The 115,343-nt window shown below is 73.1% G+C and carries 98 protein-coding genes, 1 tRNA gene and 1 pseudogene (1 of these 100 running past the window's edge); 76 read left to right on the forward strand and 24 right to left on the reverse strand.

Annotated features, from left to right (window positions below):
• Positions 1-58: 58 nt before the first annotated feature.
• On the reverse strand, positions 59-1,381 hold the full coding sequence (locus LPU61_RS25745; RefSeq protein ID WP_082106146.1) for an amidase: 1,323 nt from the start codon (positions 1,379-1,381) through the stop codon (positions 59-61).
• 105 nt (positions 1,382-1,486) lie between these two features.
• On the opposite strand from LPU61_RS25745, the gene LPU61_RS25750 reads away from it, so the two are divergent.
• Entirely contained in the window at positions 1,487-2,068 is a 582-nt protein-coding gene (locus LPU61_RS25750; RefSeq protein ID WP_229406427.1) for a helix-turn-helix transcriptional regulator, read from the forward strand.
• Between the two features lie 53 nt (positions 2,069-2,121).
• The gene (locus LPU61_RS25755; protein ID WP_229406428.1) at positions 2,122-3,423 is read left to right on the forward strand and encodes an MFS transporter; all 1,302 of its coding nucleotides are present in this window, start codon (positions 2,122-2,124) and stop codon (positions 3,421-3,423) included.
• A gap of 172 nt (positions 3,424-3,595) precedes the next feature.
• Here LPU61_RS25755 and LPU61_RS25760 read toward each other — a convergent pair whose 3' ends face one another.
• Complete coding sequence (locus LPU61_RS25760) at positions 3,596-5,839, reverse strand: M4 family metallopeptidase (protein WP_229406429.1); 2,244 nt, start codon at positions 5,837-5,839, stop codon at positions 3,596-3,598.
• A gap of 343 nt (positions 5,840-6,182) precedes the next feature.
• Here LPU61_RS25760 and LPU61_RS25765 point away from each other — a divergent pair, with 343 nt between their 5' ends.
• Together LPU61_RS25765 and LPU61_RS25770 are read left to right on the forward strand one after the other, a co-directional pair.
• On the forward strand, positions 6,183-7,388 hold the full coding sequence (locus LPU61_RS25765; protein ID WP_229406430.1) for a S8 family peptidase: 1,206 nt from the start codon (positions 6,183-6,185) through the stop codon (positions 7,386-7,388).
• Positions 7,389-7,603: 215 nt separating this feature from the next.
• A complete protein-coding gene (locus LPU61_RS25770; protein WP_043961386.1) occupies positions 7,604-8,455 on the forward strand; it encodes a menaquinone biosynthetic enzyme MqnA/MqnD family protein in 852 nt (283 codons plus the stop codon).
• A gap of 63 nt (positions 8,456-8,518) precedes the next feature.
• On the opposite strand, the gene LPU61_RS25775 is transcribed toward LPU61_RS25770, so the two are convergent.
• Positions 8,519-9,481: a hypothetical protein gene (locus tag LPU61_RS25775; protein WP_043961387.1), complete on the reverse strand. Its 963-nt coding sequence runs from the start codon at positions 9,479-9,481 to the stop codon at positions 8,519-8,521.
• Complete coding sequence (locus LPU61_RS25780) at positions 9,481-10,434, reverse strand: hypothetical protein (protein WP_043961389.1); 954 nt, start codon at positions 10,432-10,434, stop codon at positions 9,481-9,483. The genes LPU61_RS25775 and LPU61_RS25780 overlap by 1 nt, the downstream gene beginning before the upstream one ends.
• A 376-nt stretch (positions 10,435-10,810) precedes the next feature.
• Between LPU61_RS25780 and paaA the strand changes: the two genes are divergently transcribed.
• The 31 genes from paaA (at position 10,811) to LPU61_RS25935 (ending at position 42,666) form a co-directional block, all read left to right on the forward strand.
• A complete protein-coding gene (gene paaA, locus LPU61_RS25785; RefSeq protein ID WP_229406431.1) occupies positions 10,811-11,878 on the forward strand; it encodes a 1,2-phenylacetyl-CoA epoxidase subunit PaaA in 1,068 nt (355 codons plus the stop codon).
• Positions 11,875-12,168, forward strand: coding sequence for a 1,2-phenylacetyl-CoA epoxidase subunit PaaB (paaB, locus tag LPU61_RS25790; protein WP_229406432.1), 294 nt, complete (start codon positions 11,875-11,877; stop codon positions 12,166-12,168). The genes paaA and paaB overlap by 4 nt, the downstream gene beginning before the upstream one ends.
• Complete coding sequence (paaC, locus tag LPU61_RS25795; protein WP_229406433.1) at positions 12,165-12,890, forward strand: 1,2-phenylacetyl-CoA epoxidase subunit PaaC; 726 nt, start codon at positions 12,165-12,167, stop codon at positions 12,888-12,890. Before paaB ends, paaC begins: the two co-directional genes overlap by 4 nt.
• Positions 12,884-13,387, forward strand: a complete 504-nt coding sequence (paaD, locus tag LPU61_RS25800) for a 1,2-phenylacetyl-CoA epoxidase subunit PaaD (RefSeq protein WP_229406434.1) — start codon at positions 12,884-12,886, stop codon at positions 13,385-13,387. Before paaC ends, paaD begins: the two co-directional genes overlap by 7 nt.
• A complete protein-coding gene (gene paaE / locus LPU61_RS25805; protein ID WP_229406435.1) occupies positions 13,384-14,505 on the forward strand; it encodes a 1,2-phenylacetyl-CoA epoxidase subunit PaaE in 1,122 nt (373 codons plus the stop codon). Before paaD ends, paaE begins: the two co-directional genes overlap by 4 nt.
• Positions 14,506-14,567: 62 nt before the next feature.
• Positions 14,568-15,260 (forward strand): SDR family oxidoreductase, encoded by a 693-nt coding sequence (locus LPU61_RS25810; protein WP_229406436.1) that lies wholly within the window; start codon positions 14,568-14,570, stop codon positions 15,258-15,260.
• 73 nt (positions 15,261-15,333) lie between these two features.
• On the forward strand, positions 15,334-15,963 hold the full coding sequence (locus LPU61_RS25815) for a hypothetical protein (RefSeq protein WP_229406437.1): 630 nt from the start codon (positions 15,334-15,336) through the stop codon (positions 15,961-15,963).
• Between the two features lie 335 nt (positions 15,964-16,298).
• Positions 16,299-17,147 (forward strand): helix-turn-helix transcriptional regulator, encoded by an 849-nt coding sequence (locus LPU61_RS25820; protein ID WP_229406438.1) that lies wholly within the window; start codon positions 16,299-16,301, stop codon positions 17,145-17,147.
• 7 nt (positions 17,148-17,154) lie between these two features.
• A complete protein-coding gene (locus tag LPU61_RS25825; protein WP_229406439.1) occupies positions 17,155-17,349 on the forward strand; it encodes a DUF397 domain-containing protein in 195 nt (64 codons plus the stop codon).
• Positions 17,350-17,515: 166 nt separating this feature from the next.
• On the forward strand, positions 17,516-18,706 hold the full coding sequence (mqnC, locus tag LPU61_RS25830) for a cyclic dehypoxanthinyl futalosine synthase (protein ID WP_229406440.1): 1,191 nt from the start codon (positions 17,516-17,518) through the stop codon (positions 18,704-18,706).
• Positions 18,707-18,802: 96 nt separating this feature from the next.
• Positions 18,803-19,978, forward strand: coding sequence for a hypothetical protein (locus LPU61_RS25835; RefSeq protein WP_229406441.1), 1,176 nt, complete (start codon positions 18,803-18,805; stop codon positions 19,976-19,978).
• A gap of 525 nt (positions 19,979-20,503) precedes the next feature.
• Positions 20,504-21,742 carry a hypothetical protein gene (locus LPU61_RS25840; protein ID WP_043961411.1) on the forward strand — a complete coding sequence of 413 codons (1,239 nt, stop codon included), beginning with the start codon at positions 20,504-20,506 and terminating at the stop codon, positions 21,740-21,742.
• A gap of 104 nt (positions 21,743-21,846) precedes the next feature.
• Positions 21,847-22,560: a demethylmenaquinone methyltransferase gene (locus LPU61_RS25845; protein ID WP_077935666.1), complete on the forward strand. Its 714-nt coding sequence runs from the start codon at positions 21,847-21,849 to the stop codon at positions 22,558-22,560.
• Positions 22,561-22,625: 65 nt separating this feature from the next.
• Positions 22,626-22,877: a hypothetical protein gene (locus LPU61_RS25850; protein ID WP_043961415.1), complete on the forward strand. Its 252-nt coding sequence runs from the start codon at positions 22,626-22,628 to the stop codon at positions 22,875-22,877.
• Between the two features lie 155 nt (positions 22,878-23,032).
• Positions 23,033-24,307 carry a geranylgeranyl reductase family protein gene (locus LPU61_RS25855; RefSeq protein ID WP_043961416.1) on the forward strand — a complete coding sequence of 425 codons (1,275 nt, stop codon included), beginning with the start codon at positions 23,033-23,035 and terminating at the stop codon, positions 24,305-24,307.
• 135 nt (positions 24,308-24,442) lie between these two features.
• Positions 24,443-24,808 carry an NADH-quinone oxidoreductase subunit A gene (locus tag LPU61_RS25860; protein WP_043961418.1) on the forward strand — a complete coding sequence of 122 codons (366 nt, stop codon included), beginning with the start codon at positions 24,443-24,445 and terminating at the stop codon, positions 24,806-24,808.
• 14 nt (positions 24,809-24,822) lie between these two features.
• Complete coding sequence (locus LPU61_RS25865) at positions 24,823-25,500, forward strand: NADH-quinone oxidoreductase subunit B family protein (protein ID WP_007074124.1); 678 nt, start codon at positions 24,823-24,825, stop codon at positions 25,498-25,500.
• Positions 25,497-26,234 (forward strand): NADH-quinone oxidoreductase subunit C, encoded by a 738-nt coding sequence (locus tag LPU61_RS25870; RefSeq protein ID WP_229406442.1) that lies wholly within the window; start codon positions 25,497-25,499, stop codon positions 26,232-26,234. Before LPU61_RS25865 ends, LPU61_RS25870 begins: the two co-directional genes overlap by 4 nt.
• Positions 26,231-27,556 (forward strand): NADH-quinone oxidoreductase subunit D, encoded by a 1,326-nt coding sequence (locus LPU61_RS25875; protein ID WP_043961423.1) that lies wholly within the window; start codon positions 26,231-26,233, stop codon positions 27,554-27,556. The genes LPU61_RS25870 and LPU61_RS25875 overlap by 4 nt, the downstream gene beginning before the upstream one ends.
• A complete protein-coding gene (nuoE, locus tag LPU61_RS25880; protein ID WP_043961425.1) occupies positions 27,553-28,530 on the forward strand; it encodes an NADH-quinone oxidoreductase subunit NuoE in 978 nt (325 codons plus the stop codon). Before LPU61_RS25875 ends, nuoE begins: the two co-directional genes overlap by 4 nt.
• Entirely contained in the window at positions 28,527-29,843 is a 1,317-nt protein-coding gene (gene nuoF, locus LPU61_RS25885; RefSeq protein WP_229406443.1) for an NADH-quinone oxidoreductase subunit NuoF, read from the forward strand. The genes nuoE and nuoF overlap by 4 nt, the downstream gene beginning before the upstream one ends.
• On the forward strand, positions 29,843-32,359 hold the full coding sequence (locus LPU61_RS25890) for an NADH-quinone oxidoreductase subunit G (protein ID WP_229406444.1): 2,517 nt from the start codon (positions 29,843-29,845) through the stop codon (positions 32,357-32,359). The genes nuoF and LPU61_RS25890 overlap by 1 nt, the downstream gene beginning before the upstream one ends.
• Positions 32,356-33,708: an NADH-quinone oxidoreductase subunit NuoH gene (gene nuoH, locus LPU61_RS25895; protein ID WP_043961431.1), complete on the forward strand. Its 1,353-nt coding sequence runs from the start codon at positions 32,356-32,358 to the stop codon at positions 33,706-33,708. The genes LPU61_RS25890 and nuoH overlap by 4 nt, the downstream gene beginning before the upstream one ends.
• A 1-nt stretch (position 33,709) precedes the next feature.
• Positions 33,710-34,351, forward strand: coding sequence for an NADH-quinone oxidoreductase subunit NuoI (nuoI, locus tag LPU61_RS25900; protein WP_043961432.1), 642 nt, complete (start codon positions 33,710-33,712; stop codon positions 34,349-34,351).
• Entirely contained in the window at positions 34,348-35,118 is a 771-nt protein-coding gene (locus LPU61_RS25905; RefSeq protein ID WP_043961434.1) for an NADH-quinone oxidoreductase subunit J, read from the forward strand. Before nuoI ends, LPU61_RS25905 begins: the two co-directional genes overlap by 4 nt.
• Positions 35,115-35,414 (forward strand): NADH-quinone oxidoreductase subunit NuoK, encoded by a 300-nt coding sequence (gene nuoK / locus LPU61_RS25910; protein WP_007074133.1) that lies wholly within the window; start codon positions 35,115-35,117, stop codon positions 35,412-35,414. The genes LPU61_RS25905 and nuoK overlap by 4 nt, the downstream gene beginning before the upstream one ends.
• 26 nt (positions 35,415-35,440) lie before the next feature.
• Positions 35,441-37,384 (forward strand): NADH-quinone oxidoreductase subunit L, encoded by a 1,944-nt coding sequence (gene nuoL, locus LPU61_RS25915; protein WP_229406617.1) that lies wholly within the window; start codon positions 35,441-35,443, stop codon positions 37,382-37,384.
• Between the two features lie 64 nt (positions 37,385-37,448).
• A complete protein-coding gene (locus LPU61_RS25920) occupies positions 37,449-38,984 on the forward strand; it encodes an NADH-quinone oxidoreductase subunit M (protein ID WP_043961437.1) in 1,536 nt (511 codons plus the stop codon).
• Complete coding sequence (gene nuoN, locus LPU61_RS25925) at positions 38,981-40,534, forward strand: NADH-quinone oxidoreductase subunit NuoN (protein WP_043961439.1); 1,554 nt, start codon at positions 38,981-38,983, stop codon at positions 40,532-40,534. The genes LPU61_RS25920 and nuoN overlap by 4 nt, the downstream gene beginning before the upstream one ends.
• Positions 40,535-40,624: 90 nt before the next feature.
• Positions 40,625-41,707 carry a polyprenyl synthetase family protein gene (locus LPU61_RS25930; RefSeq protein ID WP_043961440.1) on the forward strand — a complete coding sequence of 361 codons (1,083 nt, stop codon included), beginning with the start codon at positions 40,625-40,627 and terminating at the stop codon, positions 41,705-41,707.
• 176 nt (positions 41,708-41,883) lie between these two features.
• Positions 41,884-42,666, forward strand: a complete 783-nt coding sequence (locus tag LPU61_RS25935) for an IclR family transcriptional regulator (protein ID WP_043961441.1) — start codon at positions 41,884-41,886, stop codon at positions 42,664-42,666.
• A 120-nt stretch (positions 42,667-42,786) separates the two neighbouring features.
• Here the strand turns inward: LPU61_RS25935 and LPU61_RS25940 are convergent, their stop codons facing one another.
• A complete protein-coding gene (locus LPU61_RS25940; protein ID WP_229406445.1) occupies positions 42,787-44,913 on the reverse strand; it encodes a PhoX family phosphatase in 2,127 nt (708 codons plus the stop codon).
• A 151-nt stretch (positions 44,914-45,064) separates the two neighbouring features.
• Here LPU61_RS25940 and LPU61_RS25945 point away from each other — a divergent pair, with 151 nt between their 5' ends.
• Together LPU61_RS25945 and LPU61_RS25950 are read left to right on the forward strand one after the other, a co-directional pair.
• Positions 45,065-45,682 (forward strand): sigma-70 family RNA polymerase sigma factor, encoded by a 618-nt coding sequence (locus LPU61_RS25945; RefSeq protein ID WP_255700226.1) that lies wholly within the window; start codon positions 45,065-45,067, stop codon positions 45,680-45,682.
• Positions 45,679-46,377 carry an anti-sigma factor gene (locus LPU61_RS25950; RefSeq protein WP_043961443.1) on the forward strand — a complete coding sequence of 233 codons (699 nt, stop codon included), beginning with the start codon at positions 45,679-45,681 and terminating at the stop codon, positions 46,375-46,377. The genes LPU61_RS25945 and LPU61_RS25950 overlap by 4 nt, the downstream gene beginning before the upstream one ends.
• A gap of 375 nt (positions 46,378-46,752) precedes the next feature.
• Here the strand turns inward: LPU61_RS25950 and rarD are convergent, their stop codons facing one another.
• From rarD to eccE, 4 genes are all read right to left on the reverse strand, one after another.
• On the reverse strand, positions 46,753-47,703 hold the full coding sequence (gene rarD, locus LPU61_RS25955) for an EamA family transporter RarD (protein ID WP_229406446.1): 951 nt from the start codon (positions 47,701-47,703) through the stop codon (positions 46,753-46,755).
• Positions 47,700-48,140: a GNAT family N-acetyltransferase gene (locus LPU61_RS25960; protein ID WP_229406447.1), complete on the reverse strand. Its 441-nt coding sequence runs from the start codon at positions 48,138-48,140 to the stop codon at positions 47,700-47,702. Before LPU61_RS25960 ends, rarD begins: the two co-directional genes overlap by 4 nt.
• A gap of 82 nt (positions 48,141-48,222) precedes the next feature.
• Positions 48,223-48,609: a phage holin family protein gene (locus LPU61_RS25965; RefSeq protein WP_043961446.1), complete on the reverse strand. Its 387-nt coding sequence runs from the start codon at positions 48,607-48,609 to the stop codon at positions 48,223-48,225.
• A 46-nt stretch (positions 48,610-48,655) separates the two neighbouring features.
• Positions 48,656-50,488, reverse strand: a complete 1,833-nt coding sequence (gene eccE, locus LPU61_RS25970; RefSeq protein ID WP_229406448.1) for a type VII secretion protein EccE — start codon at positions 50,486-50,488, stop codon at positions 48,656-48,658.
• Positions 50,489-50,770: 282 nt separating this feature from the next.
• Here eccE and LPU61_RS25975 point away from each other — a divergent pair, with 282 nt between their 5' ends.
• Positions 50,771-51,088, forward strand: a complete 318-nt coding sequence (locus LPU61_RS25975) for a WXG100 family type VII secretion target (protein WP_043963744.1) — start codon at positions 50,771-50,773, stop codon at positions 51,086-51,088.
• Between the two features lie 25 nt (positions 51,089-51,113).
• The gene (locus LPU61_RS25980) at positions 51,114-51,407 is read left to right on the forward strand and encodes a WXG100 family type VII secretion target (RefSeq protein ID WP_043961448.1); all 294 of its coding nucleotides are present in this window, start codon (positions 51,114-51,116) and stop codon (positions 51,405-51,407) included.
• 76 nt (positions 51,408-51,483) lie between these two features.
• On the opposite strand, the gene mycP is transcribed toward LPU61_RS25980, so the two are convergent.
• Positions 51,484-52,701, reverse strand: coding sequence for a type VII secretion-associated serine protease mycosin (gene mycP, locus LPU61_RS25985; RefSeq protein WP_229406449.1), 1,218 nt, complete (start codon positions 52,699-52,701; stop codon positions 51,484-51,486).
• A 150-nt stretch (positions 52,702-52,851) separates the two neighbouring features.
• Between mycP and LPU61_RS25990 the strand changes: the two genes are divergently transcribed.
• Together LPU61_RS25990 and LPU61_RS25995 are read left to right on the forward strand one after the other, a co-directional pair.
• Positions 52,852-56,091: an SseB family protein gene (locus LPU61_RS25990; RefSeq protein WP_229406450.1), complete on the forward strand. Its 3,240-nt coding sequence runs from the start codon at positions 52,852-52,854 to the stop codon at positions 56,089-56,091.
• A complete protein-coding gene (locus LPU61_RS25995; RefSeq protein WP_043961450.1) occupies positions 56,088-56,453 on the forward strand; it encodes a hypothetical protein in 366 nt (121 codons plus the stop codon). Before LPU61_RS25990 ends, LPU61_RS25995 begins: the two co-directional genes overlap by 4 nt.
• A 34-nt stretch (positions 56,454-56,487) precedes the next feature.
• Here the strand turns inward: LPU61_RS25995 and LPU61_RS26000 are convergent, their stop codons facing one another.
• From LPU61_RS26000 to acs, 4 genes are all read right to left on the reverse strand, one after another.
• A complete protein-coding gene (locus LPU61_RS26000; protein ID WP_043961451.1) occupies positions 56,488-57,420 on the reverse strand; it encodes an alpha/beta fold hydrolase in 933 nt (310 codons plus the stop codon).
• 110 nt (positions 57,421-57,530) lie between these two features.
• Complete coding sequence (locus LPU61_RS26005) at positions 57,531-59,963, reverse strand: immune inhibitor A domain-containing protein (protein WP_043961452.1); 2,433 nt, start codon at positions 59,961-59,963, stop codon at positions 57,531-57,533.
• Between the two features lie 333 nt (positions 59,964-60,296).
• A complete protein-coding gene (locus tag LPU61_RS26010; protein ID WP_229406451.1) occupies positions 60,297-63,089 on the reverse strand; it encodes an immune inhibitor A domain-containing protein in 2,793 nt (930 codons plus the stop codon).
• Positions 63,090-63,343: 254 nt separating this feature from the next.
• Positions 63,344-65,308, reverse strand: a complete 1,965-nt coding sequence (acs, locus tag LPU61_RS26015; RefSeq protein ID WP_043961453.1) for an acetate--CoA ligase — start codon at positions 65,306-65,308, stop codon at positions 63,344-63,346.
• 213 nt (positions 65,309-65,521) lie between these two features.
• Here acs and LPU61_RS26020 point away from each other — a divergent pair, with 213 nt between their 5' ends.
• Positions 65,522-66,268 (forward strand): oxidoreductase, encoded by a 747-nt coding sequence (locus LPU61_RS26020; protein ID WP_043961454.1) that lies wholly within the window; start codon positions 65,522-65,524, stop codon positions 66,266-66,268.
• 72 nt (positions 66,269-66,340) lie between these two features.
• Here the strand turns inward: LPU61_RS26020 and LPU61_RS26025 are convergent, their stop codons facing one another.
• Both LPU61_RS26025 and LPU61_RS26030 read right to left on the reverse strand, forming a co-directional pair.
• On the reverse strand, positions 66,341-67,144 hold the full coding sequence (locus LPU61_RS26025) for an HAD family phosphatase (protein WP_043961455.1): 804 nt from the start codon (positions 67,142-67,144) through the stop codon (positions 66,341-66,343).
• A 1,142-nt stretch (positions 67,145-68,286) separates the two neighbouring features.
• Positions 68,287-68,556 carry a hypothetical protein gene (locus LPU61_RS26030; protein WP_229406452.1) on the reverse strand — a complete coding sequence of 90 codons (270 nt, stop codon included), beginning with the start codon at positions 68,554-68,556 and terminating at the stop codon, positions 68,287-68,289.
• Between the two features lie 164 nt (positions 68,557-68,720).
• Between LPU61_RS26030 and LPU61_RS26035 the strand changes: the two genes are divergently transcribed.
• From LPU61_RS26035 to LPU61_RS26080, 10 genes and pseudogenes are all read left to right on the forward strand, one after another.
• Entirely contained in the window at positions 68,721-69,074 is a 354-nt protein-coding gene (locus LPU61_RS26035; protein ID WP_229406453.1) for a hypothetical protein, read from the forward strand.
• Between the two features lie 1,045 nt (positions 69,075-70,119).
• A pseudogene (locus LPU61_RS26040) lies at positions 70,120-70,491 on the forward strand (NUDIX domain-containing protein); the annotation flags it as partial.
• Between the two features lie 63 nt (positions 70,492-70,554).
• Positions 70,555-71,205, forward strand: coding sequence for an HAD family hydrolase (locus LPU61_RS26045; RefSeq protein WP_229406619.1), 651 nt, complete (start codon positions 70,555-70,557; stop codon positions 71,203-71,205).
• 225 nt (positions 71,206-71,430) lie between these two features.
• Positions 71,431-72,555 (forward strand): endonuclease domain-containing protein, encoded by a 1,125-nt coding sequence (locus LPU61_RS26050; RefSeq protein ID WP_229406454.1) that lies wholly within the window; start codon positions 71,431-71,433, stop codon positions 72,553-72,555.
• Positions 72,542-73,195 carry a hypothetical protein gene (locus tag LPU61_RS26055; protein ID WP_052503593.1) on the forward strand — a complete coding sequence of 218 codons (654 nt, stop codon included), beginning with the start codon at positions 72,542-72,544 and terminating at the stop codon, positions 73,193-73,195. Before LPU61_RS26050 ends, LPU61_RS26055 begins: the two co-directional genes overlap by 14 nt.
• On the forward strand, positions 73,195-76,455 hold the full coding sequence (locus tag LPU61_RS26060; protein WP_229406620.1) for a helicase HerA domain-containing protein: 3,261 nt from the start codon (positions 73,195-73,197) through the stop codon (positions 76,453-76,455). Before LPU61_RS26055 ends, LPU61_RS26060 begins: the two co-directional genes overlap by 1 nt.
• A gap of 205 nt (positions 76,456-76,660) precedes the next feature.
• On the forward strand, positions 76,661-76,954 hold the full coding sequence (locus LPU61_RS26065) for a hypothetical protein (RefSeq protein ID WP_043961459.1): 294 nt from the start codon (positions 76,661-76,663) through the stop codon (positions 76,952-76,954).
• A complete protein-coding gene (locus tag LPU61_RS26070) occupies positions 76,951-77,574 on the forward strand; it encodes an RNA polymerase sigma factor (RefSeq protein ID WP_229406455.1) in 624 nt (207 codons plus the stop codon). Before LPU61_RS26065 ends, LPU61_RS26070 begins: the two co-directional genes overlap by 4 nt.
• Positions 77,561-79,462, forward strand: coding sequence for an EAL domain-containing protein (locus LPU61_RS26075; RefSeq protein ID WP_052503594.1), 1,902 nt, complete (start codon positions 77,561-77,563; stop codon positions 79,460-79,462). The genes LPU61_RS26070 and LPU61_RS26075 overlap by 14 nt, the downstream gene beginning before the upstream one ends.
• A gap of 278 nt (positions 79,463-79,740) precedes the next feature.
• Positions 79,741-81,189 carry an endo-1,4-beta-xylanase gene (locus LPU61_RS26080; protein WP_043961461.1) on the forward strand — a complete coding sequence of 483 codons (1,449 nt, stop codon included), beginning with the start codon at positions 79,741-79,743 and terminating at the stop codon, positions 81,187-81,189.
• 56 nt (positions 81,190-81,245) lie between these two features.
• On the opposite strand, the gene LPU61_RS26085 is transcribed toward LPU61_RS26080, so the two are convergent.
• The gene (locus LPU61_RS26085) at positions 81,246-82,055 is read right to left on the reverse strand and encodes a hypothetical protein (RefSeq protein ID WP_229406456.1); all 810 of its coding nucleotides are present in this window, start codon (positions 82,053-82,055) and stop codon (positions 81,246-81,248) included.
• Positions 82,056-82,535: 480 nt separating this feature from the next.
• Here LPU61_RS26085 and ssd point away from each other — a divergent pair, with 480 nt between their 5' ends.
• From ssd to LPU61_RS26125, 8 genes are all read left to right on the forward strand, one after another.
• On the forward strand, positions 82,536-83,591 hold the full coding sequence (gene ssd, locus LPU61_RS26090; RefSeq protein WP_198956422.1) for a septum site-determining protein Ssd: 1,056 nt from the start codon (positions 82,536-82,538) through the stop codon (positions 83,589-83,591).
• Positions 83,588-84,838 (forward strand): TadA family conjugal transfer-associated ATPase, encoded by a 1,251-nt coding sequence (locus LPU61_RS26095; RefSeq protein WP_229406457.1) that lies wholly within the window; start codon positions 83,588-83,590, stop codon positions 84,836-84,838. The genes ssd and LPU61_RS26095 overlap by 4 nt, the downstream gene beginning before the upstream one ends.
• On the forward strand, positions 84,835-85,953 hold the full coding sequence (locus tag LPU61_RS26100) for a type II secretion system F family protein (protein WP_229406458.1): 1,119 nt from the start codon (positions 84,835-84,837) through the stop codon (positions 85,951-85,953). Before LPU61_RS26095 ends, LPU61_RS26100 begins: the two co-directional genes overlap by 4 nt.
• Positions 85,953-86,690 carry a type II secretion system F family protein gene (locus LPU61_RS26105; protein WP_229406459.1) on the forward strand — a complete coding sequence of 246 codons (738 nt, stop codon included), beginning with the start codon at positions 85,953-85,955 and terminating at the stop codon, positions 86,688-86,690. The genes LPU61_RS26100 and LPU61_RS26105 overlap by 1 nt, the downstream gene beginning before the upstream one ends.
• A gap of 50 nt (positions 86,691-86,740) precedes the next feature.
• Positions 86,741-86,908: a DUF4244 domain-containing protein gene (locus LPU61_RS26110; protein ID WP_077935702.1), complete on the forward strand. Its 168-nt coding sequence runs from the start codon at positions 86,741-86,743 to the stop codon at positions 86,906-86,908.
• A 128-nt stretch (positions 86,909-87,036) separates the two neighbouring features.
• Positions 87,037-87,354, forward strand: coding sequence for a TadE family type IV pilus minor pilin (locus LPU61_RS26115; RefSeq protein ID WP_043961485.1), 318 nt, complete (start codon positions 87,037-87,039; stop codon positions 87,352-87,354).
• A 17-nt stretch (positions 87,355-87,371) separates the two neighbouring features.
• On the forward strand, positions 87,372-87,845 hold the full coding sequence (locus tag LPU61_RS26120) for an Rv3654c family TadE-like protein (RefSeq protein WP_374199720.1): 474 nt from the start codon (positions 87,372-87,374) through the stop codon (positions 87,843-87,845).
• A 184-nt stretch (positions 87,846-88,029) separates the two neighbouring features.
• Entirely contained in the window at positions 88,030-89,403 is a 1,374-nt protein-coding gene (locus LPU61_RS26125; protein WP_229406460.1) for a DUF4157 domain-containing protein, read from the forward strand.
• Between the two features lie 589 nt (positions 89,404-89,992).
• Here the strand turns inward: LPU61_RS26125 and LPU61_RS26130 are convergent.
• The 3 genes from LPU61_RS26130 to LPU61_RS26140 form a co-directional block, all read right to left on the reverse strand.
• Positions 89,993-90,571 carry a hypothetical protein gene (locus LPU61_RS26130; protein WP_043961487.1) on the reverse strand — a complete coding sequence of 193 codons (579 nt, stop codon included), beginning with the start codon at positions 90,569-90,571 and terminating at the stop codon, positions 89,993-89,995.
• An 87-nt stretch (positions 90,572-90,658) separates the two neighbouring features.
• A complete protein-coding gene (locus LPU61_RS26135; protein WP_043961488.1) occupies positions 90,659-90,865 on the reverse strand; it encodes a hypothetical protein in 207 nt (68 codons plus the stop codon).
• A gap of 140 nt (positions 90,866-91,005) precedes the next feature.
• Positions 91,006-93,426 (reverse strand): DEAD/DEAH box helicase, encoded by a 2,421-nt coding sequence (locus tag LPU61_RS26140; protein ID WP_229406461.1) that lies wholly within the window; start codon positions 93,424-93,426, stop codon positions 91,006-91,008.
• Between the two features lie 141 nt (positions 93,427-93,567).
• Between LPU61_RS26140 and LPU61_RS26145 the strand changes: the two genes are divergently transcribed.
• The 6 genes from LPU61_RS26145 to topA all read left to right on the forward strand — a co-directional run bounded on the left by LPU61_RS26145 (position 93,568) and on the right by topA (position 101,621).
• Positions 93,568-93,924 (forward strand): STAS domain-containing protein, encoded by a 357-nt coding sequence (locus LPU61_RS26145; protein ID WP_043961490.1) that lies wholly within the window; start codon positions 93,568-93,570, stop codon positions 93,922-93,924.
• Positions 93,924-94,358 carry an ATP-binding protein gene (locus LPU61_RS26150; RefSeq protein WP_043961491.1) on the forward strand — a complete coding sequence of 145 codons (435 nt, stop codon included), beginning with the start codon at positions 93,924-93,926 and terminating at the stop codon, positions 94,356-94,358. Before LPU61_RS26145 ends, LPU61_RS26150 begins: the two co-directional genes overlap by 1 nt.
• 376 nt (positions 94,359-94,734) lie before the next feature.
• Complete coding sequence (locus tag LPU61_RS26155; protein ID WP_229406462.1) at positions 94,735-97,119, forward strand: sodium-translocating pyrophosphatase; 2,385 nt, start codon at positions 94,735-94,737, stop codon at positions 97,117-97,119.
• A gap of 125 nt (positions 97,120-97,244) precedes the next feature.
• Positions 97,245-97,787: a hypothetical protein gene (locus LPU61_RS26160; protein WP_043961493.1), complete on the forward strand. Its 543-nt coding sequence runs from the start codon at positions 97,245-97,247 to the stop codon at positions 97,785-97,787.
• Positions 97,778-98,407 (forward strand): hypothetical protein, encoded by a 630-nt coding sequence (locus tag LPU61_RS26165; protein ID WP_043961494.1) that lies wholly within the window; start codon positions 97,778-97,780, stop codon positions 98,405-98,407. The genes LPU61_RS26160 and LPU61_RS26165 overlap by 10 nt, the downstream gene beginning before the upstream one ends.
• A 385-nt stretch (positions 98,408-98,792) precedes the next feature.
• Positions 98,793-101,621: a type I DNA topoisomerase gene (gene topA / locus LPU61_RS26170; protein WP_043961495.1), complete on the forward strand. Its 2,829-nt coding sequence runs from the start codon at positions 98,793-98,795 to the stop codon at positions 101,619-101,621.
• Positions 101,622-101,639: 18 nt separating this feature from the next.
• On the opposite strand, the gene LPU61_RS26175 is transcribed toward topA, so the two are convergent.
• Both LPU61_RS26175 and LPU61_RS26180 read right to left on the reverse strand, forming a co-directional pair.
• A complete protein-coding gene (locus LPU61_RS26175) occupies positions 101,640-102,572 on the reverse strand; it encodes a DUF559 domain-containing protein (RefSeq protein ID WP_052503817.1) in 933 nt (310 codons plus the stop codon).
• A 197-nt stretch (positions 102,573-102,769) separates the two neighbouring features.
• Positions 102,770-104,086 carry a D-arabinono-1,4-lactone oxidase gene (locus LPU61_RS26180; protein ID WP_229406463.1) on the reverse strand — a complete coding sequence of 439 codons (1,317 nt, stop codon included), beginning with the start codon at positions 104,084-104,086 and terminating at the stop codon, positions 102,770-102,772.
• 225 nt (positions 104,087-104,311) lie between these two features.
• On the opposite strand from LPU61_RS26180, the gene LPU61_RS26185 reads away from it, so the two are divergent.
• Positions 104,312-104,920: a TetR/AcrR family transcriptional regulator gene (locus LPU61_RS26185; protein WP_229406622.1), complete on the forward strand. Its 609-nt coding sequence runs from the start codon at positions 104,312-104,314 to the stop codon at positions 104,918-104,920.
• A 16-nt stretch (positions 104,921-104,936) separates the two neighbouring features.
• Here the strand turns inward: LPU61_RS26185 and LPU61_RS26190 are convergent, their stop codons facing one another.
• Positions 104,937-106,145 (reverse strand): amino acid deaminase/aldolase, encoded by a 1,209-nt coding sequence (locus LPU61_RS26190; protein WP_043961498.1) that lies wholly within the window; start codon positions 106,143-106,145, stop codon positions 104,937-104,939.
• Between the two features lie 179 nt (positions 106,146-106,324).
• Here LPU61_RS26190 and tmk point away from each other — a divergent pair, with 179 nt between their 5' ends.
• From tmk to LPU61_RS26220, 6 genes are all read left to right on the forward strand, one after another.
• Positions 106,325-108,610, forward strand: a complete 2,286-nt coding sequence (tmk, locus tag LPU61_RS26195; RefSeq protein WP_255700228.1) for a dTMP kinase — start codon at positions 106,325-106,327, stop codon at positions 108,608-108,610.
• Entirely contained in the window at positions 108,610-109,890 is a 1,281-nt protein-coding gene (locus tag LPU61_RS26200) for a DNA polymerase III subunit delta' (RefSeq protein ID WP_082106152.1), read from the forward strand. The genes tmk and LPU61_RS26200 overlap by 1 nt, the downstream gene beginning before the upstream one ends.
• A 123-nt stretch (positions 109,891-110,013) precedes the next feature.
• On the forward strand, positions 110,014-110,343 hold the full coding sequence (locus LPU61_RS26205; RefSeq protein WP_043961499.1) for a YbaB/EbfC family nucleoid-associated protein: 330 nt from the start codon (positions 110,014-110,016) through the stop codon (positions 110,341-110,343).
• Position 110,344: 1 nt separating this feature from the next.
• Positions 110,345-110,650 carry a hypothetical protein gene (locus LPU61_RS26210; protein WP_043961500.1) on the forward strand — a complete coding sequence of 102 codons (306 nt, stop codon included), beginning with the start codon at positions 110,345-110,347 and terminating at the stop codon, positions 110,648-110,650.
• Complete coding sequence (locus LPU61_RS26215; protein ID WP_043961501.1) at positions 110,650-111,327, forward strand: hypothetical protein; 678 nt, start codon at positions 110,650-110,652, stop codon at positions 111,325-111,327. The genes LPU61_RS26210 and LPU61_RS26215 overlap by 1 nt, the downstream gene beginning before the upstream one ends.
• Before the next feature lie 55 nt (positions 111,328-111,382).
• Complete coding sequence (locus LPU61_RS26220; protein ID WP_043961502.1) at positions 111,383-112,222, forward strand: regulatory iron-sulfur-containing complex subunit RicT; 840 nt, start codon at positions 111,383-111,385, stop codon at positions 112,220-112,222.
• A 4-nt stretch (positions 112,223-112,226) separates the two neighbouring features.
• On the opposite strand, the gene LPU61_RS26225 is transcribed toward LPU61_RS26220, so the two are convergent.
• Positions 112,227-114,131: a metallophosphoesterase gene (locus LPU61_RS26225; RefSeq protein WP_374199715.1), complete on the reverse strand. Its 1,905-nt coding sequence runs from the start codon at positions 114,129-114,131 to the stop codon at positions 112,227-112,229.
• A 46-nt stretch (positions 114,132-114,177) separates the two neighbouring features.
• On the opposite strand from LPU61_RS26225, the gene LPU61_RS26230 reads away from it, so the two are divergent.
• From LPU61_RS26230 to LPU61_RS26240, 3 genes are all read left to right on the forward strand, one after another.
• Positions 114,178-114,251 (forward strand) — tRNA-Thr (locus LPU61_RS26230).
• Positions 114,252-114,658: 407 nt separating this feature from the next.
• The gene (locus LPU61_RS26235; protein ID WP_144420154.1) at positions 114,659-114,937 is read left to right on the forward strand and encodes a hypothetical protein; all 279 of its coding nucleotides are present in this window, start codon (positions 114,659-114,661) and stop codon (positions 114,935-114,937) included.
• 270 nt (positions 114,938-115,207) lie between these two features.
• Positions 115,208-115,343: the 5' end (the start) of a hypothetical protein gene (locus LPU61_RS26240; protein ID WP_043961505.1), read on the forward strand. The gene runs 788 nt beyond the window's last position; only the first 136 of its 924 coding nucleotides appear in the window; the start codon lies at positions 115,208-115,210; its stop codon lies off the right edge, out of view.

Genomic DNA, 115,343 nt, shown 5'->3' on the forward strand with positions numbered 1-115,343 from the left:
CCCGGTGATCAAGAGAAAAGTGTCAGAGTCGATCTCGGCGATGACGCAAACCTCTTGATCACCGGGCTGGGGGGTGGGGATGGGGGCGGGGTGGGGGCCAGGGGTGAAGGGACTGCAGGGCGGCGGCCGTGTGGACGAGCAGGTGTTCGTGGTGGTGGCGGGCGACGATCTGGAGGCCGACCGGGGTGCCGTCGGGGGCGAACCCGGCCGGGACGCTGGCGGCGGGATGCCCACTGAGGTTGAACGCCCAGGTCAGCGCCACGCTCATCCGTTCGCCCGGCCCGGCGTGGCCGTGCGCCGGGCCGGGCGTGGTCGGGGTGAGCAGCAGGTCGGCAAGGTCGAAGAGTCGGGCCAGCTGCGCGTCGTTGCCGGCCCGCAAGCGCGCGGCGGCGGCCCGGTCGCCGGGCGCTCGCAGGGCCCGCCAGGCGGGCGCGGGATCGGCGAGCGTCAGGTCGTGCGCGACCCACCGGAGGAGGCCCGCGTCGGCGAGCCGGTCGGCGGCGGCGCGGGCGGGCCCCGCGACGTCGGGGTCGACCTCGGCGTGGCCGAGCGTGGCCGACCAGACCGCCCTTAGCGGCCCGCCACCCGCCGGGCCGAGATGCCCGGCGAGCCGGGTGCCGAGCAGAGCGTCGAGATACGCGGCGGCGTCGGCGACCGTACGGGCGAGCGGTCCCGGCGCGTTGAGCCCGGCGGCGTCGATGGCGGGCAGCCGCCCGTTGGTGAGCTTGATCCCGATGACCCCGCACCAGGCAGCGGGGATACGCACCGAACCGGCCCCGTCGTTGCCGGTGGCCAGGGGCACGAGCCCGGCGGCGACGGCGGCTGCCGACCCGGCCGACGACCCGCCGGGCGTACGGTCGGCGCGCCAGGGGTTGGCGGTGGGGCCCCGGTCGGTGTGGCCCCACGTCTGCCAGGGCGTGCCCCGGGGGACGGCGGTGGCCCCGACCGGGATGCAGCCGGCGGCGACGAGCCGGCGGGTCTGGAGCGAGTCGACGCCCTCGGCGGCCTTGACGCCCAGCGGCACGCCGGCCAGCGGCAGCGGTCCGGCGGCGAGGGTGCGTTCCAGTTCGCGGGCGGCGTGCCGGGCCTGCTCCGGCCAGGTTTCGCGGAAGGCCCGTAGCGTGGCGTCGGCGGTGCCGATGCGGGCCAGGGTCGCCTCGACGACATCGACGGGGCGGAGTCGGCCGGCGTTGACCAGCTCGGCGATCTCGACGGCGCTCCGGGGCGCGGCCGGATCGTCGGAGGCGGCCGGGTCGGCGGGTGCGGCGGGAACGTCGGAGGCGACGGGTGCGGTGGGGTCGTTGGAGGCGACGGGTGCGGCGGGATCGCCGGAGGCGACCGGGTCGCCTTGTGCGGCGGGGTCGTCGGGAGTCGTGTCCATCGTGGGCCTCGCTCGGCACCGTGTCGGCGGTCGCGCCCTGCGCCGCCGCCGAGCGTAGCGGCGGGGTCGATGGCAGGCGCGGGTGGCGGGCGGGATCATGGGGGCATGAGCGAGGCACCGCCCGAGCGGCAGCGGGTGACGATCAGCGATCCGCAGGTGATGCGGGCCCTGGCCCACCCGGCACGGCTCGCGATCATGGAACATCTCGCCTCGATCGAGTCCGGGGCCACCGCCACCGAGTGCGCGGAGATCGCCGGCCTGTCGCCGAGCGCGACCAGCTACCACCTGCGGGCGCTGGCGAAGTTCGGGCTGGTCGAGCAGGCCCCGAGCCGGGGGGACGCCCGGGAGCGGGTGTGGCGGGCGTTCAGCCCGTCGTACCAGGTGGAGGCGGGGCAGGCGGCCGGTTCCGAGGCGCGGGCGGCCGAGCTGGCTCTCGTGGAGGCGCACCTCGCCCGGGACGCGCAGCGCACCCGGGACTGGTTCCGCCGGGGGCCCGAGGAACCGCCGGAGTGGTACCGCGCCGGGTGGTTCAGCGACAGCGTGCTGCTGCTCACCGCCGAGGAGCTGCTGGCGCTCAACGAGGCGATCCAGGACCTGATGGCGCCCTACCGGCGTCGGGTGCGGACCGCTCCGCCGGACGGGGCGCGCCCCGTGGCCATCCAGTACCGGTCGGTGCCCGTGGACTGAACGGGCGGCGACGGGGATTGCCCGGCCGAGGTGTGAAGGATTATTTTCGAAGTATGTCCTTCACACCTGGTCGGTCGCGCTGGCCCGACGTCTGGCTCGCCACCGCCGCCCGGGGCATCTCCAGCTGCGGTGACTTCCTGGCCGCGAGCACCCTCACCCTCGCCCTCCAGTCCGCCGGGGCCGGCGGCCCGGCCGTGGCGGGGCTGCTGATCGCCGCCAGCCTGCCGCTCGTCGCGCTCGCCCCGCTGACCGGCCGGCTCGCCGACCGGGTGGACTCCCGCACCCTGCTCGTCGCGGCCGGCGTCGCGCAGGCGGTGATCTGCCTCGCCCTCGCGTACGCCGGACACCCGGCCCTGGCGATCGGCCTGGTGGCGCTGCTGGCCGCCGGGCTCGCGGTCACCCAGCCGGTGCTCGCCGCCCTCGTCCCGGCGATGGTCACACCCGGGGACCTGCCCCGGGCCAGCGCGCTCAACCAGACGGCCGGCACCCTCGGCGCGCTGGCCGGGCCGGCGCTGGCCGGGCTGCTGGTGGGGCAGTTCGGCACCCGCGTGCCGCTGCTGCTGGACGCCGCCAGCTACCTCGCCCTGGTGGCCGCCGGCCTGCTGATCCGCACCCGCCGGGGCGGCCCTCACCCGACCGCCAGACCCCGCCCGGCCGCCGACGCCCACCCGACGCCGACTCCCGACGGGCCGGCCCGGGGTTGGCGGCTGCGCCCGGACCGGCTGCTGTTCGCGATGGTGGCCTCGCTCGCCGGGGTGGTCGGTGCGGTCGGGGCGATCAACGTGATCGAGGTGTTCTTCATCCGCGAGACGCTGGGCAGCTCCACCACCGTCTACGGGCTGGTCACCGGGGCCTGGCCGCTGGGCATCGTGGCCGGGGCGTGGGCGCTCGCCCCGCTGGCCCGCCGGCTCACCGACGACGGTCGGCTGCTCGGCGTGGGCCTGCTCCTGCTCGGCGGGTGCTGCTTCGCGGTCCTGGTCTCCGCCGCGGTGCCGTCCGCCTGGCTGCTGGTGCCGATCTGGCTGCTCGGCGGGCTGCTCAACGGCGGCAACAACGTCGTCTGCAACGTGCTGCTCGCCCGCCGGGTGCCCGAGGCGGCGCGCGGCCGGGCGTACGCCGTCTTCGGCGCGGCCGTGCAGGGCGCGGGCATGGTCGGTCTCGCGGCCGGCGGCCTGCTGCTCGACCTGGCCGACCCCCGGCCGCTGGTGGCGGCGTGCGGCACGGTGGGGGTGCTCGCGGTGGCCGCGTTCGCCGTCCCGGTCGTCCGGGCGGCCCGCGCCGAACGCTCCGCCACCACACACGCCGTGCACCCGGCCGCCGGGCGTCGGTTGTGCCAGGTGGAGGAGAACGCGTGACGTCGTACGGCGGAGGTCGACCGCGCCGGCCCGGTCCACCAGGTCGGCGGTCGGCACCGGCGGCTGGCGTGCGCTGTCTACCGGGTTCGGCCGCCGGCGTGCGCTGTCTACCGGTTTCGGCCCACGAAACGGGCCACCCGGAGACCCGGATGGCCCGCTCGCCGTGCCGATGTCAGAGGTTCAGGCTCCAACTGTTGAGGTAACCGGTGTCGAGGCTCGCCGCGTCCTGGACCCGCAGCCGCCAGCTCCCGTTCGCCACCTCCGAGGAGAGGTTCACGGAGTACGTCTGGTCGATGTTGTCGGCGCTGCCACCGGAGCGGCTCTGCAGCGTGTACACGCTGCCGTCCGGGGCGATCAGGCTGACCACCAGGTCACCGATGTAGGTGTGCACGATGTGCACCTCGACCTTGCTCGTGGTCGACGGGGTCGCCGCGCAGCCGCTGATCACGATGGTGCTCTCCACCGTCGAGTTGTCGGCGATCGCGACGTCGGTGCCGTTGGTGCCGGAGCAGCCCGGCAGCCCGTTCACCGTCAGGCTCAGCGTGGTCGTCCGGGCGACCGAGGGGGAGGTGCCCACCAGCGTGATCGCCACCGTGCCGCTGCCGGCGGTGGCGGCAGCGCTGACCGTGACCGTGGTCGACCCGCCGGCGGTGACCGATGGCGGCGCGAACGACACGCTCACCCCGGCCGGCAGCGGGCCGGTCGAGAAGGTGACCTCCTCGGCGGTGCCCCGGATGACCGTGGTGCCGACCGTGGCGGTGCCCGAGGTGCCCGGGTCCAGGGTCAGCGCCGCCGGGGTGGCCGAGACGGTGAAGTCGTTGGCCGCGCACGACTCGGTGCCGGTGACGTTCACCGACGTCCAGGCCGCCATCACCGCCTTGTACTCGGTGCTGCACAGGCCGTACAGGTCGGTGGCGGCCGACAGGGTGTGCAGCCGCGCGGTGTTGGTCGGCTGCGCGGTGTTCACGTAGCGGGTGTTCGACACGAAGTACGCGTCCAGCGCCCGGAACCAGATCTTCTCCGCCTTCTCCCGGCCGATCCCGGTCACCGGCGGGGCCGACCCGCACAGCGGCGAGGTGCCGTACGGGGTGACGCCGGAGCCCTCGGCCAGGTTGAAGAAGAAGTGGTTGGCCACGCCCGAGGAGTAGTGCACGTCGAGGCTGTTGGTGCCGGTCGACCAGCAGCCGTGCGACGAGCCGTCCAGCGTCGGGTCGTACATGTAGCGCAGCGGGGTGCCGTTGCCGTTGATGTTGATCTTCTCGCCGACCTGGTAGTCGCCGGGGTCGACCGGGGTGTTCGCGTAGAACTCCACCATGTTGCCGAAGATGTCGCTGGTGGCCTCGTTCAGGCCGCCGGACTCACCGGAGTAGGTCAGGCCACCGGGGACCACGTTCTCGGTGACGCCGTGGGACATCTCGTGGCCGGCGACGTCGAGGGCGACCAGCGGCCGGGCGTTGCCCGCGCCGTCGCCGTAGGTCATCTGCGCGCCGTCCCAGAAGGCGTTGACGTAGGCGTTGCCGTAGTGCACCCGGCTCGGCACGCCGGTGCCGTTGCCGAAGATGCCGTTGCGGCCGTGCACCTCGGTGAAGTAGTCGAAGGTCGTGGCCGCGCCGAAGTGCGCGTCGACGGCGGCGGACTGCCGGTTCGAGGCCGCGCCGGTGCCCCACACGTTGTCGGCGTCGGTGAAGGTCGTGCAGGTCGAGGTGCCGTTGTTCATGTCGCAGGTGCGCCCGTTGCCCCGGGTCGGGTCGATCATGTTGTACGTCGAACCGGACAGGGTGGTGTCGATCGACACCGGGCCGGCGTAGATGCTGTTGCCGGTGCCGACGACGGATTCGACCTCGTCGAAGGAGCCGATCCGGGCGCCGGTGAGCGCGTCACTGATCACGTGCAGCTTGGAGGGGGTCTGGCCGTCCGGGGCCCAGCCGGTCACCACCGTCTCCCAGGCGAGCCGCCCGGTCCCGCTGCTCGCGTCGACGAACAGCTCCGCCGCGCCGGTGCCGGTGACCCGGCCGGAGAACTCGGCGATCGCCGCCTTGCGGGCCTTCGCGGCGCTGACCTTCGGGGTGGTGGCGAGGCTCAGCGGGGCGGCCAGGCCGACCGAACTGCCCGCGTAGTCGCCGTCGGCCTCGGTGCGGATGACGACGTCCCCGCCGTAGACGCGGAGCCCGTCGTACGTGCGGGTGTAGCGGACCGTGCCCCGGCCCTCGGCGTCCCGCTTGCTGCTGTGCACCGCGTAGCGGTCCTTCGCCGAGGACCTGACGGCCCGGGAGTGCTCCTTGAGGGCGGTGTCGGCGGCGGCGACCAGCGCCGGCCCCGGGGTGGATGGCGGGGCGGCGGACGCGCTCGTGGTGGTGACCACGAGACCGCTGCCGACCAGCATGGTGACGCCGGCCAGCGCTAGGGCTGATCTCAACATGACCTCCCCAATACGAGATGCACTCGCATCTATCGATAGCGAGATCATCGTCCGCTGCGGGGATCCTGTGAAGACGAGCATCGATGGATAAACATACCTACTTGTCCATCATGGCGATGCTATTACCGGCGAGATGCGCGAGGATGTTCCGTCCCTGTTACGGAAGGAACCCATTGACAACAATCGCCTCAAAGGATGGCAACCTTCGATGGCTGTCCGACCCCTAGCGTGGTGGGCACGTCGAACCCGACGTACCACGAAGGCCCTCCGCCCCACACATCCCGTTGGCGCGGGAGGCCGCCGGTCGACGCTGTCGACCGGCCCAGGAAGGAGCAGCCCAGTGAGGCTCACCCCGTACGTCACCCGCCGTTGGATCGGCACCCTCGGCACCGCCGCCCTCGCCGGCGCGCTGCTGGCCACCGCCGGGGTCGACCCGGCAGCGGCGACCCCGGCCACCGGCACCGTCCTCGGTGCCGACCGGCCCACCGCCGTCGACGGCAGCTACCTCGTGGTGCTGAAGGAGGGCCAGCGGCCCGACCGGGCCCGCGCCGAGGCCCTCACCTCGCGCTACGGCAACGGCCGGGTCGACCGGGTCTACGGCCGGACCGTCAACGGCTGGTCTGCCCACCTCACCGAGCGGGCGGCCCGCCGGCTGGCCGCCGACCCCGCCGTCGCCTACGTGGAGCAGGACCAGCGGGTGCAGGCCCTCGCCACCCAGACGAACCCGCCCTCGTGGGGGCTCGACCGCATCGACCAGCGCAACCTGCCGCTCAACCGGTCCTTCACCTACGGGCCGAGCAACGGGGTACGCGTCTACGTCGTCGACACCGGCGTCCGGGTGACCCACCAGGACCTCGGCGGCCGGGCGGTGAGCGGGTACGACGCGGTGGACAACGACAACAACGCCGACGACGGCAACGGACACGGCACCTTCGTCGCCTCGGTCGCCGCCGGCACCGCGTACGGCGTGGCCAAGAACGCCACCGTCGTGGGCGTCCGGGTGCTCGACAACAGCGGCTCGGGCACCACGGCCGGCGTCATCGCCGGCATCGACTGGGTCACCGCGAACGCGACCCGTCCCGCCGTGGCCAACCTGAGCCTCGGCGGCGGTGCCAGCACCACTCTCGACGCGGCGGTCCGCCGGTCGATCGCCGCTGGTGTCACCTACAGCATCGCGGCCGGCAACTCCGGCGTACCGGCCACCGGCACCTCGCCGGCCCGGGTCACCGAGGCGCTGACCGTCGGCGCGACCGACCAGACCGACACCCGGGCGAGCTGGTCCAACTACGGCACCGCGCTCGACCTCTTCGCGCCCGGTGTCTCCATCACCGCCGCCTGGCGGACCAGCGACACCGCCACCTACACCGGCAGCGGCACCTCGTTCGCCGCACCGCACGTCGCCGGCGCCGCCGCGATCTACCTGCGGAACAACCCCACGGCCAGCCCCGCCACGGTCAACGCGGCGATCGTCGCCGCCGCCACGCCCAACGTGGTCGTCAACCCCGGTGCCGGCTCCCCGAACCGGCTGCTCTACGTCGGAAGCTGACCCGCCCGCACCACCCGCCAGCACCACCCGTCCGCGCCGGGCCACCCCCGGCGCGGACGGCGGCCGGTGGCCCGCCGCCCCGCACGACTCGCCGGTGCGGTCACCCGGCTCGACCGTCGCCCCACCCGGGCGGCGGTCGAGCGGCCGGTGCGGGATTGGCCACTCCGGGGGCCGCCCGTTGAGCCCGCCCCCCACGGCGGGGATACGGTCGCAGCATGGCTGACCGCATCGCCCGTCCCCGGGTCGGACACATCCAGTTCCTGAACTGCCTGCCGATCTACTGGGGCCTGATGCGTTCCGGCGCGCTGATCGACGTCGACCTGCACAAGGACTCGCCGGACCGGCTGAGCGCCGCGCTGGTCGCCGGTGACCTGGACATCGGGCCGATCTCGCACGTCGAATACCTGCGTCACGCCGACGAGCTGCTGCTCCTGCCCGACCTGGCGGTCGGCAGCGACGGCCCGGTGCTCTCGGTCAACATGGTGTCCACGAAGCCCCTCGCCGAGCTGGGCGGCGGCCGGGTGGCCCTCGGCTCGACGTCGCGCACCGGCGTGCTGCTCGCCCGGCTGCTGCTCGGCGAGCGGTACGGCGTCCACCCCGACTACTTCCGCTGCCCGCCCGACCTGACGCAGATGCTCCTGGAGGCGGACGCCGGGGTGCTGATCGGCGACGTGGCGCTGCGGGCGCTGTACGAGGCCCCGCAGCGGGGGCTGGAGGTCACCGACCTCGGGCAGGCCTGGCGCGACTGGACCGGGCTGCCGATGGTCTTCGCCGTCTGGGCGGTGCGCCGGGACTTCGCCGCCGCCCACCCCGGCCTGGTCAAGGAGGTGCACGAGGCGTTCCTGCGCTCCCGCGACCTGTGCCTGGCCGAGCTGGACCAGGTCGCCGAGGCCGCCGCCCGGTGGGAGTCGTTCGACGCCGCGACCCTGGCCACGTACTTCCGGGCGCTGGACTTCTCGCTCGGCGAGCGGCAGGTGGCCGGGCTGCGCGAGTTCGCCCGCCGGGCCGCCGAGATCGGCGAGGCCCCGCCGCTGCCGGCGGACGGCCCCCGGTTCTTCGCCGGCTGAGTCGGCCGACCACCAGACGTACGCCGTGACCGCCGCCGCCCGACGGCGGTCACGGGGCGCCCGTCAGGTGCCGGAGCGCAGCACCGCCTCGGTGATCTTCTGGCAGTTCTTCATGCCGTACTCGTAGCCCATGTTGATCGGGTAGCGGACCATCACGCCCATCGTCCAGTTGTCGCCGATGGCGAGGCAGTTGATGTGCATCTCCTGCTCGCGGGTCCGGTCGATCCAACCGTTCTTGATGGCGATCTTCTTCTGCTCGGCCGCCGGGAACGCCTTGCGGATGCCGAAGTCACCGGAGCCGCGGACGAGGCGCATCTCGTTGATCAGCCACTTGGTCCACTCCGGCCCGGCCGCCCGGCCGTCCTTGATACACGCGCCCAGGCGCGCGGTGTCCCGGGGGGAGAGGTTGGTCCGGCTCCAGCCGCCGTCGGCGGCGGGGCTGCTGTCGGTGGTCTTGCAGATGGAGATCATCCGCTTGATCGACGCGGACCGTCCCACGGTGTTGTAGAACTGCTCGGCGCGGGTGTTGTCGCTGTCGCGGATGATCCGGGTGGCGTCGGCGAGCTTGGCGTCGCTGGGCTTCTGCCCCTGCTCGTCGGTGCGCCGCAGGTAGTCGGCGACGATCCAGGACTTGATCAGCGACGCGGTGGTGCTGGTCTCGTCCATGTTCTTCGAGCCGATGATCTTGCCGGTGCGGGTGTCCAGGACGCTCCAGGCGTACCAGCCCTCGATGTCGAGGTCGATCTGCTTGTCCGCGAACGGCAGCGGCTCCAGCGTCGGGGAGGGGCTGGGCGAGGCGGTGGGACGCGACTTGCGGTCCGAGGCCGTTCCGGCGGCGCGGTCGACGGGCGCGGACGCGTCGCCCCACTGGGCGGCGGCGGTCGACGCCATCGGCGAGCCGGGCAGCAGCCGCAGCGACACCAGCACCAGCCCGATCAGGACGGCCGCGATCGCGATCAGCCGCAGCGGCGACGCCTCGCCCCGCCCGGCACCTCCACCGCCGGCCCGGCGGCGGCTGCCCGCCATCAGAGCTTGCCGATCGGCTGCTGCGGCACCTTCAGGGCGGCGCCGGGCTGCGGGGTGACCAGCTGGGTGGCGACGCTGGCGCAGACCTTCGCGCCGTACGACAGCCCCTTCTTCTGCGGGTAGCGCAACATGACGGCGAGGCTCCACTTCTCGGTGACCGCAAGACAGTTCACGTGCCAGTTGCCGTCGTAGTTCAACGGCGTCCAGCCGTTCTTGATGCTGACCGGCCCCTGGGCCTTGATCTCGGCGGGCAGGCCGTCGACGATCCCCCACTTGCCGCCGCCGGAGCGCTGCCGCTGGTCCTTGACGCTGCCGCGGACCTTGCTCATCTCGTCCAGCAGGTACGGCGTCCACTTCGCGCCGGCGGCCTTGCCGTCGCCGATGCAGTCGCCGAGCCGGACGGCGTCGCGGGGGGACATCTGGGTGAAGGCCCACCACCCGATGTACCCGGGCACGGTCCCGGGCTTGGTGTCGGTCAGCCCGCAGGTGCTGATCATCCGCTTGATCGAGTCGCCCCTGCCGTTGGCCACGTACAGCGAGTTGGCGGAATCGTCGTTGCTGTCCCGGATGGCGGTGCTGATCAGCCTCTTCTGCACGCCGGTGGGCTCCTTGTCGCCGAGCCGCCGGAGGAAGTCGGCCGCGAACCAGGACTTGATCATCGACTCGGTGGAGCTGGTCTTGGTCAGGTTCTTCGAGCCGGAGATGCTGCCGCTCTCGCGGTCCATCAGGGCCCAGGAGAAGAACTCGCCGGAGAAGGTCACCGAGACGGGGCCGGCGGCGAGGGTCGGCGGCGGCGGGGCGGTGGGCTCGGGGGCCGCCACGATCTGCATGCCGCTTCCGTCGGATTCGCCGCCGTCGTCGCCGGAGAGCTTGGCGTACGCGGCGGGCACCAACATGGCGCTGCCGAGGAGGATCGCCACGACGGCGAGCACCATGGCCACGCGAGGTCGCATGAGTGGGTGAGCTCCAGATGTCAGGGGCCGGGGGACCGACTGCTTTCCGAACTGGTTCGTCCTGATCGCTGGGGGCCGGGGGAAGTGGCCCGCGTCATACGCCCGGCGGTCGTCCGCAGCCGGTCGGTGTGACCGGGAAAGTCTACGTCCGGATGGCCGACACGCCAGGAACCGGCGCCTGTCAAGTCGCTATGAAGGCGGGATTGTGGCCTGTTATGCCAGCCTTGGGGGGATTCATCTCTGCTTAGTGAGCCATGTCATACCTGCGCCCTGACCTGGGGCAATACGAAAAGGGGTCGACTCGTGACGGAAGGTGCTTTCGGAAACCTGTGACACCCTCTGGTGTGGGCTGGCGCGAGCTGTAACACTTGTCGGCATGTATGGCAACGACTTCTCCGCCCCGGAGGACGCGCCCGGCGGTGGCCTGCTCGGCGAGGTGGCGGCGGCGGAGGCGGCGCTGCGCGAGGCGGCGACCCGGCAGCGGGGCGGCGGCCCCGGCCCGGACGCCGACCTGGAGGCCTACTTCGCCGACGTCATCGACGCCGACCAGAAGATCGAGCCCCGCGACTGGATGCCCGAGGCGTACCGCAGGACGCTGATCCGGCAGATCGCCCAGCACGCGCACTCCGAGATCATCGGGATGCAGCCGGAGGGCAACTGGATCAGCCGCGCCCCCTCGCTCAAGCGCAAGGCCATCCTGCTGGCCAAGGTCCAGGACGAGGCCGGGCACGGCCTCTACCTGTACGCCGCCGCCGAGACCCTCGGCGTGAGCCGGGACGAGCTGGTGCAGCTCCTGCTCGACGGGCGGCAGAAATACAGTTCGATCTTCAACTACCCGACCCTGAGCTGGGCCGACGTGGGAGTGATCGGCTGGCTGGTCGACGGCGCGGCGATCGTCAACCAGGTGCCGCTGTGCCGCTGCTCCTACGGCCCGTACGCGCGGGCCATGATCCGGGTCTGCAAGGAGGAGTCGTTCCACCAGCGCCAGGGCTACGAGATCCTGCACACCCTGGCCCACGGCACCCCGGAGCAGAAGGCCATGGCCCAGGACGCGGTGGACCGCTGGTGGTACCCGTCGCTGGCCATGTTCGGCCCGCCCGACGGCGACTCCACCCACTCCGCCCGCTCGATGGCCTGGAAGATCAAGCGGTTCTCCAACGACGAGCTGCGCCAGCGCTTCGTCGACATGTGCGTGCAGCAGGCGGAGATCCTCGGCCTCACCCTGCCCGACCCCGACCTGCGCTGGAACGAGCAGCGCCAGGCGTACGACTTCACCGAGCCGGACTACGCCGAGCTGATGCGGGTGATCTCCGGCGAGGGCCCGTGCAACCGGCAGCGGATGGAGCACCGCCGCCGCGCCCACGCCGAGGGCGCGTGGGTCCGCGAGGCCGCCGCCGCGTACGCCGCGAAACGGTCGACTGCGAGAGAGGCGGTTGCGGCATGAGCGGGACCGACAGCCCGAGCCCCCTGTGGGAGGTCTTCGTGCGGGCCCGGCGCGGGCTGGCGCACACCCACGTCGGCAGCCTGCACGCCCCCGACGCCGAGCTGGCCCTGCGCAATGCCCGGGACCTCTACACCCGCCGCCAGGAAGGGGTGTCGATCTGGGTGGTGCCGGCCGCCGCGATCACCGCGTCCAGCCCCGACGAGAAGGACGCCTTCTTCGACCCGGCGGCCGACAAGGTCTACCGCCACCCCACCTTCTACGAGGTGCCGGACGGGGTGGCCCACCTGTGAGGAACCCCTTCGACTTCGCCCTCGCCCTCGGCGACGACGCGCTGGTCGCCGCGCAGCGCCTCGGCGAGTGGACCAGCCGCGCCCCGGAGATGGAGGAGGACGTCGCGCTGGCCAACATCGCCCTCGACCAGCTCGGCGCGGCCCGGCTCCTGCTCACCTACGCGGGCGAGCTGGAGGGCGCCGGCCGCGACGAGGACGCGCTGGCGTACCTGCGCGACGACCGGGAGTTCCGCAACTGCCTGCTGGTCGAGCTGCCCAACGGCGACTTCGCGGTGACCATGGCGAAGCTGCTGTTCCTGTCGGCCTACCAGCTCCCGCTCTACTCCGCGCTGGCCGGGTGCGCCGACGAGCGGCTCGCCGCGATCGGGGCGAAGGCGCGCAAGGAGTCCGCGTACCACCGGGACCACGCCGCGCTGTGGGTGCGCCGGCTCGGCGACGGCACCGCCGAGTCGCACCGCCGCATGCAGGCCGCCGTCGACCAGGTCTGGCCGTACGCGCACGAGCTGTTCGCGCCGTGGCCGGGCGCGCCGGTCGACCCGGCCGGCCTGCGCGGCGACTTCGACACGTACGTCGGGCCGGTGCTGGCCGAGGCGACCCTGACCCGGCCGGCGGACGGCTGGGCCCCGGCCGGCGGGCGGGACGGCGTGCACACCGAGCACCTGTCCTACCTGCTGGCGGAGATGCAGGTGCTGCACCGCGCCCACCCGGGGGCGACGTGGTAGACCCGAGGGACGCCGTGGCGGCGGTGGTGGACCCGGAGATCCGGGTGATCACCATCGACGAGCTGGGCATCCTGCGGGCGGTCGACCGGGACCCGGCCACCGGCCGGGTCACCGTGACCATCACCCCCACCTACACGGGCTGCCCGGCGATGGACGTGATCCGGGCCGACATCCGGCGGGCGCTGGCCGCCGCCGGACACCCCGACGCCGACGTCCGCACGGTCTACAGCCCGGCGTGGAGCACCGACTGGATCTCCGCCGCCGGCCGGGCCAAGCTGGCCGCCGCCGGCATCGCCCCGCCGCCGGCCACCCGGGACGCCGGCACCGCCCCGGCGACCCGGGCCGGCACGGTCGTGCCGCTGACCCTCGCCGTCCGCTGCCCGCTCTGCGGGTCGGCGGAGACCGAGCAGGTCAGCCGGTTCGGCTCCACCGCGTGCAAGGCCCTGTGGCGCTGCCGCGCCTGCCGTGAACCCTTCGACCACCTGAAGGCGCTGTGACTGTCACGATCACCCGCCCGGTCCGCCGCCGGCCGGCCTTCCACCCGCTGCCCGTCGCCGCCGTCGACCGGCTCACCGCCGACGCCGTGGCGATCACCTTCGCCGTGCCGGAGGAGCTGCGGGCGCTCTTCGCGTTCTCCGCCGGCCAGCACCTCACCGTGCGCCTGCCCGCCAACTCCGACCATGCGGATGGGGCGGACGTGCGGCGGTCGTACTCGATTTGCTCGACGCCCGACGACCTGGCCCGGTACGGCCGGCTGCGGATCGGGGTGCGGGAGGTCCCCGGCGGCGCGTTCTCCGCCTACGCCTGCTCGGTGCTGCGGCACGGCGACACCGTCGAGGTGCTGCCCCCGCTCGGGCACTTCACCACGGCGTTCGACCCGGGCCGGGCCCGCCGCTACGGCGCGGTCGCCGCCGGCTCCGGCATCACCCCGGTGCTCGCGCTGGTCGCCACCGCGCTGGCCGTCGAGCCGGCCAGCACCTTCACCCTGGTGTACGGCAACCGCACGGCGAACTCGGTGATGTTCGCCGAGGAGCTGGCCGACCTGAAGGACCGCTACCCGACGCGGCTGCACCTGGTGCACGTGCTGTCCCGGGAGCCCGGCGAGTCGCCGCTGCTGTCGGGGCGGATCGACGCCGACCGGCTGGGCCGCCTGCTGGGCACGATCGTGCCGGGCGACGCGATCGAGGAGTGGTTCCTCTGCGGCCCGTACGGGATGGTGGTCGACGCGAAGGCGGTGCTCGCCGCGCGGGGTTTGCCGGAGTCGGCGGTGCACGCGGAGCTGTTCCACGTCGACGACACGCCCGCCCCGGCGCAGCGCCGCCCCGCCGGGTCGACCGGGGACGCCGAGGTGACGATCGTGCTGGACGGCCGGGCGTCGACGTTCCCCATGGGCCGCGAGGAGCGGGTCCTCGACGCGGCGCTGCGGGTGCGCGGCGAGCTGCCGTACGCGTGCAAGGGCGGGGTCTGCTCGACCTGCCGGGCGAAGGTGGTCTCCGGCGCGGTGACGATGGCCCGCAACTACGCCCTGGAGCCGGACGAGGTCGCCGCCGGGTACGTGCTGACCTGTCAGTCCACCCCCACGACCGACACCCTCACGGTCGACTACGACGCGTAGCCGGCGCGGCGGGGCCGCTGGCCGCTTCGTGGACTGACCGCCGTGCTGGTATGACATGCGCTGTGGACAAGCAGCGGGCCATCGTGGTCGGTAACAGTGACGGCATCGGGTTGGCGGTCACCCGCCGGCTGTTGGACGACGGCTGGACGGTGGCGGGCCTGTCGCGTAGCAGCAGCCCGTTGACGTCCAGCGGCTACGAGCACCACCGCGCCGACGTCACCGACGTCGGCTACCGCGAGGTGCTCGCCGGGGCGCTGGACACCCTCGGCGGCGTCGAGGCATGCATCTACGCCGCCGGGATCGGGGACTTCTTCGACGTGGACGACCTGGCCGCGCAGACCAGGGCGTTGGAGGTCAACCTCGTCGGCGCCGCGCGCACCATGGAGGTGGTGGTGCCGTCCATGGCGCGCGCCGGGGCGGGGCACGTGGTCGGCCTGTCGAGCCTCGCCGACGTGGCCCCCTCGGCCGAGGCGCCCGGCTACGCCGCCGGCAAGGCCGGGCTGTCGTCGTACCTGCTGGGGCTGGGCGGGGCCCTGCGGCCACACGGGGTGCGGGTCAGCGTCGTCCGGTTCGGCTTCGTGGACACCAAGATGGCCAAGGCGCGGGTCAAGCCGATGATGCTCTCGGTGGACCAGGCTGCCGACGTGGTGCTGGACTGCCTGCGTACCCGCGCGGCGGTCGTCTCCCGGCCTCGACGGATGGCGGCGCTGGCGCGTACCGCCGGGGTGGTGCTGAACATGCGGGCGCGCCGGTGAGGTCGGCCGCGCCGGCGGCTGGCCTGGTTTTGTTACGGTCGCGCCAGCAGCGCCGGTCGGAGTGGGAGCGATGATGGAGAAGAGGCACGTCGGCACGTTGGTCGTCGTACTGGCCGTCGTGGCGGTCGTCGGCACCTACCTGGCCACCCGGGGCGACGGTGCGACGGCGGAGCGCACCGTGGACGCCGGCAGCACCGTCGATGCGGGCCGGCAGACGGGCGGCCCCGAGGCTGGCGGGGGAGCCGCCCCGGTCGAGCAGTCGACGCGGCCGTCGTCCGGCGCTCCCACGGGTTCGTCGGCTTCCTCAGGCTCCTCGGGCTCCTCGGATGGGGGGTCGCGGACGTACCGGCTCGACCGGACCTTCTACGACCAGGCGTCGATGACGGTCACCCTGGTCAGCGCCGAGGTCACCGGGAGCAAGCTGCGGCTGAACCTCCGGTACCGCAACGGCTCGGTGGTCCCCTGGGGGCTGGAATGCTCGACCGTCGCCGAGGACCGCGAGCTGGTGCTGCTCACCCTGGCCGACGGCAGGACCGTGCGCCCGGAGAGCACCTACTGCTCCACCCGGCCCGGCGAGTCGTTCGACCTCGCGCCCGGCCGCGAGCTGGCGAGCTGGGCCGTGTTCCCGGTGGCGCCGCAGGCCGGCTCGTCGCTCGAACTGTCCTGGTACGACTTCCCCGCCACCGACCTCACCCTCCGCTGACCCGCCCTCCAGGCGCGGCCCTCCGGACCGGCGTGAATCTTGGAAGATTCCGGCCCCTGGAGGGGCCTCATTCTTCCAAGATCTCCTCTTTGTGAGGGTGCGACGCGGGCTTCAGCCCTTGCGTACGTGGGCGGTCCAGTAGGTGAGGTCGGAGTGGTGCTCCGTGAGGACGACCGGCTCGCCGCAGGCATCCCCGATCGCAACTCCTCAACTCGTGGCGACGATGCTCAGCAACGTTGCTTGTCATGGTTGCTTTCCAGGTGCCTGGAGTCAATACTCAACGCCACGGCGCGTGTCGTCAGAGTGACGGCCGGCGGTGTGGTGGAGGGGATGGCATGGCCAAGGCGAATCTGCCGACCGTCGTCGGGCGCGGGCTGGGCGGTGAGCTGCGCGAGCTGCGGAGGAAGCGCGGGTTGCCGCTGCGGCAGGTGGCGATCCGGCTGGACTGGCAGCCGTCCAAGCTGTCCCGGATGGAAACCGGCATCCAGGGCATCCAGGCCGCCGACGTCGCCTCGCTGCTGGTGATCTACGGCATCACCGGGGACGAGCGCAAGCGGCTGCTCGCGATGGCCGAGCGGTCGGCCGAGACCGGCTGGTGGGAGTCGATCGGCGGGCTGTCCGACGAGTCGCGCACGCTGATCCGGCTGGAGGCCGAGGCGGCCGGCATCGTGAACTGGCAGCCGCTGCTGGTGCCGGGGCTCTTGCAGACCCCGGACTACGCCCACGCGGTGATGGTCGGCTGCGGGGTGCCACCCGAGGATGCGCAGGGGCGGGTGGCGGCCCGGCTGGGCCGGCAGGCGATCCTGAGCCGCCCCACCCCGCCTGCTCTCCACGCTCTGCTCGACGAGGCGGTGTTGCGCCGGGCGCTCGGCGGCCCCCGGGTGATGGCCCGGCAGCTCCGGCACCTGGTCGAGGCGGCCGAGCGGCCGACGGTGACGCTGCGGGTGGTGCCGCTGGCGGTCGGCGCGCACACCGGCCTGGACGGCTCGTTCGCGCTCTTCGACTTCCCGCGCAACCGGTCGGTGGTCTATCTCGACCACAAGCTGACCGGGTTGTTCCTGGAGGAGGCCGCGCAGGTGGCGCACTTCCGGCGGGAGGCGGATAGGCTGACCGGGGCGGCGTTGAGCCCCGTCGATTCGGTGGCGCTCGTCGCGCGTTACGCGGCGGAGCACGAGCGAGAGTGAGCCGAGGATGACCACCCCTGAGCTGTCCGGCGCGACCTGGCGCAAGTCGACCCGCAGCGGCTCCAACGCCGACTGCGTGGAGGTGGCGACGGGCGCGCGGGCGGTGGGCGTACGCGACTCGAAGGACCCGGCCGGGCCGGTGCTGGCCTTCGACCGGCGGGCCTGGACCGCCTTCGTCGCCGGCCTGCCAGGCCGGGCCTGAGAGGGTCCCGCTGGCGGAACCCCTGGACCTTGGACAGTTCCCGTCCGGAGCTGACGGGAACTGTCCAAGATTGGCGTGGGTCTCCGGCAGTGTCCGGGTGCGGGACGCGTCACGACGCCGCGCACCCCTGCGGGCCTGGACGGCCGCCCGGCGTACCCTCGGAGGCGTGACGGTGAGCCGGGAGATCGACGACATCCTGCAACGCGGCGCGGACGGCGGGCGGATCACGCCCGAGGAGGCCCTGCTGCTCTACACCGAGGCGCCCTTCCACGCCCTCGGCGAGGCGGCCGACGCGGTGCGCCGGCGGCGCTACCCCGACAACATCGTCACCTACCTGATCGACCGCAACATCAACTACACGAACGTCTGCGTGACGGCGTGCAAGTTCTGCGCCTTCTACCGTGCGCCCAAGCACAAGGAGGGGTGGACCCACCCGACCGAGGAGATCCTGCGCCGCTGCGGCGAGGCGGTCGAGCTGGGCGCGACCCAGGTCATGCTCCAGGGCGGCCACCACCCCGACTACGGCGTGGAGTACTACGAGGAGCTGTTCTCCTCGGTCAAGCAGGCGTACCCGCAGCTCGCCATCCACTCCATCGGGCCGAGCGAGATCCTGCACATGGCCAAGGTGTCCGGCGTGAGCCTCGACGAGGCGATCGCGCGGATCAAGGCGGCCGGGCTCGACTCGATCGCCGGGGCCGGCGCGGAGATGCTGCCGGACCGACCGCGCAAGGCGATCGCCCCGCTCAAGGAGTCCGGGGCGCGCTGGCTGGAGGTCATGGAGCTGGCCCACCGGCAGGGCCTGGAGTCGACCGCCACGATGATGATGGGCACCGGCGAGACGGCCGCCGAGCGGATCGAGCACCTGCGGATGATCCGCGACGTGCAGGACCGCACGAAGGGCTTCCGGGCGTTCATCCCGTGGACGTACCAGCCGGAGAACAACCACCTCAAGGGCCGCACCCAGGCGACGACGCTGGAATACCTGCGCCTGGTCGCGGTGTCCCGGCTCTTCTTCGAGACCGTGCCGCACCTGCAGGCGTCCTGGCTGACGACCGGCAAGGACGTCGGCCAGCTCGCCCTGCACATGGGCGTGGACGACCTCGGCTCGATCATGCTGGAGGAGAACGTGATCTCCTCGGCGGGCGCGCGGCACCGGTCCAACCTGCACGAGCTGATCGGCATGATCCGCTCGGCGGACCGCATCCCCGCCCAGCGGGACACCCTCTACCGCCGGCTCGCGGTGCACCACACCCCGGCCGACGACCCGACCGACGACCGGGTGGTGTCGCACTTCTCCTCGATCGCGCTGCCGGGAGGCGGGGTCGGGAAGACCCTGCCGCTGGTCGAGGCCCGCTGACCGAACCCCCACCCACCCCGGCACGGGGCGGCGGGACGGAGCGGCGAGCGCTAACGTGCGGTCGCGTACATTCCGCTCTTTCCACGGGGGAAAGTCATGACCTTGCGTTACCGACCGCTGGTGCGGCTCGGGGCCGCCGCCCTGCTCGCCTCCGGCGCGCTCGCCGCCCTCGGCGCCCCGGCCCACGCCGAGGGCGCGGGCACCGACCTCTCGCTCGACGTCGCGGGCACCCGGGTCGCCGCCGGCGTCGAGGGCAAGACCGCCTTCATCAAGATCAGCAATCGGGGTACGAACCCGGTCTCGAAGGCCAGCGTGGAGGTGGACGTCAGCGACCTCGACCCGCTCGACGCCGAGGCGATCCCGCGCGGCGAGGCGTGCGAGGAGATCGGCGAGGACCGCTGGTACTGCGCTCTGCTCGACGACGAGCTGCCGGCCCCCGGCCGGACCGTCGAGGTGCCCCTGCTGGTGTTCAAGAACAACGGCGGCGCCCCCCGCTCGGCCCCGGTGACCTTCACCCTCGCCTCGCCGGACGACACCACCCCGGAGAACAACACCAGGACCGTACGGGTCGAGTTCACCGAGGAGAGCGGCGTCGACCTGGGCGTCCGCGTCCCGGACGTGACCCGGCACATCCGGCCGGACGAGTACGACCCCGACACCGAGGGATTCCCCGCCCTGCAACCGGGCCAGACCACGGTGCTCGTCGGTGAGGTCTTCAACCAGGGCGACCTCGCCGCCGACGGGCTCCGGCTCACCATGTTGCTGCCCGAGGGGGTCACCTTCGCGGCGGAGTTCACCGACTGCACGCACTCCGCCGGCAACCGCAAGGTGACCTGCGAGATCGAGGACCTGCGGCTCGCCGACGGCGGCGACGCCCTGAGTTTCGTGGTGCCGATCACGGTCGATGCCGGTGTGCGGGGGCCGGTCGCCCTCAAGCCCGGCACGGTGACGGCGGAGGCCCTGGGCCAGCTCACGCCGCAGCAGCAGCGGTCGCGGAAGGCGACCGCGCCGGCCCTGCCGTCCGGCCTGACCCTCGTGCCGGCGCACGAGGTCGACGGCAGCGACAACAGCGACGACTTCGCCGTGCTCGTCATTGCCAGGAGCAACGGCGGCGGTGGCGGCGACGGCGGCCTGCCGGTGACCGGCCCGCAGGCCGGCCTGATCGGCGGGGTCGGCGCGGCGGTGCTGGCCGTCGGCGGTGTGCTGCTCGTCCTGGCCCGTCGCCGCCGGGTGGTCCTGGTGGCCCCAACCGACGAGCGGCGCGACGGCTGACCCCAAACCGACGAGCGGCGCGGCGGCTGCGCACGCCCCTGGCCGGCCCTCACGCCGGGTCGCGGCCCCGGATCGCAGCGTGACCGGCCGAAAGTCCCGTGACCGGTCGTCGGGAGGGCATTAGTGGTCGCCGTTCGGGGGACGCACCGGGTTGAGGGCCCGCCCACAAGCGACCAATCCCGACAATCCCCGGAGGTGACCGAACGTACGGTCCGGGCATCGTCGGCGCGGGGGGTGGCGGCGTCGCCCGGGGGCCGATAACGTGCGGCGCGCACCCTCCGACGCAGGTCGGAGCGGGTCGGCCGGGGTGGAACGGCCGGCGGGCCACATCCTCCATCGGCCCATGAGGGCCGTTCATATAACGCACCGCGGTGAGGGCGGGATGGGCGACCATCCCGCCCTCACTGTCGATACGGGTCGTGGTCGAAGCGATGAACATCGCGCGCTGCGGCTGGCGCGAACGATCTACCTCGGATAACGTCCGCTCGATTCCGCAACCTCCCTCTTTCCTGTCTCGGGGGATCAATGACCTCGTTTCACCGCTCGGCGCTGACCCGCGTCGGCGCCGCGGCGCTGCTGGCCGCCGGTGGCCTCGCCGCCGTCGCCGCTCCGGCGCAGGCGGCCGACCAGGCCGACCTGGCGCTCGTCCCGCTCAGCCAGAACCTTGCCCGGGGCGTGCAGGCGGCCAAGGCCAAGCCGTTCAAGTTCACCGTCGACAACACCCGCAGCTCGGCCGTGGCCCGCGACGTCCGGGTCACCGTGGAGACGAAGGGGCTGACCCAGCGGGTCGGCTTCGTCGTCCCGCAGGGCTGCGACGTCGCCGGCACCACGTTCACCTGCCTGCTCGGCGACCTGGCCGGGGGCACCACCGAGGACTTCGGCATCCCGCTGTTCAGCGCGGGCCTCAGGGGCAAGGGCGGCTCGCTGACGGTGACGATCACCTCGGCGACCGCCGACCCGAACGCCGACGACAACTCCGAGACCGTCGACATCACCGTGACCCGCCCCGGTTACGACCTCACCTCGTGGGTGCAGGACGGGTACGCCAACGTCGTGGTCGACGGCGCGCAGAACAGCGAGCCGGACCTCAAGCCGATCCCGCGCGGCGGCACGGCCCCGCTGGACTGGGCGGTCTACAACGACGGCAGCCGCAGGGCGACGGGCATCTTCTACATGCTCACCCTGCCGGCCAAGGTCAGCTTCGCGAAGCTCCCCGACAACTGCGTCGAGCAGGAGATCGGCGGGCTGGCCCAGGCGCTCTGCGAGGACGCGGGCGCGGTGCTGAAGCCGGGCGAGTACTACACCGACGACGTGCAGGTGAAGGTCGCCGACGACGCGGCCGAGCCGGTCCTGCGCCCCGGCGAGCTGTTCGCGTACGGGCTGGACGGGGCGGAGGGCGAGCCCGAGGAGGAGCCGCAGGTCGCCTCCTCGGCGCAGCGTCGTGCCTTCATGGAGACGGACGACGTCGACAACCAGGCCGTGTTCGACGTGTTCGTGGACCTGTCGGCCCAGCCCAGCCCCACCCCCACCCCGAGCGGTGAGCCGAGCGCCACGCCGACCGCCGCGCCCTCCGGGCAGCCGAGCGTCACCCCCTCGCCGAGCAGCAGCGGTGGCGGCGGCGGGCTGCCGGTGACCGGCGTGCAGGCCGGCCTGATCGGTGGCGTCGGCGCGGCCGTGCTGCTGGCCGGCGGCGTGCTGCTGGTGCTGGCCCGCCGTCGCCGGGTGGTGCTGGTCACGCCGGGCGACGAGAAGTCGACCGACTGACCCGGAGCGCGACAGCCGGTCAGCGGCGACACACGACGGTACGGGCGGGGTGGGCGACCACCCCGCCCGTACCGCGTCCGGGCGGCGGCTGGCAGAGTGGAGGGGTGAGCCGTACCCCGCAGGGCCAGCGCGCCAGCCTGGACAAGCAGCCGCACGAGGTCGCCGCGATGTTCGACGGGGTGGCGGCCCGCTACGACCTGACCAACACGGTCCTCTCCTTCGGGCAGGACCGCTCGTGGCGGCGGGCCACCCGGGCGGCCCTGGGGCTCGGCCCCGGCGACCGGGTGCTGGACGTGGGCGCGGGCACCGGCGTCTCCACGGAGGAGCTGTCCCAGTCCGGCGCGTACGCGGTCGGCGCCGACCTCTCCCTCGGCATGCTGCACGCCGGCAAGCGGTCCCGCCCGGCGGTGCCGCTGCTGGCCGGGGACGCGCTGCGGCTGCCCTTCGCCGACGCCAGCTTCGACGCGGTGACCATCTCCTTCGCGCTGCGCAACGTGTCGGACACCGACGCCGCCCTGCGGGAGCTGGCCCGGGTCACCCGGCCCGGCGGCCGGCTGGTGGTCTGCGAGTTCAGCACCCCGGTCAACCCCGCGTTCCGGACGGTCTACCTGTCGTACCTGATGCGGTCGCTGCCGGCGGTGGCCCGCACGGTGTCGAGCAACCCGGAGGCGTACGTCTACCTGGCCGAGTCGATCCGGGCGTGGCCGGACCAGCCGGCCCTGGCCGGGCGGATCGGCGCGACCGGCTGGGAGCGGGTGGCGTGGCGCAACCTCACGGGCGGCGTCGTGGCGCTGCACCGCGCGACCCGCCGCGCCTGACCCGAGTCGCCCACACCTTTCCCAATTGTGGGGAAATAGTCCACTTTGCCGCTTAGGCTCGCGGCATGACCGGAGCAGATCAGGCGGGCGACGCGCCGCCGGACGACGACGCGGCGGAGTTGGTCGCCCAGCTCCGGGACCTGGCCGGTGCCGATCCCGCCGACGTGCGCCGCGTGGTGGCCGAGGTGCTGGCCGCGCTCGACCGGGTGGCCGGCGGCGCGCTGCGCGACCATCTGCCCGAGTCGATCCGGGTCGACGCCGGACTGGACGACGCGGCCGACACCCGGCTGGACGCCCCGGCCCCCGCCCCGCGCTGACGACCGAAGTGGACCCTGCTGACCGGAGAAGTGGACCTTGGTGGCCCTCACCTCGGTAAGTTAGGGCCACCTAACCGGGCGCGCGTGTTACGCCGGTCATAGACTCCACCCGACTGGCTTGTGAAGCATTTCACGAGCATGGGGAGGAGGCGCAGATGACCGCGGTGGAGAACGACGCCGACGTGATCGTCGTGGGCGCCGGTCCCGGTGGCTCGGCGACGGCGTACCACCTGGCGCGGCACGGCGTCCGGGTGCTGCTGCTGGAGAAGACCGAGTTCCCCCGGGAGAAGGTCTGCGGCGACGGGCTGACCCCGCGCGCGGTCCGGCAGCTCATCCGGATGGGCGTGGACACCTCGACCGAGGCGGGCTGGCTGCACAACCGGGGCCTGCGCGTGATCGGCGGCGGCGTCCGACTGGAGCTGGACTGGCCCGACCTGGCCAGCTTCCCCAACTACGGGCTGGTCCGCACCCGGCTCGACTTCGACGACCTGCTCGCCCAGCGCGCCGTCTCGGCCGGGGCGAAGCTGCGCACCAGCGTGAACGTGACCGGCCCGGTGCTCGACGCCGACGACCGGGTGATCGGCGTGGTGGCCGAGGTCGGCCCGGAGAAGGAGCCCGCCACCTTCCGCGCGCCGCTGGTGGTCGCCGCCGACGGCGTCTCCGGCCGCTTCCCGCTCGCCCTCGGGCTGGCCAAGCGCGAGGACCGGCCGATCGGCGTGGCCGTCCGGCGTTACTACCGCTCGCCCGCCAAGCACGACGACGACTACCTGGAGTCGTGGCTGGAGCTGCGGGGCAAGGGCAACGGCGAGCTGCTGCCCGGCTACGGCTGGATCTTCGGCCTCGGCGACGGGCGGGTCAACGCCGGCCTCGGCATCCTCAACTCCTCCACCGCCTTCGGCAAGACCAACTACCGGCGGCTGTTGACCGACTGGCTGGCCAACACCCCCGAGGAGTGGGGGCTGACCGACGAGACGAACGCCGAGGGGCCGATCCTCGGCGCGGCGCTGCCGATGGGCTTCAACCGGGTGCCGCACTACACCCGGGGCGTCCTGCTGGTCGGCGACTCCGGCGGCATGGTCAACCCGTTCAACGGCGAGGGCATCGCGTACGCGATGGAGTCCGGCGAACTGGCCGCCGAGGTCGCGGTGCAGGCCCTCGCCCGGCCGGCCGGCGCCGAGCGGGAGCGGGCGCTCATGGCGTACCCGCAGGAGCTGAAGGCCCGCTTCGGCGGCTACTACCGGCTCGGCGGCATCTTCGTGAAGCTGATCGGCCGCCCGGAGATCATGCGGATCGCCACGAAGCACGGCATGCCGCACCCCGCCCTCATGCGCTTCGTGCTCAAGCTGCTGGCCAACCTGACCGACCCGCGCGGCGGGGACGCGATGGACCGGGTCATCAACGCGATGACGAAGGCGGCACCCGCCGTGTGAGCCGTCGGGCCGAGGTCGACGAGGACACCGGCCAGGCAGAGATCGACCCCCGCCGACAGCCGTCGTGAGGGACGTGAATAGTGTGATTTTGGCCCACCACCGCCGAGGGCAGGGAAGGACGAGCAGGAGACCACGATGACGCTCTCGCCTTACGCACCCATTATCGGGCTGTTCGCCCTCGCCGCGGCGTTCTCGCTGTTCTCCGTGGCCGCCGCCCGCTTCGCCGGCCCGCGCCGGTACAACAAGGCCAAGCTCGAGGCGTACGAGTGCGGCATCGAGCCCAGCCCGCAGCCCGTCGGGGGCGGCCGGTTCCCGATCAAGTTCTACCTGACGGCGATGCTCTTCATCGTCTTCGACATCGAGATCATCTTCCTCTACCCCTGGGCGGTCTCGTTCGACGCCCTGCCGATCTTCGGCTTCGTGGAGATGGTCCTGTTCATCGTCGCGGTCTTCGTCGCGTACGCCTATGTGTGGCGGCGCGGCGGCCTGGACTGGGACTGAGGGAGGTACGTCAGATGGGTATCGAGGAGAAGCTTCCCGCCGGCGTCCTGCTCACCTCCGTGGAGAAGCTGGTCAACTGGTCGCGGAAGTCGTCCGTCTGGGGCGCCACCTTCGGCCTGGCCTGCTGCGCCATCGAGATGATGGCCGCCGGTGGCCCGCACTACGACATGGGCCGCTGGGGCATGGAGGTGTTCCGCGCCTCGCCCCGCCAGGCGGACCTGATGATCGTCGCCGGCCGGGTGAGCCAGAAGATGGCCCCGGTCCTGCGCCAGATCTACGACCAGATGGCCGAGCCCCGCTGGGTGCTCTCGATGGGCGTCTGCGCCAGCAGCGGCGGCATGTTCAACAACTACGCCATCGTGCAGGGCGTCGACCACATCGTCCCGGTCGACATGTACCTCCCGGGCTGCCCGCCCCGGCCGGAGATGCTCATCGACGCGATCCTCAAGCTCCGCGAGAAGATCATGTATGAGCCGCTGGGCCCGAACGGTCGCAAGATGCTCCAGGCCCGCCAGGAGCGCGGCGACGTCCCCGTCGTGCCGTACGGCTCGATGCCCTCGTCGTACCGCAACGACAAGGCCCGCCGCGCCGAGTGGACCCGGGCGGTCCGCGAGGGGCGCGAGGAGCAGTTGCGGATCGAGAACTGGATGAACGCGCAGAACCACCTCCACCCGCACGGGGGCCCCAAGTGACCGCACCGAACGACAGGTACAGCACCGGCGGCGTGCCCGTGCCGGTGACGCCGGCCGGCGCCACCAGCGGCGCACCGGCCGAGCACCCGCCGTCCAGCCCGGCCGGGCGCGGCATGTTCGGCATCCACGGCACCGGCGACGTCTCCGGCTTCGGCGGCCTGGTCCGCCAGCAGCGGCCGATCGAGGACACCCCTCGGCCGTACGGGGGCTACTTCGACGAGGTCCGCGACGCGCTGGAGGAGGCGTACCCGCACTTCGGCGACGCGATCGAGAAGGTCGTGGTCGACCGGGGCGAGCTGACCCTGCACGTACGCCCGGAGCGCATCGCCGAGGTCTGCCAGGTGCTGCGCGACGACCTCGCGCTCCGCTTCGAGCTGTGCTCCTCGGTGTCCGGGGTGGACTACCTGGGCGCGGACGAGCGCCGGCTGCACGTGGTCTACCAGCTCACCTCGATGACCTACCGCCGCCGGCTGCGGCTGGAGGCCGCGGTCTCCGTCGAGGCCCCGCACCTGCCGAGCGTCACCGCCGTCTACCCGACCGCCGACTGGCAGGAGCGGGAGACGTACGACATGTTCGGCATCGTCTTCGACGGCCACCCCAACCTGACCCGGATCCTCATGCCGGACGACTGGGAGGGGCACCCGCAGCGCAAGGACTACCCGCTCGGCGGCGTGCCCGTCGAGTACAAGGGCGCGGAGATCCCGCCGCCGGACCGACGGAGGTCGTACCAGTGACGACGTCGAACTACGCCACCGAGCGCGAGACGACCGAGGGCAAGGTCTTCACCGTCACCGGTGGGGACTGGGACCAGGTGGTCTCCGGCACGGACCCGATCAACGACGAGCGGATCGTCGTCAACATGGGTCCGCAGCACCCGTCGACCCACGGCGTGCTCCGGCTGATCCTGGAGCTGGAGGGCGAGACCGTCCGGGAGGCCCGGTCGGTCGTCGGCTACCTGCACACGGGCATCGAGAAGAACCTCGAATACCGCAACTGGGTGCAGGGTTCGACGTTCGTGACCCGGATGGACTACCTCTCCCCGATCTTCAACGAGACGGCGTACAGCCTCGCGGTGGAGAAGCTGCTCGGCATCACCGACGACATCACCGAGCGGGCCACCACGATCCGGGTCCTGATGATGGAGCTCAACCGGATCTCGTCGCACCTGGTCTGGCTGGCCACCACCGGCATGGAGCTGGGCGCGATCTCGATCATGCTGTACGGCTTCCGCGAGCGGGAGTACATCCTCGACATCTTCGAGACCATCACCGGCCTGCGGATGAACCACGCGTACGTCCGGCCGGGCGGCGTGGCGCAGGACGTCCCGGACGACGCGATCCGCAAGATCCGCGACTTCCTGAAGATGATGCCGAAGAAGCTCAAGGAGTACGAGGACCTCCTCTCCGGCCAGCCGATCTGGACCGAGCGCACCAAGCACGTGGCGGTGCTCGACGTGACCGCCTGCCTGGCGCTGGGCGTCACCGGCCCCGTGCTGCGCTCCGCCGGCCTCGCCTGGGACCTGCGCAAGACGATGCCGTACTGCGGCTACGAGTCCTACGAGTTCGACGTGCCCACCCACCCGGACGGCGACGTCTGGGGCCGCTACCTGGTGCGGCTGGCCGAGATCCGGGAGTCGCTGAAGCTCGTCGAGCAGGCGCTGGACCGGCTCAAGCCGGGCCCGGTGATGGTGGCCGACAAGAAGATCGCCTGGCCGGCGCAGCTCGCCATCGGCGTGGACGGCATGGGCAACTCGCTGGAGCACGTCGCCAAGATCATGGGCCAGTCGATGGAGTCCCTGATCCACCACTTCAAGCTCGTCACCGAGGGCTTCCGGGTCCCGCCGGGCCAGGTGTACGTCGGCATCGAGTCGCCCCGGGGCGAGCTGGGCGTGCACGCGGTCTCCGACGGCGGCACCCGGCCCTACCGGGTGCACTACCGGGAGCCGAGCTTCGTCAACCTCCAGGCCCTCCCGGCGATGGCCGAGGGCGGCCTGATCGCCGACGTGATCGCCGGCGGCGCCTCGCTGGACCCCGTGATGGGTGGTTGTGACCGATGACGACGACTTTCACTGAGCAGACGCGGGAGCGGGCGCGCGAGATCATCGCCCGCTATCCGGCCGACCGGTCCCGGTCGGCGCTGCTGCCGCTGCTGCACCTGGTGCAGTCGGAGGAGGGGTACGTCTCCCCGGCCGGCGTCGAGTTCTGCGCCGAGGTGCTCGGCCTGAACAAGGCCCAGGTCGGCGCGGTCGCCACCTTCTACACGATGTACAAGCGCCGGCCGACCGGTGACTACCTGGTCAGCGTCTGCACCAACACGATGTGCAACGTGCTGGGCGGGCAGGAGGTCTACGACACCCTCGCCGAGCACCTGGGCGTCGGGCACGACGAGACCACCGCCGACGGCAAGGTCACCCTGGAGCACGCCGAGTGCCTCGCGGCCTGCGACTACGGCCCCGTCATGACGGTCAACTACGACTTCTTCGACGGCGTCGACCCGCAGACCGCGGTCGGGGTGGTCGAGGAGCTGCGGGCCGGCGGCCGGCCGATGCCGACCCGGGGCGCGCGGCTCTGCACGCTGAAGGAGATGTCGGTGCAGCTCGCCGGCTTCGCCGACGAGCGCGAGGGCGCGGTCGCCGACGGCGGCCCAGGCGAGCCCACCCTGCGGGGCCTGCGGCTGGCCGAGCAGCACGGCATCTCGGTGCCGGGCTACGACCCGAACACCCCGATCCGGAGCAAGGCCGAGGCCGACCGGGCCGCCGCCGAGGCCAAGGCGAAGGCCGAGGCCGAGAAGGCCGCCGCCGAGGCGAAGGCCCAGGCCGCGAAGCCGGCTCCGGCAGCCGAGCCCGAGCCCGCGCCGGCCGCGCCCGGGGTGGCGGTGCCGGTCGACGGGGCGCCCCCGGTCCCGCGCGACGCCCAGCAGGCCCAGGCCGCGGGCGCCGCCGCGAACCCGCCGGCCGGCGACCGCAAGCCCGCCGGCGACGACGCCGAAGCCCAGGAGCGCTCCCTCAAGGAAGCGGAGGCCCAGCAGTGACGACTCCCCGGCCGGAGACCCTGGCCAAGCTCACCCCCGTGCTCACCAAGCGTTGGCTGTCGCCGGACGCCTGGCGGATCGGCACCTACGAGAAGCTCGACGGCTACGCCGCCCTGCGCAAGGCGCTCAAGGCGCACCCGGACGACCTGATCCAGCTCATCAAGGACTCCGGGCTGCGCGGTCGCGGCGGCGCGGGCTTCCCGACCGGCCTGAAGTGGGGCTTCATCCCGCAGGGCGACGGCAAGCCGCACTACCTGGTGGTCAACGCCGACGAGGGCGAGCCGGGCACCTGCAAGGACCTGCCGCTGATGACCCACGACCCGCACTCGCTGGTCGAGGGCGTGATCATCGGGTCGTACGCGATCCGGGCCAGCCGGGCGTACATCTACATCCGGGGCGAGGCGGTGCACGCCGCGCGCCGGCTGCGCAGCGCCGTCCAGGAGGCGTACGCCAAGGGCTACCTCGGGCGCAACATCCTCGGCTCCGGGTTCGACCTGGACCTGGTGGTGCACTCGGGCGCGGGGGCGTACATCTGCGGTGAGGAGACCGCGCTGCTGGACTCGCTGGAGGGCTTCCGGGGCCAGCCCCGGCTGCGCCCGCCGTTCCCGGCGACCCACGGCCTGTACGCCAGCCCCACCGTGGTCAACAACGTCGGCACCATCGCCAGCGTGCCGTACATCGTGCTCGGCGGGGCCGACTGGTGGAAGACCATGGGCACGGAGAAGTCGTCCGGGCCGATGATCTACTCGCTCTCCGGCCGGGTCGCCAACCCCGGCCAGTACGAGTGCACGATGGGCGTCACGCTGCGCGAGCTGCTGGAGCTGGCCGGCGGGATGCAGCCGGGCCACAACCTGCGGTTCTGGACCCCGGGCGGCTCGTCCACCCCGCTGCTCACCGCCGAGCACCTGGACGTGCCGCTGGACTTCGAGGGGGTGGCGGCGGCCGGCTCGATCCTGGGCACCACGGCCACCCAGATCTTCTCCGACCAGGACTGCCCGGTCTACGCGACCTACCGGTGGCTGGAGTTCTACCACCACGAGTCGTGCGGCAAGTGCACCCCGTGCCGCGAGGGCAACTACTGGATGGTCCGGGTCTACCGGCGGATCCTCGCCGGCCAGGGCACCCACGAGGACCTGGACACCCTGCTCGACACCTGCGACAACATCCTCGGCCGCTCGTTCTGCGGCCTGGGTGACGGTGCGACCAGCTCGGTGACCTCGTCGCTGAAGTACTTCAAGCAGGACTACCTCGACTACATCGAGGGACGTACCGCGCCGAAGCTGTCGGACAAGCAGCTGGTGGGAGCGCACTGATGACCGACGTAGCCAAGCAGACCGAGACCGTCACCCTCACGATCGACGGCGTCGAGGTCACCGCACCCAAGGGCGCGCTGCTGATCCGGGTCGCCGAGCAGCTGGGCACCGAGATCCCGCGCTTCTGCGACCACCCGCTGCTGGCCCCGGCCGGCGCGTGCCGGCAGTGCCTGGTCGAGGTGGAGGGCCAGCGCAAGCCGGTGGCCTCCTGCACCCAGACCGTCGCCGAGGGCATGGTGGTGCGCACCCAGCTCACCTCGCCGGTCGCCAAGAAGGCGCAGGAGGGGGTCATGGAGCTGCTGCTCATGAACCACCCCCTCGACTGCCCGATGTGTGACAAGGGCGGCGAGTGCCCGCTGCAGAACCAGGCGATGTCCACCGGCCGCACGGACTCCCGGTTCCACGAGCACAAGCGGGAGTACCCCAAGCCGCTGCCGATCAGCACCCAGGTGCTGCTCGACCGCGAGCGCTGCGTGCTCTGCCAGCGTTGCACCCGGTTCTCCGAGGAGATCGCGGGCGACAAGTTCATCGACCTGATGGGCCGGTCGTCCGCCGAGGAGATCAACATCTACCGGGACGAGGAGTACGGCGCGGAGGCCGGCGAGGACAGCGGCGACGTCCCGTTCAACTCCTACTTCTCCGGCAACACCGTGCAGATCTGCCCGGTGGGCGCGCTGACCGGCGCGCAGTACCGGTTCCGTGCCCGCCCGTTCGACCTGGTCTCCAGCCCCAGCGTCTGCGAGCACTGCTCGGCCGGCTGCGCCCAGCGCACCGACTGGCGGCGCGGCAAGGTGCTGCGCCGGCTGGCCGGCGACGACCCGCAGGTCAACGAGGAGTGGAACTGCGACAAGGGCCGCTGGGGCTTCCAGTACACCCGCGCGTTCGACCGGATCACCAACCCGCTCGTGCGCGACGCCGAGACCGGTGAGCTGCGCGAGGCGTCGTGGAGCGAGGCGCTGACCGTCGCCGCCGAGGGGCTGGCCGCGGCCCGGGACTCCGCCCGGGGCACGGCGGTGCTGACCGGCGGCCGGCTCACCGTCGAGGACGCCTACGCGTACGCGAAGTTCGCCCGGGTCGCCCTGCGCACCAACGACATCGACTTCCGGGCCCGGCCGGTCTCCCGCGAGGAGTCCGACTTCCTGGCCAGCTCCGTCGCCGGGCGCACCGACGTCACCTACGCGGACGTGGAGAACGCCCCCGCCGTGGTGCTCGTCGGCCTGGAGCCGGAGGAGGAGTGCCCGATCCTCTTCCTGCGGCTGCGCAAGGCGTACCTGAAGAAGAAGCTGACGGTGTACGCGATCGCGCCGTTCGCCACCCGCGGCCTGGAGAAGCTCGGGGCCAAGCTGGCCCGGGTGGTGCCGGGCGAGGAGGCGAGCGTGCTCGCCGAGCACGCCACGGTGGCCGAGGCGCTGAGCACCCCCGGCGCGATCCTGATCGTCGGCGAGCGGCTGGGCGAGGTGCCCGGCGGCCTGTCGGCGGCGGCGGACGTGGCCCGGCGTACGGGCGCGAAGCTGGCCTGGGTGCCGCGGCGCGCGGGCGACCGGGGCGCGGTCGACGCGGGCTGCCTGCCGAACCTGCTCCCCGGCGGCCGTCCGGTCACCGAGCCGGCCGCGCGGGCCGAGCTGGGCGAGGCGTGGGACATCCCGGCCGGCGTGATCCCGAGCCAGGCCGGCCGGGACACCGACGCCATCCTCGCGGCGGCGGCGGGCGGTCAGCTCGGCGCGCTGGTGGTCGCCGGCGTCGACCCGGCCGACCTGGCCGACCCCCGGCTGGCCGAGCAGGCCCTGGACGCGGTGCCGTTCCTGGTCAGCCTGGAGCTGCGGATGAGCGCGGTGGCCCGCCGGGCCGACGTGGTCCTCCCGGTCGCCCCGGTGGTCGAGAAGGCCGGCAGCTTCCTGGACTGGGAGGGCCGCCTGCGGCCCTTCGAGGCGGTCCTGCACACCGCCGCGATGACCGACGGCCGGGTGCTCGACGCCCTCGCCGCGCTGCTCGACGTGCAGCTCGGCACCGGCGACGTGCTCAGCGTCCGCCGCGAGCTGGGCAGCCTGCCGCCGACCCGGGCCGACCGGCCGTCCACGCCGTCGGTGCAGCCGGCCACGGTGCCGCAGCCCGGCGCCGGGGAGGCCGTGCTGGCCACCTGGCACCAGCTCGTCGACCTGGGCAGCCTGACCGACGGCGACGAGCACCTCGGCGGCACCGCCCGCCCGCCGGTGGCCCGGCTGGGCAAGGGCACCGCGGAGGCCCTCGGCGTGGCCGACGGCGACCCGGTGACGGTGGGCACCGACCGGGGAGCCATCACCCTGCCGGCGGCGATCACCGAGATGCCCGACGGCGTCGTCTGGCTGCCGACCAACTCACCCGGCTCCACCGTCCGGCGCGGCCTCGGCGCGACGTCCGGCACGGTGGTGCGGATCTCCGCCGCCACGGCGACCGGACCGGCCCCGGCCGGCGAGGTCGCCGCCGATGCGGCCGGCCGCCCGGGTCCCCTCCTCAACACCGGGGGTGTTTCCCAGTGAACGCGGTCTACCTCGCGCAGGACCCGACGCTGGCCGACTTCGGCAAGGACCCGTGGTGGCTGGTCCTGATCAAGGTCCTGTTCGCCTTCGTCTTCGGCCTGCTGGCCACGCTGCTCGGCGTCTGGTTCGAGCGGCGGGTCGTCGGCTACATGCAGGTGCGGCCCGGCCCCAACCAGGTCGGCCCGTTCGGCCTGCTGCAGACCCTCGCCGACGGCCTGAAGATGGCCTTCAAGGAGGACATCCTCCCGAAGGCCGCCGACAAGGTCGTCTACTTCTTCGCGCCGGTCATCTCGGTGGTCTGCGCGGTCACCGCGCTGTCGGTGGTGCCGTTCGGCCCGATGGTGAGCATCTTCGGCCACCGGACGCCGCTGCAGGTCACCGACGTGCCGGTGGCGGTGCTGGTGCTGCTGGCCTGCTCGTCGCTGGCCGTCTACGGCATCGTGCTCGGCGGCTGGGCGTCCGGGTCGACGTACCCGCTGCTCGGCGGCCTGCGCTCCAGCGCCCAGATGATCTCGTACGAGGTCGCGATGGGGCTGAGCATCGTGGCGGTGTTCATGACCGCCGGGACGATGTCGACCAGCGGGATCGTCGCCGCCCAGGGCGACGCCACCCGGCTGACCATCGCCGGCACCGAGATCCCCGCCCCGGGCTGGTACGCGATCCTGCTGCTGCCGAGCTTCATCATCTTCTTCATCGCCACCGTCGGTGAGACCAACCGGGCGCCGTTCGACCTCCCCGAGGCCGAGTCGGAGCTGGTCGCCGGCTTCATGACGGAATACAGCTCGCTGAAGTTCGCGCTCTTCATGCTCAGCGAGTACGTGGCGATGGTGACCATGTCCGCGGTCACCACGACGCTGTTCCTCGGCGGCTGGCGGGCCCCCTGGCCGATCACGCTGTGGGCGGACGCCAACACCGGCTGGTGGCCGATGCTCTGGTTCTTCGGCAAGGTGCTGGCGCTGGTCTTCGTCTTCGTCTGGCTGCGGGGCACCCTGCCCCGGCTCCGCTACGACCAGTTCATGCGGTTCGGCTGGAAGGTGCTGCTGCCGATCAACCTGGTCTGGATCCTGGTCCTGGCCGGCCTGCGCTCGATCGAGGGCTGGCAGACCCGGGACCGGCTGCTCGCCACGGGCCTCGGCGCGGGTGTGCTGCTGCTGGTGACGCTGCTGTGGCCGAGCCGCAAGAAGGAGCCGCGGCCGACGCTGCAGGAGCAGGTCAACAGCCGCCCGCACGGCAGCTTCCCGCTGCCACCGATGGACCTGCAAGTGCCACCGAGCCCGCGCACCAAGCGCGTGGTCGCCGAGCGGGAGCCGGCCAACATCGCCGCCGGCTCGGACTCCAGGGAGGTGTGACGTGGGCGCGATCACCGGAACGTTCAAGGGCTTCGGGGTCACCTTCTCGCACATGTTCAGGAAGGTCGTCACGACCGACTACCCGTTCAAGCCGCCGGTCTCGGCGCCGCGCTACCACGGGCGGCACATCCTCAACCGGCACCCGGACGGCCTGGAGAAGTGCATCGGCTGCGAGCTGTGCGCCTGGGCCTGCCCGGCCGACGCGATCTACGTCGAGGGCGGGGACAACACCGAGGAGAATCGGCTGTCCCCGGGTGAGCGGCACGCGTCGGTCTACCAGATCAACTACGCCCGCTGCATCTTCTGTGGGCTCTGCATCGAGGCCTGCCCGACCCGGTCGCTCACCATGAGCAACGAGTACGAGCTGGCCCGGGACAACCGGCAGGACCTGATCTTCACGAAGGAGCAGCTGCTCGCGCCGCTGCTGCCGGGCATGGAGCAGCCGCCGCACCCGATGCGGCTCGGCGACAGCGAGAAGGACTACTACGTCGGCGCGCTGAGCAACCCGGGCACGTCGGCCGGGGCCGAGCACGCGGCGAACAGCCCGGGTCGCTACCAGGTCGAGGAGCACCCCGGGGTGACCTTCCCCGGCGCCGAGCAGCAGGCCCAGCGGGCGGCGGCGGGCAAGGGGGACGAGGCATGACCACGCAGACGGTGCTCGCCGCGGCGGGCGGGGTCTCCGGCGGCGAGGAGGTCACCTTCTGGATCCTCGCCCCGCTGGCGCTGCTCGGCGCGATCGGCATGATCGCGGCCCGCAACGCCGTGCACTCGGCGCTCTGGCTGGTGCTGACGATGCTCTGCCTGGGCGTCTTCTACGTCCTGCAGGCCGGGCCGTTCATCGGCATGGTGCAGATCATCGTCTACACCGGCGCGATCATGATGCTCTTCCTGTTCGTGCTGATGCTGGTCGGCCGGGACTCCTCGGACTCGCTGATCGAGACCCTGCGCGGCCAGCGGGTCGCCGCCGTGGTGCTCGGCCTCGGCTTCGCCGGCCTGGTCGGCGGCGGCCTCTACCGGGGCCTCGGCGGCGTCTCGGCCGTCGGCTTGGAGCAGGCCAACGCCGAGGGCAACGTGCAGGGCATCGCCCGGCTGCTGTTCACCAAGTACGTCTTCGCCTTCGAGCTGACCTCGGCGCTGCTGATCACCGCGGCGGTCGGCGCGATGGTGCTGGCGCACATCGAGCGGCGTCGGGAGGACAAGATGGACCAGATCGCCACCATGAAGGCCCGCTTCGCCCCGGGCAACTACCCCGGCCCGAAGCCCGGCCCGGGTGTCTTCGCCACCTCGTCCTCGGTGGCCACGCCGGCCCGCCTGCCCGACGGCCGGCTGACCGAGCGCAGCATCCCGGAGATCATGCCGGCCCGGGAGATGACCGCCGAGGAGACCACGCTGAAGGGGACGGACCGGTGACCCCGGACTACTATCTCGTGCTCGCCGCGGTGCTGTTCACCATCGGTGCGGTGGGGGTGCTCGTCCGCCGGAACGCGATCGTGCTGTTCATGTGCGTCGAGCTGATGCTGAACGCGGCCAACCTGACCCTGGTCACCTTCAGCCGGATCAACGGTGACCTGAACGGCCAGATCATGTCGTTCTTCGTGATGGTGGTGGCCGCGGCGGAGGTCGTGGTCGGCCTCGCGATCATCATGTCCATCTTCCGGACCCGGCGCTCGGCCAGCGTCGACGACGCCAACCTGCTGAAGTACTAAGGGGCCCTGCGGTGGGAACGATTCTGATGAACGCCCCGGCTGAGCCGGCAGGTGAAGTCGCCTACGCTGCGGCGAGCGGCCTGCTGGGCAGCTTCTGGCTGCTGGTGGCGATTCCGCTGGCCAGCGCGGCGGTCCTGCTGCTGCTGGGGCGGCGGGCCGACCGGTGGGGGCACTGGCTCGGGGTGGCCGCGATCGGGGCCGCCTTCGTGCTCGGCCTGACCTACTTCTTCCAGCTCCGTGGCCTGGAGAACAAGTCGGCGGAGCTGAGCCTGTGGGACTTCATCGCCGTCGGTGACCTGCACGTGGACTTCGGCCTGCTGTTCGACCCGCTGGCCGCGGTCTTCGTCCTGCTGATCACCGGGGTGGGTTTCCTGATCCACCTGTACGCGGTCGAGTACATGGCGCACGACGAGGGTCGGCGGCGGTTCTTCGCCTACTTCAACCTCTTCGTCGCCGCGATGCTCCTGCTGGTGCTCGGCAACAACTACGTGATGCTCTACTTCGGCTGGGAGGGCGTCGGTCTGGCGTCGTACCTGCTGATCTCCTTCTGGTACGGCCGGCCGAGCGCGGCCACCGCCGGCAAGAAGGCGTTCCTGATGAACCGGGTCGGCGACGCCGGCCTGGCCATCGGCATCTTCATCATGTTCGCCACCCTCGGCACCACCCAGTACGACGAGGTGTTCAACGGGGTCGGCTCGCTGACCGGCACCACGGTGCTGGTGCTCGGCCTGCTGCTGCTGCTCGGCGCGGCCGGCAAGTCCGGCCAGTTCCCGCTGCAGGCGTGGCTGCCGGACGCGATGGAGGGCCCGACCCCGGTGTCGGCGCTCATCCACGCCGCCACCATGGTCACCGCCGGCGTCTACCTGATCGCCCGGTCCAACCCGGTCTTCTCGGCCAACTCGACGCTCCAGCTCGTGGTGGTCAGCGTCGGCGCGCTGACCCTGCTGCTCGGCTGCATCATCGGCGCGGCCAAGGACGACATCAAGCGGGTGCTGGCCTGGTCGACGGTCAGCCAGATCGGCTACATGTTCCTCGGCGTCGGCCTCGGCGGCGGGGCGTACGCCCTGGCGATCATCCACCTGCTGGCGCACGGCTTCTTCAAGGCCAACATGTTCCTCGGCGCCGGCTCGGTCATGCACGGCATGAACGACCAGGTGGACATCCGCCGCTTCGGCGGGCTGTCGAAGTACATGAAGGTCACCTGGATCACGTTCATGATGGGCTGGCTGGCCATCATCGGCCTGCCGCCGCTGTCCGGCTACTTCTCCAAGGAGCCGATCATCGTCGCCGCCTTCACGCGGGACGACTGGACGGCGTGGCTGTTCGGCGGGGCGGCGCTGCTCGGCGCGGGGCTCACCGCGTTCTACATGACCCGGCTGTTCGTCCTCACCTTCCACGGCCCGAAGCGGTGGACCGAGGACATCGAGCACCCGCACGAGTCGCCGAAGCTGATGACGATCCCGCTGATCCTGCTGGCGATCGGCTCGGTGGTCGCCGGTGGCCTGATGGTGTGGAACGACGGCCTGGCCTCCTGGCTGACGCCGGTGCTCGGCGAGGCCGGCGAGGAGCACCACGCCGTGCTGTCGCACACGGTGATCACGATCCTGTCGCTGGTCGTCACGATCGCCGGGGCCGGGCTCGCCTGGTCGCTGTTCCGCAACGGCACGGCCACCGAGCCGCAGCCGGCGGGTGTGCTGGTCACCGCCGCCCGGCGCAACCTCTACACCGACGCCTTCAACGAGGCGGTCTTCGAGAAGCCGGGGATCTTCCTCACCCGGGCGCTGGTCTTCCTCGACAACCGGGGCATCGACGGGCTGGTCAACGGCCTCGCCGCCGCCGTGGGCGGGGGCTCCGGCCGACTCCGGCGGCTGCAGACCGGCTTCGTCCGGTCGTACGCGACGTCCATCCTGACCGGCGCGCTGCTGGTGGTGGCGGCGTTCCTGGCCGTGCAGGCGGGGTGGCTGGCGTGATCGACCTCTCTACGGCCGCCCCCGCCGGCGGACCACGCAGTGACGACGGAGGTAAGGCCGCATAATGTCCAACTTCCCGTTCCTCTCGGTGCTGACCGTGGCGCCGCTGGTCGGCGCGCTGGTCGTGGCCGTCCTGCCGCGCCGCCGGCCGGAGCTGGCCAAGCAGGTGGCCTTCGGGTGGTCGCTGCTGGTGCTCGCGCTGTCCGTGGTCATGTGGCTGGCGTTCAAGACCGGCGGTGAGCGGCTCCAGTTCCGCGAGTCGTACACCTGGATCCCGCAGTGGGACGCCCGGTTCACCTTCGCCGCCGACGGCATCGCCCTGGTGATGCTGATGCTGATCGCGGTGCTGGTGCCGCTGGTGATCCTCGCGTCCTGGCACGACGCCGAGTCGTCGAAGCGCTCGATCCCGGTCTACTTCGCCCTGCTGCTCGTCCTCGAATCCACGATGATCGGCGTCTTCGCCGCCGCCGACGTCTTCCTGTTCTACGTGTTCTTCGAGGTCATGCTGGTGCCGATGTACTTCCTGATCGGCAGCTACGGCGGCCACCAGCGGCAGTACGCGGCCGTGAAGTTCTTCCTCTATTCGCTGGTCGGCGGCCTGTTCATGCTGGCCGCCGTGATCGGCCTGTGGGTCGTCGGCGGGAAGACCTTCGACTGGCAGGCGCTCACCCAGATCGACATCTCCACCGGGACCGAGCGCTGGCTGTTCCTCGGCTTCTTCCTCGCCTTCGCGATCAAGGCGCCGTTCTTCCCGTTCCACACCTGGCTGCCGGACGCCGGTGGGGCCGCCCCCGCCGGGGCCGCCGCGCTGCTCGTCGGCGTGCTGGACAAGGTCGGCACGTTCGGGATCCTGCGCTACTGCCTGCCGCTGTTCCCGGAGGCGTCGAAGTGGTTCGCCCCGTACGCGCTCGCGCTCGGGGTGATCGGCATCATCTACGCCGCGCTGCTGGCGGTCGGCCAGAACGACCTGAAGCGGCTGGTGTCGTACACCTCGATCGCGCACTTCGGGTTCATCGGGGTCGGCATCTTCGCCTTCACCACGCAGGCCGGCACGGGCGCGGTGCTCTACATGCTCAACCACGGCCTCGCCACCGGCCTGCTCTTCCTGGTGGTGGGCATGCTGGTGGCCCGGCGCGGCTCGGCCCTGATCAGTGACTTCGGCGGCGCGGGCAAGCTGGTGCCGCTGCTGGCCGGGGTGCTCTTCTTCGCCGGCCTCGCCTCGCTGGCCCTGCCCGGCACCGCGCCGTTCGTCTCCGAGTTCCTGGTGCTGATCGGCACCTTCACGGTGAACAAGCCGGTCGCGGTGATCGCCACGCTTGGCATCATCCTGGCCGCCGCGTACGTGCTGTGGATGGTTCAGCGGACGACCCAGGGCACCCTCAACCCGGCCCTGACCGAGGTCGAGCCGATGCGCCGCGACCTCAACCTGCGCGAGAAGGTCGTGGTCGCGCCGCTGATCGCGCTGATCGTGCTGCTCGGCTTCTATCCCAAGCCGGTCACCGATGTCATCAACCCCGCCGTCCGGGCCACCATGGAGGACGTCGGCAGGACCGATCCGGCCCCTGAGGTCGGCGGTGTCGTGCAGGAGGCCGCGAAGTGACCGAGCTCAAGTTGCCGTCGATCGACTACGCGGCGCTCGCTCCGATCCTGATCATGCTGGGCGCCGCCCTGCTGGGCGTGCTGGTCGAGGCGTTCGTGCCCCGCAAGCACCGCCACCTCGTGCAGCTCTCGCTGGGGCTGCTCGCGGTGCTCGCCGCGCTGGTGATGGTGATCTTCAACGCCGACGACCGGCTGATCACCGCCGGCGGCGCGCTCGCCGTGGACGGGCCGACCCTGTTCCTGCAGGGCGCGATCCTGGTCCTCGCCGCGATGTCGCTGCTGCTCATCGGCGAGCGTTCGGTGGAGCGGGGCGGGGCGTTCGTCGCCCAGGCCGCCGTCACCGCCGAGTCGGTGGAGGACCGGCGGCAGGCCGAGGGCAGCAACGGGGCGACGGAGGTCTACCCGCTGGCCAGCTTCGCCATCGGCGGCATGCTGATCTTCGTGGCGGCGAACGACCTGCTGACCATGTTCATCGCCCTGGAGGTCTTCTCCCTGCCGCTCTACCTGCTCTGCGCGCTGGCCCGTCGCCGGCGGCTGCTGAGCCAGGAGGCGGCGATGAAGTACTTCCTGCTCGGCGCGTACGCCTCGGCGTTCTTCCTGTTCGGCGTGGCCCTGGTGTACGGCTTCACCTCCGGCATCCCGGGCCGCCCGGCCGGCGTCGACTTCGCCACCATCCACGCGGCGGTCGGCGAGTCCCCGGCGAGCCAGGTGCTGCTCTTCGCCGGCATGGCGCTGCTCTCCATCGGCCTGCTGTTCAAGGCCGCCGCCGCACCGTTCCACGTGTGGACCCCCGACGTCTACCAGGGCGCCCCGACGCCGGTCACCGGCTTCATGGCGGCCTGCACGAAGGTCGCCGCGTTCGGCGCCCTGCTGCGGGTCTTCCACGTGGCGTTCGCCGGGGCGGCGTGGGACTTCACCCCGGTCCTCGGCGCGGTGGCGGTGCTCACCATGCTGGTCGGCGCGGTGCTGGCGGTCACCCAGACCGACATCAAGCGGCTGCTGGCCTACTCGTCGATCGCCAACGCGGGCTACCTGCTGGTCGGGGTGCTCGCGCCGAGCCGGGACGGGCTCGCCGGCACGATGTTCTACCTCGCCGCGTACGGCTTCTCGGTGCTGGCCGCGTTCGCGGTGGTGACCCTGGTCCGCGACGCCGACGGGGAGGCCACCCACCTGTCCCGCTGGGCGGGGCTGGGGAAGCGCTCGCCGTTCTTCGCGGCGGTCTTCACCTTCATCCTGCTGGCCTTCGCCGGCATCCCGCTCACCAGCGGGTTCATGAGCAAGTTCGCCGTCTTCGCCCCGGCCCTCGACGCCGACCAGGCGTGGCTGGTGGTGGCCGGCGTGCTGACCAGCATGGTGCTCGCGTTCCCGTACCTGCGGGTCGTGGTCATGATGTGGCTGTCCGAGCCCGGGGAGTCCACCCCGACGGTGACGGTGCCGGGCGGCCTGACCTCGGCGGCGCTCATGATCGGCGTGCTGGCCACGCTGGTGCTGGGCGTCGTTCCGGGCCCGCTGCTCGACCTCGCCAACGGCGCCGCCGAATTCGTGCGATGACCGACGTTTCCCCGCGACGGGGCCGGCACGCGACAGCGTGCCGGCCCCGTCGCCGCATCCCCGCCCCGGAGCAGGTCGAACGGGTGTGGCATGGTGGATAGCGTGGTGAATCCGGCTGGCGAGCGTTCAGGTGCCACCGGCTCCGCTCGGCGGGGTCGGGAGAGCATGGGTCAGTTCGGCGCGCTCGGCCTGCACCTAGCCGATGCCCGCGTCGAGGCGTCCGTGTTGGGCCTGCTGGAGTCCGTCGAGGCGGAGCTGCGGGCCACCGTGACGAGCGCCGACCCGCTGGTGACCGAGGCCGCCCGGCACCTCGTGGACGCCGGCGGGAAGCGGTTCCGCCCGCTGCTGGTCGCGCTGGGCGCCCAGTTCGGCGATCCGGCCGACCCCCGGGTCGTCTCCGCCGCCGTGGTGATGGAGCTCACCCACCTGGCGACGCTCTACCACGACGACGTCATGGACGAGGCCGCCGTGCGGCGGGGCGCCCCGAGCGCCAACTCCCGCTGGACGAACTCGGTGGCGATCCTGGTCGGCGACTACCTCTTCGCCCGCGCCGCGGACCTCTCGGCCGATCTGGGCCCGGAGGCGGTGCGGCTGCAGGCGCGCACGTTCGCCCGCCTGGTGCACGGCCAGATCGCCGAGACGGTCGGCCCCCGGGACGGGCAGGACCCGGTGGCCCACTACCTCGGCGTGATCGCCGAGAAGACCGGCTCGCTGATCGCCACCTCGGCCCGCTTCGGCGGCCTGTTCTCCGGGGCGTCCGCCGCGCACACCGAGGCCCTGGCGGGGTACGGCGAGACGATCGGCGTCGCCTTCCAACTCTCCGACGACCTGCTCGACATCGCCAGCGAGTCGGTGCAGTCGGGCAAGACCCCCGGCACCGACCTGCGCGAGGGCGTGCCGACCCTGCCGGTGCTCTACGCGCTCGCCTCCGACGACTCCGACGCCGCCTCGGTGCGGCTGCGGGAGATCCTGGCCACGGGCCCGCTCGTCGACGACGCCCTGCACGCCGAGGCCCTCGGCCTGCTCCGCGAGTCCCCGGCGCTCAAGCGCGCCCGGGAGACCGTCCGCAGCTACGCCGAGGAGGCCCGGGAGCAGCTCGCGCTGCTGCCGGAGACGTCGTCCCGCCGTGCGCTGGAGTCCCTCTGCGACTACATCGCCGACCGCACCGGCTGACCCTTCCCGGGTCCCGGTGCGGGTTCCGCGAACCCTTCGCGAGTCCGACTCGGACAACTCACCGTGTCGCTCGACGCACTGACCGTTTAGGATGATCTGGCAGCGTCGACCCGAACAGGCATTTCGCCGGACGCCTGGATTTCATATGGTGTAAGTCCCCGGCGGCGGAGGTGGTTGTGCGCGACCCCTTGGCGGAACCTTCGGACCTCATCCGGAGTGTCTCCCGCGCGCTACGCGTGCTCGAATCGGTCGGTCGCGCCCCGAAGGGGCTGACCGTCAAGCAGATCGCGCGGCGCTGCGAGCTGACCGTGGCCACCACCTACCACCTGGTCCGCACGCTGGCCTACGAGGGCTACGTGATCCGCCGGGAGGACGGCACGTACATCGTGGGGCTGGAGATCGCCGACCGCTACCGCGAGCTGGTCACCGCGTTCCGCGGGCCCGCGGCGGTCGGGGAGTGCCTGCGCCGCGCCGCCCTGGACACCGGCTACAGCCACTACCTGGGGCGCTTCGTCGGCGGCCAGGTCGCCGTGACCGCCGTGGCCGAGGGGCACCGCTCCCCGCACCTGGAGGACCTGGTCCCCGGGTTCGACGAGGGCGCGCACGCGACCGCGCTCGGCAAGGCGCTGCTGGCCACCCTCACCGCCGAGCAGCGCTTCCGCTACCTGCGGGAATACGGCATGCGCCCGTTCACCAACGCCACCCTCACCACCCCCGAGGCGTTCGAGGCGGACGTGGCGGCCGGCGACCGCCGGGGCATGCAGCTGGAGCTGGGGCAGTTCCGTCAGGGCGTCGCGTGCGCCGCCGTGCTGGTCATCCCCGACAAGGACATGGAACGGCGGATGGTGCTGGCCTGCTCGCTGCCGGCCAGCGAGATGATGACCTCCGCCCGGGTGGTGCGGGCCAAGCTGCTCACCGCCGCCCGCGCCATCGCCGACGCCGTCGCCGCCGAGGGCTGAGCCGGCCCCGCCGAGAACTGAGCCGTCGTCGTCGAGGACCGACGCCGTCGCCGTCGAGAGCCGAAACGGGACGGGCCCCCTCCCTGGTGGGGAGGGGGCCCGCCGCGATGCCCAGCGGGGTCAGCTGCCGATCGGGCCGCCGTCCAGCCGCCAGGTGACCACCACGCCGGGCTTGGCGTAGTCGCCGTCGGGCCACGTCGACGCCGGGTTCTCCACGGTCGCCCCGGTGATCTCACCCGGGTGCTGCACCGCCACGAACACCGAGCGGTTGTCGCCGGTGATGAACGGGCCGCAGGTCTCCGCGCCCAGCGGCACCGTGAGGAACTGCTTGAGGTGCCCCCGCTCCGGCCCCTCCACGGCGGTGGCGAACAGGCCGTCGTTGCTGCCCAGCGCGTTGCCGTCGGTCGAGATCCAGAGGTTGCCGGTGGCGTCGAAGGCGACGTTGTCCGGGCAGGAGATCGGGGAGACCTTCGCCTTGTCGTACCCGGCGAAGTGGGTCGACGGGTCGGTCGGGTCGCCGCAGACGATCGGCAGCGACCAGGCGAACGTCTCGGCGGCGTTGTTGTTGCCGTCCTCGACAAGCTCCAGGATCTGACCGTGCTTGTTGAGGTTGCGCGGGTTGGCCTCGTCGGCCGGGGCCTTGCCCGCCTTGCCGCGGTCGGTGTTGTTGGTCAGCGCCACGTACACCTTGCCGGTCAGCAGGCTCGGCTCGACGTCCTCCGGGCGGTCCATCTTGGTCGCGCCGACCTTGTCGCCGGCCAGCCGGGTGAAGGTGAGCACGTCCGCGGCGGTCATCCCGTCGACGTACGAGCGGTTGCCGCTGACCAGCTTGATCCAGCGGCCCCGGCCGTTGAACGCCCCGTCGGCGGGGAGCTTGCCGGAGCCGTCGATCTCGGCCGCCGAGTTGCCTTCGAGCTGCGCCACGTACAGGGTGCCCGACTCCAGCAGGGTCAGGTTGTGCTTGCGGGCCACCCACGAGTCGCCGGCCATGAACTTCTTGTCGGAGACGAACTTGTAGAGGTAGTCGAACCGCTCGTCGTCGCCCATGTAGGCCACCACGTGGCCGCTGCGGGCGACGATGACGTTCGCGCCCTCGTGCTTGAACCGGCCGAGCGCCGTGTGCTTGCGCGGCCGGCTCTCCGGGTCGAACGGGTCGATCTCGACGACCCAGCCGAAGCGGTGCGCCTCGTACGGGTTCTTCGCCAGGTCGAAGCGCTCGTCGGCGCGGTCCCACTTGCGGTTGCCGCTCGGGTACCGCTCGGTGGTGTTGATGCCGTAGCGGGCCAGCTTCGGCTTCAGCTCCTCCGGCGCGGCGTCCCCGCCGACGAAGTACTGGTTGAAGTTCTCCTCGCCGGAGAGCACCGTGCCCCACGGCGTGACGCCGCCCGCGCAGTTGTTCAGCGTGCCGACCACCGTCCGGCCCTTCGGGTCGGCGGCGGTACGCAGCCACGCCGAGCCGGCGGCCGGGCCGGTCAGCTCGAACTTCGTGGCCAGTGCGGTGACCCGCCGGTTGTACGGCCGCCGGCCGCTTTCGACCGGCCGCCACTGCCCGGTGCCGTCGACCCGCTCCAGCTCGACCACGGACATGCCGTGCGCCGCCATGGCGACCTTCACCTGCTCGACGGTGAGCGCGTCGAGGCTGGTGAAGCAGGGGAACATCAGGTCCTCGTTGGTGTACTCGTGGTTGACCACGAGCAGCGCCCGGCGGCCCCGCTTGTCCAGCGGCAGCACGCCGACGAAGTCGTTGTTGTAGCCGAACTGCTTGGCCTGCTTCGCGGCGGTCTGCGCGTGCACGTCGAACTCGGGCGCGCCCGGCACCACCGGGTCGCCCCAGCGGATCACGACACTGTGGTCGTACCCGTTGGGCACGACCAGGGTGTCGAGCTTGTTCGGCGGGATCGGCCGGAAGGTCAGCGCCCCGCTGCCCACCCCGCCGGCCGGGCGGCCGAACCCGGCGGCCTCCGGCACGACCGGGTCGGCCGGCGCGGCGGACGCGGCGCCGGCGCCGGCCAGCGCCCCGGCGGCCGCGCCGCCGAAGCCCAGGACGAGCGCACCGACCGCGCCGGCCCGGACCACGCCGCGCCGGGACACCTCGGCGTCCACGATGTCGCCGAGGTACGGGTTGTCGGACGTGTTGGGCACCGGGTGGTCACAGGCGTTGCCGCACCGGTAGAGACAGGTCATGGCGTCACGGCTGCCGTGGCGGGTGGCGCCCAGCAGGGGGAGCAGCCGGGGTCGGTCGCTCATCGGGAGGTGCCTCCAAGGAAGTCGGTGCACGCCGGGGTCAGCCCTCCGACGTGCGTACCCGGCGGACGCTAGGAGGGCGCGGTGAGCGCGGGTCGGCCCGAACATGAACCGGATGTGAACACCTGCGCCTGACCTCCCCGTCGACCTGCGGATGAACCGATCGGCGGCACCGTACGTACTGTCCGGCGAACGCACCGCTGGACGCGTTCGACAGCGGGAGCCGCTGGACTCCGGCGACAGCGAGGAGGTCGTCATCAGCGACCACGACGCCCAACTGCTGCGCGCGCTGCACGACGAGCATGCCGACGCGCTCTACGCGCACGCCCTGCGGCTGGTCAACGGCGACCGGACCCGGGCCGAGGACCTGGTGCAGGAGACGCTGCTGCGGGCCTGGCGGCACCCGGAGTCGCTCGACCCGACGCGCGGGTCGGTGCGGGCGTGGCTGTTCACCACGGCCCGCAACCTGGCCATCGACGCGTGGCGGCGGCGCTCGACCCGGGTCGGCGAGATCTACACCGACGAGTTGCCCGAACCCCCGGAGACGATCGACGAGGCGGAGCGCGCGGTGGAGGCGTGGACGGTCGCCGAGGCGTTGAACCGGCTCAGCCCGACCCACCGCGAGGTGCTGATCGAGTGCTTCTACCAGGGGCGTTCGGTGTCCGAGGCGGCGGTCCGGCTGGGCGTGCCGCCGGGGACGGTCAAGTCCCGTACCCACTACGCGCTGCGCTCACTGCGGTTGGCGCTGGCCGAGATGGGGGTGACGGGATGACCCGCTGCGAGTTCGCGCACGACGACGGCGCGTACGTGCTGGGCGCGCTCGCCCCCGCCGACCGGGCCGCCTACGAGCGGCACCTCGGCGGCTGCGCCTCCTGCCGGGACGCGGTGGCCGAGATCGCCGTGCTCCCCGGGCTGCTCGGCCGGCTGGACCCGGCCGGGCTGGAGCAGTTCCTGGAGCCGCCCGCCGAGATCTCCCGGGTGCCCGCGCTGCTCGACGCCGCCCGTCGCCGCCGACGCCGCGAGCGGTCGGCCGCCCGCCGCCGGTACGCCCTGACCGCGCTGGCCGCCGCCGTCCTGGCGGTGCTCGCCGGGCTCGGCGCGGCCACCCTCCGGCCGCCCGTCGAGGTCACGCCGACGCCCACCCCGCAGATCGCGCTGGCGTCCATGCGGCCGATCGCCGGCACGGTGCCGGTGCGCGCCGAGGTGGCGCTGACCGGCACGCCGTGGGGCACCGAGGTCACCATGCGCTGCGGGTACGACCGGCGGGCCGGGCACCGCGAGGCGTACACCTTCCGGCTGATGGCGCACGGCCCGGACGGCGCGACGGAGCAGATCGGCTCCTGGCTGGCCGCCCCCGGCGACGAGCTGAGCCTGACCGCCACCACCCACTTCACCGACGGCGAACTGGTCCGCCTGGAACTCCTGCGCGCCGACGGCACCCCGGTCCTCGCCTACGACGTCCGCTGAGCCCCGTCGGGGCTCCGCCGGGGGACTGCGCCCCCGCGCGGGGCGGTGATCGTGCGCGTTGCTCGCCTCGGCGATGTTGCGGCGCGTAGTTGCCCTACCCGACCGGGCCACCCCTGGATGCACTCCTTTGCTCTGCACCCGAATACGCAACGGTCACGCGGCGCAACCGGCCGGCGGGGTCGCCGCGAGCGGCGTGATCCTCATGTTCCCAGCTCGCGGGTGGTGCTGCGTGGATGGGTGCAGAGCAAAGGGGGCGTGAGGTCCGTGGCGAGGTCGAGCGGTGGTGACTGACGGTAAGCCCGGTGGGGCGCCGCGATCGGCACCGCATCCCATCACGGAAAGCGACGGAAAGCGACGGGGTGCGGCGGCGGGCGCTCAGGGGGCCGTCCTCCCCTGCCCCACCGGCGACGGCGCGAGCGGCCGGGCGGCACCGGGGCGGCGGGCGCGGCGTGAGCGGCGGGAATGGCGCAGGGCGTCGGCGGTGAAGGTCAGCAGGGCCAGCCAGACCAGGGCGAAGCCGGCGAGCCGGGCCGGGGGCATCGGCTCGTGGAAGATCAGCACCCCGCAGCCGAGCTGGAGGATCGGGGCGAGGTACTGGAGCATGCCCAGCGCCGTCAGCGACAGCCGGTTCGCGGCACCGGCGAAGAGCAGCAGCGGGGTCGCGGTGGCCGCGCCGGCCAGCACCAGCAGCGCCGTGTGCCCGGCCGAGACGTGACCGAAGGCCAGGCCACCGGCGGCGGCGAGCCAGCCGAGATAGCCGAGGGCGGGCAGGGCGAGCACCGCCGACTCCACGAACAGCCCCTCCGCCGCAGGCAGCCCGAGGCGCTTCTTGACCAGCCCGTACGCGGCGAAGCTGACGGCCAGGACGAGCGCGAGCCAGGGCAGGTGGCCGTAGTCGACGGTGAGCACGGCCACCGCCGCCGTGCCGATGCCCAGCGCCAGCCACTGCCCGGGGCGCAGGCGTTCCCGCAGCACGGTCACCCCGAGCAGCACCGACACCAGCGGGGTGATGAAGTAGCCGAGGGCCGTCTCCACCACCCGCGCCGAGTTCACGCCGTAGATGTAGGTGCCCCAGTTGACCGCGATGAGCGCGGCGGCCACGGCGATGCCGGCCAGCGCCCGGGGCCGGCGGGCCAGCCGGCGCAGGAAGCCCACGTTGCGCAGCGCGGCGAGCAGCAGCGCGACGAAGAGCACCGACCAGACGATCCGGTGCGCCAGGATCTCCAGCGGGCCGGCCGGCTTGAGCGCCCTGAGGTAGAGCGGGAAGAACCCCCAGAGCAGGTACGCGCCGATGCCGTAGAGGTAGCCGAGGCGGAGCGGGCTCACGCCTGCCCTCGCCCGTCGTACTCCATCCAGCGCCCCGGGTCGACGGGGGTGAAGCCGATCTTCGCGTAGACCCCGTGCGCGTCGGAGGTGGCCAGCACGATCCGGCGTACGCCGAGCGTGGCCAGGTGGTCGCGGACCCCACCGGCCAGCCAGGTGCCCAGCCCGCGCCCCCGGGCCGCCCGGTCCACGTAGACGTCGCAGAGCCAGGCGAACGTCGCGCCGTCGGTCACCACCCGGGCCACCGCCACCTGCCGACCGTCACCGGGGCGGTAGACCCCGTAGGGCAGCGAGCCGGCGAACGCCCGCCCGACGGTCTCCCGGTCCCGCCCCAGCGCCCAGTACGCGTCGGTGGAGAGCCAGTGGTGCACGAGGTCGAGGTCGAGCCGGGCGGGGTCGGTGCTGAGCTGGTGGCCGTCATCGCGGGTCAGGGTGAACACCCTGCGACGCTAGCGTGCCCGCTCGGCCCCGCGCGCCGTGAATCCGCCCACCCCGCTCCGGCCGGGACCGCCCCCGCTCGCCTCAGTCGCGGTCGAGGACCGCGCCCAGCAGCCAGGTCACGACACCGACGAACAGGGCGCCGAGCACCGCCTCCGGCCAGAAGCCGTCCACGTGGAACGGCAGCCCGGCCTCGCCCGCGATCCAACTCGTCAGCAGGAACAGCAGGCCGTTGACGACCAGGGCGATCAGGCCCAGCGTCAGCAGGTAGAAGCCGCAGCCCACGGTCTTGACGATCGGCTGGAGCACGGCGTTGACGACCCCGAAGATGACCGCGACGAGCAGCAGCGTGACGATCGCCTCGGTGGCCGAACCCGTGTCGAGCGTGATGCCCGGAATGAGCAGAGTGGCCAGCCAGAAGGCCACCGCCGTGCTGCCCAGCCGAATCAGAAGACCCTTCAGGAAACCCATGGCCACGGATCGTGCCACGGTCCCGCCACCGGCGGAACCCGCCGCGTCAACCCCGACCGGGGCGGCCGATCAGTTGCGACTCGATGGGGGTCGGCGACAGCAGCGCCCAGCGCAGCGCCCGGCGGTTCACCACCGCCACCATGTCCTCCCGGATGCGGGTCAGCCACTCGGCCGAGCCGCCGAGGCCGAGCGCGGCACCGGCCAACGCGGCCTCGGCGGGACGCAGCGGTTGCAGCACGACCAGGTCGGCCCGGCCCAGCTGGTCGACGTCGGACGTGGTCAGGCCGTCCCGGACCACCAGCGTGGAGCGCCAGGCCGACCCGGGATCGGCGTCGGCGGGCAGCGGGCCCGCGTCCACCACGAGCAGCATCGGACGCAGCGCCGAACCGGCCGCCGCGCCCACCGCGCGGCCCGGCGGCAGCACCGGGATCGGCCCGTCGGGCGTGGCGACGCCCCGGACGAAGGGCTCCCACGCCCGGGGCCGGGTCGTCTGGACCACCACCCGGGCACCCAGCGCCAGCGCCCGCAGGGCCAGCAGTTGCGCGACGGGTACCCCGCCGACCAGCATCAACCGGGTGCCCTCCGGCCGGAACAGCCGGATCGTCACCGCCGCCCCGCGCCGGTTCGCGCCGACCATCAGCCCCGCGTCGCCGACCGGCAGTTCCAGCTCGTCGAGGGCCGCCGGGTCGACCGCCGCGCCCGGAACGGCGAGGGCGAGGGGCAGCGTGCCCGCCAACGCGGGGAGCTGCTGGCCGTCGAGCCGGTCGACCTCCGCGCCCGCGCCGTCGGCCAGCCGCCGCAACGCCTGCGTCGCCGCCGCCAGCTCGGCCGGGGTCCAGGCGGCCAGGCGTACGGTCAGCTCGGCCGGCACGGTCACGCCGCCGGCACCGGCGCGCGGCCCCACGCACAGCGAGACCGTGGTCGCGGCGGCCGGCAGGGTGAGCAGCCGGGGCACCAGCCGCCGCCCTGCGTCGGTGGCCGGGTCCGGCCCGCGCCGCACCCGGAGGGTGGTCTGGCACAGCGCCCCCGTCCGCACGGCCGGCCAGGTCTCCACCATCGGCCCGCCGCCGTCGTGGTGGGCCAGCTCGGCGAGTACGCGGGGCGCGGCGTGCTCGCCGAGCGGACGGGCGGTCACCGGCCCCAGCCGGCGCACGATCCGCCGGACCACCCCGGACAGGGCGGCCCGCAGGTCCTCGTCGGTCCACCCGTCCACCCGCAGCACCCGCACCGCCAGCAGCACCGAGTCGCGCCCGGCCAGCAGCCCGTCGGTGAGCTGCCGGTACGACGTCGCCACCGTGCTCCCCCCGACCGCGACGGCGGGTGCCGGAGAGCCGCTGATCAGGAGCTGGAGCCGGACCGGGGGCAGCTCCGGGGAGACCGGCGGCAGCAGCATCGACGGCGGGGGCAGCGCGCGGGGCCCGTCGCCGAGCAGGTCACCCGGGTCACCGACCTCCAGCACGGCGGTCAGGCCCTCGGCGTCGTCGACCACGGCGGCCGGGCCGCCGGCCAGCTCCGCCGCGCGGACCACCGCACCGGGGTCGAGCAGCCCCAGCAGCGCCCCCGGGCCGGTGGTCGCCGCCAGGGCCCGCCGGCGGGACAGGTAGCCGGCGGCGACGCCGAGCCAGGAGAACAGCCAGCGCCCCCGCACCCGCACCCAGGCGCCGGCCAGCAGCGGCGCGGCCACCGCGACGGCGGCCACGGTCACGACCGCGCCCCGGCCGACCCCGGCGGCGACCAGCGCCACCGCCGCCTGCGTGGCGACCACCTGACCGACCCGCACCCCGGCCGGGCCCCGCCGGGTGGTGGCCGGGATCCACTGTGGGGGCAGCGGCTGCCGGTGCGCCGGCTGGACCGGGGCCGTGGTCGTGCTGGCCGTCACCGCGCCTCCTCAACGCCCGCCCGGAACGCCGCCGTGGCCCGGGGCGTGACCGCGGGCGGTTCCGCAGCGTCATCGTATGGTTCCACCCCGAGATCACGGGAGCCGAGGTTGTCCACAGGGGAGCGGGGCGGGGTAGCAGAACCGCCACCGGGCCGCTACCGTCAGCGACGAGTTGGCTGACCCCGTCCCGACCCGGCGCGCCGCCGGGACAGGCGAGCGGCGCGTCCGCCGCGGGCGCGTCCGACGGCCAGCCACGATCGAGGAGACGAGGTGACGTCCGGGGTGTCCCAGACCCAGGCAGAAGCCGCGGTGATGCAGCAGACCGCCGCGAAGTTCGAGCAGGTTGACCAGTCCCTGCAGGCCATGCTGACCGGCCTGCTGGCCGAGCTGGAGGTGTTGCAGCAGGCCTGGCGGGGTGCCGGCGGGCGCTCGTTCGAGCAGGTGAAGCGGCAGTGGTCGCAGGACCAGGCGGCGTTGCAGCGGGCCCTGCGGGAGACCGCCACCGCCATCCGCACCGCCGGCCAGCAGTACGACGTGTCCGACAACGAAGCCGCCAGCCGGGTCGCCGGCACCAACCGCGGCATCCAGCTGCCGCTGTAGCACCTCCCGGAAAGGGGATCATCCGATGGACCATGGGGTTCTGGTCGTCAACTTCGCCGCGCTGCAGCAGGCGGGCGCCGACATCCAGCGGGCGTTGAACACGCTGGACAGCCAGCTCGGCCAGCTCGAACGCGACGCCGCCCCGCTGGTGGCGAGCTGGGACGGCGAGGCCCGCCAGGCGTACGAGCAGCGGCAGGCCCGGTGGCGCTCCGCCTCGCAGGACCTCCAGGCGATGCTGCGCGACATCAAGCTCGCGGTCGACGACTCCGCGCACGACTACCTCGACACCGAGAAGCGGAACGTCAACCTGTTCCAGTGAGCGCGGCGGCCCGCTCCGGTGAGCGGCGGCGACGGCGGCGTTCGGCGGCAACGCCGGGCGCCGCCACCGCAGCCGGTCAGGCCGCCGGCCGCCAGCGGCGGCGACCGCCCCGGGGCAGCACCACCGCCAGCAGCACCGCGGTCGCCACGGCCGCCCCGGCGACGGCCGCGACGACCACCGCCCGGTCCCGGGCCGCCGCCCGCCGGGTCTGACGGGCGCCCAGCGCCGGGTCGACCTCGCCCGCCGGCAGGGCCACGGCCCGGCGAGCCGGCCCCTGCGGGCCCGCCCACGTCTCGGTGACCGCCCGGTACGGGTTGAGCACCCCCGCGCCGTACCCGCCGCCGGTGTCGTTGCCGGGTGCCGGGTCGACCGTGGCGAGGATCTGCCGCGTCACCTGCTCAGCCGTCAACTCCGGCCGGTACTGCCGGACGAGGGCGGCGGTGGCCGCCACGAACGGGGCGGCGTAGCTGGTGCCCTCGGCCCGGCGGTGACCCTGCCCCGGGGCGGCCATCAGCACCTCGCCGCCCGGGGCGACCAGGTCGACGTACGGGCCGGTCTGCGAGAAGTCGGCCCGCCGGCCGTCGGCGCCGATCGCACCCACCCCCAGCACCCCGTCGTACGCCGCCGGGTACGGTCGCGGGTCGCCGCTGTCGTGCAGGTTGCCGGCGGCGGCCACCACGACCACGTCCCGCGCGACGGCGTAGCCGACCGCCGCCCGGACGGCCGGGTTGTCGGTGTAGAGCACGACGGAGAGGTTCACCACGTCGGCCCCGTGGTCGACCGCCCAGCGGATCGCCCGGGCGAAGTCGGCGGCGCTGACCGTGCGCCCCGACTCGCGCCCCTCGACCACCTGCTGCTCGCTGACGCGTACGGGCAGGATGCGGGCGCCCGGCGCGAGGCCCTGGAACGCGACGCCGGCGCGGGGCTCGGCCGCGATGATGCTCGCCACACCGGTGCCGTGCCCGGCGCAGTCGCCGCTGCCGTCGCCGCCCGGGTCGAGGAAGTCGGCCCCGGCGGTGACTCGCCCGGCCAGTTGCGGGTGCCGGCGGTCCACGCCCGAGTCGATCACCCCGACGGTGACGCCGGCCCCGCTGGCCAGCGCGGCGAGCCGCTGCGGGGCGTACCGTTGCTGCGGCCACGGGGTGGCCGCGACCGGACGTGCCGGGGCCGGCGGGGTGGCGCAGCCGGGGGCCGCGCGATGCGCGCCGGCCGCCTGCGCCGGGGCGACGGGGAGGGCGGCCAACAGGGCCGCGGCCGCTGCGGCGAGGGCCGGACGCGCGGTGGGCCGGGGCATCACGCCTCCGTATCGTGTCGGCTTCGAAACCGGATGTTATCCGCATCCGGATTGTCCGGCGGGGCGTCCCCGGCCAGCCATTGTGATCTTGTTACCACCTTGTAGGTTGTACGCGATGGCTATGGCCTGATGGCGGGAGGAGAGGTGGCCGTGACCGACTGGGAGCCGGCTACCGAGGCCGAAGCGGCGATGCGGGACGCCCTCCGCGCCAACGACCAGGAGCTCTACTTCCGGATCCTGGCCCGCACCGACCTGCTGCTGCCGGTCTCCGCGGAGGCCCTGGCCGGGCAGGTCCCGATGGGGTGGGGCACCTGGACCACCGGTGGCCGGACGCACGTGCTGGCCTTCACGTCGCCCGCCGCGCTGCGGGCCTGCCTCGGCGGCAACCCCGCGCCCACCCGGCGCAGCGCGTACGCCGACCTCGCCGCCGAATGGCCCAACCACGAGTGGTGGCTGGCGGTCAACCCGGGGCTGCCCATCGAGGGCTACCTGCCCGCCTGGTTCGTCTCCCAGCTCTCCAGGGGCGACGTGCGGCTGCCGGGCCGCACCCTCGGTGCCCGCGCCCGCCTCGACCGCGTCGAGTCCGCCGCGAAGGCCCGGGCCACCGCGGTGGTCCCCGGCCGGGACGCGCCGGTGTCGCCCGCGCCCGGCGCGGCGGCCGCGGGCCCGCTGCCGGGCACACCGACCACCGGGCCGGCCGACGTCGCCGGCACGCCCACCACCCGGCTCACCGTGTCGCCGACGGCCCCGCCCCGTCCACAGGGGGCCGACCTGCCCCCGGCACCGCCGCGCCCGGACGGGCCGGGGGGCGGCCGGCCCCGCGACGCCGGCCCCGTTCCCGCCTCCGCCGCCGGCACGCCCGGCGGCGAGCCTGCGCCGGGCGGCTCGGCGTGGTTGAACGTCCCCCGGCGGCGGCCGCCCGTGGAGGTCCCGCCGGGCGAGGCGACGCCGAGCGGCAACCCCCCACCCGCCGCTGCGCCGGGGCCACCCCCACAACCCAGCTCCTTCTTCGAACCAGCGTCCGGCCGCAGCCGCGCGGCCCGGGCGCTCGGCGAACCCCGCCGTCCCGCGGAGCGGCCCGCGCCGCAGTCCCGGGGATTCGGCGGCGGTGGCCAGCCGTTCCCCCGGCGGCGTCCCGCGTCGGACCCGCTCGCCGAGCAACCGACCCAGCCCTTCCGTCCGGCCCCGGCTCCCGCCCCGGAGCCGCCGACGGTGCCGATCTCCCGGGGCGGGGCGGCACCGGCGGCGGCCCCGGCAGACGCGCCTGGCTCCGCTGCGGCCCACGACGAGCCGACCCGTCTCCTGCGTCCCGGTGGCGCCGTGCCGCCCGGGGTGCCGCCCCGGCCGTCGCCGGCGGAGGAGCCGACCAGGGCCTTCCGGGCCGTGCCGCCCGGCGACGAGCCGACCCGTCCCTTCGCGGCGGCGGCCGGCGGCGCGGCGGCCGGACTCTTCGGCCCGGCGGGTGGCGCGGGCGCGGACGAGCCGACCCGCCCCTTCGGCACGACCGGTGCCGGGGTGGCGGAAAACCTGCCGCGTCGTGGCCCCGTGCCGGCGGCCGAGCCGGCGTTCGTGCGCCCCCGCCCCGGTGCGGCCGACGAGGAGCCGACCCGGCCCCTGCGGGAGCGTCCCGGCCCCGCTCCGGTCGAGGAAGTGGTCGAGGAGGTGACCGCCTCGATCGCCGAGCCGGTCTCCGCGCCGCCCGCGCCCCGCCAGTCCTTCTCGCCGATCGTCATCGAGGGCACGATCATCGAGGCGCGCGACCTGCCCGCCGCGGAGCCGGACCCGGTCGCCCCGCCGGACGCGACGGTCTCTCTCGACGCGACGGTCTCGCTGGCCACCACGACTTCGCCGGACCTGACCGTTCCGCTGGGCACCACGACTTCGCCGGACGCGACCGTTCCGCTGGGCACCACTGCGTCGCCGGACGCGACCGTCGCGTTGGGCGTGACGGTCCCGCCGGAGCCGACCGTTGCGCTGGGCACGACGGTGCCGGCCGAGCCGGTGCCCGACCCGGTCGGGGTCGACCCGTCCGTCGCCGGGCCTGCGGACGGAGTGACCGCGCCCATCACCCTGGCCGGCTCCGCAGCCACCGCCCCGCCCGTCGGCACCGCCGACGCGGAGGCGACGGTGTCCCTGTTCACCCCGTCGAGGCGGCCCACGCCGGACCCGTCGGCCGGGTCCCTCTTCCAGCCGGGCACCCCCACCGATCCGATCCCGGCCGCGCCTGACCTGCCGACGTCGACCGGCGTGTCCGACGGTCCCGCTGCGGCCGACGGGCCCGCACCCACCGACGGGCCCCCGCCGGCCGACAGCGCCGCACCGGCCGGCGGGGCCACGGCACCGAGCGGAGTCGTCGCCGATCCGGAGCAGGTGCCTGAGCAGGATCCGGGCCCGGAGCCCGTCGCGTCGCCCGCCCCCGAGTTCCAGCCGGCGAACGAGGTCGAGGAGGACCTGCTCGCCGCCGCCGGCACCGGCAGCACCGACACCTTCCTCTCCACCCTGCTGCTGGCCCGGGTGCTGCTCCCCGTGGCGCCGGACTCGGCCGACGGCAGCCGACCCGGCGAGCCGGGTTTCGTCTGGCGGACCGAGCGGCTGGACGGCGAACGCTACGTCGTGGTCTACACCTCCCCGGAGCGGCTGGCCGACCACGCCGACGGTCCGGTGGAGACCGTGTCGGTCAAGTTCGCCCAGCTCATCCGCCGCTGGCCCGACGACGCCTGGTCGTTCGCGGTGAACCCGAACACGCCGGTGGGCGCGAAGCTGCCCGGGGAGCAGATCGTCGCGCTGGCGAACTGGGCCGCCGACGTGGGGCTCGGCGACGACGTCGAGAGCGAGCCGGAGCCGCAGCCGGCGGCCGAGGCGTCGGCCGGCGCGTCCCGGCAGGCGCCGCCGCCGGTCGACCCGAACCGGCCGGTGGTGATGCAGAAGGCCGTCGCCCCGAGCCAGCTCTCCTACTACCTGGAGCGCGGCTACGACCGGGTCTCCGGCTTCGTGCACCGGGCCAGCGAGCTGGCCCACCTGAACACCCCGGCCAAGCTGCACGACGCGCTCGGCCTGAGCCACCCGGGCTCGCCGTTCTCGCGGGACGCGGAGGAGATCTACGTCCTGCGTTGGCCCGCCCACCGGCCGAGCCTCTACCGCATCCCGTACGGCGGCCAGAACGAGGGCGCCATGCGGGCCATGGAGGGGTGGGTCATCGAGCGTCCGCCGTTCCGGGGCAACGGCTTCGCACCGGGAGACAGCAGCGACGTGGTGGCCGAGTTCAAGGTGGACAGCGCCCGGCTGCCGCACGGCGCGCAGCTGTGGCGGATCGGGGCGGACGGCACCGAACGGGTGGTCGCGACCCTGGACACGGACGCGCTGCTGTGGCGTCGGGCCGGTGAGGACTGATGCGCGACGGCTACGTGGCCCGCTGGCGGGGCCGGGAATACCAGGCCAGCCCCGACGGCGACGACGTGCGGCTCTACCAGCCCGAGCCCGGCGAGGGGTTCGAGGAGATCCGCCCCGGCCGCTACGTCCGGGTGCTGCCCGCGTCCGAGGTGGAGGAGCTGGCGTACGTGCGGACCACCTGCACGTGGCAGGGCCAGCCGTTCATCGTCCTCGCCGAGCACGACGGCTGGCTGCGGGTCGAGTACACGGGTGGCCGGTGGCCGGTGGCGCAGGCGATGGGGCTGGAGGTCTTCGACTTCGGGGTCTATCAGGGCTGGGCCCCGGCCGGCGCGGTCGCCGACCTGCGCGAGCAGCGGCTCTGACCCGACCGGCGGCCAGGGGCGGGGCGGGAGCCGCTCAGGACTTCGCCCAGCGCAGGATCTCGCCGAGCACCACGTCCCGCGCCTCGACGTGCGGGAAGTGGCCGACGTCGTCCAGCAGCCGCCACTCGTAGGGGGCCGTCACGTAGCGGCCGGAGCCCTGGGCGGTGCGCGGCAGGGACGCGACGTCCAACGCGCCGTGCAGTTGCAGCGTCGGGGTGACCAGGGGCTTCTGCATCAGCCGCACGAACCGGTAGCCGTGCAGCCGCAGCACCGAGCGGAACGCCCAGCGGTAGCCCTCCAGCGCGCAGAACGCGGCCTGCGGGATCCGCATCGCCTCCCGGCAGCGCCGGGCGTACGCGTCGAAGTCGGGGCCGTCGACCCACCGGGGGCCGCCCCAGCGGCGCAGCATCTCCTCGACGGCCGCCGCGTCGTCGCGGGTGAGCACGTGCTCGTAGCGGGGTAGCTGGAACTTCAGGGCCGGGGTGGCGGCGGCGAACTGGCCGCGCGGGTCGGCGAAGATCGCGGCCCGCAGCCGCAGGGGGTGGGGCGCGCCGAGCACGACGAGCCGGCGGACCAGCGACGGGTGGAACGAGGCGGCGGTCCAGCCGATCAGGCCGCCGGCACCGGTGCCGACCACGGTGGCGGAGCGTTCGCCGAGGCCCCGGATCAGGCCGGCGACGTCGGCGGCGAGGGTGTAGCCGTCGTACCCCCGGGGCGGCTTGTCGCTGGCCCCGTAGCCGCGCAGGTCGACCGCGACGGCCCGGAAGCCGGCGTCGGCGACGGCCGGCAGCACGTCGTGCCAGGCCCACCAGTGCTCGGGGAAGCCGTGCAGGAGGAGCACCATCGGGCCGGTGCCGGCCTCGACGACGTGGAAGCGGCTGCCGTTGGCCCCGACGAACCGGTGCGTCCACGGCCCCTCGGTCAGGACACAGGACTCGTCGACGGCCCCGCCGCGCTGCTCGGTCATGACCCCAGCCTAGGACCCCGGAGCACCGGGGCCGAAAGGGCGATGCCCGGGCAGGTGGCCTGCCCGGGCATCGCGGTGGAACGGTCGATCAGCGCATGCCGATCAGTGGCTCAGGAGAAGCGGACCTTGATCGAGGTGCCCTTCTGCTCCAGCACCTTGATCTTGGTGCCGGTGGCCGGGACCTTGACGCCGTGGTTCGGCAGCTCCGGGAACCAGTACTGCTTGGTGTCGTCGAACAGCGGCTGCGCGGCCTGACCCCGGATGTACTGGGCCTGCCCGTTGATGTGCAGCGTGAACGAGTCCGCCTTCTTCGTGCTGAACGGCGCGTCGTACACCTGGACGCGGGCCCGCCACGGGTTGCCGGTCAGGTTGTAGATCGGCTGCGGACGCGAGTCGATGATCATGTTGCGACCCTCGCCCGGGTGCTCGAACGTGTCGTTGTCCGCGAACCGGAGGTTCCAGTACGAGATCAGCAGGCCCTCCTGGTACGCGTAGTGGTCCACGTAGTCCGGGCGGGTGTTGCCGTAGCCGAAGTAGTACGGGCCGGTCTTGAGGTACTGGTCGTACGAGACGTAGGACCGGTGGCCGGCGATGTAGTAGTTGTCGAAGAGCCGGGTGTAGGTCTCGTCGACGATGCTCCAGCCCTTGGCGGCCCAGTCGCCGGTGCCGCTCTCGGCGCCGTCGCTGGACAGCGTCTGGCCGTCGGCGGTCACGGTGATGTTGTCACCGAAGAACCCGCCCTCGGCCACGCCACCGTCGGTGATGTAGTGGAACCGGAACTGGATGCTCTTGCCGGTCAGGGCGTTGAGCGGGATGTTGATGTCGGTCCACGCGCCGTTGCTGCTGCCGCTGAGGCCCGGGGTCGGGTCGCTGCTGGACACCGGCGGGATCGGCTTGCCGTTCACGGTGCCGGGCAGCGCGTTCCAGGTGGAGCCGCCGTCGGTCGACGCCTCGAAGAAGAGGTAGTCGTAGCCGGACTCGATGTCGAACCGGCCCTTGAGCGACAGGGCCGCCGAGGTCTTCCCGGTCAGGTCGATCGTCCTGGTCAGGGTGTTGTCCAGGTCGTCGTCGTTGCCGGAGAAGAACTGCTTGCTGCCCTCGAACGGCGCGCCGTAGTCGAAGGTGTACTCCCGCTGCGGCAGGACCACCACGGCGGCCTGCGGCTTGGCCGTGTTGTATTCCTGCGGGCCGAGCTCCAGGGTCTTCTTCTGGCCGGCCTTGACCACCTCGTAGTCGAGCCAGCCGAGCTGGAGCTTGTTCCAGGCGCCGAGGTCGCCGCCGCGCTCGCCGATGCCGGCGTCGTTCTTGGCGGAGAGCCGGCTCTGGGCCATCAGGGTCCAGTGCTCGTTGTTGTTGTCGCCGCCGTTGAGGTTGTTGTAGTCGTCCGGCAGGCCCAGGTCGTGAGCGTACTCGTGGTAGAAGACGCTCCGGCCGCCGTTCTCCGGCTGGATCGTGTAGTCGCGGATCCAGACGCCGGTGTTGCCGATCTGGGTGCCGCCGATCGGGAAGTTCGCCGGGCCGGTGCGCGAGGTGTTGTACGCCGACCAGCGGTGGCTCCAGATGGCGTCCTCACCCTGGTGCGGGTCGCCGTCGGCCTGGTCGCCGCCGGAGTGGACGATCTGGAAGTGGTCGATGTAGCCGTCCGGCTCGTTGAAGTCGCCGTCGCCGTCGTAGTCGAACCGGTCCCACTGGTCGTAGGACTGCATGTCGGCCTTGATCTGGGCGTCGGTGCGGCCCTTGGCCTTCTGGTCGGCGACCCACTGGTTGGCGGCGTCGCGGACCAGGTCCCAGGTGTTCTGGCAGATGTTGTCCGCGCAGACCGCCGGGTCGTTGGCCGGGTTGTCGGTGTCGTCGTCCGCGATCGGGTCGTCCGAGCGGCCGTAGCGGGCCGCGTTGTACTTGACCTTCACCCAGTCGGTGACCATGCCGTCGACGCTGTAGCGCCCGGACGACTGGGCCTCGTAGTACTGCTTGAGCGACTCGTCGCCCTGCCCGGTGCCGAAGTACAGCTGGCGGAAGTAGTCCGCGCTGTAGTCGGCCTGCCAGACGGTCGAGTTGTCCACCGCCCGGTTGGGCTGGGGGATCTCGTTGTGCAGCGGCCCGTCGAAGGTGGTCGGCCCGGCGATGTTCGGGTTGGTGTCCTTGTCCGGGTACGCGGGGTCCCGCTCGTCGCCGAACTCGGCGAGGATGACGAAGATCTTGTCGGTGCGCTCCCGGGCCAGCTCGACGTACTGGTCCTTCTGGCCCTTCTTGGCGCTGCGCGCGCCGGCCGCGGAGGCCGCGCCGCCGGCGGTCTTGCCGACCTTGACGACGGTGCTGCCGTTGATCTTCTGGGCCTTGGCCCGGCCGGAGAGGACCTCGCTGAGGCCCTCCTGGCGGAGCGCGCGGCGCTTGTCCTCGAGCTTGTCCGGCAGATCGTGATCCGCTGGGGCCTTCTCGGCGGCCGACGGGGCGGCCGTCGGGAGCTTCGCGGTCGGCGCCGCGTTGGCGGTCGTGGCGACCACCAGACCCGTCGCCGTCAACGAAAGCCCGAGCAGACCCACTGCGACTTTCCGCACGTGGTACCTCCGGTGTGAGGGAACCGGCCCAACGGGGGTAGGAGCCGGTGAGTCGTCCCGACTGTGGGACCAATGGTGAACATAGAGTCTCGCGGGACGGGTGGGAAGACGCGTGCGTCGATTTGTTGCAAACTTTTGTTGAGAACGCTTTTCACCGTCACACCGATCGCCTTCGGCGGCAGGCTGAGCAGCGCGGACGCCCGACGGTGAATTGCAGCGACGAATCTCGATGGGTGTGGTCGGATAAATGCGGAAGGGGCCGGTGGCGTCGCCGCCACCGGCCCCTTCGTTGATCTTCCGATCAGTTGCCGCCCGTCGTCACGGGGTCGCCGCGGTCACCTTCACCGTGGCGACGGAGTTGTTCCACGCGGTCTTCTTCACCGTCAGCGAGACGCCGTAGGCGACGCCCGCGTCACCGGGGTTGCCCGTGCCCAGGACGATCGCCCCGCCACCCAGGGTGACCCCGTAGAACGAGGGCGCCGGGGTGCCGTCCGGGTTGACCACCCGGGTCGTGTACTGCGCGTTGCCGCGCGACGGCAGCACCACGGAGGCGTCGCTGTCCCGCGCGTACGGCGAGCCGTCCCGGATCTCGATGCCCGGGTACCAGCCCTTGGAGTCGGTGAACTGCGGCACCGCCGGCTGCGCCGGGAAGCTCGTGCAGTACTCGCTGTACGGCTCGTCCGCCGCCTCCAGGCACTCCTTGAAGGAGTACGTCTTCTTCAGGCCGAACGCCGCGTTCGACGACTGGGGCCGGCTGGGCAGGTTGTCCAGCACCGACGGGTCCTTCTCGGCCGCCGTGCCCTGCCGCCGCAGCGGGTCGAAGTGCGAGTCGACGATCAGCAGGCCACCCTTGGCGCCGTAGCTCGGCAGGGCGGTCAGCTGCCCGGTGACGTGGTTGACGTCGCCGAGCGCCGTGTCGCGGTACCAGACCAGCATGCCCGGGGCGTTGTAGGAGATCCGGTCGACCTTCCACGCCTCGTGCGAGTACACCGTGTCGTACGCGTACTTCAGGCCCTTGTCGAAGCCGTCGAAGTTACGCCACTCGGCCAGGTAGTAGTGCGCCCGGACCTCGGTGCCCGAGTTGGTCTTCCAACCCGCGCCGGTGGTGTCGGTGAAGCTGCCGCCGGTGGCGGTCCAGCCGTTCGCCCCGCCCTCGACGTCGTCGCTCCAGGTGGTGGCGCCGCCGCCGGTGACCGAGAAGTCGTCGGCGAACCAGCCGCGCTCCACGAACGCCTCGTCGGTGGCCTGCCGCAGCCGCAGCTGCACGGTCTGCCCCGCGTACGCCGACAGGTCGACGTAGTCGTGCCGCCAGCCGCCGGACGAGCCGGTCAGGCCGTACTTCTTGCCGCCGAAGTCGGCCATCCGGCCGTTCGGGTCGGCGTAGTTGTCCGGCGTGGTGACGACGGTGCCGTCGGCGTCGTAGACCTTCTGCTCGGACCAGGTCGCCCCGCCGTCGGTGGAGAGCTCGACGAAGCCGTAGTCCCAGTCCTCCTCGATGATGTAGTTGTTCCACATCCAGAACTTGGCGTCGGCGGCGGAGGGGACGCTCACCGAACGGCTCAGCTTGACGTCCGCCCAGTTCTGGTCGGCGCCGCTGTGCCACATGTTCGACCCGCTGTGCGGGGTGGCCAGGGTGATCACCTTGTCCGGCAGGTCCACCTTGATGCCGTCGGCCGTGCCGACCGGCGTGCGGGAGGTCTGCCCGAGCTTGATGGTGCGCGGGGCGGAGCCGGGGGCGACCGTCACCGGGTCGGCCCAGCCGAGCACCCACTTGTCCCAGATGCCCATGTGGGTGGGCAGCGCCTGGAAGATCTCGCCGCTGTGCGACCCGGAGGCCATCAGGTCCCAGAAGTCCACGTCGGAGTCGGCGTTGCCGGACGTGTCGTAGAGGTCCGGCAGGCCCAGGTCGTGCCCGTACTCGTGGGCGAAGACGCCGACGCCGGCGTCCTCCGGCTGCACGATGTAGTTCGACACCTTGAGCTGCGTGCCGGGGATGGTGTAGCCGCCCGGAACGGTCGAGGAGTGCGCCCACACCGCGTACGTGCCCTCGGCGCCGCCGCCGCGGGACTTGCCCTGGCCGGCGTGCACCAGCACCAGGTGGTCGATCACGCCGTCGGGCTCGAAGAGGTTGCCGTCGCCGTCGCGGTCGCTCTGGTCCTCGATGTCGTAGTCGGCCCACGGGAAGCTCGGGTCCATGGCGGCCAGCGCGTCGATCGCGTCGGTGGCCAGCCGGCCCGCCCCGGCCGGGTTGTCCGGGTGGCCGTTCATCGCCTGCTCACGCCCGGCGACCCAGTTGCCGTTCTCGTCCTGGAAGCAGCGCGACGCCGCGTACCAGCCCTCCGAGTGCGGCACGGTGATCCACGGGCTGGCCTGCCCGTCCACCGTGTACGCGCCCTTGGACATCTCCAGGTACATGTTGTGCATGGTCCGGCCGGCGAGGCTGATGCCCTTCTTGCCGTCCGGGCCCTTCAGGTCCTTGCGGACCCGCTCGGTGATGCCCGTCTTCGTGTAGAGCATCTTGTTGTAGTGGGCCGGCGAGAAGTCCGGCACCCACATCGAGTTGTTGTCCTTGTGCGGCAGGCTCGCCGGGTTCGGGATGTTGTTGTGCTTCGGCCCGTTCTGCACCGTGCCGGGGACGCAGGTCCGGTCCTCGAAGACCGTCTTCGGCACCATCGTGCCGGTGAAGTCGTCGTTGGCCTGGTCGTTGAACTCCACCAGCAGGGTGAGGAGCTTCGCCTTCTGGGTGCTCGGGGCCTTCTTGATCCACCGGGGGCTCTTGCCGGAGCGGATCGACTGGGCCTCCAGCTTCGCCAGCTGCTTGGCGGTCGTCGGGTTGCCCGCGGCGTACTTGCGGTCGTAGGCCCGGGCCTCGTCCGCCGCCGTGGTGTACACGCCGTCGGCGCCCTTGACCTCCTTGCCGGCGGTGTCCGGCTGCACCTCGGGCTCGGCGTAGTTGATGTAGTGCTCGTCCGCCCCGATCGTGGCAGGAGCCGGGCCGGACGTCTGGGCCGACGCAGTCCCCGTCACGGTCAGTGACGTGGCCGCGAGGGCGATGGCGGGCAGCGCGACGAGTAGGCGTCGGCGTGACCGTCGTTGCGGAATCATGTGCATGCCGCTCCGTTTCTCGGGCATGGGCGTGGAGCCGGCCGGCGCGCACGGCAGAGACATCCGTCGAACCGACCGATGCGGCTGAACCTAAAGGAGAAAGAACCCTTCCGACAGGGGGTGGCGTCCCCTGTGTCCGTTCAGCCGGTGCCCCTCAACCGACCGACCGACACCCCTTCGTCACGCACCGTTCACAAGCGCAGACACGGAGGGTGGCGGCCCGTGCGGGGCCCGCCACCCTCCGAAAGGTACGTCCTATGTCAGTCCTCGTCGGACTTGCCGCCGCCCATCCCCGAGGAGATCAGCTCCATCACCGAGGAGTCCTGCAGGGTCGTCACGTCGCCCAGCGACCGGTTCTCCGCGACGTCCCGCAGCAGCCGACGCATGATCTTGCCGGAGCGGGTCTTCGGCAGCTCCGGCACCAGCATGATCTGCCGCGGCTTGGCGATCGGGCCGAGCGTCCGCGCCACGTGGTTGCGCAGGTCCGCGATCAGCTGCTCGCCCGCCTCGCCGGCCGTGTCGACCGAGCCGCGCGGGATGGCGAACGCCACGATCGCCTGCCCCGTCGTCGGGTCGGTCGCCCCCACCACCGCCGCCTCCGCCACCGACGGGTGCGACACCAGCGCCGACTCCACCTCCGTGGTGGAGATGTTGTGGCCCGACACCAGCATCACGTCGTCCACCCGGCCCAGCAGCCAGATGTGCCCGTCGTCGTCCTTCTTCGCCCCGTCCCCGGCGAAGTACATGCCCTCGAACCGCGACCAGTACGTCTCGACGAACCGGTCGTCGTCGCCCCAGATCGTGCGCAGCATCGACGGCCACGGCTCGCGCAGCACCAGATAGCCGCCGCCGCCGTTCGGCACCGACTGGCCTTGGTCGTCCACCACGTCCGCCACGACGCCCGGCAGCGGGGTCATCGCCGAACCCGGCTTGGTCTCGGTGACCCCGGGCAGTGGCGAGATCATGATCGCGCCCGTCTCGGTCTGCCACCAGGTGTCCACGATCGGCAGCTCACCCCGGCCCACGTGCTGCCTGTACCACATCCACGCCTCGGGGTTGATCGGCTCGCCGACGCTGCCCAGCAGCCGCAGCGAGGACAGGTCGTGCCCGGCGGGGATGTCGTCGCCCCACTTCATCATCGTGCGGATCAGCGTCGGCGCGGTGTACAGGATGCTCACCTGGTACCGGTCGACGATCTCCCAGAACCGGCCCTTGTGCGGCGTGTCCGGGGTGCCCTCGTACATGACCTGGGTGACGCCGTTGGCCAGCGGCCCGTACACGATGTAGGAGTGCCCCGTCACCCAGCCGATGTCGGCGGTGCACCAGTAGACGTCCGTCTCCGGCTTCAGGTCGAACACCGCGTGCGCCGTGTACGCCGCCTGCGTCAGGTAGCCGCCCGTGGTGTGCAGGATGCCCTTCGGCCGGGCCGTCGTGCCCGAGGTGTAGAGGATGAACAGCGGGTGCTCGGCGTCGAACGGCTGCGCGGTGTGCTCCGCCGACGCGGTCTCCACCGTCTCGTGCCACCAGTGGTCCTTCGCCGACCAGGCGACCTCCTCACCGGTGCGGCGGACCACCAGCACGTGCTCCACCGACGGGCACTTCGCCACCGCCTCGTCCACGGTCGGCTTCAACGCCGACGGCTTGCCCCGGCGGTACCCGCCGTCGGCGGTGATCACCACCTTGGCGGTGGCGTCCTGGATGCGGTTGCTCAGCGAGTCGGCGGAGAAGCCGCCGAAGACCACGCTGTGCGTCGCGCCGATGCGGGCGCAGGCCAGCATCGCCACCGCCGCCTCCGGCACCATCGGCAGGTAGATCGCCACCCGGTCGCCGGCCACCACGCCCAGGTCGGTCAGCGCGTTCGCCGCCTGGCAGGTCATCCGGTGCAGGTCGGCGTACGTGATGGTGCGGGTGTCGCCCGGCTCGCCCTCCCAGTGGATGGCCACCCGGTCGCCGTTGCCCGCCTCCACGTGCCGGTCCAGGCAGTTGTACGCCACGTTCAGCCGGCCGCCCACGAACCACTTCGCGAACGGCGGGTTCGACCAGTCGAGCACCTGCTCCCACTGCTGCGCCCAGGCCAGCCGCCCGGCCTGCCGCTCCCAGAACGCCAGCCGGTCGGCGGCGGCCTCGGCGTACGCGTCGGCGGTCACGTTGGCGTGCGCGGCGAGTGCGGCCGGCGGCGGGAACTGCCGCGTCTCGTTCAGCAAGTTGGCCAGTGCCTCGCTCATGCCGTGACTCCCTCGTCGCTCGCGTGACCTGCGTCTCCTACCCCCGCAGAGGTTAGTCGGGGCGGCCGGAGGCCGCGACAGCTCCCCGAACCCACGCGCGCCGAGCGGCCCCCGCCACGCGCCGAGCTGTCAGGAAGGGCCCCCTGTTGACGCCTACGGTAGAGAAGGGTCCCCTTCTCACCCGCCGTCCCCGCAGGTGGCTAGCGTGGCAGCGTGACCGCTGATCCGCTCGCGCCCCTGCTCGCGCTCGCCGACATCGCCCCCGCCGTCGAGCGGGCCCGCGACCGCGTCGACCAGGCCATGCGGCACCGCGCTCTGCGCCGGCACGGCGGCCAGGTCGCGGCCGAGGTCAGCCTCCGGTCCGCCGTGGCCAGCGCCGCCCTGGAGGGGTACGCCCACGACCGCGAGTCCGTCCGGGCCGGCACGGTCACCGACCCGGTGAGTCAGGGCGCGCTGCGGGTCGCCGGGGCGCTGCCCGGCCTGACCGAGCGCTGGCCGACGTCGCCCCGGCAGGTCCTCGCCCGGCTGCACGTGCTCGCCGCCCGGGATGTCGTACCCGAAAACGAGCTGGGGCGGCCGGTGGCCGACCCGGTCGTCGCCGCCCGGCTCGACGGCCTGGCCGGGCTCGTCGCCGGCGGCACCGCCGTGCCCCCGCTCGTGCTCGCCGCCGTCGTGCACGGCGAGCTGCTCAACCTGCGCCCGTTCGCCGGGCCGTCCGGCCTGGTGGCCCGGGGAGCCGCCCGGCTCGTCCTGATGTCCACCGGTTTCGACCCCCGCGGGCTCGTCGGCGTCGACGTCGGCCACCGCGAGCGCGAACCCGAGTACGTCGGCGCGGCCGGGGCGTTCGCCACCGGCACCCCCGACGGGCTGCGCTCCTGGTTGCGGCACTACATGGCCGCCGTCGAACTCGGCGCCGACCAGCTCACCGCCGTCGGCGACGAGATCCTCGCCGCCGCCTGAACCGGCTGGCTGACCCGGCTGGCTGGCCCGGCTGGCCTGGCCGGGCCGCCCGGACCGGTCGCGGGCTGCCGGTCAGGCCACCGGGGTGGTACGCGTGCGGCGGTGCCGGCCGTACCAGGCGATGCCGATCGCCACCCCGACCCCGACGCCCAGCGCCGCCGCGGCGACCGGCACCGCCGGGCGCTCCCGCAGCCGGCGGCCCAGCGGGATCGGGTGCCGGAACTCCAGCACCGGCCAGGCGTTCTCGGTGGCCAGCCTGCGCAGCGCCCGATCCGGGTTGACCACCGACGGATGCCCCACGCACTCCAGCAGCGGCCGGTCGCTCATCGAATCGGAGTACGCGTACGAGTCGGCCAGGTCGTAGCCGCGCAGCCGGGCCAGCTCGCTGACCGCCTCGACCTTGCTCGGACCGGCCGCGTAGAACTCCACCTCACCGCTGTACCGGCCGTCCGCCACCGCCATCCGCGTGGCGATCACGTCGGTCACCCCGAGCAACTCGCCGATCGGCCGGACCATCTCCTCCCCAGAGGCGGAGACCAGCACGACGTCCCGCCCGGCGGCCTGGTGCTCCTCGATGAGGGCCGCCGCCTCGGCGTACACGTAGGGGTTGATCAGCTCGTGCAGTGTCTCCGCGACGATCTGGCGGACCTGTTCCACCTGCCAGCCCTTGCACAGCGCGGCCAGGTAGTCCCGGGTCTTGGCCATGGTCTGCTCGTCGGTGCCGCCCAGCCGGAACATCAGCTGCGCGTACGCCGACTTCACCACGTCCCGCCGGGTGATCAGCCCATCCCGGTAGAACGGCCGACCAAACGCCAAGGCGCTCGACTTGGCGATGACGGTCTTGTCCAGATCGAAAAAAGCGGCACTTCGGCCCACGGCGCGAAAGTCTAGCCGGATGGTCTATGGTCGGCGGGTGCCTGGGGTACGGACTCCGGCCCGGCCCCTACGGCGACCTCCTCCACCCCCTGCCGTCAGTGACGGCGGTCACACTCTCCGGCGATGATTTCGCAGGGAGTGGAGGCGACACCACTCGACGTATACCGGTTTGCTCAGGCATGCTTGTTCTTGCGACGCACATTCGCGTTGTCGTACGACAGCAGGCCCTCGGCGATCGCACCCCCCGTGACCGCCGAGCCGGTTCGGCTCAACCCCCCCGGAGCCGAACCTCCCGACGACCCCCGTCTCCCCCCGACGGGGGTCGTCCCTTTCCCGGTCCCGTTCCAGGCCAGGTGAAGGCGCGTTTCCCGGGTCGGCCGGGCCGGGCGACAGGCGGAAAGTCAGCGAATCGTCAGCGAACGTCAGCCGCACCCGATCGGCGTAATCGTCCGGCGTGCGCTGATCCACTCATGCTGATCGAAGCGGATCATGCGTCGTGTTCACGTAGGTGTTCATCAGCCGGGCCGCTCGGGGGGAGCTTGCTGGCGCGTACCAGAATCTGGGCTTGCGGGCCCCGGTGGCCCGACGGGAGGAGCTTGACTCCTTCGACCCGCGCGCGGCCAACCCTGGCTCGTGCTACGCCTGGGGAGCAATGATCGCGGCCTCTATACGTAGTCCAACCCCGACGAGCCTAGGAGGCCAGCGAGGACGTGAGGTTCCGTCTGCCCTGAGTCGCTCAACGCGGTGAGCGCGGAGATCAGCAAGCCCGCCAGCGATGACACAGTGCCTACTACTCGCCTGGTAGCGGCTCGCCGGGATCGAAGGTCCACTGCGGGACCGTACCGGAGACCGGACCTCGAAACTGTCCGCATAGCGACTGACCACCGGCTCGCGGTCGTGACGATCGCGGGGCGGTTGACCACCGCCGAGGTTGGGGCGATCGGCTGCCGCGCGCTGCCGGACAGAGCTGCGCGTCCCACCGTGCAGCCGTGCCGGCGACGTGCCAGTAGCCGGTGTCTCAGACGGTCAGCGATCATGATCGGGCACCACGATCCCGCCGCTGACCAGGCGATCCGGGCAGATCATGACAGCCGAGAACGATCTTCCAAACTGACGGTGTTCCTGCGGCCATCCGGAAGGGGTCAGAAGGTCGGTTGGACTGTGTTCCACCAGCCGACGATCCGGCTCGCAACATAGTCGAGGTCATACCGCGCAGGATCTAGGCCGAAGTGGTCTCCCAACTCGTGCCGAAGAACCCCCCGTATCTCTGTCTGGCCGGCACCGGCCCGCAGCCTGTCGAACAGTGGTCCGTGCATGCAGTCGTACTCGTCTGGCGCAATCTCCGCCACTCCGATCGGGTCCCACTCGTTGAGGACGTTTCGCAGGCTCAGTTGCAGGTCGGCCCAGTCCATCCGCTGATTCTGATGGTCTGTGTGGCTGTACAGCCATCCGTACAGCCAAGCCGGCCGACGGACCCGGCCGCAGGCCGACGGAAGTCGACGGGATGAGCAGGTCAGCGGCCCTGGTGCGAGCCACCGTCACTGTCCCGTGACTCAAAGGCTGGCAGACTCCGGTCATGAGTTACGACCTGGCGGTGTGGGAGGGCGTGCAGCCGTCGAACGATGGCGAGGGCGGAGCCGTCTACGACCAACTCTACGAGAAGTACATGGCTGGCGAGGAGGTTGCCCCGACTCCCGGCATCCTGGCCTACGCCGAGGCGCTGGCTGAGCGCTGGGCCGTCCTGACCGATAATCAGACTTCCGGTTGGGAATCCCTGCTCGACGATGCTTCCGGGCCGATGATCTACCTGACGATGCCATACGGGCTGGCTGGCGAACTGTCGGCCGAGGCTGCCCGCCTGGCCGCCGAGCAAGGGCTTGTCTGCTACGACCCACAGGAAGAGCACCTACGGCCAGTGCACAACGATTAGGCGAAGCCGTCCGCGCTCGCGGCCTCCCCTGCGGGCGGTCCGGCCGTCCTCGGGCGTCCGCAGCGCCTCGTGCAGAATGCGTGCAACGATCTTGGCGCGCGGAGCCGGTAAGCATCCGGCCCGCCCGGGGCATGCCCACAGTGGTCACGCTGCCGCTGCGCTGTTGCCTTCCTAAACCGTGTCCCAGACGGTCCCCAGCGGTCATGATCGGGCACAGCCACACCCCCGCCCACCAGGTGATCCGGGCGGATCATGACAGCCGGAACAATCCTTCAAGCCGAGGTCCTTAACTGCCCGGCACCGGACCGCCTTCCTGCCTAGAGTGCGCGTCGCACTGCCGATAGTGTTGGCCTGTGACGGCAGAAGCTCAGCGAGCCGTGCGGCGGCTTTGTGACCAGGCGCTCACCGGCGTTGGTCGATGGTCTGGGCGGGCTCCACTTCGCGATGCCCTATACCACGTGACACGTGGGCGGCTCGACAAGCGTCCGCGCTACTCGGTCGGCCAGCTCCCGACCCTTGACACGCCCTGGCAGGACACCGCATCAGGTAGGTACTTCGGTTGGCGGTGCCGACAGGCAACCCTCAACGGGGAGTTCGCCTTTGCCGTCGAGTACATCGTGTGCCCGTACTGCCGAATAGCATGGGTCGACAAGCCATACACCGCCGAGGAGTACCAGCGTCAGGGCCTTGCCTCGGTGGCACTGTGGGCGCTCCGCGAGGAAATCCAGGACTGCACTGGTACACCGGCAGCGGGCACCTGGGCCAGGCCAAGGCGTTTTGGATGGCTGTTGGACGCGGCGTTCCTGGTGGCTACAGTCAACGCAAGTTGTGCGAGCACATCGGCATGCCTGGGGGATTGAAGCCGAGCTGGCTACTTCGGCGCAAGCAGGGCCGCGCGGCCAGTAGCGCTTACCACGATTGATCGCTGGCGCTTCGGCGGGAACGGTGCGCAGCGCAGAAGTCAGCAGATCGGCAGCGAAGGCCGTGCCGCGTGGCGACTTTCGATCATGCCCAGCAGCCGGCGGCGAGGTGGCAGCCTATTCTCGTGGCGAGAATTGAGCACTACTACGACCCGAACGCGCCGAAGGCCAACAGCATCGTCGTGGCCGTCTCCGTCTTCGTCCGAGACGAGGACGGTCGGGTGCTGCTCATCCAGCGCACCGACAACGGCCTTTGGTCGCTGCCCGGCGGCGGCCAGGAGATCGGCGAATCGGTCGCGGGGACGGCGGTCCGGGAGGCCCAGGAGGAGACCGGCCTACGGGTCGAGGTCGCCGGAATGATCGGCGTCTACTCCGACCCCGGTCACGTCATCGCCTACACCGATGGCGAGGTGCGGCAGCAGTTCTCCCTGTGCCTGCGAGCCTTGCCCGTCGGCGGCACTCTGACCCCGAGCGACGAATCAAGCGACGTCCGGTGGCCGGCGCTCGGACGAAAAGTGCTCGGCTTCACCCGCCCGGTACGGTTGCTGATCATGCAGCAGATGGCGCTCTTCGATCTCGATAACACGCTTGTGGACCGTTCGGGAGCATTCCGACGCTGGGCAGCCGAGTTCTGCGCCGATCGCGGACTGTCAGACGACGCGTTGGCCTGGCTGATCGCGACTGATCAGGACGGTGCCGTACCCCGCGACTGGTTCTTTGGCGAGGTGACGGCCCGTTTCGGTCTGGCATCGGTGGACACCACGTGGGGGCAGTACCGACGCCGGATGCCGGAACTGGTGAGTTGCCCCGAAGAAGTGCTGGGGTCGCTGAGACTGCTGCGCGACGATGGCTGGAGTGTCGCGATCGTGACCAACGGCCAGGCGGACAACCAGTTGGGCAAGATCAGGCGTACTGGGCTGGACCGATGCGTCGACGCCTGGGCGGTGTCCGCAGAGGTGGGCGTCCGGAAGCCAGCACGCGAGATCTTCGAGGCGGCGGCCCGTGGGTGCGGTCTTGATTTGCGGGATGGTGGCTGGGCGATCGGTGACAGCCCGGTGCTTGATGTCGAGGGTGGCCGCGCGGCAGGGCTTGCCACCCTATGGGTCAGCCGGGGCAAGGAATGGCCGCCTGAACTCGCCCCACCTGATCGCACCGTCACGGATGTCGTGGCCGCTGTCCAAGTGCTGCTGAACGAGGACGCCGGGCGGTAGCTGTACAGCTGTCCGGGCGGTCAAGCCGGCCGTCGGGCTCCGCGCAACGGCTTCCGCCGGGACGTCCACCCCCCACGGTCCGAAAGCCGACTCTGCAGCGGCACCTGAGCGTCCCGCCGCTGGTGGGAGGGCCTTTCCGTCCCCCGACGCCCTACGTAGCGGGCACGCGACGGTGTGGCGTCACCCGAGGCGCGTTCGTACTCTGTCCGGGACGTCCCGTCGACCGTGGGGGAGGGCCGGACGCTGCTGGTTAACCGGAGCCTCGCCGACGTCCCCGCCGACCGGGTCGTCGCGTTGCCCGACGCGGACACCGACGCGCTGGCCATGCTGATCGCGCGGGACCACGCGGAGTTGGCCGCCGTGGTGCACCGCCCGGCCGCCCGGATCGCGCTGCCGGTGGACTTCGTGTACGCCGCGTTGGGCCAGCTCGAACAGGTCGCCGTCGAGTTGCTGCCCGCCTGGCTGCCCGAGGCTGCGGACGGCGTCCGCCCGGACACGTCCGGCCTGGCGGCGGTCCGGGCCGCCGCTGCGGCGCGGTCCCGCCGCGATCGTTATCCCGGTTCCTTCCTGCCGGACCTGGCCGTCTTCGCGGTGACGGCCCGGCGTCCCGCCGGCACGCAGTTGCCGCTGCGCACCCGGGCGGCGGCACTGGCGCGGCTCGTCGCGGGGGCGTTCGGCCGGCGTCGGGTGGTGCTGCTCGTCGAGCCGGCCGCCGGCACGGGCGCGGTTTCTGCGGCGGGGGCCGCCTGGCTGGTGCAGCACGGCGGCCCGGTCACCTGGCTGCTCGGGGCCGGCGCGGCCGGGCTGGAGGCGGTGCCGGAGTTCTCGGTCGCGCTGCCGCCCGTGCCGCGCGCCGCGTCGCTCGCGCCGCCACGCACGGCGCGCGACGTGCCATCCGCGTCGCTCACCCCGCCACGCACGGCGCGCGACGTGCCTCCCGCGCCGCGCGGACTGTCGTCCGACGCGGGGGCGGTGGTGGGCCGGCCGCACCCGGCGAGCGAGGCCGAGAAGAGGCTGGAGGCGGCGCTCGCCGCCGAGAGCTGGGCCGTCGGGCGGCGGTGGAACCAGAGCTACCGGTCGCATGATCTGGCCACGCCGGTCCGGCTGGATCTACTGTGGCCCGACGAACGGTGCGTGGTGGAGATCGACGGGCCGGAGCACTGCCGTCCGGTCCACTTCGAGGCCGACCGGCAGCGCGACGTCCAGTTGCAACTGGATGGTTACGCCGTCCTGCGCTTCACCAACGCCCGGGTGACCCACGACGTCGGTGCCGTGGTCCGGCAGATCGGCACGTATCTGCGGGAGCGTCGGCGGGACATGGCGGAAGGACGGCAGCATGGCCGGCGATGATCTGACGGCATCCGAGAGCGCGATCCTCGTCGTGCTCATGGCCGAGGCGCGCGAGGTGCTGAACACCGAGCTCCGCGAGCTCTACCACCTCGACGTACGCAAGCCGCAGCGCGACAAGCTCACCCGCCTGCACTACGTCGCCAGCCGCAAGAGCGGATCGACGTACGCCCTCCAGCTCGACGACAAGGGCTGGGTGCGGATGCAGAGCGACCTCGACTTCGCGCTGCGCGGCGCGTCGGCGCTCGGCGCCGCGTTGACCGCCCTCCAGGCCAACCTGCGCGACCGGGTCCTGGCGCGCAGCGGCTGCGCCACGCTGGCCGAGCTGTTCGCCGTGACCGACGTACGCGCGTCGGCTCCCACGGCCGCCGCCGACCCGGCGGGCGCGCTGACGGCGCGCGTGGTCAGCGCGTACCGGGCGCTGGCCGACGCGCCGGGGGCCTGGGTGAGCCTGCGCCGCCTCCGCCCGTTCTTCGCCGACGTGCCGCGCGAGGACCTGGACGAGGCGCTGCGTCGGCTCAGCCGCTCCGAGGGCGTCGCCATCACGCCGGAGTCGAACCAGAAGACGCTCACCGAGGCGGACATCGCGGCCGCGCTGCGCCTCGGCGGGCAGGACAATCATCTGCTGGCGATCGGCGTGTGATGGACGAGGCGGAGCGGACCGCGCTGGCGGCCCTGCGGTTCGACTGGGCGCCGGTCCCCGACGACGTGTGGCGTCCGCTGCCCTTCCACGTCGAGGGCCTGCACGTCCCGGTCGTCCGGGAGGTGCTCGCCGGGGTGGACGAGGCCGCGTCGAACCCGCACGGCAGCCCGCTCGGCCTCGTCGTGCAGGGGCAGCGGGGGTCCGGCAAGACCCACCTGCTGGGCGTGGTCCGCCAGCGGGTGCAGGAGGCGGGCGGCTACTTCTTCCTGGTCGGCCTGCTCGACGCGGGCAGCTTCTGGGACAACGTCCTCGCCGCCCTGCTGGACGGCCTGGCCCGGCCGGTGCCCGGCAGCCCCGAGACGCAGCTCAAGCTGCTGCTGCGGCGGCTGTCGGCGCTGGTGGGCGCGCCCCGGACGGCACGCCGGGCCGTGATGGGCGACACCGAGCTGACCCGGCCGGCGCTCGACGCCTTCCTCACCGGCCTCGGCGACTACGACCGGCACGCGGCCCGCACCTGCCAGGAGACCGCCCGCGCCCTCGCGCTGTCCGCCTCGGAGGACATCTCCCACCGCGACCTGGCGGAGAACTACTTCCTCTCCGGCGAGGAGGTCGTGGCCGGCGAACGCGCGGCCTGGGGGATGCGGCGCGCGCCCCGACCGGCCCAGCAGATCGTGCAGGACCTGTCCTGGCTGCTGGCGCTCACCGGCCCGTCGGTGGTGGCGATCGACCAGGTCGACACGCTGATCGCCCAGTTGGCGATCCAGAGCGACCCCGCCGTGGTGGGCGCCGCCGCGATGAGCCCGGAGCAGTCGCTCATGCTGGCCCGGATGGCGGACGGCCTGATGTCGCTGCGGCAGGCGACGCGGCGCACGCTGACCGTCCTCGCCTGCATCCCGAACTCGTGGACGATCATCCGGTCCACGGCCGCCGACACCGTCGCCGACCGGTTCCGGGAGACCCCGGTCCTGCGCCGGATCGACGACGCCGATCTCGCGCGGGCGATCATCGAGAAGCGGTTCACCGTCCGCTACGGCGAGGTCGGGTACGCGCCGCCGTACCCGTCGTGGCCGGTGTCCCCGCGCGCCTTCGCCGAGGCCGGGGCCTTCACCCCGCGCCAACTGCTGATCGAGATCGACCGGCACATCCGGGGCTGCCTCGCCGCCGACGAGGTGCGGGAGATGGCCACGCTGGGCGAGCCGGCCGTCGCGGAGTCACCAGCGCCCCGGCCCGCCCCGGTCACCGCCACCGCCGAGGAGATGGAGCGTTACGACGCCCGCTTCGCCGAGCTGCGGGACGCCGCCGACGTCGCCACCCCGCTCGGGCGGGCGACGGAGGACGAGGCGATGCCGCCGCTGCTCGCCGCCGGGCTCACCGCCTGGATCCTGGAACGCGGCGACGCCGGTGCGGCGTTCAGCGTCGACCCGCCCCCGAGCACCGACCCGCCGCTGCACGCCCGGCTGCGCCTGACGCTCGACGAGCGCACCGAGGACCAGGCGCACTGGTGTTTCCGGGCGATCAGCGACGACCACCACGGCAACGCGGCGCTGGCCCGGCTCCGCAAGGCGAGTGTGGCGGCCGCCCTCGACACCGGCTCGGCCAAGCGCACGCTGTTCCTGCTGCGCAACCGCGGCTGGTCGACCAGCGCCGCCACCCGGAAGGCCGTCTCCGCGTTCACGGCGGCGGGCGGGCAGACCATCGGTGTCGACGAGGAGGACCTGCGGATCCTCTCGGCGCTGCGGGTCATGCTCGCCGAGGCCACGATGGACTTCCAGGGCTGGCTGATCGACCGCCGCCCGACCCGGGACCTGAAGTTCCTCCAGCACGCGCTGGCCGACGTCGACCGCTGGACGACGGACGCCGCGCCGCCGGGACCCGCCGCCCGCCCGGCCGCCCCGACCCCCACCGCCCCGACCCCGGTCACTCCGGCCCCGGAGGCCAGCGAGCCGGCGCGGTCGGCCGAGTCGGCAGGGCCGGCCGAGTCGGCCCCGGCGGCCACCGTCCCGGCCGAGCCGGCGTTCGTCGTCGGGTACGGGTACGACGACGGCGCGCCCGTGCCGCTGGCCCTGGAGGCGCTCCGGAAGCACACCACGATCTTCGCCGGCTCGGGCTCGGGCAAGACGGTGCTCATCCGCCGCATCGTCGAGGAGTGCGCCCTCGCCGGTGTCTCCGCCATCGTGCTCGACCCGAACAACGACCTCGCCCGCCTCGGGGAGGAATGGCCCGAGCAGCCCGCAAGGTGGCGGCCGGGCGACGCGGCCCGGGCGCGGGACTATCTGGCGTACACCGACGTGGTGGTCTGGACGCCGCGCCGCAACTCGGGCCGCCCGCTGAGCTTCCAGCCGCTGCCCGACTTCACCGGCGTGCGCGACGACCCGGACGAGTTCGGTGAGGCCGTCGAGGCGGCGGTCGCGGCCCTCGCGCCGCGCGCCATGGTCACCGGCCGGGCCACCAGGGCGCACTTGGGGCTGGCGGTGCTGCGCAAGGCCGTCGAGCACTACGGCCGGCGCGGCGGTTCCCGGCTGAGGGGCCTCGTCGACACGCTGGCCGACCTGCCGGACGGGATCATCGACCTCGACGACGCCGAGAAGATCGGCCTCAGCCTGGCGCAGAACCTGACGGCGGCCATGGTCAACGATCCGCTCTTCGGGGGCGAGGGCACCCCGATGGATCCCGGCGTGCTGCTCACGCCCGCCCCCGGCAGGCGGGCCCGGGTATCGGTGGTCAGCCTCGTGGGCCTGCCCTCCGACGACGTGCGCCAGAGCTTCGTCAACCAGCTCCAGATGGCGCTGTTCGCCTGGATCAAGAGGAACCCGGCCGGCGACCGGCCGCTGCTGGGGCTGCTCGTCATGGACGAGGCGCAGACGTTCGCCCCGTCGGGGGCGATGACGGCCTGCACCCAGAGCACGCTGGCGCTGGCCGCCCAGGCGCGCAAGTACGGGCTCGGGCTGGTCTTCGCCACGCAGGCGCCGAAGGGGCTGCACAACCGCATCCCGGGGAACGCGGCGACGCAGTTGTACGGCCTGATGAACAGCCCGATCCAGATCGAGGCGGCCCGCGAGATGGCCCGCGCCAAGGGCGGGGACGTGCCGGACATCTCCCGGCTGACGGTGGGCGAGTTCTACCTCGCCGCCGAGGGCGCGGCACCACGGAAGATCCGGACCCCGCTCTCGCTGACGCATCATCCCCGCAGCCCGCTCACCGTCGAGGAGGTGCTGGATCGGGCGCGCGGGACGGGCCGGTCCGGAGTGGCGGGACGATAGCTGAGAGTGATTTAGGGCGGTGTGCAAATTGCCCCGATGGGATTGTCACGCACCCTTCGCGCAGCGTCCCGTCGCCACTACTTTGTGCCGTACTGCCAGGTAAAAGGCTTGATCATTGATCTTCCCGAACATTGTGGACGCTGGGGCGTCTACAACCGCTGCCCGCCACGGATAGTAATTGTCGACCGAGAGGGGCAGGGGAAAGATGAACGAAGCGCTGGCGGAACCGCTCACCGGATACCAGGTGATGGCCGTGGCCGTCACCGTCGCCGGGGTACTGGCCGGCCTGGCGCGCGCCTGCGTCGCGTACCGGGCCCGGATACAGCAGGAGCGGGAGGTGACGACACGTACGACAGCCCGGGTCACGTGGCTGACCAGGCTCGCGGAGGCCGACCACGACGTGGTGCGGATCGTGGAGCGCGACCGCGACGGGCACCGCGAGGTGGAGCTGGGCGGCCGTGGCGGGTCGAACTCCGAGGCCGCCAGGGAGGCGGCGTGATCGAGTTCGAGGGCACCGCCGCCCTGACACCGGAGCAGGCCGACTGCGAGGCGACGCGCGAGGCGGAGGCCGCACGCGTGAAGGCCGCGCACGACCAGGAGTTCGCCGCGTTCACCGAGGCCTCCTACCACCAGGTGGAGCGGATCCTCAGGTCGGCGTGCCGGGACCGCGAGGTGGTCGAGGACGCGCTCAACGAGGCGTACCTGCACGGGCGCGTCCAGTGGTCCAAGCTGCGCGTCCACGACCGGCCGATCGGCTGGATCATCGTCACGGCGCGACACAAGATCCGCAAGGACCACCAGCGGCACCTACGGGAGGCTGCGATGGCACCGGAGGACCTGCCGACGGCGCCGCACTCGAACATCGCCGACGTGTGGGAGGCGCAGGAACTGCTGCGGGGCTGGTTGCACCGGCTCCCGGCACGGCACGCCGAGGTGTTCCAGATGGCGCAGGAGGGCTTCTCCAACCAGGAGATCGCCCGCATCCTCGGGCTGACCGAGAACAGCGTCCGCTCCTACAAGGTCGCCGCGAGGCGAGGGCTGCGCGAGCTGGCTGAGGAGGCCGGCTACGTCGCCCCGGACGGTCACCGGCGGCAGGGAGCACGTCGTGGACCTCGATGACATCCTGGCGCTGGCCGAGACCAGGCCGAGCCCGCTGGAACTCGCCCGCGCGCGCCGCGTCGCGCGTGCGGCGCAGAGCCGGTACGACCTCTCGCTCGCCGAGGGCTACAAGATCATGGTCGACACCGCCCTCGTCGACCCGCTGACCTGGGACGTCGACGAGGCGACCAGGGTCGCGCGCGCCGCCCAGCTGGCGAAGTTGGGCACCATCACCTGGGTGGCCGGCGGGCGGGACGGCCTTGGTCGGCTCCACTGGTCGGACGAGATGGCGATGATCTTCGGGCAGGCGCCGGGGACACTGCGCCTCACGCCCGAGACGCTGTTCGGGCTCGTCCATCCCGCCGACGCCGAGCGGGTCCGCAGGGCCGTCCGGACGGCGTGGACGCGGTGCCGGCCGGGCGAGGTCGGCTTCCGGGTGGTCCAGCCCGGCGGCAGCATCCGCCACGTGCACTGCCACCTGGAGATCACCACCCGCGAGGGCGAACCGTCGGGGATCATCGTGACCGGCGAGGACGTCACCGCGCTCGAACTCGCCCGGCAGGAACGCCGCCGGCTCGCCATCCGGAGCCAGATGCTCGGTGCCGACCTGGCCGTGCTGGACGGCCTCACCGGGCTGCCGAACCGCGGGTACGTCATCGACGAGGTCGACCGGGCCCGCCGTACCACCGGCGGAGCCCTGGTCGTGGTCGCGACCGAACCCGCCACCCGGCTGCCGGACGCGCTCACCGACGCCGACCGCGACCGCCTGACGGCGTCGGTCGCCCGGCTGCTGCGCACGGTCGTCGGCAACGACGTGACCGCAGGTCTGGTCGGCTCCGGATTGTGGGGGGTGCTGCTCGCGCCGGCCGACGGGCGCGCGGAGGCCGCCGAGAGCCTGGCGGCCCGGATCGTGGAGACCTTCCGGAACCACCTGTTCGGCATCCGGCAGAACACCCTGCGGCTCAACACCTCGGCGGGCGTGGTGCGCTTCGGCAGCGGCGTGCTCGCCACCGGCTTCGACCTGCTCGTCGACGGCGAGCACGCGGCCCGGGACGCGCGCCGCGACACCGCCTCCGTCGTCGTGCTCGACCAGCCGGTCGCGGACGGCGAGCGGACGGCCCGGTGCCGCTCCCGTGTCCGGCACGCGGTCTCGGCCAGCAGGTTCGCCCTCTACGCCCAGCCCATCGTCGACCTCAACCTCAACCAGGTCACCCGCCACGAGATCCTCCTGCGGGTGCGCAGCGACACCGGGGAGCCGGTCGCGCCGGTGGCCTTCCTCGACATGGCCGAACGCGTCGGCGAGATCCTCGCGGTCGACAAGTGGGTCGTCGACCACGCCCTGGAGTTCATCGGCCGGGGCGCGCAGACCTCCCACTACCAGGTCAACATCTCGGGGAAGTCCCTCGCCGACCCGGGACTGCTGACCTTCGTGACGGAGGCGATCGACCGGTACGGGGTCAAGCCGGAGCGCCTGACGTTCGAGATCACCGAAACCGCGCTCATCGAGAACCGGAACGAGGCGCTGGCCTTCGCCCGGGGGATCAGGGCGGCGGGCTGCCACCTGGCGCTTGACGACTTCGGCACCGGGTACGGGGCGCTCGCGCACCTGAAGTACCTCCCGGTGGACCTCGTCAAGATCGATGGAACGTTCATCGTCGACCTCTGCCGGTCGCCGGCGGACCAGGCCGTGGTGTCGAAGCTGGTGGAACTGTGCCAGACGCTCGGCATCCGCGTCGCGGCCGAGTACGTGCAGGACGACGAGACCGTCGAGCACCTGAAGAGCTACGGCGTCGACTTCGCCCAGGGCTACTGGACCGGCCGACCCGAGCCGATCACGGTGAGCCAGGACGCGGTACAGACGGTCGAACTCGAACTGCGGTTCCCGCCGCAACACACCGCCCTCGGCTGAACCGAGGCGCGCTGCGCCGAAAGTTTCGGGCTCTGGTGGGGTAAGGGTCATGCCCGGCAGGGGAGGTGCTTCCTGTCGGGCTTCCGGTGTGCCGTCAGTGTGTAGGGCTGATCGCGCTCCCCTGCCTCGCACGACAGCGCCATCGACGTTGACCGATCAGGCGGTTGCGGGTATGTTGCAATCCAGTTACGGCAGTTTCCGAAAGTTTCGGAAACAGGCCGTGAATCCGCGCTTCCTTCCAACTTTGCGCATCGTCGATGGATATGCAAAGGAGTGTCATGAAACGTCTACTGAGCAACGGCCGCCGCCGCGCGGTGGTGGCCACCGCCGCCAGCGCGCTGGTGCTGGCCGGTGCGGCGCTGGTGGTGCCCAGCCTGGCCCAGGCCGCCACCACGCTGGGGGCCGCGGCGGCGCAGTCGGGCCGCTACTTCGGCACCGCCATCGCCGGGGGTCGGTTGAACGACTCCACGTACAGCACCATCGCCGGGCGTGAGTTCAACATGATCACGGCCGAGAACGAGATGAAGCCGGACGCGACGGAGCCGAACCAGAACCAGTTCAACTTCTCCGCCGGGGACCAGATCTACAACTGGGCCACCCAGCGTGGCCTGAAGGTCCGGGGGCACACCCTGGCCTGGCACGCCCAGCAGCCGCCCTGGATGGAGCGCATGAGCGGCAGCGCGCTGCGCAGCGCCATGATCAACCACATCAACGGCGTGATGGCCCACTACAAGGGCAAGCTCGCCGCGTGGGACGTGGTCAACGAGGCGTTCAACGAGGACGGCAGCCGCCGCCAGTCGAACCTCCAGGGCACCGGCAACGACTGGATCGAGGTGGCGTTCCGCACCGCCCGGGCGGCCGACCCGTCGACCAAGCTCTGCTACAACGACTACAACATCGAGAACTGGAGCTACGGCAAGACGCAGGGTGTCTACCGGATGATCCAGGACTTCAAGTCCCGCGGCGTGCCGATCGACTGCGTCGGCCTGCAGACCCACTTCACCGGCGGCAGCTCCCTGCCGAGCAACTTCCAGACCACGCTGTCCAGCTTCGCCGCGCTCGGCGTCGACGTGGCGCTGACCGAGGTCGACGTCACCAACGCCTCCACCACCCAGTACGCCGGGCTCACCCAGGCCTGCCTGAACGTGCCCCGCTGCATCGGCATCACCGTCTGGGGCGTCCGCGACAGCGACTCCTGGCGTTCCAACGAGAACCCGCTGCTCTTCGACGGTGGGGGCAACAAGAAGGCCGCGTACACCTCGGTCCTCAACGCCCTCAACGCCGCCGGCCCCGGTCCCACCGGCACCCCGACGGCGACGCCGACCACGCCGCCGCCGTCCGGCGGCGCCAACCGGATCGTCGGCAGCCAGTCGGGCCGGTGCATCGACGTGCCGAACTCGTCGCAGACCAACGGCACGCGGGTGCAGCTCTACGACTGCCACGGCCAGACCAACCAGCAGTGGACGTACACCGCGAGCAAGCAACTGACCGTGTACGGCGGCAGCCGGTGCCTGGACGCCAACGGCTCCGGCAACGGCGCGGCGGTCCAGATCTACAGCTGCAACGGCGGGGCCAACCAGCAGTGGAACGTCAACTCCAACGGCACCATCTCGGGCGTCCAGTCCGGCCGCTGCCTCGACGTGTGGGGCACCGGCAACGGGCAGCAGGTCCAGCTCTACGACTGCCACGGGCAGGCCAACCAGCAGTTCCGCCTCGTCGCCAACTAGCGAGGCGCGGTGGCTCACCGTCGTGGCTGATGCCGCGACGGTGAGCCACCGTCGTTTCAGCGCACCACGGCCCGGCGCGTCTCGGGCTCCGGCTGGAAGCAGGCCAGCGCCCACCCCCGGTCGTTCGTGACCACCCACGGGTGCCCGACGTAGGTCTGCTGCCGGTACGACTCGCCCGGTCCCAGCGTCCGGTACTGCCGGCGGCGGCCGTCCCAGTCGAGCCAGTACACGACGACCCGCTCGCGCCGGGCGTTGACGAAGTCGACGTACGTCGAGCGGCCGCCGCCGGTCGACCGCAGGCGCGACTCCGCAGACGGCGGAAGCGCCTGCAGTTCCGCCGTACCCGCCGGGTTGGGCTGCGGCCGCGGCCCGGTCGTCGCCGGGGCGGGCCGGCTCGTGGTCGCGCGGGCGGTCGGGGTCGGGCCGGTGTCGCGGGGCCGGTCGGTCGACGGGCGGCTCGACGCGGAAGCCCGGGCCGGCGACGAGGCCCGGTTCGACAGCGACCCCAACGCCGGAGAGAGGGTGGGCGTGGGCGTCGCGCTGTCGGTCGGCAGGCCCACCCGGATCGGCTCCTGGGCGATCGGCCCCGGCTGGTACGGCTGGTAGGCGTTGAACAACGGAAGCAGCGTGATGACCAGAGTGGCCACCAGCCCGACCGCCACGGAGGTCAGCACGAGGGCCAACTGCGGCCCCTCGCTGCCGTAGGCGCGTCTCGACGGCGCGGACGCCGGCTGGGCGGCCGGTGCCGCCCCCGGCCCCGCCCCGGTCCAGCCGTCCCCGACGGGAAACGCCTGGTAGGGCGCGGACGGCAGAGCCGCGCGCTCCACCGACGGCGGCACCCAGCCGCCGATGCGCAGGCGCGCCACCGTCCCGGCGCCTTCCCCGGCCCCCCTGGAGATGTCGAGCCTGCGCCGATCGTCGAAATCGTTTGAGTGGGTCATGGCCCCGATCCGCGCACGGTGCCGCTCGAAACAGCGGCACGGAGGACCGAATTATGCGAAATGGGTTCTCCAAGGTCAATGGTTGCCGGGGGGAATTCTGCCTCGGCCGTCCATCGGGCACCCGGGCCGGCGGCGTATTCGGGCGCGGGACGTGCGACGGGGCCCAGGCGCCTGCCGTGGCTGACCCCTCCGACCTGCACCGCTTCGGCCCGCCATAGCAGATCCACTCGGGCTTCGGGCGTTGTCCACAGTGCCCCCGGTTGTCCACAGGGAAGCCATCGTGGGCGGCCGGGCCGGGTCCCACCCGGGCACGCTCTCCGGCAGCACCCCCGAGCCCGACTGCTGGAGGCCGCGATGCCACCACCCCGTACCCCGCTCCCGCCGCGCCGCCGACTGCCCCTGGTGGTGACCTCGGACGACGGCCTGCTCGACGACCTGCTCCGGCTCGCCGCCGCAGGCGGCACTGAGGTCGAGGTGGCCGCCGACCCGGCCGCCGCCCGGTCCCGGTGGTCACCGGCCCCGCTGGTGCTGGTGGGCGACGACCAGGCCCAGCCCTGCCTGCGGGCGCGGCTGCCGCGCCGGTCGCGCATGGTCCTGGTGGGCCGGACGGGGCAACTGGACCCCGGCTGGGAGATCGCCGAGCTGATCGGTGCCGAGCACGTCGCCACGCTGCCGGCCGCCGAGCCGTGGCTGGTGGACCGGTTCGCCGAGTGCGCGCCGGACCGCGCCGGGGACGGCGTGGCCCGGGTGGTCGCGGTGCTCGGCGGCCGGGGCGGTGCCGGAGCCAGCATCCTCGCCGGCGGGTTGGCCGTCACCGCCGCCCGGGCCCGGCTGCGCACCCTCCTCGTCGACGCCGACCCGCTCGGCGGCGGGCTCGACCTGGTGCTCGGCTGGGAACAACTGGACGGGCTGCGCTGGCCGGCGCTGACCGACGCCGACGGCCGGGTCGACCCGCCGGCGCTGGTGCGGGCCCTGCCCAGCCGCGGCGACCTGGTGGTGCTCTCCTGGGACCGGGGAGACCCCCTGCCGCTGCCCGCCCCGGCCATGGCGGCCACCCTCGACGCGGCCCGACGCGGGCGCGACTTCGTCGTGGTCGACGTGCCCCGGCACCTCGACGACCCGGCCGTGCTCGCGTTGCAGGCCGCCGACCAGGCGTTCCTCGTCGTGCCGGCCGAGCTGCGGGCCACCGCCGCGGCGGCCCGGGTGGCGGCGGCCGCCGCCCCGCACTGCGCCCAACTCTCCGTCGTCGTGCGGGGCCCGGCGCCGGGCCGGCTCAAGGCCGTCGAAGTCGCCCGCGCGCTGGGCCTGCCGCTGGCCGGCACGCTCCGCCCCGAGCCGGGGCTGTGCCGGGGACTGGAGCGCGGGGAGGCCCCCGCCGCCGACGGGCGCGGCCCCCTCGCCGCGCTCTGCCAGCGGATCGTCGGCGAGCTGACCGGCGTCCCGATGCCGGGTGCGGCGTGACCGGCCACGCCGACGGCGAGGAGATCGCCAGCCGGGTGCGGCAGCGCTTCGCCGCCACGGCCGCCCCGGTCACGCCGGCGGCGGTGGTCTCCGCCGTCCGCGCCGAGCCGGCGGCGGCGGTCCTCGGCGACACCGCCGTGCTGCGCATCGCGGGCCGGGTGCACGACGACCTGGTCGGCGCGGGCCCGCTGGCACCCCTGCTCGCCGATCCGGAGGTGACCGACGTTCTCGTCAACGGCAACCGGGTGTGGGTCGACCGGGGCCAGGGCCTGCACCAGGTCGCGGTGCCGGTGGGCACCGTCGACGACGTACGCCGCCTGGCGCAACGCCTCGCCGCCGGAGCCGGCCGTCGCCTCGACGACGGCGCCCCGTACGCCGACGCCCGGCTGCCGGACGGCACGAGGCTGCACGCCGTGCTGCCCCCGGTGGCCACGGACGGGCCCTACCTGTCCCTGCGCACCTTCCGGCAGCGCCCGTTCACGCTGGACGACCTCGTGCGGCAGGGCACCGTGCCCCGGCCGGTCGCACCGGTGCTGGCCGCCGTAGTGGCCGCTCGGCTCGCGTACCTGGTGGTGGGCGGCACCGGCTCCGGCAAGACGACCCTGCTCAACACCCTGCTCGGGCTGGTGCCCGGCAACGAGCGGATCGTGCTGGTCGAGGACGCCACCGAGCTGCGCCCCCTGCATCCGCACGTGGTCGGACTGCAGGCCCGCACCTCCAACGTGGAGGGTGCCGGCGCGGTCGGGCTCAGCGACCTGGTGCGGCAGGCGCTCCGGATGCGCCCCGACCGGCTCGTCGTCGGGGAATGCCGGGGCGGGGAGGTCGTCGACCTGCTCGCCGCGCTGAACACCGGCCACGACGGCGGCGCGGGGACGCTGCACGCCAACGCGCCCTCGGACGTACCGGCCCGGCTGGAGGCGCTCGGCATGCTGGGCGGGCTGCCCCGGGCCGCGCTGCACGCCCAGGTCGCCGCCGCGCTCCAGGTGCTGCTCCAGGTCCGCCGGGGCGCGCGGGGCCGCGTCCTGGAGTCGGTCTGCCTGCTGCTCCCGGACGGCCCGGACCGCCTCGTCACGGTCGTCCCCGCCTGGGTACGCGGCCACGGCCCCGGTCGGGCCGCGCAGGCCCTCGGCGTGCTGCTGCGGGAGCGGGACGTGCCCGTCCCGTCGGTCCTGGGTGAGGCGTGGCGGGGCGGCACCGAGCGGGACGGCCGGGCCGGGGCCCCTGCCCGCCACGGGGAGCTCGGGTGAGCACGACCGAATGGCTGGTGGCCGCCCTCCTCGTCGCCGCTGCTGCGGCCGTGGTGTGGCCGATGCGCAGCAGCCGGGCCAGGAGACGCGCGCTGCTCGGGCAACCGCCCCCGCACCCGGCGGGGTCCGGCGCGCCGGATGCCGGTCGGCCGGTGCGGGACCCCGCGCCGTCCGGCGCCCGCCCGGCCTGGGCCACCGCCGGCCCGTGCACCCCGGGCCCGCCCTCCAGCCGGTCCGGCCCGACGGGTCACCGTCCCTCGCCCGGCCCGACCGGTCACCGTCCCTCGGTCGGCCCCGCTGGCGCTCCCGGTCCGGCGGAGCCCGGCGGACGGTCCGGCCCGCCCGGTCGGCGTGATCCGCGCAGGCCGGCAGGTGCCCTGCTCCGATCCGAGACGCCGCCCCACCCGGGCCCGTCCACGGTTCCGCCGCGCGACGGGGCGGGCGGCGGTGGGCGTGCCCGGCTGTCGGTGGCCGGTCTCCGGTCGCTGCGCGCCCCGGCCTGGCTGTCGGCCTCGCCCCGGCGGGCCCCGCTGGTCGGGGGCGTGGCGGGTGCGGCGTCCGGTGCCGTGCTGGCCGGGCCGGTGGCCGCCGTGGTGGTCGGCGCGTACGGGGCGCTGGCCGTACGTGGTCTGCTCCGCAGGCGGCTGGCCCGGCAGGCGCAGCTCGCGCGACGGCGCAGCCTGGACCAGCTCTGCGCCCTCGCCGCGGACCTGCGTGCCGGCGTTCCGGTGCTGACGGCCGCCGCCTCGCTGCCCGTCGACCCCGCAGCTGCCGATCGGCTAGGGCGGCTGGCCCGCGCGGCGGTTCAGCTCGCCGACCGGACCGGGGCACCCCTGGCCGACCTGCTGGAACGCATCGAGGCCGACGCGCGGGCCACCGATCGGGGACTCGCGGCCGCCGCAGCGCAGGCGGCCGGGAGCCGGGCCACCGCCTGGCTCCTCGCCGCGCTGCCCCTCGGCGGCATCGGGCTGGGGTACGGGGTCGGCGTCGACCCCGTCGCGGTCCTGCTGCACACCCCCGTCGGTGGTGGCTGCGCGGTGGTGGCCGTCGTCCTCCAGCTCGCCGGCCTGTTCTGGGCCGAACGGCTCGGCGCGGCACCGGACGGGAGCCGCTGATGTCCCGCCATGCGCTGGCCGCCGGCTGTCTCGCCGTGGCGGCCGTGCTCGCCCTGTCCGTCCGTACGCGGGCCGCCCCCGCCCGGCGGCTGCGCGGCCTGAGCCGGCGGAACGAGCCTGCCGGGCGGTCGCGCCCGGCGTGGTGGCCCGACTCGGTACGCCTCGGGGCAGGGCTGGCCGGGGCGGCGGTCCTGATCGTGCTGGGCGGCTGGTCGGGACTGCTCGGCGGTGCTTTCGCCGCCGTCGTGGCGGACCGGGGACTGCGCCGGATCGAGCCGCGCGTCGCCCGGGAGCGGCGGCTGCGGGAGGCCGCCGACCTGCCCCTCGCCGCGGACCTTCTCGCGTCCGCGATGCGGGCCGGGGCTCCCGTCGACCGTTCGGTGCTCGCGGTGGCCGAAGCGCTCGGCGGACCGTTGGGGGACCGCCTCGGCCGCGTCGGCCGGACCCTGCTCCTCGGCGGCGGCTCCGAGGAGGCGTGGGCGCATCTCGCCGCGGTACCGGGGGCCGAGCGGCTGGCCGGGGCGGCGCTGCGCTCGTCGAGCAGCGGTGCCGCCCTCGCCGGCGCGCTGACCCGTCTGGCCGACGACCTGCGCGCCGACCGCTCGACCGCCGCCGAGGCGTCCGCCCGCCGGGCCGGTGTCCTCATCGTGCTGCCGCTGGGGCTCTGCTTCCTGCCGGCCTTCATTCTCGCCGGCCTGGTGCCGGTGATCGTCGCCGTCCTCGGCGACGTGCTCTGAGCGCCGTCGGCCGTCCGGCCGCGCGGCGACAAGTCGAGAAAGGAACACACATGCGAAAGCTCCTCGTGCGCCTGCGCGGCGACGCCGGGATGAACACCGCCGAGTACGCCGTCGGCACCCTCGCCGCCGTCGCGTTCGCCGGCATCCTGCTCAAGGTGCTGACCTCGGGCAACGTCCAGTCCGCGCTGACCGCCGTGATCGACCGGGCGCTGAAGTGACGCGCCGCCGGCAGGCCGTGCGCGATCGGGGTGCGCCGGAGCGGCAGCCAGCATCCGGTCGACGTGGCCGTCGGGCGCGGCGGCGTCCACTCCGGCGGCCCCGGGAGCGTGGGTCGTTCACGGCCGAAATGGCCGCCGGCCTGCCGGCGTTGCTGCTGCTCCTGCTCGCCGGTCTCACCGCCGTCAACGCGGTGGCGACGCAGGCCGGCTGCCTCGGGGCGGCCCGGGAGGCGGCGCTCGCCGCCTCCCGGGGCCAGCCCGGCGTCGCGGCGGGCGAGGCGGCGGCACCCGCCGGAGCCGACGTCTCGGTCTCGGTGGGCGGCGAAAGGGTCACCGCGTCGGTACGGGCACCCGTGCGCGCCCTCGGCGCTCGACTGCCCCTCATCACCGTGACCGCTACGGCGGTCGCCGCCGTCGAGCCCGGCGCCCCGGGCCCGCAGCCGTGAGGACGCGCTCAGTCACCCTGGGCGCACCGGCCCGCGCAGCGAGCGCTCCGGGCAACGGGCGATCCGGCGGGGCCGGGACGAGCGGGGCGACCGTGGGCCGGCGGTGCGGTGGCGGTCGGGGTGGGGTGGCGGTGGGCCGGCGGTGCGGCGGCGATCGGGGCGGGGCGACCGTGTGTCTGCTCGCCGTCGGGCTGATGTTCGTGATCGTCGGCGTCTTTGGCGCGGCCGTCGAGGCTGCCCGGGTCGCGCGCCAGCGGGCCGCGGTGGCGGCGGACTTCGCCGCGCTCGCCGCAGCGGCGCAGGCGCTCACCGGCGGCGAGGTGGCCTGCGCGTCCGCTGATGCCGTCGCTCGGGCCAACGGGGCGCGGCTGGCCGGCTGCCGGCTCGACGGGCTGGACGCCGTGGTGGCGACGGAGGTGACCGTCACGCCGGTGCCCGGCCTCACCCGGGTCGCCACGGCGACCGCCCGCGCCGGCCCGGCCCGGGCATGACGCATCGACGGTGGCGCGCGCCCCCAGGGGCAACAGGTGTGCCCCGGCGGCTCTCGCGGGGCGGCGTCCCGCGCGCTTAGGTGGGATGACGAAGATCGCCCGGCTCGTCCCGGCCGGCTCGTCGCCCGAGAACGGCCCCACCCGTCCGAACCGGTCCCGCGGAGCCCGTCGAACGGAGACGATCATGCACGCACGGCAGGACCCGGAGCGGCAGCGCCGGCTGGGCTCAGCGTCGCTGACGGGACCCGTCCGGGAGGAGGAACCGGCGGTTGCGCACCCGGCCCACGCCGACCTGGGACCGGAGGCCCTCACGCCGGCCGCGCTGCCGGCGCTCCAGCGCGCCATCGGCAACGCCGAGGTCGGCCGCCTGCTGGCCGGAGGACAGCCGGTCCAGCGGTCGACGGTGCCGGAGGTGCTGCGTTCTGCGGGGGCGCCGCTCGACGAGACGACCAGGGCCGACATGGAGGCCAGGCTCGGCGCCGACTTCTCCGACGTCCGGCTGCACACCGGCACGGCGGCGGAGCAGTCGGCCGGCGAGATCGGGGCGCGGGCCTACACCTCGGGCAACCACGTGGTGATCGGCCAGGGCGGTGCCGACCGGCACACCCTCGCCCACGAGCTGACCCACGTCGTCCAGCAGCGCCTGGGCGCGGTGGACGGCACGGATCACGGCGGCGGGCTGCGGATCAGCGATCCGTCCGACCGGTTCGAGCGGGAGGCCGAGGAGACCGCGACCAGGGCGCTGTCCGTGGCACCTCCGTCCCCGGCCGCCGAGTCGGAGCAGCACGACGCGGACACCGGCGGGCACGGGGTCGGGGCGCCGGCGGTCCAGCGGATGATCGCTGCGGGGGACCCGGCGGACCCCACCCTGCTGGAGTCGAACGATGTCCCCACCTATCCGGCGTTCGCGGGCCTTCCCCAGCCGATGATCGCCCAACTGCAGACGCTGGCCGCCGACGACGAGGAGATCTACCACGTCGAGGAGGCGCTGGCGGTGGTGCGGAACACGCTGACCGGTGGGATCAACGTGGTCAGCCGGGGAGAGGCCAACTTCCTGCGGGACCTCGCGAGCCAGCGTGGTCAGGTGTCGGCCTACGACCCGGACATGACGCCGACGGCGCAATCCACGCTTGCGAGCGTCGGCGTGCCCGCCAACGCGGTGACGCTTCACCAGGCATCCATCACCGCGTTCGGCAACCACGTGCCGCACACCGACATCTTCGTGCCGCACCCGGGGCCGTGGACGAAGCTGGCGCCGCCGAACGACCTCGCTTCCTGCCTCGACGAGGTGATGGGGGCCGCAAGCCATGCCTATGTGCTGACCGACAACGAGCCCGGCCAGGGGTTCGCGCAGAGCGTCATCGACGGCATCAACAGGGTAAACAGCGGCAACGCCAGCGTGCCCGGCTACGTGCCCCTGACCTTCACCGTCAGGGAGTTCAACGTGCCGGAGGGCACCGAGGTCGAGCTCGGGAACCCGGACTTCGACCGGACCCGCGTTCCGCTCACAACCCGGCACAGCCCCAACTACCGGCTGATCCACATCTCCCGCGCCTGAACGCCGCCGCTGCCGGTGCTTTCCTTGCCGGAGTCGGCCTAGCGATCTGCGTGAACGCCCACCGACCTCCACCTGGCACCTGTGTCACGGTCGCTCACCCGGCCTCGGCGTGGTGTAAGCGGGCGGGCACGCAACAAGATCGTGCTCGATCAGGGAGAGTGTTGCCTCCTACCCGCTTGGGAGGCCACTGGCCCGACAAGCTTCGGAGCTGCGAGATCTTGGAAGCGCATGGCCCTTCCGGGGGCCGGAATCTTCCAAGATCTCCCTGATTCCCCACACACGTCGAGGTTAGGGGCTAGCCCGGGGTGGCCTCGGTGACCTGCCTGGTGCGGCCGAGGCGGTGGTGGGCGCCGACCGGGTGGCGACGGCCAAGGTCCGTATCGGGCCGGTGGGGCACGCGCTGCTGGCGGTCGTCCTCCGGCGGCCACCGCGGCGAGCGCCGACGTCCTGCGCCTGGCCGAGCAGATGGGAGTGGTGGTGTTGGGCCGTCCCGGCCCGGCCCCGGCCGTTCAGCGGAGCCGGGACCGAAAGCCGGCGGCGGGACCGAAGGCCGTCGGACCGGGGCGACGTCAGGGCCAGCGGCCCCGGGTCAGCGGCCCTGGAGGGCGTCCAGGCCGATCGCCATGGCGATCACGAGCCGCCGGTCGATCTGCGGGTTGTGCACCTCGACGACGTACCGGTCGCGCAGGCCCCACTTCTTGATGACCGAGAACACCGGCTGGCCGTCGGCGGTGAAGTCGAAGTGGTACGGCAGCCAGGACAGCGAGTCGACGAACCGGCGCAGCAGCGCCACCGGCATGCTGCGTTCCTGGCCGGTGATCTGCGGCAGGCCGGCCTGCTCGACGTGCCACGTGGACCGCAGCAGCGACTGGGCGAAGTCCTTGCGGAACAGCCCGATCGGGGTGCCGGCGTGGTCGGTCACGTCGTACGTGGCGCCGAGGTCCAGCCGCTGCCGGGCCTTGAAGCCGAGCAGCGGCTGCTGCTTGCTGTCGTCGGTGTAGATGGTGACCTGTTCCTTGAACGCCAGCCGCTTCTGCTGTGCGAACGCCAGCAGCCCGCCTTCCGAGCCGTCGGGGGCGACGGAGTGGACCTCGTACTGGTTGACCATCATCCGGATTCGTTGCCGGACGTGGAACTGCTGCTGGTGCTGCAAGGTGTCGAGCTGCATGAGATCTCCTCCAAAGGGTCGCCGGAGTCTCGCACAGCCCGCCGACACCCGCCCGCCGGCTGACGGCCGCCGGCCCGCTGGCAGCCGTCAGCGTCCGCCGTCGACGGTGGCCTTGAGCGCCCACGCGTTGAGCACCTGGTGGATGCCGCGCAGCCGCTCGTTGATCTGTTCCAGCCGCTCCGCCTGGGCGAGCGTGGCCATGGCGGCACCGAGGGCGATCTGCTGGTCGGGGGTGAGGTGTTCCTGGTCGATGGTGTAGAGCAGGTCGACGGTCTCGGCGATGGTGTCGGCCACGACTCCTCCTCCGGCGGCTGGAAACGGCGATCTCAGGGTAGTGGGGCGGGTGCCTGACATGGAAGCGCTCCCATGCATCAATGCCCACTAGGCCTTCTGGTCATGCACGCCTCCCGATACCGGCCCATCCGGCACGCCGCCTATTCGGCGCGCCGGTCACCCTGCCGGGGCAGCGCGGCGGCCCCCGGCCCGGGCAGGTTGGCCAGCACCACGTCGAGGACCCGGAGCGCGCCCGGCTTGGACAGCGGGTTGTTGCCGTTGCCGCACTTCGGGGACTGGACGCAGGACGGGCACCCCGCCTCGCAGCCGCACTCGGCGATCGCGTCGCGGGTGGCCCGCAGCCACTGTGCGGCCGTGCCGTACGCCCGCTCGGCGAAACCCGCCCCGCCGGGGTGCCCGTCGTAGACGAAGACGGTGGGGGCCTCGGTGTCCGGGTGCAGCGCCGTCGACAGCCCGCCGATGTCCCACCGGTCGCAGGTGGCCATCAGCGGCAGCAGCCCGATGGCGGCGTGCTCGGCGGCGTGCAGCGCCCCGGGCACGTCCGCCGGCTCGACCCCGGCCGCCGCCAGCGACTCCGGGGAGAGGGTGAACCAGACGGCGACGGTGCGCAGCTCGCGGGCCGGCAGGTCCAGCGGGCGGGTGTCGATGACCTCGCCGGAGGAGATCCGGCGCCGCTGGTACGACACGACCTGGCTGGTCACGTCCACCTCGCCGAGGAAGAGCCCGACGGGCCCGGCGTCGACGTACGAGCGGACCGACGCCACGGTGAGGGAGGTGACGTCCCGGGCGTGGGTGGACCAGTCGGGCTCCTCCGGGTGCACCAGCGCGCACCCGTCGTCGAGGTCCAGCGAGTCGACCACGTAGGACACGCCCTGGTGCAGGTGGACCGCGCCGGCGTGGACGAGGAAGTGGGCCGACCCGCCGTCGACGGTGCCGAGCAGCCGCCCGGTGGCCGCCTCGACCACGCAGACCGGGGCCCCTCCCTCGCCGCGCAGGTCCACCTCGGGGCGTTCGCGGTGCCGCCAGTACCAGCCGGTCGGCCGCTGCCGCAACGCGCCCGCCGCGACGAGCGAGTCGACGGCCTCCTTCGCGCCGTCGCCGAAGAGGTCCAGGTCGGCGGGAGTGAGTGGGGCCTCGGCCGCCGCGCAGGCGAGCTGCGGGGCGAGCACGTACGGGTTGGCCGGGTCGAGCACGGTGGCCTCGACGGGGCGGCCGAACAGGGCCTCCGGGTGGTGCACGAGGTAGGTGTCCAGCGGGTCGTCCCGGGCGACGAGCACGGCGAGCGCCTCGTCGCCGGAGCGCCCCGCCCGCCCGGCCTGCTGCCACAGGGACGCCCGGGTGCCCGGCCAGCCGCAGATCAGCACGGCGTCGAGGCCGACCAGGTCGACGCCGAGCTCCAGGGCGTTGGTCGAGGCGAGCCCGAGCAGGTCGCCGTGCAGCAGGGCGCGTTCCAGCTCGCGCCGCTCCTCGCGCAGGTAGCCGGCCCGGTAGGCGGCCACCCGGTCGCCGAGCCCGGGGACTGCCTCGTCGAGGGCGCGGCGCGCGGTGGCGGCCACCACCTCGGCGCCCTTGCGGGACCGGACGAAGGCGAGGGTGCGCACGCCGGAGGCGACCGCGTCGGCGAGCAGGTCGGCGGTCTCCCGCAGCGCCGACCGGCGCACCGGAGCGAGGTCGCCGGCCCCGCCCGCCTGGCCGCCGGCCCCGGGAGCCTGGTCGCCGGGCAGCAGCGGCGGCTCCCACAGGGCGAAGGTCACCCCGCCGCGCGGCGAGGCGTCGTCGGTGACGGCCGCGACGGGCAGGCCGGTGAGCCGCCCGGCCGCCGTCGCCGGGTCACCCGACGTGGCCGAGGCCAGCAGGAACACGGGGGTACGCCCGAAGCGGGCGCACTGGCGGCGCAGCCGGCGCAGCACGTGCGCGACGTGGGAGCCGAACACGCCCCGGTAGGTGTGGCACTCGTCGACGACCACGTACGCCAGCCGGCGCAGGAACCCCGACCAGTGGGCGTGCCCGGGGAGGATGCCGTGGTGCAGCATGTCGGGGTTGGTCAGCACGAACCGGGAGTGCCGGCGGATCCACTCCCGCTCGGCGCGCGGGGTGTCCCCGTCGTAGGTGGCGGGGCGTACCCCGTCGAGTTCCAGGCCGGCGACGGCGCGCAACTGGTCGGCGGCGAGCGCCTTGGTCGGCGCGAGGTAGAGCACGGTGGCCCGGGGGTCGGCGAGCAGGGTGGCCAGCGCGGGAAGCTGGTACGCCAGGGACTTGCCCGACGCCGTGCCGGTGGCGACGACGACGTGCGTGCCCGCGTACGCCAGGTCGGCGGCCTCGGCCTGGTGCCGCCACGGCGCGACGATGCCGCGGCGGGCGAACGCCGCGCGCAGTTCCTCGGGGGTCCACTGCGGCCACGGTGCCTGTTCGCCGGGCCGGGCCGGCACCCGCTCGACGTGGGTGACCGGGTCGGCGTCGCCGCCGGTGCGCGCGCGCAGCCGACGCAGCAGCTCGGCCGGGGCCGCGCCGGGCGGGCGGTCGGGGCCGTGGCCTGCGGCTACGGTGGCTGCGGGGGGCATGTCTGCACTCTCGCACAAGTGTTCGGAGTTGACCGGCGGGGGTGTGGGTATGGGGGAGCCCTTCGCCGGTGACCTCGCGGACGGCCCCGGCGGGGATGGTTAGATGCCCAGGAGAGTTTACGACTCTTGCGAGGAGGACCGATGGAGCTGTCGCTGGCGACCCGTGCCGTGGGGGAGCACACGGTGCTCGAGGTCGGCGGTGAGGTCGACGTCTACACGGCCCCTCGGCTGCGGGAACGGCTGCTGGAGCTGATCGACGGCGGAGACCGGCACGTCGTGGTCGACCTGGGCCGGGTCGACTTCCTGGACTCCACGGGGCTGGGCGTGCTGGTGGGCGCGCTAAAGCGGCTGCGCGCGGCCGGCGGCAGCTTCGCGCTGGTCTGCGGCAAGGAACCGCTGCTCAAGATCTTCCGGATCACCGCCCTGGATCAGGTCTTCCCGCTGTACCCGACCGTCGACGCGGCGATCGGGGCCGATCCGACCGGCTCCGGCGCCTGATGGCGACGGTCCGGCTCTCCTTCTCGCCGGCCCCGGTGCACGTGCGCACCGCCCGGCTGGTCGGTGTCGCGGTGGCCCGCCGCGCCGGCGTCCGCGAGGACCTGCTCGACGAGGTGCGGCTGGCCATCGGTGAGGCGTGCACCCGGGCGGTGGCGCTGCACCGGCAGTACAACGTGCCGGATCCGGTGCTCGTGGAGATGTCCGACAGCGGGGCGTACGCGGTGCGGGTGGTGGACCGGGCGCCGATCGAGGCGAGCATCGGCCTGGCCGCGCTGGACGCCGACCAGCTCGCCAACGAGTCGCTCAACGAGGACGACCTGACCACCGGCGTGGGCTTCGCGCTGCTGGCCGGTTTCGTCGAGGATCTTCAGGTGCGCCCCGTCGAGGAGGGCGTCGGCACGGAGGTCCGCATGGTATGGCCGGTGGGTCGCTGACTCCCGGATCAACCCCCGCTGATCGCATGGTCAGTCGTCCCGACTGACTCCGCGCTCAACCCACTGATTGGCTGCTCAGGGCCGCACTCCCGACCGGGAGGGCGGCCCGTTCGTCGTGGTCGGGGCTTATATCAGAATTCTTCTCGTAACACAGCGACGAAGATCATCCGAACAGGGTGCCCCTCAATGTGACCTCTGGCACTACGGAGGGCTACAGTACGCGGGTTGTCAGCAAGTGATCCTTCCCGCAGCCAGCGGGTATGGGTGTTCATCGCTGGTCCGCTGGAGTGGGTTGGCGCGCTTGCGAGTCCGCATCCAGGCGTCGGTCCGTGCGTCTCCACCGGCCGGCGCGAGTGTTCGGTACAGGAGGACACAGATGTCCGGGACCATGGCCGCCGACGGCGGCGCACTGTCCCTTACCGGAGCCAACCTGACGTACGTCGTCATCGCCGCGGTCATCGCGCTGGTGGCACTCGTCTTCGCCGCCGCCTTGACCAAGGCCGTGCTGGCAGCCGGTAAGGGCACCACCAACATGCAGGAGATCTCCGGAGCGGTGCAGGAGGGGGCCTCGGCCTACCTGCTCCGGCAGTTCAGGACCCTCGCGATCTTCGTGGTGATCGCCGTGGTGCTGCTCTTCCTGCTGCCGGTGCACGACACCGACGGCAGCGAGCTGGCGGTGAAGATCGGCCGGTCCGCCTTCTTCGTGGTGGGCGCCCTGTTCAGCGCGTTCATCGGCGGGGCCGGCATGTGGCTGGCCACCCGCGCGAACCTGCGGGTCGCCGCCGCAGCCCGGGAGGCGACCGGCGGCCGGGAGGGCGCCATGAAGATCGCCTTCCGCACCGGCGGCGTGGTCGGCTTCCTCACCGTCGGTCTCGGCCTGTTCGGCGCGGCGCTGGTCGTCCTGCTGTTCAAGGGCGACGCGCCGACCGTGCTGGAGGGCTTCGGCTTCGGCGCCGCCCTGCTCGCCATGTTCATGCGGGTCGGCGGCGGCATCTTCACCAAGGCCGCCGACGTCGGCGCCGACCTGGTCGGCAAGGTCGAGCAGGGCATCCCCGAGGACGACCCGCGCAACGCCGCCACCATCGCCGACAACGTGGGCGACAACGTCGGCGACTGCGCCGGCATGGCCGCCGACCTCTTCGAGTCGTACGCCGTCACCCTCGTCGCCGCGCTGATCCTCGGCCGCGCCGCGTTCGGCAACGACGGCCTCGTCCTCCCGCTGATCATCTCCACGATCGGCGTGCTGGTGGCGATCGTCGGCGTCTTCATCACCCGGCTGCGCGCCTCCGACCGCAACGGCCTCACCGCGATCAACCGGGCGTTCTACCTCTCCGCCCTGTTCTCCGCGGTGCTGGTGGCGGTCGCCTCCTTCGTCTACCTCAAGCCGACCTGGGCCGACCTGCTCGGGCCGGAGTGGCGGGCCAGCCTCGGCGTCGAGGGCGGCGACCCGCCGCTGGGCCCGCGCGGGGTGACCATCGCCGCCGTGATCATCGGTATCGTGCTGGCCGCCGCGATCCAGGCCCTCACCGGCTACTTCACCGAGACCAACCGCCGCCCGGTGCAGGACATCGGCAAGAGCTCGCAGACCGGCCCGGCGACCGTCATCCTCGCCGGCATCAGCGTCGGCCTGGAGTCGGCCGTCTACTCGGCGCTGCTGATCGGCGCGGGCGTCTTCGGCGCGTTCCTGCTGGGCGGCGGCTCCATCACGCTGTCGCTGTTCGCGGTGGCGCTGGCCGGCACCGGCCTGCTCACCACCGTCGGCGTGATCGTCGCGATGGACACCTTCGGCCCGATCTCCGACAACGCCCAGGGCGTGGCCGAGATGTCCGGCGACATCGACGAGAACGGCGCCCGGATTCTCACCGAGCTGGACGCGGTCGGCAACACCACCAAGGCGATCACCAAGGGCATCGCGATCGCCACCGCCGTCCTCGCGGCGACGGCGCTGTTCGGCTCGTACACCGACACGCTGCGCACGGCGTACTCGGACGCGGGCGTCGGCGACGTCGGCGCGGAGATCCTCAACTCGCTGAACGTGGCGAATCCGCGCAACCTCGTCGGCCTGATCATCGGCGCGGCCGTGGTGTTCCTCTTCTCCGGGCTGGCCATCAACGCGGTGTCCCGCTCGGCGGGCGCCGTCGTGATGGAGGTGCGCCGGCAGTTCCGCGAGCTGCCCGGGATCATGGACGGCACCCAGCGCCCCGAGTACGGCAAGGTCGTCGACATCTGCACCCGGGACGCGCAGCGCGAGCTGATGACCCCCGGCCTGCTCGCCATCCTCGCCCCGATCGCCGTCGGTTTCGGCCTCGGGCCGGGCGCGCTGGCGGCGTACCTGGCCGGGGCGATCGGCGCCGGCACCCTGATGGCGGTCTTCCTGTCCAACTCCGGCGGCGCCTGGGACAACGCCAAGAAGCTGGTCGAGGACGGCGCGTTCGGCGGCAAGGGCTCCGAGTCGCACGCCGCCACGGTCATCGGCGACACCGTCGGCGACCCGTTCAAGGACACCGCCGGCCCGGCGATCAACCCGCTGATCAAGGTGATGAACCTGGTCTCGCTGCTGATCGCGCCGGCCGTCGTGGCGTGGAGCGTCGGCGACGACCGCAACGTCGGCCTCCGGGTCGGCATCGCGGTGGTGGCCACGCTGATCGTCGTGGCGGCGGTGGTGTTCAGCAAGCGCAAGGGCGTCGCGATGGGCGACTCCGACGACAGCGGCACCGGCGCCGGCAGCGCCGACCAGCGGCCGGAGACGGTCAACGCCTGAGCGGTGACACAGCGGGTTCCCGGCCGGTCCACCACCGCCGGCCGGGAACCCGCACACCCCGTGGCGGGCCCGGGGCGGCAAACCGACCCGTGGCACAACGGCGCGGAGGCCGTACGCTGCAACGCATGCGCACGTGCCGGGCGGCGACCGCCGGAAAGCTGACGGCGGTCCTCGCCACGCTGGTCCTGGCGCTGGCCGCGTGCGGCGGCGGCCCCAGCCCGCGGGCGTGGGCGGCGTCGGTCTGCGAGGCGCTCACCCCGTGGCGGGCCGAGATCAACAAGCTGACCAGCAGCACTCAGCAGCAGATGACCGCGCAGACCACCCCGGCGCAGGCGAAGGAGAACCTGGTGCGGCTCTTTGCCGGCGCGGAGGACGCCAGCGAGACCGCCCGTCGCAAGATCGACCAGGCCGGCGTCCCCGAGACCGAGCACGGCGAGGAGATCTCGACCCGCTTCCAGGCGTCCCTGGGCAAGGTGCGCGACGCGTACGGCCGGGCCCGGGACACCATCGACGGGCTGGGCACCGGCGAGGCCACCGCCTTCTACGACGGGGTGCGCACGGCCGTGGAGACCCTCAACAAGGAGTACGACGCCAGCGCGCTGGACACCAGCCGGCTCGACTCCGAAGAGCTCAGGCAGGCCTTCGACGAGGTCCCGGAGTGCCGCTGACGTCCCCCGACCGACCACCCGACCCGGTGCGGCAGCTCTCCCTGTTCGGCGCCGAGGCGGCGGACCCGTCCGTCGCCGACCTGGCCGGGCTGCTCGCCGGGCCCGGTGAGGTGTCCCGGATGGGCGGCACCGCCCGGCTGTCGATCGTGCTGGACGCCGCCTGGCGGGTGCACGTGCTCGTCGCCGAGCTGTCCCGGCGCGGCGTCGCCGCGACCTGGGAGGCGACTGCCGACGGGCGGCACCTCGTGCGCACCTCGTACGCGAGCACCCTGGCGCCGCTCGCGCTGGCCTGGCTGCTCGACCCGCCGACAGCGGGGGAGGTGAAGCGGCCGCCCGCCGGGTTCCACCTCAACGGCCGGCGGCTGCGGCTGTGGGTGGCCGCCGCCGGGGCGGCCGAGCCGCCCGGGTTCCTGCTCCGCCTCGGCGCGGCGGACGAGCACTGCCGGGGACCGGTCGGCGCGGCCCTGGCCGCCGTCGGCCTGCCGGCGGTGCTGCTCGACGCGCAGGCGGGCGGTCCGGCGTACCGGATCACGGGCCGCCGCCGGCTGGCCCGCCTCGCCGACCTCATCGGCGACCGCCCGCCCGCCGCCCCCGCTGCCGACTGGCCCGCCGCGCCCTGAGCCGGGCGGGCGGCACGTCCTGAGCCGGGTGCCGCGGCACGCCCTGGGCCGGGCGGCGCGTCGCTGGTCGGCCTCCTCCGGGTGTCCGATCAAGGACACTCCGGCCGTCGGACGGCGGCGGCGGAGCGGCTGGTCGGACCTCCACCGAGAGGCGGCGTCGTCACAGTGGCCCGCCCGAGGGCCTACCCACGGTGTACGGTGGCGCCGTCCGGCAAGACCGTCGCCGGTGCCCGGGGAAGCGACGTGGGCGGTTTGCCGCCCGCGAAACCCGGAACGCGGGCGGCGCGTTACGTTGGACATCCGGACCGCCGGCGGTTCCGGCGGACCGCGGGTGGTCCGCGCCCCGGATCGGCCGGCCACGAGCAGGAGTGAGGTCGCAGGAGACGTGCCGAGCAACGCCAGGACCACCCGTCTGGTCATCGTCGAGTCACCGGCGAAGGCCAAGACGATCTCGGGCTATCTCGGCCCGGGGTACGTCGTGGAGGCCAGCTTCGGTCACGTCCGCGACCTGCCGCGCAACGCCGCCGACGTGCCCGCCAAGTACAAGGGCGAGCCGTGGGCCCGGCTCGGGGTGGACGTCGACAACGGCTTCCACGCCCTCTACGTGGTCTCGCCCGACCGCCGCCAGCAGATCAGCAAGCTGGTCAAGCTGGCCAAGGAGGTCGACGAGATCTTCCTGGCCACCGACGAGGACCGCGAGGGCGAGGCGATCGCCTGGCACCTGGTGGAGACGCTGAAGCCCAAGGTGCCGGTCAAGCGGATGGTCTTCCACGAGATCACCAAGCCGGCGATCCAGGCGGCGGTGGCCAACCCCCGCGAGATCGACCGGGACCTGGTCGACGCCCAGGAGGCCCGGCGCATCCTCGACCGGCTCTACGGCTACGAGGTCTCCCCGGTGCTGTGGAAGAAGGTCATGCCGAAGCTCTCGGCGGGCCGGGTGCAGTCCGTGGCGACCCGGATCGTGGTCGAGCGGGAGCGGCAGCGGATGGCCTTCCGCACCGCCGAATACTGGGACATCCTGGCCACCCTCGCCGTGGCCAGGCCGGGCGAGGGGCCGCGCACGTTCAACGCCACCCTCGTCGCGCTGAACGGCGACCGGATCGCCACCGGCAAGGACTTCGAGCCGACCACCGGCCGGGTGCGGCCCGGCGCGGGCGTCGTGCACCTCGACGAGGGCGGCGCGCGCGGCCTGGCGGCCCGCCTGCAGGGGCGGCCGTTCACGGTCACCCGGGTCGAGGAGAAGCCCTACCGCCGCCGCCCGTACGCGCCGTTCATCACCTCCACCCTCCAGCAGGAGGCGGCCCGCAAGCTGCGGTTCTCGTCGCAGCAGACGATGCGCACCGCGCAGCGGCTCTACGAGAACGGCTACATCACCTACATGCGTACCGACTCGGTGAACCTGTCGGAGACCGCCATCGCGGCGGCCCGCCGGCAGATCGTCGAGCTGTACGGCGAGCGCAGCGTGCCGCCGGAGCCGCGCCGCTACACCGGCAAGGTGAAGAACGCGCAGGAGGCGCACGAGGCGATCCGCCCGGCGGGGGACAACTTCCGCACCCCGGGCGAGGTGGCCCGGGAGCTGTCCGGCGAGGAGTTCAAGCTCTACGAGCTGATCTGGCGGCGCACCATCGCCTCCCAGATGACCGACGCGGTCGGCTCCAGCGTTTCGGTGCGCATCCGGGCCGTCTCCTCCGCCAGCGAGGAGGCCGACTTCGGCGCAACCGGCAAGACGATCACCGACCCGGGCTTCCTGCGCGCGTACGTCGAGTCGTCCGACGACGAGAACGCCGAGGCCGAGGACGCCGAGCGCCGGCTGCCCAACCTGGTCAAGGACCAGCCGCTCACCGCCGACGAGCTGGCCGCCCAGGGTCACCACACCCAGCCGCCGTCGCGGTACACGGAGGCGTCGCTGGTCAAGGCCCTGGAGGAGCTGGGCATCGGCCGCCCCTCCACCTACGCGTCGATCATGCAGACGATCCAGGACCGGGGGTACGTCAGCAAGCGCGGCCAGGCGCTCATCCCGTCGTTCCTGGCGTTCGCGGTGATCGGCCTGCTGGAGCGGCACTACCCCCGGCTGGTCGACTACAACTTCACCGCCAGCATGGAGAACGAGCTGGACGAGATCGCCGGTGGCGACCACGCCGCCGTCGACTTCCTCACCGCGTTCTACTTCGGCAGCGCCAACGGGGCCGGCGACCAGGACATCGCCCGCTCCGGCGGGCTGAAGAAGCTGGTCACGGAGAACCTCAGCGAGATCGACGCGCGCAGCGTCAACTCGATCCCCCTGCACACCGACGACGAGGGCCGCGAGGTCGTCGTCCGGGTGGGACGCTACGGGCCGTACCTCCAGCGGGGCGTGCCCGGCGAGGAGCCGGCGGCCCACGGGGAGGGCGAGGAGGGCGGTGCCCAGGGCGACCGGGCGCCGATCCCCGAGGGGCTGGCCCCCGACGAGCTGACCCCGGAGAAGGTGCACGAGTTGTTCCTCGGCGGGGGCGGCGAGCGCAAGCTCGGCGACGACCCGTCGACCGGCGAGCCGATCCTGCTCAAGTCCGGCCGGTTCGGCCCGTACGTGGCCAGCGGCGAGCGCAAGTCGTCGCTGCTGCGCACGCAGTCGCCGGACTCGCTCACCCTCGAAGAGGCGCTGAAGCTGCTCAGCCTGCCCCGGCTGGTCGGGGTGGCCCCCGACGGCGTGGAGGTCTTCGCCAACAACGGCCGCTACGGCCCGTACGTCAAGCGCGGCGACGAGTTCCGTTCGCTGGACTCGGAAGACAAGATGTTCACCGTCACGCTGGACGAGGCGCTGGCCCTGCTGGCCGCCCCGAAGACCCGCCAGCGTCGCGCCGCCGCGCCGCCGCTGCGGGAGATGGGCAACGACCCGCTGACCGAGAAGCCGCTGGTGATCAAGGACGGCCGGTTCGGCCCGTACGTAACGGACGGCGAGTTCAACGCGTCCCTGCGGCGGGGGCAGACCCCGGAGGCGCTGACCGTCGAGGAAGCCTCCGAGATGCTCGCCGAGAAGCGCGCGAAGGGCCCGGCCCCGAAGAAGAAGGCGGCGGCGAAGAAGGCCCCGGCCGCGAAGAAGACGACGGCGAAGAAGACGACGACCGCGAAGAAGACCACCGCCGCCACGAAGACGACGGCGGCTGCGAAGTCCACGGCGACCAAGAAGGCGACCCCGGCCAAGAAGGCGACACCCCCCAAGAAGGCCACCACCTGAGCAAGGGCGGCGGCTGGCTCAACCGGGCCAGCCTGCCGCGCGGAGAGCGGCGCGGACCTGGGCTACCACCTCGTCAGGAGTGTGGCGCACCGCCCAGGCTGGGAATCGCAGCACCCGGTCGCCCTCGATCCAGAGGTCGTTCTGTCGTCGCATGTCCGCCCAGGCGGCCCGCGGGTCGAGGTGCTGTCCACCGTCGATCTCCACGTGCACGCGCCAGTCGTCGAACCAGACGTCCAGGTACCGACGTCGGCCGCTGGCGTCGCGTCGCACCGCCTGCCGGGACGGCTCGGGCAGGCCGGCGCGGCGTGTCAGCCTGAGGAAGTCCAGCTCGGGCAGGGAGTGGGAGCCGCCTGCCGCATCGTCGGCTGTTTGGCGGATGAGGCTGCGGCGTCGCGCCCGCGGTAGCCGGTCGAGCACGCGGTGCAGGTCGTCGCCGGCGACGAGCCGCTGCTGGAACCCGGCCGCGATGATCGCCCGCGCGTCCTCGTCGGTGGCCGCCCACTGCGCGGCGTCCACCAGCGAACGTGCTGGCATGGTGCGACACGGCTGACCCACCCGTAGCACGTCCTCCTCAGGCAGGTGGGTGGTGCGGTGCAGAAGGACGCCGGGCGGAAGCGAGCGGGTCTGGTGCGCGGCGGGCAGGAGCAGGTGCACGGCTCGGCTGTCGTACCGGCGCAGGCCCCAGGCACTGGCGGCGGTAGGGCCGGCGAGCACCGCCGCCGCTCCAGCGGCCAGAACAGCTATCCAGCGGCGCTGGTCTGCGCTCACCGGGCCGTTGTGGGTGACGAAGACGGCGCGGTGCACCTGTCGCCACCGTTGGACGGTGACCCGGTGCCGGATCGCCTTGGGAGTCAGGAACCGCCGTGCCTGCGCCAGGCTGATCACATCGTCCTGATGGAAAAGCAACCAGGTCAGTTCGTCGGCGTCGTCCCCTGGCAGCGCCCGCGCCAACCGGGCCCAACCCCCACCGCTACCCCCACCCTGCCCCAGGCTCCCGCTCCCACTCCCGCCCCTCACCCCACCACTCTCCCCACAGAGGGATCACCTCTCCACCCCCTGTGGACAACCTCCGGATCTTGGTACGAATCCGCCCCCCTGAGGGCAATTTCGTACCAAGATTCGCGAGGCCCGTTCGCGCGGGGCGCGCGTCAGGTGCCCAGGAGAGTTGTCAGGTGGGGGCTTCCGAAGACTCTCTGCGGGTCCAGGCGGTGGCGGAGGGACTGGAAGTCGGCGAACTTCGGGTACGCCGGGGCGAGCGACTCCGCGTCGCGCCAGTGCAGCTTGCCCCAGTGGGGGCGACCGCCCAGGCCGGCGGCGACCTCCTCGACGGCCCGGAAGTACGGCTCGTAGGGCGCGCCGACGTACTGGTGGACGGCGATGTACGCGGAGTCGCGCCCGTACCCGTGGGAGAGCCAGATGTCGTCGGCGGCGGTGAAGCGCACCTCGACCGGGAACTGCACCTTGAACGGGAGCCTGTCGACGATGCGGCGCACCTCGGCCAGGGCCTCGGGGAGGGCGGCGCGCGGCAGGCCGTACTCCATCTCCATGAAGCGGACCCGGCGCGGCGTGCAGAAGACCGCGTCGGAGCGGCCGGTGTAGGTGCGTTCGCTGAGGGCCCGGGCGGAGGCCGCGTTGATCGCGGGCACCAGGCCCGGCGCGGCGCGGCCGAGCCGGCAGAGGCCGGCGAAGACGGTGTTGGAGAGGAAGTCGTCGTCGAGCCAGGCCCGCCAGCGGGGCAGCGGCCGGTCGTCGGCGGGCACCCGGTCGTTGGTCTTGAGCTGCACCCGGTCGGTGTAGGGGAACCAGAAGAACTCGGCGTGGTCGTGCGCGGCGATCAGTGACGGCAGGTCGGCGAGGACGTCGTCGAGGGCGGCGGGGCGCTCGTGGGCGCGCAGCACGAAGGCGTCCACGACGCGCAGGGTCACCTCGGTCAGCACGCCGAGGGCACCGAGGGAGACGCGGGCGGCGGCGAAGACGTCCGGGTGCTCGTCGGCGGAGCAGCGCAGCACCTCTCCGGTGCCGGTGACCAGGGTGAGCGCCTCGACGAAGGTCGACAGGCAGCCGTACGCCGCGCCGGTGCCGTGGGTGCCGGTGGAGATCGCCCCGGCGACGGTCTGCGCGTCGATGTCGCCGAGGTTGGGCAGCGCCAGCCCGTGCCCGGCGAGCAGGGCGTTGAGTCGGTGCAGCGGCATTCCTGCCGGTACGGTGACCAGGCGTCGGTCGCGGTCGACCCGGATTTCGGTGTCGAGGTCGGTCAGCTCCATCCGGTGGCCGTCGGCGCACGCCACGGCCGTGAAGGAGTGGCCGCTGCCGACGGGCCGGATCCGCTCGCCGGCGTCGGCGGCGGCCTGGACGGCGGCGGTGACGTCGGCGATCGTACGGGGGCGGAGGATGGTGGTGGCGGTGCTGCGCTGGTTGCCGGCCCAGTTGCTCCAGTGGGGGCTCGGCGGGGTCGTGCTGCCCATGCGCGCTCCTCGACGTGAACGTGAGATGTCTTCATATCAGGAACGTTGTGCCTGGTAAATACCGCAATCCAGGTCCGCTCGTTGTACCGGTAGTCACGTACTCGTGACGTGCAGATATGTTCATCCGTCGAAGGGGGGTGGCGCCGAGTGTCCACACCAGCCGCCACGACCGGGCCGTTGCGCCGGGTGCCGGTCCAGGGTCGAAGCGTCGCGCGGGTCCAGCGGATGCTGGACGCCTGCGCCGAACTCGTCGACGAGGTGGGGTACGAGGGACTGACCACGACCCTGCTCGCCGAGCGCGCCGAGGTGGCGATCGGGTCGGTCTACCAGTTTTTCCCGGACAAGCGGGCGATCGTGCAGGCGCTGACCCTGCGCACGATGGAATCCTACCTCCAGCGGCTCGACGAGCGGTTCGCCTCGGACGATCTGACGCACTGGTGGGACGGCGTCGACGCGGGGATCGACGAATACATCACGATGCACCGCACCGTCCCCGGGTTCCGTACCCTGCACTTCGGCGACGTGGTCGACCTGCACCTGCTGGACGAGCAGCGGGACAACAACGGCGTGATCGCCGACCAGCTCGCCCGGGTGCTCACCGAGCGGTTCGGGATGGTCGACGAGCCGCGCCTGCGGTTCTGTCTGGAGATCGCCGTCGAGGCCGCCGACGCCCTGATCAAGCTGGCGTTCCGGCGCAACGCCGAGGGCGACGAGCGGGTCCTCGCCGAAGCCAAGGCGCTCATCCGCGAATACCTGCACCGGCACGTGGAGGCGTCGGCCGCCGCCGCTGCGGGCGTCACCACCCCGGCCCCCGCCCCCGCCCCCGCCTCCTGAACCGGCGGCGGCGAGGCTAGAGGAAGGCGTGGCCCTCCCCCCGGTAGGTGGGGACGGTCTCGACCACCCGGTCGCCGTCGACCAGGTGCAGCTCGTTGACGCGCTCGCACAGCTCGCCGGCCTTGGCGTGCCGGAACCACACCCGGTCGCCGACGCGCAGGCCGGCCGCCGCCGGGCCGGTCAGCGGGGTCTGCACCTCGCCGGCGCCCTCCGCGCCGAGGAGCTTGAGCCCGGTCGGCAGCCAGGGGGTGGGCAGCCGGCTGGCGGCGGGCGGGCCGGAGGCGATCCAGCCGCCGCCGAGCACGGTCGCCAGCTCCGGCGTCGGCCGGCGGACCACCGCGCAGGCGAAGAACGCCGCCGGGGTGGGCCGCCAGGCCCGGTACGCGTCGAACAGCGTCGGCCCGTACAGGCCCGATCCCGCGGTGACCTCGGTGACTGCGGGATCGGCGCTGGTCGCCGCCACGCTGCCGGTGCCGCCGCCGTTGACGAACTCCAGGTCGGCGTGCTCGCGTACCGCCGACACCGCCGCGCCCCGGCGGGCCAGCAACTCGCGGTACGACCCGCGCTGGGCGGCCCGGATCGCGGCGGCGAGGGCCGCCCGCCCCGGCGGGGCGTCGCCCAGCCCGGCGATCTGCGCCTCGTACGACATGAGCCCGACCAGCCGGAAGCCCGGCCGGGCGGCGATCGCGGCGGCGAGCGCGCCGGCCGCCCGGGCGCTGTGCACCGGTGAGCGGCGCACCCCGACGTGCACCCGCCTGCCCAGGGGCCGCCAGGAAGCGTCGAGGTCGATGCAGACCCGCAGCGCGGGCCGGCGGCCCGGCGGGCACACCGCGTCGACGAGGTCGAGCTGGTCGGTCCCGTCGACCATCAGCGTGACCGCGCCGGCCAGCCCCTCGTCGGCGGCCAGCTCGGCGAGCGCCCCCCGGTCGGCCGTCGGGTACGCCACCAGCGCGTCGTCGGTCACGCCGGCGCGGACGAGCCAGCTCGCCTCGGGCAGGGTGAACGCCATCACCCCCCGCCAGCCGGGGCGGCCCAGCACGCGGCGGAGCAGCTCGCGGGACCGGACGGACTTGCTGGCGACCCGGATCGGCTTGCCGCCGGCCCGGGTGGGCAGCGCCGCCGCGTTGGCGTCGAACGCCGCCAGGTCGACCACCGCGTACGGCGGGTCGAGGTGGGCGGTCGCCCGTTCCAGGCGTTCGCGCAGTTTGTCGCCTTCGCTGGTCACGTGTGCACGCTAACTGTCGATCGGTCAATTGTGAAAGAGCCTCGCGTCTGCCGGACCGTCTTCCTCCCGGCGGCCCGGGGACACGGGCGGCGGCGGGTGGCGTCTGCGGCCTAGGCTCGGCGAGCAGGCACTGTCACGGGCGGGAAGTCCCCCGGCCGGGACTAGAGTGTTGCACCGGGATGCCCAACGTTGGGCCGGCACGTGGAGGTACGGCCATCGAAAGCCAGAACAGCGGCGAGTCGCCCGGCGAGTCGCCGTCGGCCGGCCCGCCCGGCGCCGAGGACACCGGCCGCACCGGCACCCAGGCGGGCGCTCAGCCGGCCGGGACGCAGCCGGCCGACCGGTCCGGGGCCGCCGCGATCCGCTCCGTGCTGCGCATCCGACCGTTCCGCCGGCTCTGGATCGTGCTCGGCGCCGCGTCCTTCGGCGACTGGCTCGGCCTGCTCGCCACCTCGGTCTTCGCCGCCGCCCAGGTCTCCGGCAGCACCGCCCAGGGCGCCGCGTTCGGCACCCTGATCGCGATCCGGCTGCTGCCCGCGCTGATCCTCGGCCCGGTGGCCGGCGTGCTCGCCGACCGGTTCGACCGGCGCTGGACCATGGTCATCTGCGACGTGCTGCGCTTCCTGCTGTTCGCCTCCATCCCGCTGTTCGCGCTCACCGGGGCCAGCGGCGGGCTGGTGGTCGGCTGGGCGGCGGTCGCCACCTTCCTGATCGAGACGATCACCCTGCTCTGGATCCCGGCCAAGGAGGCCGCGGTCCCCAACCTCATCCCGCGCGCCCGGCTGGAGGCGGCCAACCAGCTCACCCTGATCACCACGTACGGGCTGACCCCGATCGCCGCCGCGCTCGGCCTCGCCCTGCTCGACCGCAGCGTCCGGGCGGCCACCGGCGGGGAGATGCCGTCCTGGGCCGAGCCGGCGCAGCTCGCGCTCTGGTTCAACGCGTTCTCCCGGCTCGCCACCGCCCTGGTCGTCGCCTTCGGGATCAAGGAGATCAGCCAGGCGCAGGCCGGCGAGGCCGCGCGCACCGAACAGGGCGTCATGCGCCAGTTCACCGAGGGCTGGAAATACATCGGCCAGACCCCGCTGGTCCGTGGCCTGGTGCTCGGCATCTTCGGCGCGTTCGCCGGCGGCGGCATCGTGATCGGCACGGCCAAGTTCTTCGCCGCCTCGCTCGGTGCCGGTGACGCCGCCTTCTACCTGCTCTTCGGGGCGATGTTCATCGGCCTCGCCCTGGGCATCGGGCTCGGCCCGATGATCGTCCGGGAGATGTCCCGGCGGCGCTGGTTCGGCATGAGCATCGTGCTGGCCAGCGCGTCGGTGCTGGTGCTCGCGTTCGCCGTGCACCTGTCCATGGCGATGCTCGGCGCGATCCTCGTCGGCGCGGGCGCGGGCATGGCCTTCCTCGCCGGCACCACGCTGCTCGGCGGCGAGGTCGCCGACGAGGTGCGCGGCCGGGTCTTCGCGGTGGTGCAGATCGGCACCCGGCTGGTGCTGATCCTCGCCATCGCGCTGAGCAGCCTCCTCGTCGGCGTCGGCGGCTCCCGCAAGCTGACCATCGCCGACCTCGGCATCTCCGTCTCCTCCACCCGGCTGCTGCTGCTCGCCGCCGGTGCCGCCGGCATCTTCGCCGGCATCAGCGCCTTCGGCCAGATGGACGACAAGAAGGGCGTGCCGGTCCTCGCCGACCTGTGGGGGTCGATCCGGGGCCGCCCCCTGATGCCGGCCGAGCACTTCGTCTCCAGCGGGCTCTTCGTGGTCTTCGAGGGCGGCGAGGGGGCCGGCAAGTCCACCCAGCTCGCCGCGCTCGCCGAGCGGCTGCGCGGGCAGGGGCGTGAGGTGGTGGTCACCCGGGAGCCGGGCGCGACCGAGATCGGCGCGCGGATCCGCACCCTGCTGCTCGACGCGACCGCCGAGGGCCCGTCCCCGCGCGCCGAGGCCCTGCTCTACGCCGCCGACCGGGCGCACCACGTCGCCACCGTCGTCCGGCCGGCGCTGGTCCGGGGCGCGGTGGTGATCAGCGACCGGTACGTCGACTCGTCCCTGGCCTACCAGGGGGCCGGGCGGACGCTCCCCGTCGACGAGGTCTCCTGGCTCTCCTCCTGGGCCACCGGCGGGCTCAAGCCCGACCTGGTGGTGCTGCTCGACGTGGACCCGCACACCGGCCTGTCCCGGGTCGCCGCCCGCAACGAGGGGCCCGACCGGCTGGAGGCCGAGTCCGTCGCCTTCCACGAGCGGGTCCGGTACGCCTTCCTCGACCTCGCCGCGAACGACCCGAAGCGCTACCTGGTGCTGGACGCCTCCCGCCCCGTCGAGGAGACCGCCGCGCTGGTCGCCCGCCGGGTGGAGGAGTTCCTGGTCGACCCGGCCGGGATCGTGCACCCCCGGCCCGCCCAGGGGCCCGACACCTCCGTGCAGCCCGAGTTATCCGACTCGGAGCTGGTGACGATGGAGCACCGCACCTGATGCCGGACGTCTCCGCAGCCGAAGCCGCCGCGCCGGAAACCGCGGCCCCGTCGGAAGCCCTCACCAGCCCGCCGGGCGTCTTCGCCGACCTCGTCGGGCAGGACGACGCGGTCGCCACGCTGCGCCGGGCCGCCGCGGCGGCCGCCGCCCAGCTCCGGCAGGCCGCCCCCGGCGGTGAGCCCGCCGCCGACCCCGGGGCCGGGATGACCCACGCGTGGATCTTCACCGGGCCGCCCGGCTCGGGCCGCTCGCTGGCCGCCCGCGCCTTCGCCGCCGCCCTCCAGTGCGCGTACGGCACCGGGTGCGGCACCTGCCCCGGCTGCCACACCACGATGGCCGGCACCCACGCCGATGTGCGGCTCGTCGCGCCCGAGGGGCTCAGCATCGGCGTCGGCGAGATGCGTGCCCTGGTGCTGCGGGCGGCCAGCACCCCGTCCGGCGGGCGTTGGCAGGTGGTGATCATCTCCGATGCCGACCGGCTCACCGAGGCGGCCGGCAACGCGCTGCTCAAGGCCGTCGAGGAGCCACCACCGCGCACGGTGTTCCTGCTCTGCGCCCCGTCCACCCACCCCGACGACGTGTCGGTGACCATCCGGTCGCGCTGCCGGGTCGTACCGCTGCGGCAGCCCGCGCCCGAGGCGGTGGCCGAGGTGCTGGTCCGCCGGGACGGGATCGCGCCGGACGTGGCGCGGTGGGCGGCGGCGGCCGCGCAGGGGCACGTGGGCCGGGCCCGGCGGCTCGCCGGCGACCCGCAGGCCCGCAGCCGGCGCGACGCCGTGCTCGCCGTGCCCCGCCGGCTCACCGGGGTGGGCGCCGCCTTCGACGCGGCGTCCGCGCTGATCGAGGCCGCCGAGGCGGAGGCCGCCGCGTCCGTCGCCGAACTCGACGAGGCGGAGAAGGCCGCGTTGCAGACGGCGCTCGGCGCGGGCGGCACGGGCCGGGGCGCGGCCGGCGCGATGCGCGGCGCCGCCGGCCAGCTCAAGGACCTGGAGAAGCGGCAGAAGTCGCGGGCCACCCGCGCCCAGCGCGACGCCCTGGACCGGGCCCTGGTCGACCTCGCCGGCTTCTACCGCGACGCCCTCGTCGCGGCGCTGCGCGCGCCGGTCGCCCCCGTGCACACCGACGCCGCCGCGCTGGCCGAGGCGGGCGGGCAGAAGTGGCACGCCGAGGGGGCGCTGCGCCGGCTGGAGGCCGTGCTGGAGTGCCGGTCCGCCATCGAGTCCAACGTCAAGCCGCGCATCGCCGTGGAGGCGATGATGCTGGCCCTCTGGAAGGGCTGAACCGCCCACCCCTGCTCCGTCCACAGGGCATCGACAGGCCCGATTGGTGTGCGGTACGGTCCGGTGATGCCGTGGTGACCGTGGCGGCACACTCAGTGAGTGCACTGCCGGGAGGAGTCCGCGATGCCTCGGGGGGAGATCGACGAGGCCTGGATCGAGGAGGCGGTGCGGCGCTACCGCCGCATCGAGGCGTTGCAGGCCGAGTTCGACCAGGCGGTGGCGACCGTGGAGGTCACGGTGCGTTCCCCGGACGGCCTGGTCGAGGTCGCGGTCACCGCCGACGGCCGGATCACCGACGTGCGTTTCCTCGGCCCGCTGCACCAGCGCCACCACCGCGACGTGGCCGCCTCCGTGCGCGCCGCCGTGGCCGCCGCCGCCGACGCGGCCCAGTGGGCCCGGGAGAAGCTGCACAACGAGACGTTCGCCGCCTACCGGCCCCTCGCGGGGGCCTGACGTGGACGAGCTGCGCGCCCTCGCCGCCCGGCTGGACGAGGCCGGCGCCACCCTGGAGGCGCTGGCCCGCGCCGTGACCGCCACCGACCCGCCGCACCCGGCGTTCGGCGCGCACGTCCCCGGGCGGCCCGGCGAGATCGGCCGGGCCCTGCACCGGCGGTGGACCGACGCCACCGGCGACCGGGCCCGGGAGGCGACCGTCGCCGCGTCCCGCCTCGCCGCCGCCGCGTCCGCGGTGCGCACCGCCGCCGACCGCTACTCGGGGGTCGACGACGCCGTCCGCCGCCGGCTGGGCCGGGAGTTCTGATGGACGCCCTCGACCGCCTCGCCGAGCCGGGGCTCGACCTGCTCGACCGCGTCGACACGCTGCTCGCCGGCGGGGCACCCGAGGGGCACCGGCTCTGGCCGCTGCTGCGCCGCATGCAGGTGCTCCCCGGCGACGCCGTGCGGGGCTTCCTCGACCTGCACCCGGCCCCGCTGGCCGGCGCCGGCCACGCGGTGCGCGGGCTCGTCCGGGCGTACGACGAGGTCAGCCGCACCCTCACCGATCCCGCCGCCTGGTCCGGGCCGGCCGCCTCGGCGTACGACCAGGCGCGCGCGGTCCTGCTGCGCCACCTCGACGAGGGCCCCGAGAGCCTGGTGGGCCGGCTGGAGGCCACGGCCGGCTACGCCGACGCCCTCGCCGACTGGGTGGAGGGCAGCCGCCTCGCGTTGGCCCGCGCGCTCGCCGACGTGCTCGGCTCCGCCGAGGCGGTCCGGGTGCGCGCCGCCACCGCCACCGCCACCACAGGCGGGGCCGGGCCGGGCGGGGCGGGGCTGCTCGCGGCGGCCGACATCGCCCACCGGGTGCTGGCCGTGCTCGGGGTGGCGTACGACGGGGCGGAGACGCTGCTGCGCCAGTGGTCGCCGAGCCTCGCGGAGACCACCTGGCGCGGGTCGACGGTCGGCGGCCCCTACCACGGCTCCCCGCTGCGGGTCCGGTGACCGGGCGGTGACACGGGGGTGGGTACCGGGCCGCGCCGCGTCGTAGGGTGAAGGCATGGGCATGCTCTGCGCGGTCAGCTTCAACCGGTACGGGCGCCTCTACTACCTCGACCCGGGCGAGTTCCGCCCGCAGGTGGGCGACCGGGTGCTGGTCCCCACCGACGACGGCCCCGAGGTCGCGGAGTGCGTCTGGGCCGCGCAGTGGGTCGGTGAGGACACCGACGGCTTCCCCCGGCTCGCCGGCCTCGCCACCGACGACGACCTGCGCCGCGACGAGCTGCTGCGGCGGCGCAAGGCCGAGGCGAAGGTGGCCGCGAAGCGGCTGATCCGCGAGCACGGCCTGCCGATGAAGGTGGTCGCCGTCGACCACGTGCTCGCCACCGCCGACGGCGGCGGGGACCGCACCACCGTCTACTTCACCGCCCCGCACCGGGTCGACTTCCGGTCCCTCGTGCGCGACCTCGGGGCCACCCTGCACTGCCGGGTCGAGCTGCGCCAGCTCTCCGCCCGCGACTCCGCGCGGGTGCAGGGCGGCATCGGCTCCTGCGGGCGCGACCTGTGCTGCGCCACCTTCCTCACCGACTTCGAGCCGGTGACGATCCGGATGGCCAAGGACCAGGACCTGCCGCTCAACCCGCTGCGCATCTCCGGGGCCTGCGGCCGGCTGATGTGCTGCCTGAAGTACGAGCACCCGCTCTACCAGAAGTTCCAGGAGTCGGCCCCGCCCGTCGGCAGCCGGGTGTCCACCCCCGAGGGCGACGGCCGGGTCGTCGGGCACAGCGTCCCCCGCGACGCGGTCACCGTCCGGCTGGACGCCGACGGCTCGCGCTCCATGTGCTCCCGCGCCGACGTCTGCGGCTCCCGCCGCGCCCACGACCAGCGCTACGACGCCTGAGCCTTCAGGGCTCCAGCACGATCGGCGGCTCGGCCAGGCGCGGGGTCAGCGGCTCCTTCGGGGTCAGCCAGGAGGCGGTCGGGGACCCGTCGGGGTTCGGCCGCCAGTCGCGGGCGACCCGGTCCACGGCGACCGGGTAGACGGTGAGCGTGCCGTCCGGGTCGATGCGCATCCGCAGGAACGCCTTCGCGTCCTCGATGCCCTGGCCGGCGAACAGCTCGTTGACGTTCACCCCGAACGCCGCGGCCACCAGCAGGTACGCCGCCACCAGCTCGGTGGAGAGGAAGCCGATCAGGGGGCCGTACACCACCGCCGCGGCGGCCACGGGCAGCGGCCACGGCCAGTCGTGCAGGGGCACCGACAGCCAGGCCCAGGTGCCGGCGGCGGCGAGCGCCACCTGCGCCAGCCCGTGCGTGACGCCGAGGATCCAGTGCCGCACGTGCCGCTTGCCGCCCGCGCTCGGCGGCTTCGCGAAGAAGACCGCGCCGAGCATCGTCACCAGCAGCATCGCCACCAGGGGGACGCTCAGCAGCCGCTGCTCGGTGCCGCCGGCCCGGCCCGCCGCCACCCCGGCCATGGCCAGCATGAGCAGGGTGTGCACGGTGCCCAGCAGGGTGCCGAAGCCCGGGTTGCGTCTCGGTAGCCGGGCGAAGACGCCCCAGCCGTACCGGCGGGAGCGGGCCCGGTCGGGGAACGTGGCCGCGAGGTCGTACGGGAGGCTGCGGCTGGCCCGCCGGGACAGGGTGTCGCGCGGGGGCACCTCGATCCGCTCGGGCAGGTGGTGGGTCGGGTACAGGTAGGCCCCGCCGCTGCCGCAGGTGACGAGCTGCCGGTCCGGGCCGGCGTACCGGGCGTAGTGGTGCAGGTCGCCGGAGACCAGCAGCCGCACCCGCGCCCCGGTCGGCGCGACGATGGTGCGGATGAAGTAGTCGATCGAGTCGTACGCCGTCGGGTGGTCGACGGCCTTGACCCACGTCGGCGCCGGCACGGCCAGGATCACCCGGCTGTCCGGCCCCAGCCGCTTCGCGACGGTGTCGAAGTAGGTGAGCTGCGGGTCGTCCAGGTATGAGCCGGACTGGTCGTCGAGGCCCAGCAGCCACCAGTCGGCGGGCAGTTCGACGGCGAAGTACGAGCGGGACTGGCCGGTGCCCCAGCCGCCGAAGTGCCGGTCCCGGGAGCGGACGAACAGCCGCAGGAAGGCGGTCAGCCCGTCGTACCAGTCGTGGTTGCCGGGGACCGCGAACAGCGTGGGCCGCTCGGGCGGCGTGACCGGCAGCGCGGCCTGGTACGGCCCCTTGCAGCGGTCCTCGTACGCCTCGTAGGAGGCCGACGGGTAGACCTGGTCGCCCCCCATCACCAGGGTCTGCGCGCGGGGCAGCCGGTGCCCGTCGACGGTCAGCTCCGGCTGGGCGAGCAGGTACGCGACCGAGTAGGTGGCGTCGAAGCCGTCGCCGAGGTCGGCCACGTAGTCCAGCCACAGCCCGCCGTCCGGCCCGACCTGGCGCTCGATGCGGGCCTCCAGCGAGTTCTGCAGCTCCCGCTTGTCCAGGTACGCCCCGAACAGCATCGCCAGCAGCGTACGCAGGCCGGTGCTGATCAGCAGGAGCGGCGCGAGCCACGGCACCGGCCTGCGCGGGGTGAAGCCCAACTCCGGCGGGTCGATGCTGCGCGGCCGGCGGGCCGTGCGGGCGAAGGCGCGCTCGTCGTCGGGCTCATCGAGGGGGGCCGGGCCGTCGATTGGGGTGCGATCGTCGGTCACCAGCCGCAGCGTAGTCCGGGCAGCGCCGATCCGCTGTCGGGTGTGAGCAGGGACGGGCCGGATGTCCGGTTGCCCGGGCCCGGTCGCACTGGGCCCGGGTGCCGGGCACGGGTGCCTGTCGCCGTGACTGTTCCCGTTGCGGGGAGGCATCCCGCTGTGGCGGCGGCCGGGGCGTGCCGTACACTTGACGATCGTTGCCGCCTTAGCTCAGTCGGCTAGAGCGACGCACTCGTAATGCGTAGGTCGACGGTTCGATTCCGTCAGGCGGCTCGGTGACGAAGCCCAGGTCAGATGGCCTGGGCTTCGTCGTTTCCGGTAGCGGTCGCACCGCCGCCCGGGCTGGGCCCTGCCGTGCGCGGCTGCCGTGCGCCGCGATCTCTCCCACCCCGGCGTGACACAGCGTGTTCTTCCGTCGAGCGCTGCCACCCCGGCCCGCTGCCTTTGCTCTGCACCCAGATGCGCAACGGCTTACCCGGAGTGATCGGCCGTTGCCTGCCGCGCTCTGCGCGAATGTACATAACTGCAGGTCGGCGCTGATGCTGCGGATATGGGTGCAGAGCAAAGGGAGCGCGAGGCGTGGGCGGGGGTGGATGCAGGGTCACGGGGAGTGGCGCTGGCAGCAAAGCCTCCGCGCACCGGCGGGCCCGGGGGGCGACGGGCTGTGGGAGCCTGTCGCGATGTCCCGTAGCCGCCTGGCGTTGTCCGTCGGGGTTCTCCTGCTCCTCGCCTCCTGCCTGCTGCCGTGCCTGCCCCTGCTGCAGGTGGCCGGGACGTCACTGCCCTATCAGGACCCGACGCCCGAGATGCTGCAACAGCACGCCGCGAACGTCGCGGCGGCCGAACGCCGGCTCGCCGTGTGCGTGGTCGTCGCCGCCGCTCTGGCTCTCCTGGGTCTGGCCGCCCTCGTCCTTGCCTATGTCTGGAGGCGGCGACGCCCGCCGGCGACGTCGGCCTAGTGGCGGTATCCGGCCCGCCGGATGCCCCCATGTCGCCGCCCCCCGCCCCGCCCCCCCGCCGCCCCGCCGCCCCAGGTGTTCGGGCAGGTCAGGGCTTGGATAGCACTATCCGAAGCTGGGGCGTTTGCCCTGGTGAAAGCGTGATTATCTAGTTACCCTTGGGTCAACTGCCCGCCGTTGTGCACCACTTGGTCGGGCTTGTGCCTAACGGAGGGTATGCGTACTCGGTAGTCATCTGGCCCGGCTCCCAACTACCCGAAGGGAGCGCCCATGACCCGGGCCCCGGCGAACCTGATGGCCGTCCGAAGCCTGCTCCTGACCCACCTGGACGTCGACCCGAAGACCTCACGCCCGCAGGACCTGGAACCAGCGGAGGTCGGCATCGTGGGCGACGCCTCCCACCGGG

The sequence above is a fragment of the Micromonospora sp. NBRC 110038 genome, assembly GCF_020884815.1.
Lineage (GTDB): Bacteria > Actinomycetota > Actinomycetes > Mycobacteriales > Micromonosporaceae > Micromonospora > Micromonospora haikouensis.

Coding starts and splice junctions, on each gene's coding strand:
- LPU61_RS25745 (WP_082106146.1), bottom strand. CDS start 1,381: ATGGACACGACTCCCGACGACCCCGCCGCACAAGGCGACCCGGTCGCC.
- LPU61_RS25750 (WP_229406427.1), top strand. CDS start 1,487: ATGAGCGAGGCACCGCCCGAGCGGCAGCGGGTGACGATCAGCGATCCG.
- LPU61_RS25755 (WP_229406428.1), top strand. CDS start 2,122: ATGTCCTTCACACCTGGTCGGTCGCGCTGGCCCGACGTCTGGCTCGCC.
- LPU61_RS25770 (WP_043961386.1), top strand. CDS start 7,604: ATGGCTGACCGCATCGCCCGTCCCCGGGTCGGACACATCCAGTTCCTG.
- LPU61_RS25775 (WP_043961387.1), bottom strand. CDS start 9,481: ATGGCGGGCAGCCGCCGCCGGGCCGGCGGTGGAGGTGCCGGGCGGGGC.
- LPU61_RS25780 (WP_043961389.1), bottom strand. CDS start 10,434: ATGCGACCTCGCGTGGCCATGGTGCTCGCCGTCGTGGCGATCCTCCTC.
- paaA (WP_229406431.1), top strand. CDS start 10,811: ATGTATGGCAACGACTTCTCCGCCCCGGAGGACGCGCCCGGCGGTGGC.
- paaB (WP_229406432.1), top strand. CDS start 11,875: ATGAGCGGGACCGACAGCCCGAGCCCCCTGTGGGAGGTCTTCGTGCGG.
- LPU61_RS25815 (WP_229406437.1), top strand. CDS start 15,334: ATGGAGAAGAGGCACGTCGGCACGTTGGTCGTCGTACTGGCCGTCGTG.
- LPU61_RS25820 (WP_229406438.1), top strand. CDS start 16,299: ATGGCCAAGGCGAATCTGCCGACCGTCGTCGGGCGCGGGCTGGGCGGT.
- LPU61_RS25825 (WP_229406439.1), top strand. CDS start 17,155: ATGACCACCCCTGAGCTGTCCGGCGCGACCTGGCGCAAGTCGACCCGC.
- LPU61_RS25835 (WP_229406441.1), top strand. CDS start 18,803: ATGACCTTGCGTTACCGACCGCTGGTGCGGCTCGGGGCCGCCGCCCTG.
- LPU61_RS25840 (WP_043961411.1), top strand. CDS start 20,504: ATGACCTCGTTTCACCGCTCGGCGCTGACCCGCGTCGGCGCCGCGGCG.
- LPU61_RS25850 (WP_043961415.1), top strand. CDS start 22,626: ATGACCGGAGCAGATCAGGCGGGCGACGCGCCGCCGGACGACGACGCG.
- LPU61_RS25855 (WP_043961416.1), top strand. CDS start 23,033: ATGACCGCGGTGGAGAACGACGCCGACGTGATCGTCGTGGGCGCCGGT.
- LPU61_RS25860 (WP_043961418.1), top strand. CDS start 24,443: ATGACGCTCTCGCCTTACGCACCCATTATCGGGCTGTTCGCCCTCGCC.
- LPU61_RS25865 (WP_007074124.1), top strand. CDS start 24,823: ATGGGTATCGAGGAGAAGCTTCCCGCCGGCGTCCTGCTCACCTCCGTG.
- nuoE (WP_043961425.1), top strand. CDS start 27,553: ATGACGACGACTTTCACTGAGCAGACGCGGGAGCGGGCGCGCGAGATC.
- LPU61_RS25890 (WP_229406444.1), top strand. CDS start 29,843: ATGACCGACGTAGCCAAGCAGACCGAGACCGTCACCCTCACGATCGAC.
- LPU61_RS25905 (WP_043961434.1), top strand. CDS start 34,348: ATGACCACGCAGACGGTGCTCGCCGCGGCGGGCGGGGTCTCCGGCGGC.
- nuoL (WP_229406617.1), top strand. CDS start 35,441: ATGAACGCCCCGGCTGAGCCGGCAGGTGAAGTCGCCTACGCTGCGGCG.
- LPU61_RS25920 (WP_043961437.1), top strand. CDS start 37,449: ATGTCCAACTTCCCGTTCCTCTCGGTGCTGACCGTGGCGCCGCTGGTC.
- LPU61_RS25930 (WP_043961440.1), top strand. CDS start 40,625: ATGGTGGATAGCGTGGTGAATCCGGCTGGCGAGCGTTCAGGTGCCACC.
- LPU61_RS25940 (WP_229406445.1), bottom strand. CDS start 44,913: ATGAGCGACCGACCCCGGCTGCTCCCCCTGCTGGGCGCCACCCGCCAC.
- LPU61_RS25945 (WP_255700226.1), top strand. CDS start 45,065: ATGAACCGATCGGCGGCACCGTACGTACTGTCCGGCGAACGCACCGCT.
- LPU61_RS25950 (WP_043961443.1), top strand. CDS start 45,679: ATGACCCGCTGCGAGTTCGCGCACGACGACGGCGCGTACGTGCTGGGC.
- LPU61_RS25965 (WP_043961446.1), bottom strand. CDS start 48,609: ATGGGTTTCCTGAAGGGTCTTCTGATTCGGCTGGGCAGCACGGCGGTG.
- LPU61_RS25980 (WP_043961448.1), top strand. CDS start 51,114: ATGGACCATGGGGTTCTGGTCGTCAACTTCGCCGCGCTGCAGCAGGCG.
- mycP (WP_229406449.1), bottom strand. CDS start 52,701: ATGCCCCGGCCCACCGCGCGTCCGGCCCTCGCCGCAGCGGCCGCGGCC.
- LPU61_RS26000 (WP_043961451.1), bottom strand. CDS start 57,420: ATGACCGAGCAGCGCGGCGGGGCCGTCGACGAGTCCTGTGTCCTGACC.
- LPU61_RS26010 (WP_229406451.1), bottom strand. CDS start 63,089: ATGCACATGATTCCGCAACGACGGTCACGCCGACGCCTACTCGTCGCG.
- acs (WP_043961453.1), bottom strand. CDS start 65,308: ATGAGCGAGGCACTGGCCAACTTGCTGAACGAGACGCGGCAGTTCCCG.
- LPU61_RS26030 (WP_229406452.1), bottom strand. CDS start 68,556: ATGGACTGGGCCGACCTGCAACTGAGCCTGCGAAACGTCCTCAACGAG.
- LPU61_RS26035 (WP_229406453.1), top strand. CDS start 68,721: ATGAGTTACGACCTGGCGGTGTGGGAGGGCGTGCAGCCGTCGAACGAT.
- LPU61_RS26045 (WP_229406619.1), top strand. CDS start 70,555: ATGGCGCTCTTCGATCTCGATAACACGCTTGTGGACCGTTCGGGAGCA.
- LPU61_RS26055 (WP_052503593.1), top strand. CDS start 72,542: ATGGCCGGCGATGATCTGACGGCATCCGAGAGCGCGATCCTCGTCGTG.
- LPU61_RS26060 (WP_229406620.1), top strand. CDS start 73,195: ATGGACGAGGCGGAGCGGACCGCGCTGGCGGCCCTGCGGTTCGACTGG.
- LPU61_RS26065 (WP_043961459.1), top strand. CDS start 76,661: ATGAACGAAGCGCTGGCGGAACCGCTCACCGGATACCAGGTGATGGCC.
- LPU61_RS26080 (WP_043961461.1), top strand. CDS start 79,741: ATGAAACGTCTACTGAGCAACGGCCGCCGCCGCGCGGTGGTGGCCACC.
- LPU61_RS26105 (WP_229406459.1), top strand. CDS start 85,953: ATGTCCCGCCATGCGCTGGCCGCCGGCTGTCTCGCCGTGGCGGCCGTG.
- LPU61_RS26110 (WP_077935702.1), top strand. CDS start 86,741: ATGCGAAAGCTCCTCGTGCGCCTGCGCGGCGACGCCGGGATGAACACC.
- LPU61_RS26115 (WP_043961485.1), top strand. CDS start 87,037: ATGGCCGCCGGCCTGCCGGCGTTGCTGCTGCTCCTGCTCGCCGGTCTC.
- LPU61_RS26125 (WP_229406460.1), top strand. CDS start 88,030: ATGCACGCACGGCAGGACCCGGAGCGGCAGCGCCGGCTGGGCTCAGCG.
- LPU61_RS26130 (WP_043961487.1), bottom strand. CDS start 90,571: ATGCAGCTCGACACCTTGCAGCACCAGCAGCAGTTCCACGTCCGGCAA.
- LPU61_RS26140 (WP_229406461.1), bottom strand. CDS start 93,426: ATGCCCCCCGCAGCCACCGTAGCCGCAGGCCACGGCCCCGACCGCCCG.
- LPU61_RS26145 (WP_043961490.1), top strand. CDS start 93,568: ATGGAGCTGTCGCTGGCGACCCGTGCCGTGGGGGAGCACACGGTGCTC.
- LPU61_RS26150 (WP_043961491.1), top strand. CDS start 93,924: ATGGCGACGGTCCGGCTCTCCTTCTCGCCGGCCCCGGTGCACGTGCGC.
- LPU61_RS26155 (WP_229406462.1), top strand. CDS start 94,735: ATGTCCGGGACCATGGCCGCCGACGGCGGCGCACTGTCCCTTACCGGA.
- LPU61_RS26160 (WP_043961493.1), top strand. CDS start 97,245: ATGCGCACGTGCCGGGCGGCGACCGCCGGAAAGCTGACGGCGGTCCTC.
- LPU61_RS26180 (WP_229406463.1), bottom strand. CDS start 104,086: ATGGGCAGCACGACCCCGCCGAGCCCCCACTGGAGCAACTGGGCCGGC.
- LPU61_RS26185 (WP_229406622.1), top strand. CDS start 104,312: ATGCTGGACGCCTGCGCCGAACTCGTCGACGAGGTGGGGTACGAGGGA.
- tmk (WP_255700228.1), top strand. CDS start 106,325: ATGCCCAACGTTGGGCCGGCACGTGGAGGTACGGCCATCGAAAGCCAG.
- LPU61_RS26200 (WP_082106152.1), top strand. CDS start 108,610: ATGCCGGACGTCTCCGCAGCCGAAGCCGCCGCGCCGGAAACCGCGGCC.
- LPU61_RS26205 (WP_043961499.1), top strand. CDS start 110,014: ATGCCTCGGGGGGAGATCGACGAGGCCTGGATCGAGGAGGCGGTGCGG.
- LPU61_RS26215 (WP_043961501.1), top strand. CDS start 110,650: ATGGACGCCCTCGACCGCCTCGCCGAGCCGGGGCTCGACCTGCTCGAC.
- LPU61_RS26220 (WP_043961502.1), top strand. CDS start 111,383: ATGGGCATGCTCTGCGCGGTCAGCTTCAACCGGTACGGGCGCCTCTAC.
- LPU61_RS26225 (WP_374199715.1), bottom strand. CDS start 114,131: ATGCCTCCCCGCAACGGGAACAGTCACGGCGACAGGCACCCGTGCCCG.
- LPU61_RS26235 (WP_144420154.1), top strand. CDS start 114,659: ATGTCCCGTAGCCGCCTGGCGTTGTCCGTCGGGGTTCTCCTGCTCCTC.